Source organism: Desulfobulbus oralis (assembly GCF_002952055.1).
Lineage (GTDB): Bacteria > Desulfobacterota > Desulfobulbia > Desulfobulbales > Desulfobulbaceae > Desulfobulbus > Desulfobulbus oralis.
The window spans coordinates 2,410,799-2,523,406 of the sequence record NZ_CP021255.1; the positions used below are offsets into that span (position 1 = coordinate 2,410,799).

A 112,608-nucleotide genomic window follows, 5' to 3' on the forward strand; every position below is an offset into this window, starting at 1 on the left:
GAATCACCCCGATAGGCTGATCTTCCCTCTTATTCAGCTCGGCAGTCACATACCCCTTGCCCCACTCCACCGTCAATTCGGCTTTCAGCGAAACATCCCCTGTGATCGTGCAGATATGCTGGTCAGGATTCATCACCTCGACCACTCCGGCGCCATTGATATCGGCTGCCGTCACCTCACAGGGGCCTTTTTTTTCAAGCCTTACCGTCCGCTGCTCCGGAGTGTGCAGCTTAACCCGAACCTGCTTCAAATTAAGGATGATATCCGACACATCCTCGTGCACGCCTTCAATTGTCGTAAACTCGTGCAAGGCATCGTTCAGACGCACGGCAGTAATAGCCGCGCCCCGAATGGAGGAAAGCATAATCCGGCGCAAAGAATTGCCAATGGTGGTCGCAAAACCACGCTCCAAGGGCTGGCAAACAAACTTGCCGTAACTTTTGGTCAGCGTTTCCTCATTCACCGCAAGTGTTTCCGGTGAAATCAAATCATGCCAATTTTTATAAAAGGGATCATTATCCCGCAATTCCTGTGCCATGCAATCCAGACCGTAAGTAAAGATTACTTCGAATACAACTCGACGATCAGCTGTTCCTGGATGGGCAGGGTGATCTCGTCGCGGTTGGGCAGCGCTTTTACGGTTCCTTTGAAGGCTTTGGCGTCCAACTCGAGCCAGGACGGAACGCCACGGCGAGCCGCCCCCTGGAGATTGTCAGCAACCAGTTCACTTTTTTGCTGCTTTTCCTTCAGGCTGACGATATCGCCCACTTTGACCTGATAAGAGGGGATGTTGACTTTATGCCCATTGATCGTCACCAGACTATGGCGCACCATCTGCCGCCCCTGTGTTCTGGAGCTGGCGAAACCAAGCCTGTAGACAACATTGTCAAGGCGGCGTTCCAGCATACTCAGCAGGGTAGCGCCGGTCACGCCCCGCACCCGCTCGGCTTCAGCGAAAAAACGACGGAACTGGGCCTCAAAAACTCCATACAGATGCTTGACCTTCTGCTTTTCCCTCAACTGCACTGCATAATCGGAAGGCTTGCGAAAACGATTCTGCCCGTGCTGCCCTGGCGCAAAGGACCTTCTTTCAAAGGCGCATTTGTCGGAATAGCAACGGTCTCCTTTCAAGAACAACTTGAGATTTTCTCGTCTGCAAATCCTGCAGGATGCCCCACTGTATCTAGCCAAATCTTACCTCCAGCAATCTCTCTGCACTTTATATGGCGCTACAAAAAGACCTGTTATCTTCTTTCAGACGCGACGCCGTTTAGGCGGTTTGCACCCATTATGCGGCAAGGGCGTGGTATCCAGTACTTTGGTGACATCCAGCTCCAGGGATGTCAGAGCGCGCAGGGCGGCTTCCCGGCCCGGCCCGGGCCCACTCACCCGCACCTCCACCTTTCTCAATCCGTGCTCTTTCGCCTTGGTGACAGCGTCGCTCAGCGCGCTTTGCGCCGCAAAAGGAGTCGATTTTCTGGAGCCCTTGAAGCCCAGAACGCCGGAACTCGACCATGCAAGCGTGTTGCCCTGGCGATCAGCAACGGTCACAAGTGTATTGTTGAAGGTGGAGTAAATAAAAATAACCCCTTCGGACACATTCTTCTTATCCTTGCGGCGCACCTTGACGGCGAGCCTGGACGGCTTGGCCATATAGAACCTCTTATTCAGCTGACAATGGGTACTTGTGCACGATCATTTCTTGTTCAGCGCCGCACCACGACGGGGACCTTTGCGGGTACGGGCATTGGTCTTGGTTCGCTGCCCTCGAACCGGCAGGCCACGACGATGACGGCGACCACGGTAGCAACCCAGGTCCATCAGGCGCTTGATGTCCATTGAGACATCGCGGCGCTTGTCGCCCTCGACCACGTATTCCGCTTCGATGATGGTACGAAGCCGGTTAACATCATCACTGCTCAGGTCATCGCTGTTCATCTGATAGGGCAGATCCGCCTTATCCAGAATCTTGCGTGCCGAAGCAAGACCGATGCCATAGATATAGGTAAGCGCCCGTTCCATGTGTTTGTTGCGCGGCAAATCCACGCCTGCTAAACGTGCCAAGGATTACTCCACTCTCTGAGAAATTCGGAATTAGACTGACCTCAACCCTGACGCTGCTTGTGCTTCTTATTCACGCAGCACACCATGACAACGCCTTTGCGCCTGAGAATCCTGCAGTCACTGCAAATTTTCTTTATAGATGACCGTACCTTCATTGTCTGACTCCATTATATCTACACGGTTATTGAGTTTTTTTGGCCTTTCCGGATTTATTGCGGAACGTGACCCGGCCACGACTGAGATCGTAGGGGGAGAGTTCGACCGTCACCCGATCACCAGGCAATATTTTGATATAGTGCATACGCATCTTGCCGGATATATGCGCCAAAACCCTGTGCCCATTATCCAGCTGGACCTGAAACATGGCGTTGGGCAAGGGCTCGACAATCGTACCTTCCACTTCAATGGCATCTTCTTTTGCCATACTGATCTACCCTCAAATTCCGCAAAAAGGAGCTTTATAATCGAAAACAGCCTTTTCTTCAATATCTTTTAGGACCCACTTGCCCCGCCCAGTTGGCTCAATATATAGGGGCCGTTTGCCGTTATGGCGACCGAGTGCTCAAAATGGGCGGAAGGCAGACGGTCCGCAGTCACAACCGTCCAGCCATTATCCAGAACTTTCACCTGGTGCGTGCCCATGTTGATCATGGGCTCGATGGCAATTACCATGCCTTCTTGCAGGCGCGGGGACGACTTGCTCCGGCTGTCCACGTAATTGGGGACTTCGGGCGCCTCATGCAGATGCGTCCCCACACCGTGGCCAACATACTGGCGCACGACCGAAAAGCCGGCTGCCTCTGCGTGCGTCTGCACGGCACTTGAAATATCGGAAACCCGGTTGCCGATCCTTGCCTGCTCTATACCCTTGTACAGGGCTTCTTCAGTCACGCGCATGAGCGCATCTTTACGCGCGCTCGTGTCCCCAACGGAAACGGTAATGGCGGCATCACCATAAAAACCCTGGAAAACGGCGCCAAAGTCCAGGGAAACAATATCCCCTGCCCTCAGGATGCGCTTGCGGGAGGGGATGCCATGCACGACCTCTTCATTGATGGATACGCACAGGCTGCAGGGAAAATCATAGTAGCCTTTGAATGCCGGAATGCCGCCATGATCACGGCAGTACTCTTCCGCCATCCGGTCAAGCTGCATTGTGCTGAGTCCTGGACGAATATTCCTTCTGAGCAGGTCCAGCACCCCGGCAACGATGAGGTCAGCCTGACGGATCAATGCAATTTCTTCAGCCGTTTTTAAGGTTATTGTGCCTGTCTCACTCACGAAATGACCTGCTTCTTTGTGTCAACGACGGCCCTGAATCCGCCCTGCCCGCATGAACCCGTCGTAGTTGCGCATAATCATATGGGATTCAATCTGCGCTATGGTGTCGATCGCGACCCCCACCACAATGAGCAGCGCCGTGCCGCCAAAATAGAAAGGCACATTCAAACTGTGAATCAGCAGGGTAGGCATGACGCATACCGCGCTCAGGTATATGGCGCCGATAACGGTTAGGCGCATAAGCGTTCTGTCCAGAAAATCGGCTGTTTTCTTGCCTGGGCGTATTCCGGGGATGAACCCACCGTTTTTCTTCAGATTCTCGGCCACATCATCAGGCTTGAAGGTAACAGCAGCGTAAAAAAAGCAGAAAAAAACAATCAGCGCGACGTACAGCACATAGTACCAAAGCGTACCTGGCGACAGCAGGGCAGAGGCCTTTTGCACCCAATCCACCTTGATAAAGGTGCCGATAGTGGCGGGGAACATCATCAAAGAGGAGGCAAAAATCGGGGGAATAACGCCGGACACGTTGATCTTCAGCGGTAAATGCGAGGATTGACCGCCGTAGACCTGCCTCCCTACGACCCGCTTGGCATACTGAATCGGAAGGCGGCGCTGGGAAGTTTCCATAAAAATGATAAAGGCGATCACTGCAACCATCATTGCCAGCAAAACCGGGGCCAGCATCAATGGCAGTTGCCCCGCCTTGACCAACTGCACCGAGTTGCCGAATGCTGCCGGCATGCGGGCGACAATACCCGAAAAGATTATCAGTGAAATGCCGTTGCCAATGCCCCGTTCGGTCATCTGCTCGCCCAGCCACATGATAAAGGCTGTGCCTGAAGTCAGGGTCAGCACCGTCATCAATCTGAAGTGGAGGCCCGGGTCGATAACAATCGGAACACCGTTTGAGCTGCTTTGCCCTTCAAGCCCTGCCGCAATGAAGAAGCCCTGCACCACAGACAAAAACACCGTCCCGTATCGGGTGTACTGCGTTATTTTGCGCCTTCCCGCCTCGCCTTCCTTGGACAGCGCCTCCAGCCGGGGCACAACCACGGTCAGCAACTGGATGATGATGGATGCCGAAATATACGGCATGATCCCCAGGGCAAAGATGGAGAAATTCTCCAGCCCGCCGCCGGAAAACATGTTGAACATGCCAAACAGCGTGCTCGAGTACTGCTGAAAAAAATCCGCAAGTGCCTCGCCGTTGATCCCCGGAGTGGGAATCTGCACGCCCATCCGGTAAACGCAGAGCATCAGCAGCGTGAAAAGAATACGCCTGCGAAGCTCCGGGATGCTGGCCATGCGCGCGAGTCCGCTCATTGCGCTTCCTCGACGACGGTCCCACCCGCTGCAGCAATCTGCTCCCTGGCCTTTGCACTGAGCCGGCTCAGTTTTACAGTCAGGCTTTTGTGCAGTTCTCCGTTGGCCAAAACCTTGACTGGCGTCTGAATATCCTTGATAAAGCCGGCATCAACCAGAGCCTGCTGATCGACCGTGGCCCCCTGCCCAAAACTGTCCAGCATTTCCAGAGAAATCAGGACCGCCTCGACCTTAAAGGCATTTTTGAAGCCGCGTTTAGGCAGACGGCGGTGCAGAGGCATCTGACCGCCCTCGAATCCTGGCTTCATGCTGTAACCAGTCCGTGCGCGCGCACCCTTATGACCACGGGAAGCCGTCTTGCCGCTCCCGCTCCCCGCGCCACGCCCCACCCTTTTGTTCGACTTGCGGGCGCCCTCCGAAGGAGTCAACGTATTCAAAGTCAGCATCACTTGTCCTCCACAATTCGCACTAAGTGCTGAACCTTGTCCAGCATGCCGCGCAGCTCGGGCGTGTCCTTTCTGGTAACGGTCATGTGCATGCGCAAAAGGCCCAGCCCTTTCAGCGTCGCCCGAACGGCCTTCGTGCTCCCGATGTAACTTTTAACCTGCGTGTATGTAATGGTGTCGTTCATGGTAGCCACATCAATTCATCATCGTGCCGGCTCAGGCCAGCACATCCTCGACACTGATATTCCGCAGTTGTGCCACCTGTTCCGCACTCCGCAACTGCCTGAGACCCGCCAAAGTTGCCTTGGCCAGGTTATGCGGATTATTGGAACCCAGGCACTTGGTCAGAATATTCTGCACTCCTGCCGCCTCAAGAACAGCTCGCACGGCGCCACCGGCGATAACGCCCGTACCGTCGGAAGCTGGCCGGAGCATCACGCTCCCGGACTTGAATTTTCCGATCGTATCATGGGGAATGGAAAACTCGGTCAAAGCAACCGTGCGCATATCCTTCTTGGCCTGCTCCACGCCCTTGCGGATGGCCTCAGGCACCTGATTGGCCTTGCCCAGGCCATAGCCAACACGCCCCTTGCCATCGCCGACCACCACGATCGCGCTGAAGCTGAAACGCCGACCGCCCTTAACTACCTTGGCAACCCGATTGATGTAAACGATCTTTTCAATCAGATCTTCCTGCACATTGTCCTTTGTTCGCCTAGACTCGGTCAAGTCACACCCCCGCTCTGCAAAGCATGATTTCCTCGCTCAAAACACTATAGCCTCAAAACTGCAAACCCGCCTCGTGCGCCCCTTCCGACAGGGAACGGATGCGCCCATGGTAGAGGTTGCCGCCACGATCAAAAACAACCCGTTCAATGCCTGCAGCCTTTGCCTTTTCAGCTACCTGACGACCGATTTCCCTCGCCTGCTCAGACTTGCCCTTGAAGGCAGAGGCATCAAACGACTTGCTGTCCGTGGAGCAGGCCAGCAGGGTGATACCCCGCTCATCATCGATAAGCTGCACGGATATATGCCGATTGCTCCGAAAAACGCTCATGCGCGGCCGCCCGCTGGTGCCGTGCACCTTGAGCCGGATACGCTGGGCACGCTTTTTCCGTGCAAGCACTTTGGGATTCGTTTTGGCCATAATATATCACCAAATCAAAAGTTACTTTTTGCCGCCAGTCTTACCGACCTTTCTGGCAACATACTCACCCGCATACCTGATCCCTTTTCCTTTATAGGGCTCAGGAGCGCGCACGGCTCTGATGCGGGCGGCGGTCAATCCAATCAAATCCTTGTCAATTCCCTGCAGGGTAATGGCATTATCCTTGCCAACAACACCGGTAATACCAGCCGGCAAGGCAAAGGCAACCGGATTGGAATAGCCAACGTTGAGGGTCAGGGTCGAACCGCTGACGCTGGCCCGGTAGCCAACCCCTTCAATGGTCAGCACCCTGGAAAAACCCTCGCTGACGCCTACGACCATATTGTAAATCAGGCTGCGGGTGAGGCCCCAGTAGGCCATTGTCTGCTTGTCCCCGCCAGTCGGCTTGCACACAACCTGACCGTTCTCAACCGAAACCTGCATTTCAGGGCGCAAATCCCGCTCCAGCGAGCCTTTCTGGCCGCTCACCTTGATATGTGCACCCTGCACTTCCACCTTGACCCCAGCTGGAATAGCAACGGGCAGCTTACCTATCCTGGACATTTTATCACCTTTCCTTATGCGTACCGCTGTTACCATACTTCACAGAGGAGCTCGCCGCCGACATTCGCCCGCCGCGCAGCCTTGTCTGTCATGACACCCTGGGAAGTGGACAGCACTGCAATACCAAGACCGCTCATCACTTTGGGGATCCTGGTACTTCCTGTATACTGTCGTCGCCCTGGTTTGCTGATCCGGCGAATTCCCGTAATGACCTGCTCGCTGTGGGGGCCATACTTCAACTGAATCTTCAACACGCCCTGTGGGCCCTCGTTGACCGTCTCAAAGCCCTCAATATACCCCTCTTCCTTGAGCACTCTGGCGACGCTGGCCTTCAGTGTGGAAAGCGGCATATCAACGGAGGGGAAATGGGCATTGCTGGCATTTCTGATACGGGTCAGCATATCTGCCAAAGGGTCATTCATCGACATGGAAATTATCCTCAAATTTCGTCTTGGTTCAGTCCTGAACAGTCTCTGGAAGCGGGGCTCACCAGCTTGACTTAATCACGCCTGTAACTTCTCCCTGAGAGGCCAGCTTCCGAAAGCACAGGCGGCACATGCCAAACTTGCGATAGTATGCGCGCGCGCGCCCGCATAGGGGACAGCGGTTATAGGCCCGCACTGCAAATTTCGGTTTGCGAGTTGCCTTGCACATCAACGATTTCTTTGCCACAGCACATTCTCCTTACAGGTTTCGGTTACGCACAAGGCCTACTTTTTGCGAAAAGGCATGCCAAAGGCATCCAGCAGGGCCCGGGCATGCCCATCCGTTTTGGCAGTGGTGACAATGGTCACATTGAGGCCGCGTATCTTCTCAATGGTATCGTAGTCAATCTCTGGGAAAATGATATGCTCTGCAATGCCCATGGAAAAGTTGCCACGCCCGTCAAAACCCCTTGGCGACACTCCCCGAAAATCACGCACCCGCGGCAGGGCGACGTTAATCAGTTTGGAGAGGAAATCATACATCCGGTCGCGTCGCAGGGTCACGCAGGCCCCTATCGGCATGCCCTGCCGCAGCTTGAAGGTGGCTATCGACTTTTTAGCCCGGGTCACCACTGCCTTCTGACCGGCAATGCGTGTCAACTCCCCTACTGCCTGCTCAACTACCTTTGGGTTTTGCACCGCTTCGCCGAGCCCCATGTTAAGAACGATCTTCTCAATTTTAGGGGTTTCCATGGCGTTCGCGATGCCCAAATTCTTCTGCAGCTCGCCTTTCAGCCGGGTATCATACAACTCTTTTAAGCTTCCCATGAAATTCAACCTCAACCCATTTATTTCTTGGGCGTCTCGATTGTCGCCTGGCACTTCTTGCAAATTCTGACCTTGCTCCCATTGTCAAGCGTCTTGTGCCCTGTCCGCACTGTGGCCGCGCATTCAGGACAAACCAGCATAACATTGGAGATATCAATACTGGCTTCACGCTCAACTATCTGCCCTGGCTGATTTGCGCTGCGGGATTTCTGGTGCCTCTTGATCATATTGATGTGCTCAACCACAACTCTGTGCCCGGCATCTTCAAAACGAAGCACTTTTCCCACCCGGCCCTTATCCTTGCCTGCAATAACCTCTACCTTATCGTTGACCTTCAGCTTGCTGGACACCTGGCGCATCACTTCACCTCTGCAATTTCCAAACATAATCAGCGCGCTTACAGGACTTCAGGCGCGAGCGAAATAATTTTCATAAAGCCAAGGCTGCGCAGCTCACGGGCGACCGGACCGAAAATACGGGTTCCAATGGGGTCACCACCAGTCGTCAGCAATACAGCCGCGTTCTCGTCAAATTTGACCAAGGTATCTTCGGGCCTGGAAAGCGGGGCCACCGTGCGAACCACAACGGCATTGAGTACATCGCCTTTCTTCACTTTCGCATGGGGAATGGCCTCTTTGACCGTCACGACAATAATATCCCCAATGCTGGCGTAGCGCTTCCGGGTGCCACCCAGTACCCGCACACACAATACCCGGCGGGCCCCGGAATTATCCGCCACGTTCAAAACAGTCTCTGTCTGGATCATGGTTTCACCAATCTCATCTCACTGTTGCACGATACCCATCTGTCAGGCGGCCCGCTCAAGCACAGACCGTACCAACCAGCGTTTTCTCTTCGAAAGCGGCCGGCACTCTTCAATAAGGACGCGATCGCCTACCTGACACTGATTGTTCGTATCATGCGCCATATACTTCGCACGTCTGCGCACGTACTTCCTGTAAAGTTTGTGGAGTACCCTGCGCTCGACCAAAATCACAACAGTCTTGTCCATACTGTTGCTCACTACCACGCCTCGGCGCGTCTTCTTCACATTTTCTGTACTCATTGCAAAACCTTTAAGAGGTAAGTGGCGGCGAATTACTGCTGATTGGCTTTTTGCGCCAGAAAGGTCTGAACACGGGCAATATCCTTCTTTATACGGGACAGTTGCGCCGGATTGTCCAGGCGACGAATACCATGTTGAAAACGCAGCTTAAAAAGCGACTCGCGTAACTCCCGATCCTTTATCTGCAGTTCTGCAACAGAAAGATCCTTTAAGTTCTGGCTCATATACCCTCACTCTTGCTCACTATTGCAGTTGGAAACGGCAACTTGTAACTTGCCAGGCGCAGAGCTTCAACCGCGAGTTCCTCCGGGACCCCCCGCAGCTCATACAGCATCTTACCCGGCTTGACCACTGCAACCCAATGATCAGGAACCCCCTTACCCTTGCCCATGCGGGTTTCAGCCGGTTTCTTGGTAATGGGTTTGTCCGGGAAGATGCGAATCCATAAAGCGCCGCCGCGACGGACTTTGCGGTTGATGGCAATACGGGCGGCTTCAATTTGCTGGGCGGTCAGCTTGCCGCACTCCATGGCCTTCAGACCGAAATCGCCAAAGCTGATTTCTTCGCCGCGCTGCGCCGCACCGCGCATCCGACCCTTGAACTGTTTTCTATGCTTAACCTTACGCGGGCTTAACATATGTCTATCCTCTCTGAATAAAACCCATCACTCGCAGCAACTCATGCAGCCACTGCCGACTGCGCTTCACGCTGGGGCGCTTCGTTTGCGTCAGCCAGTATCTCGCCTTTGAATATCCAGACCTTGACTCCAATAATGCCATAGGTGGTCCGGGCGACAGCCAGGCCATAATCGATGTCCGCACGCAGTGTGTGCAAAGGCACACGCCCCTCCTTAAACCATTCCGTCCTGGACATTTCCGCACCGCCCAGGCGACCGGAGCAGGACACTTTGATACCCTGGGCCCCAAAACGCAAGGCCGAGTTGATCGACTTCTTCATGGCCCGGCGAAAAGCTATGCGCTTCTCCAACTGCTGGGCGATGCTTTCCGCCACAAGCTGTGCATCGGCCTCGGGCCGGCGAACTTCCTGAATGTCAATGAGGAAGGGGCGCTTGAATTCCTGATCCAGTCCCTTCTTGAGGTTCTCTATCTCGGCGCCTTTCTTGCCTATGATCACGCCGGGGCGCGCTGCGAACAGCTTGATCTTGACCTTATCACCGGTGCGCTCAACCATGATCTGGGAGATGCCGGCATGATACAGCCGCTTCTTGAGATAGGCGCGCACCCTTTGATCTTCATTCAGATTCGCTGCATAGCCCTTATCAGCGTACCATACCGATTCCCATGACCGGGTAATGTTAAGCCGCAAACCGATGGGATTAACTTTCTGACCCAAGATGTCCTCCGTGCACTTCTGCTAAATTAGGAACCACTTCGTCCTTGCCGTTATTTCTCGTCAACAACCACCGTTATATGGCTTGAACGCTTCAGAATACGATTGGCCCGGCCCTGCGCGCGCGGACTGAAGCGCTTCAGCATAGGCCCGCCGTCAATCAGTATCTGCTTGACATACAGCGTATCCACATCGACTGTATCAACCTGATCGGCATTGGCAATAGCCGAGGCCAGCACCTTACGAATAATGCCAGCACCCTTTTTAGGCATAAAACGCAGGGTGGTCAAAGCATCTTCCACACCCATGCCGCGAACAACATCGGCCACCAGACGAGCTTTTTGCGGAGAAAGGCGAATGTATTTCGCAACGGCCTTAATTTCCATAATCTACCTCCTCGTATCCCCTGCAGCTCTATTTCGCCTTTTTATCGGAGGCATGACCGTAAAATGTCCTGGTCGGTGAGAACTCGCCCAGCTTGTGGCCCACCATATTTTCCGTGACATAGACAGGGATGAACTTGTTACCGTTATGCACCGCAAAAGTCAACCCGACCATTTCAGGAACAATATCGGAGCGGCGCGACCAGGTTTTTATCACCTTGCGCGAACCACTTTCCTGTGCCGCTTCAACCTTGCTCAACAGGTGATCATCCACAAATGGGCCCTTTTTGATGGAACGTGCCATAATTTCTCTCTCCGCTCCTAATTCCGTTTCTTGACGATATCTCGATCAGCAGTCCTGCGGGTTTTGGTCTTAAAGCCCTTGCTCGGCGTGCCCCAGGGCGAGCAGGGATGCCGGCCGCCGGAACTCTTGCCTTCACCGCCGCCCATTGGATGATCCACCGGGTTCATGGCCACGCCCCGCACCGAAGGCCGGATGCCATGCCAGCGTGCACGCCCGGCCTTGCCCATCTTCTGGCTCCCATACTCAGTATTCCCCACCTGGCCGATACAGGCACGACAGTCCTTGCTAAAACGGCGCACCTCACCGGAAGGCAACTTGACCAGGACATGATTGCCATCCTTGGCCATCAACTGGGCGGCAGATCCTGCAGAGCGCACCATCTGCGCGCCCTTGCCGATTTTCATTTCAATATTGTGAATAACGGTTCCCAGAGGGATATTGAACATCGGCAGGCAATTGCCAAGTTTGATATCGGCTTCAGGCCCTGACACGACCGTATCGCCAACTGCAAGGCCGTTGGGAGCGAGAATATACGTCTTCTCTCCATCCGCGTAGTTGAGCAGTGCCAGATTGGCGGAGCGGTTTGGATCATACTCTATGGCCACAACCCGGGCAGGAATACCATTCTTATCGCGCTTCCAGTCGACAATTCTATATTTACGCTTATGTCCGCCGCCATTGTGGCGTGCCGTTACCCGGCCATAGTTATTACGGCCTCCGGTTTTCTGCAGCGGCGCCAGCAGACTTTTTTCAGGATCTTTGCGTGTAAGCACATCCTGTGCCAACGAAACGTAGTGCCGCTTGCCCGGTGAAGTCGGTTTATGGATTTTGATAGCCATTGTCTTTTCTGCCTTCTACGCTGAATACCTGAGAAAAGTGAGTTACAGATTTTCCAGAAAGTTGATTTTTCCTTCTGCAAGTGTAACGTACGCTTTCTTCCAGTCACTCGTTTTGCCAATCGAGCGGATGCCCACTCGTTTCTTTTTACCTCTCACATGGGCTGTGGCAACCTTTGCAACTTTGACCTTGAAAAGCTTTTCCACTGCTGCCTTGATCTGAATCTTGTTGGCAGTGCCAGCCACAGTGAAGACAACCGTATTCTGGGTTTCCTGTAACTTGTTACCCTTCTCGGTCAGGCGAGACTTTTTAATGACATCATACAAGGTATTCATACGGTCAGTCTCCGTTCGATCCCGTCAAGGCTGGCCTGCAGCAACATGAGTTTGTCGTACTTCAAAATATCGTAGACATTCAAGCCAGCAACTGGCAGCACCTTGACGCCAATCACATTTCGAGATGAAAGATCAAGATTTTTTTCCATTGCCTCGACAACAATGAGGCAGTTATCTGCAGCCAGTCTTTTCATGGTTGCAACGAAGTCCTTCGTTTTCACCGCTGGCATCTCGAACTTGTCCAGTACGAGCAGCTTCCCCTCCTGATTGCGGGCGCTCATTGCCATCCGCAGTGCCAGTTTTCTGACCTTTTTCGGCAGGCTATAGGCATAGTCGCGGGGCTTGGGGCCAAAAACGGTGCCACCACCGCGCCACAGAGGAGACGTACGACTCCCGGACCGCGCACGACCGGTCCCCTTCTGGCGCCAGGGCTTGACACCGCCGCCACTGATTTCACCCTTGCACCTGGTGCTGGCATTGCCGCTGCGCCGGGCCGCACGCTGCATGCACACGACCTCGTGCAGGATGCCTGGGTTCACCTCAATATTGAACAGTGCGTCGTTGAGATCAACTTCCCCAACCTTCTCGGCGCGTGTATTCAGTACATTGCAAACAGCCATCTCAATCTCCTTGCACGACAAACTTAAGCAGCGATGCTGTAGATATTCAGGAGACCGTTTTTGGCACCTGGCACCGCACCATGCACCAATAAAAAGTGTCCCTCGCGAATATCGACAATCTTCAGGTTTTTCTGCGTCACCCGCTCGTTGCCCATCCGGCCCGGCAACCGCAGTCCCTTCAAAACACGGGACGGCCAGGCACTACTGCCAATGGAGCCGGGAGCACGATGGAAGTTCGAACCGTGCGTATCACGCCCCCCCTTGAAACCATGACGTCTGACCACCCCCTGAAAGCCCCGGCCCTTGCTGACGCCGCTAATATTGACCTTATCACCTATTTTAAACAGCGTGGATACGGCCAATTCCTGCCCCACTGCAAGCTCGTTATCCGGCTGTACACGAAATTCACGAACATGATAAAATCCGTGCTCTAATCCGGCCCGCTTGCAGTGGCCAGCCTCAGCCCTGGTGATACGCGACTGCCTGCGCGGCAGGAAGCCCAGCTGAACCGCGTCATATCCTTCCTTTTCAGCGGTTTTTCGCTGCAATACCACACATGGGCCTGCCTCTATGACTGTCACGGGAATGGCATGGCCATTTTCGTCGTACACCCGGGTCATGCCTATTTTTCTCCCCAGAATACCAGCTGTCTTTGGCATCGCTTTCTACCTGAATCTTTCGTTTGATTGTCGTGCTCTTGCCCGGTCAGGCGTAAGCTCAAGGCAATTTGATCTCCACATCCACACCGGCGGACAGCTCCAGCTTCATCAGGGAATCAATCGTCTGCTGTGTTGGTTCCAGAATATCCAGCAGCCGGCGATGCGTCCGCATTTCAAACTGTTCACGGGACTTCTTATCCACATGGGGGGATCGGAGTACTGTATACTTGTTGACACTGGTCGGCAGGGGTATCGGCCCCACAACAGTGGCTCCGGTTCTCCGCGCCGTCTCAACAATCTCCCTCGTCGAAAGGTCCAGAAGTTTGTGGTCATAGCCTTTCAGGCGGATCCGGATTTTGTCTGCAGGAATCATGAATAACGCCTCACTCGAGAATTTTGCTGACGACGCCGGCGCCTACCGTGTGACCGCCTTCACGTATGGCAAAGCGAAGGCCTTCCTCCATGGCGATCGGCGTGATCAACTCCGCGGTAATATGCACATTGTCCCCAGGCATAACCATCTCAACACCTTCCTCCAGCGTACATACCCCAGTCACATCCGTTGTCCGGAAGTAAAACTGCGGACGGTACCCGTTGAAGAAGGGCGTATGACGGCCGCCTTCCTCCTTCGTCAGAATATAGGCCTCAGCCTGGAACTTCTTGTGCGGCTTGATCGAGCCCGGCTTCGCCAGTACCTGACCACGAACCACTTCCTCCCGCTTCAGACCGCGCAGCAACGCGCCAATGTTATCCCCAGCACGCCCCTCGTCCAGCAGCTTGCGGAACATCTCGACACCGGTGCAGGTCGTCTTCACCGTCTCCCGGACGCCCACAATCTCGACTTCATCACCAACCTTGATGATCCCGCGCTCAACGCGTCCCGTCGCCACCGTGCCACGGCCGGAAATCGAAAACACATCTTCCACAGGCATCAAAAACGGCTTGTCTATCGGGCGCTCCGGCTGGGGTATGTAGCTGTCAACCGCATCCATCAGCTCCAAAATCCCCTTGATCGCCTCAGGATCCTCAGGGTTGTTCAATGCGTTCAGCGCAGAGCCCTTCAGAATCGGAATCTCGTCCCCAGGAAAATCATACTTGCTCAAAAGTTCCCTGAGCTCCATCTCAACCAGCTCGATCAGCTCCGGGTCATCCACCATGTCGCACTTGTTCAAAAAGACGACAATCGCTGGCACTCCAACCTGACGCGCCAGAAGAATATGCTCCCGCGTCTGCGGCATCGGCCCGTCCGTCGCCGCAACCACCAGGATGGCCCCGTCCATCTGGGCCGCTCCCGTGATCATGTTCTTGATGTAGTCCGCATGCCCAGGGCAGTCAACATGGGCATAGTGCCGCTTGTCCGTCTCGTACTCAACGTGGGAGGTGGAAATCGTAATCCCCCGCTCCTTCTCCTCAGGCGCCTTGTCAATCGAGCTGTAGTCGATAAACTTCGCCAGACCTTTCTTCGCCAAAACCTGCGTAATGGCCGCCGTCAAGGTCGTCTTCCCATGATCAATGTGACCAATGGTTCCCACATTGACATGCGGCTTCGTCCGCTCGTATTTTTCCTTAGCCATTCTGAATACCTCTTTCAGAAAATCTTCTTTCCACCCATCAGACCACGCCCCGGATCTTTTGAATTATCGCTTCTGCTCGCCTTGCGGGGACTTCGGCGAACTCGCTGAATTGCATGCTGAAGGTCGCCCGGCCCTGGGTACTGGACCTGAGTTCCGTCGAGTAGCCGAACATCTCGGCCAGAGGGACCTTGGCATCAACGACCTGTACGCCTTTGCCGGCGTCAAGACTGAGGATCTGAGCTCCCTTCCGATTCAGATCATTGATCACATCCCCCAGATATTCATCCGGAGTTATAATCTCAAGCCGCATTATCGGCTCCAGCAACACCGCAGCAGCCTCGGCAGCAGCCCGGCTGCACGCCACCGTGGCAGCAATGCCAAAAGCCATCTCCGTGGACTTTTCCTCGTCGTAGGAACCGCCCACCAACAGGGCCTTCACATCAATCAGGGGATAACCAACCAGGGGGCCGGACTCCAGGCTGTCCAGAACAGCTTTCCGTATAGCCTCAAGGTAGAGTGCGGGAATTTCCCCCTCGTCAACCAAAATCTCAAAGCTGTTACCCTGACCTTTCTCGCCTGGAACCAGCTCGATTTTTACGTGCCCGTACTGCTCTTTGCCCCCGAGCGGAGTCTCGAACCGCTCTTCAGCCTGTGCCGGGCGCGTTATGGATTCCCGGTAGGAAACCTGCGGCTCGCCCACATTCGCCTCGACCTTGAACTCGCGGGCCAGCCGGTCCACAACAACTTCAAGATGCAGCTCACCCATCCCTGAAATGATCGTCTGACCGGTATCCTCACTGACCGAAACACGAAAACCGGGATCTTCCCTGGCAATTTCGGCCAGACTTTTTTTCAGACGTTCTTCATCCGCCTTGGTTTTGGCTTCTATGGCGATACCAATCACGGGCTCGGGAAAGGCGATATTTTCCAGGACAATACTGTCGTCCGCCTCACAGAGCGTGTCCCCTGTCCGAGTAAATTTCAGCCCAACCACGGCCCCGATCTCACCAGCCCCGAGCTGCCGCACCTCCTCGCGTTTGTTGGCATGCAGCTTCAACAGCTTGGACAGCTTCTCCGTCTTTTTCTGGCGCGGATTGAAGAACTTCTGTCCAAGTCCCAGCACGCCGGAGTAAACGCGAACAAAGGCCAGACTGCCGACAAAGGCATCACTTTGCAGCTTAAACACCAGGGCACTCAGTTTTTCTTTCGGATCAGCCCTGCGCAGCACTCTTTGCCCCTGAGGCCCCATCCCCTCCACTGGTGGAATATCCAGGGGGGAAGGCAAATAACGAACGACCGCATCAAGCAGGGGCTGAATCCCCTTGTTCTTGAAGGCGGATCCGCACAGCACAGGGACAAGTTTCAACGCCAGAGTAGCCTTTCTCAAGGCTGCATGAATCTCATCAGGACTGATTTCCTGATCGCTGAGATATTTCTCCATGAGCTTCTCATCAAAGTCGGCCAACTTTTCGAGAAGCTGCATTCTGGCGGCCGATGATGCATCCCGATAGGCATCGGGGATAGGTTCTTCCAGCACTGTCTGCCCCAAGGACTCTTCCGTGAAGCGCAGAAGGCGCTGTGCAGGCAGATCAATTACCCCAAAAAAGACGTCCTCGCTGCCAGCGGGCAGCGTAATCGCAACCGGCGACGCCCCCAGCCGGCGCTCCATTTCGGCGATACATCCTGTAAAGGATGCACCCACCCGGTCCATCTTGTTTACAAAGGCGATGCGGGGCACATGATACTTGTCCGCCTGGCGCCATACCGTCTCGGACTGCGGCTCGACGCCACCGACAGCACAGAACACGGCGACAGCACCATCCAGAACCCGCAGACACCGCTCGACTTCGACAGTGAAGTCTACATGCCCGGGCGTGTCTATAATATTGATCTGATGATCCGCCCAAAAGCATGTCGTTGCAGCAGAGGTAATGGTAATCCCCCTCTCCTGCTCCTGTTCCATCCAGTCCATGACCGCCGTTCCGTCATGAACTTCTCCCAACTTGTGTGAACGCCCGGTATAAAAGAGAATACGCTCAGTGCTTGTCGTTTTTCCGGCATCGATATGGGCCATGATGCCGATGTTGCGAATTTTCCCGAGCGATTCCATCTATGTCACACTTTCTCGCCGTCTGCCGACTCATAATACGCAAACCGCCTTGGATAAACGAAGAGCGAAGCTCTATACTCAGGCCTGTTCCCGACGTCAAGAAGCGTGTACTGCGTCCTGCTACCATCGGTAATGGGCGAAGGCCTTGTTGGCTTCGGCCATTTTGTGGGTATCGTCCTTCTTTTTGACGGCCTGCCCACGATTGTTATAGGCGTCCAAAAGCTCTGCCGCCAGCTTGTCGGACATGGACTCACCGGAGCGCCCCTTGGAGTAGTTGATAATCCAGCGTATGGCCAAGGCATTACGCCGTTCGGGCCGCACTTCAATCGGCACCTGATAGGTAGCGCCACCCACACGACGGCTCTTCACCTCGACCTTGGGCCGCACGTTTTCCATGGCCTCCTCAAAGACCGCAAGCGGCTCCTGGTCGGCCACCTTGCTCTTGATGATGTCCATGGCGTCGTAGAACAGCCGGCGCGCCACCGTCTTCTTGCCCTCGCACATCAGACTGTTGGTAAACTTGGAAACAAGCACCGAATTAAAACGTGGGTCCGGAGCAACGGAGCGCCTGTCCAGTACCTTCTTTCTTGGCATGATCCTACCTTCTACCGGAAAATTTTATTTTGGCCGCTTTGCGCCGTACTTGGAGCGACCCTGATGGCGATTGCTGACGCCCAAGCTGTCCAGCGTACCCCGAACGATGTGATAGCGGACACCGGGCAGGTCTTTGACGCGCCCCCCGCGGATCAGCACGACCGAGTGCTCCTGCAGGTTGTGTCCGATGCCAGGAATATAGGAGGTAACCTCAATGCCGTTGGTCAGGCGCACGCGGGCAACCTTACGCAAGGCGGAGTTCGGCTTCTTGGGCGTCGTGGTATAGACGCGCACACAGACCCCGCGCTTCTGCGGGCAGTTTTGCAGTGCCGGAGAGCCGGAACGTCGGCTGAGCTGCTTTCTCCGGTTACGGACAAGCTGATTGATGGTTGGCATGCGGCAACTCCTTCTCACTCAAGAGCCTTACCTGCTCTCAAATAATCGCAAATGAAAAATTACGTTAAAAACGTAAGCCGGTATTTATAAAGTATAGCGACGGGAAATGCAAGCGCTTTTTCACTCATCACCTTGGTTGACACGGTAGCGCCGCAGACCGGTGCCAGCCGAAATCAGCCGACCCATAATTACGTTTTCCTTCAGGCCGGACAGATCATCCACCCGGCCGGCCATGGCGGCGTTGGTCAGCACCTTGGTCGTCTCCTGGAAGGAGGCGGCGGCAATAAAGGAATCCGTGGACAGGGAGGCCTTGGTCACACCCAAAAGCAGGGGCTCGGCTGCAGCCGCCTGCAGGCCCTCCCTGGCGAGCCGCTCGTTCTCCTCCCGGAATTTCCATTGCTCCACCTGCTGGTCCAGCATGAAGGACGAATCGCCCACATGGGTGATGCGCACCCGCCTCAGCATTTGCCGCACGATGGTCTCAATGTGTTTGTCATTAATCTTGACGCCCTGGAGTCGATACACCTCCTGAATCTCGTTGACCAGGAAGCGGGCCACCTCTTCCCGGCCCTTGACGCGCAGAATGTCATTGGGCAGCGGGGAACCGTCCATGAGCGGATCACCGGCCTCAACGTGGTCGTTTTCATGCACCGTGATCGGCTTGGATTTCGGAATCAGGTATTCCTTGGCTTCGCCGACTTCCGGCACCACAATGACCCGCCGCTTGCCTTTCAGTTCCTTGCCAAAGGTGACGCGGCCGTCGATTTCGCTGATAATGGCCTGCTCCTTGGGCTTGCGCACCTCGAAAAGCTCTGCGACCCTGGGCAGACCACCGGTGATATCCTTGGATTTGGTGGTTTCGCGGGGAATCTTGGCCAGCACGTGGCCGGCGCTGATCGTCTCGCCCTCGTTCACCGTGATGATGGCGCCTGCGGGCAATGGATAACGGGCAAAGAGCTGACCGTCCGGCAGCTTCATGGTCCTGCCCGCCTCGTTTTTGATGCTGATGCGCGGATTGACCTGTTTGGAGAAGCCACTTGTCATGATGACCTTGCTGGTAATGCCCGTGACCGGGTCAATGCGCTCCTGCATGGTCTCGCCCTCGACCACATCGCCGTATTTGACGGTGCCGCCCACCTCGGCCACGATCGGCAAGGAAAAGGCGTCCCAGAAAGCAATGACCGTGCCTGGCTCGACCTTCGCGCCCTCCTTTTCCACCACGGTGGCGCCGTAGGGCACCGGGAAGCGCTCCCGGTCGGCCCCCTGCTCGTCGCGGATGAGGATTTCGGAGCTGCGGCTCATAACGATGTTGTGGCCCTCGGCATTCTGCACGGAGTGCAGGTTCCTGTAGCAGACCTCGCCGCCGCGTTGGGTGCGGATTTCGGCCTGCTCAATGGAACCCTTGGCCGCGCCACCGATGTGGAAGGTCCGCATGGTGAGCTGGGTACCCGGCTCGCCAATGGACTGGGCGGCAATGATGCCCACGGCCTCGCCGATGTTGACCATGTGGCCGCGCCCCAGGTCACGGCCGTAGCACATGGCGCAGATGCCGCGCCTGGACTCGCAGGTCAGCACCGAACGGATCATCACCCGGTCGATGCCCGCAGCCTCGATTTGCTCGACCTTGTCCTCCGTGATTTCCTCGTCCGCATGCACAATGACCTCGCCGCTGTGCGGATCCACCACGTCATCCAGTGCCACCCGGCCCAGAATGCGCTCGCCGATGCGGGTGATGATTTCACCGCCTTCGATCAGGGGCTCGGCCAGCGTCCCCTGCATGGTGCCGCAATCATGCTCGACAATCGTCGAGTCCTGGGCCACGTCCACCAGGCGTCGGGTCAGGTAGCCGGAGTTGGCGGTCTTCAAAGCCGTATCCGACAGGCCTTTGCGGGCGCCATGGGTGGAGATGAAGTACTCCAGAACGCTCAGACCCTCGCGGAAATTGGCCTTGATGGGTGTCTCGATGATCTTGCCATCCGGCCTGGCCATGAGGCCGCGCATGCCGGCCAATTGACGGATCTGGTCCCGGGAACCGCGGGCGCCCGAGTCAGCCATGATATAGACCGGGTTGAAGCTCTTGATTTCCTGGAGTTTGCCGTCCCTGCCCTTGATGTAGTCCACTGACATTTCCTGCATCATCTCTTCGATGATCTTGTCAGTCGCCTTGGTCCAGATATCAACCAGCTTGTTGTACTTTTCGCCGTCCGTAATCTGACCGCTCGCGTACTGCTGTTCGACCTCCGCAGCCTCCTGCTCGGAGGCTGCGACCAGATCCTCCTTGCTCACAGGAATCTTCATGTCATTGATGGAGATGGAGATGCCTGCCAGGGTGGAGTTCTCATAGCCCAGATCCTTGATCCGGTCGGCCAGAAGCACCGTTTCCTTGGTGCCGGCGTGGCGATAGGTATAATCGATCAGGAAGGCCAGTTCCTTTTTGGACATCTCCTTGTTGACCAGGGAAAAAGGTACGGCGTCGGGCAGGATTTCACCCACCAGGGTGCGGCCAATGGTGGTATCCACCAGGGCCGCTGCCTCCTCGTCGTTCCTCTTGTCCTTCTTCATGCGCACCTTGACTCTGGCCTGCATGTGGGCTACGCCCTGGTCAAAGGCGATACGCGCCTCGGCCGGCGAGCCGAAAACCAGGCCCTCGCCCGGCGCGCCCGGCCGTTCCCGGGTCATATAGTAGAGGCCCAGGACAATATCCTGGCTCGGAATGATGATGGGCCCGCCGTGGGCCGGCGAGAGGATATTGTTCGTGGACATCATCAGGACCCGGGCCTCGACCTGCGCCTCCACCGAAAGCGGCACGTGCACGGCCATCTGGTCACCGTCAAAGTCGGCGTTGAACGCCGTGCAGACCAAGGGGTGCAACTGGATGGCCTTGCCTTCGATCAACAGCACCTCGAAGGCCTGCATGCCCAGACGGTGCAGGGTTGGAGCACGGTTCAGGATGACCGGGTACTCCTGCACGATCTCCTCAAGGGCGTCCCACACCTCTTTTACCCCCTTTTCCACCATCTTGCGGGCACTCTTGATGGTGCTCACGTGGCCCTGCTGCTCAAGCCGGCTGTAAATGAAGGGCTTGAACAACTCCAGGGCCATCTTCTTGGGCAGACCGCACTGGTGCAGCCGCAGATGAGGCCCGACCACGATGACCGAACGGCCGGAATAGTCCACCCGCTTGCCCAGCAGATTCTGGCGAAAGCGACCCTGCTTGCCTTTCAGCATATCGGAAAGCGACTTCAGGGGCCGCTTGCCCGGGCCGGTGATGGTACGGCCACGGCGACCATTGTCGAAAAGGACATCCACCGCTTCCTGCAGCATGCGCTTTTCGTTACGGATAATGATATCCGGCGCGTCCAGTTCCAGAAGCCGCTTCAGGCGGTTGTTGCGGTTGATAACCCGGCGGTAGAGATCGTTCAGGTCCGAAGTGGCGAAACGCCCGCCTTCCAGGGGCACCAGAGGCCGCAAATCCGGGGGCAGCACCGGAATGACGGTCAGAATCATCCACTCGGGCCGGTTCCCGGAATCGCGAAAGGCCTCCACCACGTTCAGCCGCTTGCCCAGCTTGGCCCGCCTGGTGGCAGAGCCGGTCTCCCGCATTTCCTGCCTGAGCGTCTCCGAAAGCGCGTCCAGATCCAGAGCAGCCAGCATCTCGCGGATAGCCTCGGCGCCAATGCCGACCCGGAACCTGTCGGGATAATCCTCCATGGCCTTCCGGTACTGGTCTTCGCTCAGAATGCTGCCCACCGGCAGATGCTCTTCGCTGGACTCGACCACCGCATAGGACTCGAAGTAAAGAATACGTTCCAGTTCCTTCAGAGTCATGTCCAGAATAGAGCCGATCTTGGAGGGCAGGCTCTTCAGAAACCAGATGTGGGCGACCGGCGCTGCCAGGGCGATGTGCCCCAGGCGCTCACGCCGGACCTTGGACTGAATGACCTCGACACCGCACTTTTCACAGACCACGCCACGGTGCTTCATGCGCTTGTACTTGCCGCAGTTACACTCGTAGTCCTTGACCGGCCCGAAGATTTTGGCGCAGAACAGGCCATCGCGTTCGGGCTTGAAGGTACGGTAATTGATGGTCTCCGGCTTCTTGACTTCGCCATGAGACCATTCCAGTATCTTTTCCGGCGAGGCCAGAGAGATTTTGACCCTGTTGAAACTGACCGGTTCCTTGGGTTTCGCAAAAAAGCTGAATACGTCTTCCACGGTTGGCACCTCTATCTTGTGAACACCAATGGTTTTGCCGACCTGACAGCGGAACGCCGCTATTCCAGGAGCTCGATGTCCAGGCACAGGCCCTTCAGCTCCTTCACCAGGACGTGGAAGGACTCGGGCAGGCCGGTTTCCAGGAAGTTGTTGCCATTGATGATTTTTTCATACATGGTGGTACGTCCATCGACATCATCGGATTTGACCGTGAGAAACTCCTTCAGGGTGTAGGCTGCGCCATAAGCTTCCATGGCCCAGACCTCCATTTCCCCCAGCCGCTGGCCGCCGAACTGAGCCTTGCCGCCCAGCGGCTGCTGGGTCACCAACGAATAGGGACCGGTGGAGCGTGCATGAATCTTGTTGGCCACCAGGTGGTGCAGCTTGAGCATGTACATGGTGCCCACGGTAACCTGATTGGCAAAAGGCTCGCCTGTGAGGCCGTCGTAGAGCGTCGCCTGGCCGACCTCGTCCACTCCGGCCTCGACCAAGAGCTTGCGGATCTCCACCTCGGAGGCCCCGTCGAAAACCGGGGTGGCCACGTGGATGCCCCTGCCGTACTTGCGCAGCTTGTCCAGAAGCGCATCGTCGTCCAGACCCGCAGTCAGCCGTTCGTACTCTTCCCTGCTGTAGATCTTCTGCAATTTGGCCCTGGCCTCAGCCAGCTCCCGTTCCCTGGCCAATCGCTCAATCTGCTCGCCCAGTTTCTTGGCAGCATAGCCCAGATGACATTCCAGCACCTGTCCCACGTTCATGCGCGAGGGCACGCCCAGTGGGTTCAGCACCATGTCCACTGTGGTGCCGTCCGCAAAGAAAGGCATGTCCTCTTCGGGCAGGAGCCGGGAGACAACGCCCTTGTTGCCATGGCGGCCGGCCATCTTGTCGCCCACAGAGAGCTTGCGTTTGGTAGCCACATAGATCTTCACCATTTTGACCACGCCCGGCGGCAGATCGTCCCCCTTTTCCAGGCGCTCGGCAATACCCTCGTAGCGCTTGCGCACCAGATTTGCCTGATTGGCGTGCCGGGTAAAAATGGCGTTGATTTCTTCTTCGTACTTGCCCTTTTCCGCAAAATCGAGGGTTCCCAGCGCGCCGAAGGGCACCTGATTGATCACCTTGCCTGTCAGTTGCTTGCCCAGCTTCAGAATGACCTCGCCTTTGGCGTCCCTGATATCACTCTTGACAGTACGGCCGTTCAAAAGAGCGGCCAGAGCATGGCGCACACCCTTTTGCAGGCAGTTCAGCTCAGCCTCCATATCGCGGTTGATGCTCTCGAGCTCCAGCTCCTCTATCATCAGTGCGCGCTCATCCTTGTCCACACCCTTGCGGGAAAAGACCTTGGCATCGATCACCACGCCTTCCACGCCAGGCGGCACCCGCAGGGAGGTATCCTTGACATCACCTGCCTTTTCGCCGAAGATCGCGCGCAGGAGCTTTTCCTCCGGCGACAGCATGGTCTCGCCTTTTGGGGTGACCTTGCCCACCAGCATGTCCCCGGCCTTCACCTCGGCGCCGATGCGGACAATGCCCGACTCATCCAGGTCGCGCAGGCCGTCCTCGCCGATATTGGGAATATCCCGGGTGATTTCCTCCTTCCCCAGCTTGGTGTCCCGGGCCATGGTTTCGAAGATCTCGATGTGCACCGAGGTGAAGGTGTCCTCCTTCAGCAGGCGCTCGTTCACCAGAATGGAGTCCTCAAAATTGTAACCTCGCCATGGCATGAAGGCGATAGTAACGTTTTTGCCCAGGGCCAGTTCGCCAACCTCGGTGGAAGGACCGTCCGCCAGCACCTGCCCCTTGACCACCCGCTCGCCGGGCAGCACTACAGCCTTCTGGGTGAAGCAGGTATTCTGGTTGGATTTTTTGTACTTGGTGAGCCGGTACACGGCCACGCCGGTTTCGAAGCCGTCGGTGTCCGGTTTGTCGTAGCGAATCACCACGCGGTTGGCGTCAGCCTCCTCCACAATGCCTTCGCCTGCAGACAAAAGGCAGGCCCCGGAATCGCGGGCCACATATTTTTCCATCCCCGTGCCCACAAGCGGTGCGGTGCAACGCAAAAGCGGCACAGCCTGCCGCTGCATGTTGGAACCCATCAGGGCGCGGTTGGCATCATCATTTTCCAGAAAGGGAATCAGGGACGCGGCAATGGACACCATCTGATTGGGGGCCACATCCATCATGGTCACGTCTTCCGCAGCCACGCGGGTCACTTCGCTCTCGCTCCGGGCAATCAGATAGTCCTCCGCGATCCGGCTGTCTGCCATCTGGACATTGGCCGGCGCAATGACCTGCTTCTCCTCCTGCAGAGCCGAAAGATACTTGTACTCCCCGGAAACGAGCCTATCCTGCACATAGCGGTAAGGCGTCTCTATGAAGCCGTAGGGATTGACCGTGGCGTAGGTGGCCAGCGACACGATCAGACCGATGTTCGGACCTTCCGGCGTTTCGACCGGGCAGATGCGGCCATAGTGGGTCGGATGCACGTCGCGCACCTCGAAGCCGGCACGCTCACGCGACAGACCGCCAGGGCCAAGGGCCGACATACGGCGCTTGTGGGTCACCTCGGAGAGCGGATTGGTCTGATCCATGAACTGAGAGAGCTGACTGGTGCCGAAGAACTCCTTGATCGCCGAACTCACCGGCTTCGGGTTGACCAAATCGTGCGGCATCAGGGTCTCCAGCTCCTGCATGCTCATGCGCTCCCTGATGGCGCGCTCCATGCGCACCAGGCCAATGCGGAACTGGTTTTCGCAGAGCTCGCCCACCGTGCGCACCCGCCGGTTGCCCAGATGATCGATATCGTCGCCGTCCCTGCTGTTGTCCTTGAGGCGTACCAGGTGCTTCACGCTTTCCAGAATGTCCTCCCTGGTCAGCGTGCGCTTTTCGATCGGCGTATTCAGACCCAGCTTGGTGTTGATCTTGTAGCGCCCCACCTCCGACAGGTCATAGGTGGCATCCTGGAAGAACAGGCTGTCGAAGAAGGACTGGGCCACCTCCGGGGTCGGAGGGCTGGATGGCCGCAGGCGCCGGTAGATCTCGATCAGCGCCTCCTCCGTATCCTTGATCTTGTCCACCTGCAGGGTGCTGCGAAAGGACTCGCTGTAGTTGACGCCGTCAATATAGAGCAACTGGAACTGTTCAATCTGAGCCTCGGCGGCTGCCGCCAAAAACTCGGGCGTCAGCGCCGAATTGCAGGTGGCCAGCACCTCGCCGCTTTCCGGATGCACCACGTCGTGGGCAAAATAGCGGCCCACCAGGTCTTCGCTGGCAAGGGGCAAAGAGGCGACTTGGGCCTTTTCCAGCCTTTTCGCCAGCGCTTTCGTAATCTTCTCGCCGCGCCTGGCCATAACCTCCCCGCTGGCCGGGGCCACGATGTCACGGCTCAAACGCTGGCCGACAAGCGCCACCGGGTCAAAGGCAATGCTGTAATTCCCGCCGCCAACGTGCTGGATGGTATCCACCCGGTAAAACTGGTTCAGAAGATCCTCGGCCGTATAGCCCAGGGCCTTCAGCAGAACGGTGACCGGCAGCTTCCGCCTGCGGTCAATGCGCACGTAGAGGATGTCCTTGATGTCGAATTCGAAATCAAGCCAGGAGCCGCGGACCGGAATAATGCGCGCCGAGTAGAGGCGCTTGCCCGAGGAATGGGAACGACCGTTGTCGTGGCTGTAGAACAGGCCCGGCGAGCGCTGCAACTGGTGCACGATGACGCGCTCGGTGCCATTGACCACAAAGACCCCGTCCTGGGTCATAAGCGGCAGGGCGCCCAGAAAGACCTCCTGCTCCTTGATATCGCGCACGCTCTGGGCCTTGCTCTCCTCATCGACATCAAAGGTGATGAGCCGCACGGTAATCTTAAGGGGCGCCTCATAGGTCATGCCCCGTTCCATGCACTCGCTGACCGTGTACTTGGGTTCGCCAAAGTCGTAGCGGACAAATTCCAGCGAGCAGAGCCCGTTGAAATCGGTAATCGGAAAAATGCTTTGAAAGATGGTCTGCAGCCCCTGGTTTTTACGCTCCTCCGGGGCGACATCGTGCTGTAGAAAATGTTCGTAAGATTCCCGCTGCATGGCGATAAGATGCGGCGGCTCCATAAGTTGGGCGATTTTGCCAAAGCACTTACGTACTCTCTCCATATTCCCTCTCAGCACAATTTTTCTGTCAGCGGGCAAAAAGAAAACAGTATCGAAAAAACAGAAAGATACAACAAGAATTGGGGCTCACGGATTTGGTTCGTCGATGCAAACACACAAACGCTATAGGGCCAGCAAGCCCTATAGCGTTACCTGTTTGCAGTCAATACACCGGAGAATCTCCGGCCTTGGCATGCGTACTACTTGATTTCAACCTTGCCGCCAGCGGCTTCAATCTGCTTCTTGATAGCCTCGGCCTCATCCTTGCTCACGCCTTCCTTGATGGGGGCGGGAGCCCCCTCGACCAGATCCTTGGCCTCCTTCAGACCAAGAGTGGTAACAGCCCGGACTTCCTTGATCACCTTGATTTTCTGATCACCGGCATCGGCCAAAACAACGGTAAACTCGGTCTGCTCCTCAGCAGCCGGAGCGCCCGCGCCATCACCAGCAGGCGCAGCTGCAGCAACGGCCACGGGAGCGGCTGCGGAAACGCCAAACTTGTCCTCCAGCTCCTTGATCAGCTCGGAGAGCTCAAGGACGGACATATTGGAGATAAATTCAATTACTTCTTCCTTGCTTACAGCCATGGTCTTTCCTCCTGAAACATTCGGTTGCACGAAAGGTCGTCAAACGACCAATCACTGAATCACTGATTTTCCTTCTGCTCTTTGACTGCAGTCAACGCATACAACAACTTCTGGGGCACGGCGCTGAGTACCCGGACAAAACTGGTGGGAACCGCAGACATGGTGCCAAGCAGTTTGGCCAAGAGCTGCTCGCGGCCCGGCAGTTTGGAGAGCGCCAGCAACTCGGCCTCGCTGATCCGCTTCCCTTCCAGATCGGCCGCCCTGATGGCAAAGGTCTCAGCAAACTCCTTGGCAAAGGCGGCCACCACCTTGGCTGGGCCCACCTGCTCATCAAAGCCAAGGGCCACCATCGTAGTGCCGGTCAGCGTATCGCTCAGGTTTTCGTAGGGCGTATCCCGGACTGCGATACGCAGGAGGGTATTTTTGGCAATCTGCACCTGCGCATCTTGCTCGCGAAGGTTTTTACGCAGCTTTTCCAGCTCGGAAACCTTCAGCCCCCGATTCTCGAGTACCATGGCGATTTTGGCCCTGGCAAACGAGCCCTTCAATCCGCTGACTACTTCGTTTTTCTGGTTACGATCCAATGTAGGCCTCCTGTTGCAAACGGGAGCCAGTCAAAAAGAGCAGAATAGAAAGACAATGGCCGAATGCATCAGACTCCGGCCTGGCCTCGGCAGGTGGCGCTCTATGCAACCATTAAACCTAGGTGCCTGCTGTCTTTGACCTTCCCCAAAAAATGAACTCCTCAAACTATGCAAACGGGCTCCGCCTCAGCGCGCAGCCCGGTGAAAACCTAGGCCGCCTTGATCCGGCCGCGCACATGCAGGGGATCGATCTTGATGCCAGGCCCCATGGTGCTGGACAGGGAGATGGCCCGCAGATAAACGCCCTTGCTCGTTGCCGGCTTGAGCTGAATGAGCCTGTCAATCAAGCTCAGAATATTCTCCTGCAACTTCTCGCTGCCAAAGGACACCTTGCCGACAACCGCATGAACGATGCCAGCCTTGTCAACACGGAAATCCATCTTGCCTTTCTTTATTTCCGCCACCACCCGTGCGATGTCAAAGGTGACAGTGCCAAGCTTAGCATTGGGCATCAGATTGCGCGGCCCCAAAATCCGGCCAATCTTGCCAACCTCACCCATCATGTCCGGCGTGGCGATGGTTTTGTCAAAATCCAGCCACCCCTCCTTGATTCGGGCAATCAGCTCATCGGAACCGGCAAAATCCGCCCCGGCATCCAGCGCTTCCCTTTCTTTCTCGCCTTTTGCGAAAACCAGCACTCTGGCGCTCTTGCCGGTGCCATGCGGCAGGATCACGCTGGAACGCACCATCTGATCCGCGTGGCGCGGATCAACGCCCAGGCGCACCGCAATATCCACCGATTCATCGAACCTGGCGCATTTGAGCTTGACCACCAAATCTGCCGCCTCGTTCAGATCATAGAGCCTTGAACGCTCAATTCCCGCAGCAGCATTTCTGTACAACTTGCCATGTTTGGGCATTGGAATCTCCTTTTCTCCCTGTCATTGCCCAATGGCAGCAACACAGGTACCAACGAAGTTAAGTTACTGCACTACTGTTATACCGCAGCTTCTGGCCGTGCCCTCGACGATGCGCATGGCCTGTTCAATACCATAGGCATTCAGGTCGGCCATCTTGGTTTGCGCGATCTCGCGGATTTTTTCCCGACTCAACTCAGCCACGCGTTCCTTTTTCGGATTGCCGGAGCCCTTGGCCAGCCCCGCCGCCTTCAGCAGAAGGACCGATGCGGGCGGCGATTTGGTAATAAACGAGTAGGAGCGATCCGCATAAACCGTAATAATCACCGGGATTACGGTATCCCCCAAGGCCTGCGTCTGCGCATTGAAGGCCTTGCAGAAATCCATGATATTCACCCCATGCTGACCCAGGGCCGGGCCAACTGGCGGCGATGGATTCGCCTTGCCTGCCGGAATCTGCAACTTGATATATGCCTGAATCTTTTTCGCCATGACTTGCTCCTAAAAGACAGCCAGCGCTAGCTTTTGCTTACCTGGATATACTCCAGTTCCACCGGGGTGGAACGTCCAAAAATGGTCACTATGACCCGCACTCTGCCCTTATCGGGATAAACCTCATCAATTTCTCCCTGAAAATTGGCAAAGGGCCCATCAGTCACCCTGACCTGATCACCCACATTAAAGATAATTTTGGGCTTGGGCCTGCTGCTGCCCTCTTCGATGCGACCGATAATTTTTTCGGCCTCTTCGTCAGTCAGAGAAGGAATTTTCTTATAAATTTCACTGTCATTACCGGCACTGCTCATATTCACGCCCACAAAGCCGGTTACCCGCATTGTTTCCTGAACTGTGTGCCAGGAATACTGCGTCATCTCCATATTGACCAGGATATACCCGGGGAAAAACTTCCGCTCCGAGGTCTTGCGGGAGCCCTTGACCATCTCCACCACCTGCTCGGTGGGGATAAGGATGTCGCCGAAAAGCTCTTCCTGATGCGCCGCCTTGATCCGCTCTTCCAGGGAAGACTTGACCTTGCGTTCAAAACCGGTATGCGTATGGACAATGTACCATTTTTTTGCCATGGACAGCCCCCACGCTCAAATCGTGCCAAAATTCAGGATAAAGGTCACCACCTTGCCCAACAGCAAATCAACCGATCCCAGGAAAAAGGAAAGAAACATGACCAGAACCAGCACAAAGCAGGTCAGGCCGGCAGTTATCTTTTTTGCCGGCCAGACAATTTTCTTGAACTCGGCAAAAACTTCATGGAGGAACTGGCTTATGGCAGTTGGGGTGAAAGCGGAACGCTCACTCGAATCATCCACTGTTTTACCGGAATCTGTCCCCGAATTTTTCCCTTTATTTATTTTCCTTGCGGCCATGAGAAGAGCTTCTCCCTCCAGCTGAATCTTACTCAAAGACCTCGCATGCATTCATGGCAGGCCAGGAGGGACTCGAACCCCCAGCCCTCGGATTTGGAGTCCGATGCTCTACCATTAGAGCTACTGGCCTGCACAATCACTTGGTTTCCTTGTGGAGCGTATGCTCCCGGCAAAAGGGGCAATATTTCTTGAGCTCCAACTTTTGCGGGAGGGTCTTTTTGTTTTTGGTGCTTGTATAGTTACGATGCTTGCATGTCTGGCAAGCAAGAATAATGTTGTCTCTCATTTTGCGCCCCGCCAGAGTAGCAGTAGCCGGGCCTAGGCCCGGCTACCCTTAGAAATCAAAACCAGCCGCCATCTTCTAGAGGAACCGGCTCGAGAGCTGCCGCCTCACTCGAGAATTTTGCTGACGACGCCGGCGCCTACCGTGTGACCGCCTTCACGTATGGCAAAGCGAAGGCCTTCCTCCATGGCGATCGGCGTGATCAACTCCGCGGTAATATGCACATTGTCCCCAGGCATAACCATCTCAACCCCTTCCTCCAGCGTACATACCCCAGTCACATCCGTTGTCCGGAAGTAAAACTGCGGACGGTACCCGTTGAAGAAGGGCGTATGACGCCCGCCCTCCTCCTTCGTCAGAATATAGGCCTCAGCCTGGAACTTCTTGTGCGGCTTGATCGAGCCCGGCTTCGCCAGGACCTGACCCCGAACCACTTCCTCCCGCTTCAGACCGCGCAGCAACGCGCCGATGTTGTCCCCAGCACGCCCCTCGTCCAGCAGCTTGCGGAACATCTCGACACCGGTGCACGTCGTCTTCACCGTCTCCCGAACACCCACAATCTCGACTTCATCACCAACCTTGATGATCCCGCGCTCAACGCGTCCCGTCGCCACCGTGCCACGGCCGGAAATCGAAAAAACATCTTCCACAGGCATCAAAAACGGCTTGTCTATCGGACGCTCCGGCTGGGGTATGTAGCTGTCAACCGCATCCATCAGCTCCAAAATCCCCTTGATCGCCTCAGGATCCTCAGGGTTGTTCAATGCGTTCAGCGCAGAGCCCTTCAGAATCGGAATCTCGTCCCCAGGAAAATCATACTTGCTCAGAAGCTCCCTGAGCTCCATCTCAACCAGCTCGATCAGCTCCGGGTCATCCACCATGTCGCACTTGTTCAAAAAGACGACAATCGCTGGCACTCCAACCTGACGCGCCAGAAGAATATGCTCCCGCGTCTGCGGCATCGGCCCGTCCGTCGCCGCAACCACCAGAATGGCCCCGTCCATCTGGGCCGCTCCCGTGATCATGTTCTTGATGTAGTCCGCGTGCCCAGGGCAGTCAACATGGGCATAGTGCCGCTTGTCCGTCTCGTACTCAACGTGGGAGGTGGAAATCGTAATCCCCCGCTCCTTCTCCTCAGGCGCCTTGTCAATCGAGCTGTAGTCGATAAACTTCGCCAGACCTTTCTTCGCCAAAACCTGCGTAATGGCCGCCGTCAAGGTCGTCTTCCCATGATCAATGTGACCAATGGTTCCCACATTGACATGCGGCTTCGTCCGCTCGTATTTTTCCTTAGCCATTTCATGTCTCCCTGGACAATGTTCACGTTTCAATCGACCTTGTGCGATTGATAAAAAATGGAGCCCACGATCGGACTTGAACCGATGGCTTCCTCCTTACCAAGGAGGTACTCTACCACTGAGTTACGTGGGCCTGTCTTCAAAATTGCCTGTCTGAAAACTGGAGCGGGAAACGAGACTCGAACCCGCAACCCTCAGCTTGGAAGGCTGATGCTCTACCATTGAGCTATTCCCGCTTTACTGTTGTCCACTCCAGACCTTGGCCTGGTGGAGGGGGGAGGATTCGAACCTCCGAAGGCTTCGCCGGCAGATTTACAGTCTGATCCCTTTGGCCGCTCGGGAACCCCTCCACTTACCCAACAAACAAGCGCAAAGGTGCTTTTTGCCCTTTTTACGCCAAGAATGCAATAAAAAAATGGAGCTGGCGATGGGACTTGAACCCGCAACCCCCTGATTACAAATCAGGTGCTCTGCCAGTTGAGCTACGCCAGCCCTGAATTTGGTGCGTTTCCTACCGTATAGCCCAGGAAAAAGCAAGCCCTATCTCTGCCGACAAAAAAACCGGAGGCCTCGCAGCCTCCGGTTGCATGCCAGCCTGAAGCGCAGTGCCGTCCTAGCTGTTCAGGGGATTCTTTGCATAGGCAGATTTGCGGTACAGGTCAAAGGCATAGGCCTCTGTCCGGTATACAAGATGCGCGAACTTGCTGTACGGCAGGTACAGGAACATCATGGCAACCGAAACCAGGTGCCAGAAATAGAAAAAATAGCCGGGCAGCGGCAGATGGACCAAGCGGAGCAGTTCGGCACCCAGGCCGGTCACGCCGACCGCCGCAATGATCCAGATATAGAACCAGTCATAAAAGGTGTACCGGGCCTTGCCGGCATCTTCCATCTTCTTGCGATTCTGCCACAGCACCACGATGCCGTAAATCATGGCGACTGCCGCAATGTTCGCCAGCCACTTGACCGGATTCAGCATCGAAATGGGCCCGTGCAGCGAAGGAAAGACGATGCCGAAGACATCGTTCTTGATCACCGAATAGCAGGTCACCATGAACAGGCCGATAAAGGCCAGCATCAGCGGTTTGTGCCCGCGGATCCGGTCATTGTTCTCTTTGCATTCGTCAAAACGTTTGTGCTGCACGATTTCGACAATCGAGGGCCACAGGAACTCTTTCAGAAACTGACCAAGCGTGGGGCGGTAGGCGACGGTCTCCCGAGGCAGCGACTGGGCCATGCCCCTCCATAGGGTTACCGTGCCTTTGTAAAAAGACCACACCGCGATCGCCAGAGCGGCCAGCATGAACATATCAATGAACATGACGTTTCTATCCAGATACCGCCAGTCCCAGTGACCGAAGAAATGCTGATAGCCGGCTGTTGCGAATTCCTGCGCACTGGGCAGATGCATGCCGCCGGAAATCAGCCACAGCAGCAGGACGACGGTTGCCGGAATGGCAATCAGCTTCCACAGGTTATCCTGGGAAGCGCACATCCGGGCCAGAAACTTCGGCCAACCCAGCTCGGCGTACACATAGGCGCGCACAGCGCCCATGACATCGCCCGGCCGCGCGCCGCGGGGGCACATGGCCGTACAGTCCCCGCACTGATGACACAAAAACACATTGGGATCGTTGACCAGCTTATCCTTCAGGCCCCACTGGGCATAAATCATTTCCCGGCGGGGAAAGGGGCTGCCATCGGTTGACAGGGGGCAGGCGACGGAACAGGTGGCGCACTGATAACACTTCTTCAGCGCATCGCCACCAGCCTCCTTGAGTGAAGCGATAAATTGACGATCCGGCTGCACGTTAATTGACATGGGCTCCTCCTCTGACGAGCAGTATTGTTCTCATACCTGAATATTTTATGGGGCCCGGGGCTGGCGGACAACATAAGCGGCAGCCCCGGGCAGTACACGTCCGATCAGAAGCCTTTGAAGGGGTTGGGCCCCATGGCAACGATCTCTTCAACAAATTCGTCAATGATTGCCGGGACTTTGTCGTAGTCGGAAATGGCGACCTGACGCACGGCGCAGCGCTCCGGCTCAAGGCCCAAGGTGCCCAGCGTCTCACCGATGTTCTCCATACGGCGGTTGGCAATTTCCGAACCTTTGGCAAAGTGGCACTGATAATCGTCGCCGTACTTGCAGCCCAGAAGCAGTACGCCGTCCATGCCGGAAGACATGGCATCCTTGATCCAGACCATGTTGACCGAGCCCAGGCAGCGTACCGGGATGAAACGCACCAGCCTGTTCAGCTTACTGCGGCGCATGCCCGCCATGTCGAGGGCCGGGTATGCGTCGTTTTCACAGACAAACACGGCGATGCGCAGTTTTTCCTCGTCGTCGTCCGGCACTTCTATGGACTTGACCATGGAGCCAATCATATCGATGTTGTAATCGGCAAAGCCGATGATGCGCTCCGGACAGGCACCCATGCAGGTACCGCAGCGCCGGCAGCGGGTCGGGTTGGGCAGGGGCGTGCCCTTCTCGTCGTCGTCCAGCGCGCCGAAGGGGCATTCTTCCGTGCAGCGTTTGCACTGGGTGCAACGTTGAAAGAAGAAATCCGGAAAGCTCATGTCGCCGGAACGCGGGTGCACTGCGACGCCGCGATTGGTGGATTCGATGCACTGGATCGCCTTCAGGGCCGCGCCGGCGGCGTCGTCCATGGTCTCCTCCATGGTCTCCGCCTTGCGGACGCCGCCGCAGGCATACACGCCGGTGCGCCGGGTTTCGTAGGGGAAGCAGACAAAATTGGAGTCCGCATAGCCGTCGAAGAGATCCAGGTCGATCAGTGCCGGCCCCTGACGATAGGCCAGATTGACTTCAGGCTGGTTCAGCGTGGTCGGCACCATGCCGGCGGCCAGAACGACCATGTCCACGTCAATGTGCAGCTCATCGCCCAAAAGGGTATTTTCCACAGTAACCGTGGCCCCTCCGCCGCAGGCCTCGACCTTGGTCACCTGCCCCTTGGTCAGGAAAACGCCGTCCCTGTTCTGCATGGCCTTGTAGTACAGCTCGGCATGGCCGGGGGTACGCATGTGCTGATACAGGATATAGGCCTGACCGTCCGTCGGATGATCCTCGATCACGTAGTTCGCCTGCTTGAGGGCCACCATGGAGGTGACCGCGTTGCAGTAGGGGAAATCCTCGTCCCCGTCCTTGCCGCCGGGGCTTTGCACAAAGGCCACCCGGGCCGGCACCTGGCCGTCCTTCGCCAGCTTTTCGAACTCGGCATTGGTGACCACGCACTTGATGGCGCCATAGCCCAGATGCTCGTACCCCTGGATCTTGGCGGGCGTCCAGCCGGTAGCCAGCACCACGGCCCCAAAGAGTTCGCCTTCCGGATTCAGTTCGGTGTACGGCCTGAGGCCCTTGTTCGGATCCTCCAGCTCGCCCTTGGCAATCAGGTCCTGCTGGTCAACGGTGACCCGGGCAGGGGCATCCCACTCGGACTGCTGGCCGGTCTTCTTGTAGGTGACGTTGAATTTGCCCGGCGCGCCGGCAATACGGGCGACTTCCGTGCCAGTTTTGACCGTGATCCGCTCATTGCCGCTCACCTCGGCAACCAGCTTGCCGATAGAGGGCTCTTCCAGTTTGTCATAGGGGTAGGCCGTGGGGAACATCTTGCGCCAGCCCAGCGCCTTGCCGCCCAGCTTGTCGTCCTTTTCCACCAGGGTCACTTCATAGCCGGCAGCAGCCGCCTCGCTGGCTGCCGTCAGGCCGGCAATTCCACCGCCCAGGACGAGAATCCTTTTGGAAATGCTTTCCAGCCGGTACGGTTCGGGCAGTGCGGTTTTCTGCGCCCGGGTGACCGCCATGCGGACATAGTCCGAACCCAGTTCCTGCAGGAATTCGTCCACCTTGCCGTCTTCGGGTTTGTCGCCGGCAATCCAGGCGACCTGCTCGCGCAGATTACCGCGCACGGTGATGACGCCCGCTCCGAAATCAAACTCCTTCTGCATAACCCGGGGTGAGCAGCCGCAGATGACCACCGTGTTGACGTTCTTTTCCTTGATATCCTGCTCGATCAGGGCACGCCCCTCAGCGCCGCAGAGGCAGGGATGAGACTGCATCGCAATGCCGGTTTCATCGGCAACCGACTTCAGGCCATCCACGTCCAAAACTTCACCGATGCCGCATCCCGTGCAGAGATACGCTCCATATACCTTATCCATTGACCCAGCCTCCTTAACGCGCGATCTGAATGGCTTTCATGGCAGCCGCCGTGGACGACTGGCCGCTGGTATAGACGTCCACAGCCGATTTGGCACAACCGGCAGCGATCATGCCCTTTTCAGGCTCGGACACGACAAAGCCGTTGCCGTCCATCGTCAGTCCGAGGACTTGACCAGCCGGCCCGAGTGCGGGCTGCATGCCGGTGGCGAGGATGCACAGATCGACCTTCCGATTGATCTTGCTGCCGCCCAGGGCATCCTCGGCGGAAACCGTGACGCTGCCATCGCTCTCGGCCAGGATACTGGCGACCTTGCCCTTGATGAAGGTCGTGTTGGGGTCCTCCATGAACTTTGCGCGGAACTGCTCGTACTTGCCCGGTGTGCGCAGATCAATGTAAAAAACATAGATCTTGGCCTCCGGATACTGGGCGCGAATGTAGGAGATCTGCTTGAATGTGGCGATACAGCACACATAGGAGCAATGGTGGAGATGGTTCTCGTCACGGGAACCTGCACACTGGACAAAGGCGAAGGATTGCGGCTCCTTGTTGTCGCCCGGGCGCAGCAGCCTGCCCCTGGTCGGGCCGTTGGGCGCGACCAGACGTTCCATCATCATGTTGGTGATGATGGCCGGAGAGGTGTTGAAGCTGAGCTGTGTCAGTTTCGCGGGATCATAGGGATTCCATCCGGTTGCCCACACGATGGCAGCGACCTGCAAGGTAAAGGTTCTGGGTTGCATGTCCAGTTCCACCGCATTGTATTTGCAGGCCGCCTTGATGCTCTCCAGAGTTTTTTCGGAGCAGGCGTCCCTGTCCAGCACAAAGCGACGGGGATAGGCCATTTCATGGGGCAGGCGCACCGCCTTGACCTTGTTCATGCCGAAGTTGAAGGGGTCGTCGACCTCTTCCGGGCATGCGGCCGCACAATCGCCGCAGGCCGTGCAGTTGGCGTTGATGTAGCGGGGAGCCGTTTCCAGCTTGACCTCGAAGTTGCCGGGTTCGCCCGAGACCGAGACAACCCTGGTCAGCGTGTAGGTCCTGATCCTGCGGTTGTCCTTCAGACGTTTGAAGTTGATCTCCAGCCCGCATGTCGGGGGACAGAGTTTGGGAAAATATTGGTTGAGCTGTGCGACCCGCCCACCCAGGTAGGCATTTTTTTCGACAAGAAAAACCTCTTTGCCGACTTCGGCTGCTTCCAGGGCTGCGGTCAGTCCACTGATACCGCCACCCACAACCAAAACCGCACCGTTGCCTGCAGTGTCACTCATGCCAGACCTCCTCGTACTGCTGGTATTTAAAAAGGTGATTGCCGGTAAAAAGCATAACTTTATAAAATCACTTCATTTGCAATGCAACTCAAATCAAAAAGCCGCCCGCATAAAAAAACTCCAGACTCCACATAGGAGTCTGGAGTTGACACACTGCACTTCAAAGCGGGAGCAGTCTTAAATCCACGGCTCCGTCTCAATGATGTTGATGCACTTGACCTTCTCGCACTTCCACTCCTGAGTTTTGGGGTCAAAGGTGGAGTTGACGAAGCACTTCCAGTTCTCGTCATCGCAGGTCGGATAATCGGAACGATAGTAGAAGCCCGGATAACGGGATTCCTTGCGGAACTCGATGTGCCGGATGTGGGTTTCAACGCACCAGATGCGGTGATAGTTTTCCCATGCACGAAGCAGCTCGTGCAGGTCGCCGGCAGCCATCTTGTCCGCATCTTCACGCAGGAGCCTGAGCAGGTCCAGGCAGATGTTCAGCAGTTTGCCGGAGGTCATGTAATAGGTGGCCACACCGCCGCCGTACTCGTCCGTGGCCTTCATCAGGCGCATCATCAGACCGGCAGGCTTGCAGTAGTTCGGATTGACATCCGCTGCCGTGGAGGCGCCCTCAAACTGATGATACCGCTTGACCGGCGCATAAATCATGTCGGCCAGCTCCTGGGGCGTCTGGGCCAGTTCGGGCTTGAAGTCCTTGTGATCGCGGCAGTAACGGACCATCTGCTTGGCGGCGAGGCGACCCTCTGCATGGGAACCGGAGGAGAACTTGTGCCCAGAGGCACCCACGCCGTCGCCGGCGGTGAACAGACCGTCAACCGTGGTCATGCGGTTGTAGCCCCACTTGTACTGATGCGAACGCGGGCCATCGACTTTGGGCACCCAGTCCTCTTCGGGGCCGGAAGTCCAGATGCCGCAGCAACCGGAGTGGGAACCCAGCATGTAGGGTTCGGTCGGCATAATTTCGGAGCCGATCTTTTCCGGCTCAATGTTCATGCCAGCCCACAGACCGGCCTGGCCAACGGACATATCCAGGAAGTCTTCCCAGGCCTCGGATTCGAGGTGTTTCCAGAACTTCTTGATCTCCTTGTCGTCCTTGCCGGCTTCCTTCTGGGCATCCAGAAAGGCCTTCAGGGCCACGTCGGTCGCCATGTAGATCGGGCCGCGACCAGCCTTCAGTTCTTCCAGCATCAGGTGGTTGCGCAGGCAGGTCGGGGTAACCGGAGACTGGCCGTAGGGCATGTACTTGGCCAGCTCTGCCTTGGCAAAGTCGCCGCTGGCATAAAACTCTCCCAATCCATTCTGCACCTTGGCCTTGAACAGCAGGAACCAGGCGCCGACCGGGCCATAGCCATCCTTGAAACGGGACGGGGTGAAGCGGTTCTCCATCATGGTCAGCGTGGCGCCGACCTGGGCGCACATGGTGTAGGTGGAACCGGCGTTCCACACAGGATACCAGGCACGGCCCTTGCCTTCACCGGTGGAGCGCGGGCGGAAGATGTTGACCGCACCGCCGCAGGCCACCAGAATGGCCGTGGCCGTGAAAACATGCACCTTGTTCTCACGGGTGGAGAAGCCAACCGCACCGGCGATGGTGTTGTCCCTGTTCTTGTCCAAAAGCAGCTTGACGATGAAGATGCGCTCCAGAATATTCTCTTCGCCCAGGGCCTTCTTGGCCGGCTCGGCTACGATCGGCTTGTAGGACTCGCCGTTGATCATGATCTGCCATTTGCCGGTACGTACCGGCTGGCCGCCCTCACGCAGGGTCTTGGCCGGAGCGGCGCCATTCAGGTTGCTGCCGTCTTCGGCACGCTTCCAAACGGGCAGACCCCACTCCTCGAACAGCATGACGGACTCGTCGACGTGGCGACCCAGATCGTAGATCAGGTCTTCGCGGACAACACCCATCAAGTCGTTACGCACCATCTTGACATAGTCTTCGATGGCATTCTCGCCAATATAGGTGTTGATGGCGGAAAGACCCTGGGCAACAGCGCCGGAGCGCTCCAGTGCGGACTTGTCGACCAGAATGATCTTCATATCGTCCGGCGCCCATTTCTTGATCTCAAAGGCGGCGCCGCAGGCAGCCATACCGCCGCCGACGATCAGCACATCACACTTGTGCTCAACAATTTCCGGATTGTCTACGGCCTCGATCTCGCCCTTCGGTTTATTCGGTAATGCCATTGTCTGTTCTCCTTGTATTCTTCAGTGAGCTGGAAAGCGATCAGTGGAATCCGCAAACAAAATCACTTCGCCAACTTGGTCGGCTGGGGCAGTTCCTTTTCCAGGAACAGGGTATTGTCGTCCAGATTGCCGCCTTTCTGTCCGCCGTACTCGTTGGCAGCGCCTTCGGCCGTGGTGCGGATCGGGAACTTGAAGCGTTTGATATTGCCGTTTCTGAATTTGACAGTCCACATGATATCCGCAGAGCTGCGCATCGGGTGTACCTGGCCGCCCATCGGGACGAAGTCATCATAACCGCGAACGAGGATTGCGCCCTGCGGGCAGATCTTGACGCAGGAATAGCACTCCCAGCAGGCATCCGGCTCCTGATTGTAGGCCTTCATTTCGGCCTTGTTCAGCACCATCAGGTCGTTCGGACAGATGTACATGCAGGCGGTTTTGTCGCCGCCCTTGCAGCCGTCGCACTTTGCAGGATCTACGTAACTTGGCATTCAACTACCTCCTCACTTGGTTTTATCAGTTGATGACTCCCAACCCGGTCGTCATTTCCCTTGCGGGCATTCCCGCCTGCATAGTCCGGTTTCCGGAAAAGCAAGAAAAAAGCCCGTCTTGCTTGAACTTTTTTGCAAGGAACCGATCTGGGCCAAGGCCAGCGCACCTGCCCCGGCTCTGTTCTGTCTCGTTTAATTTGTCCGCCAAAGTATGTCAAGAAAAAATTGTCAAAACAGGGCTGAACAGTAAAACTTGAAAAAAGTATCAAAAGAAAAGATAAAAAAATCGGGGGGATTTTCGGGCCAGGGCAGACTGCCCGGCTCAGGTGTTTTCGACATCCTCAGCGCAGTGCGAACGCACCAGCACTTCTCTGGGTCTGGAGCCGTCAGCCGGCCCCACAATACCCTCACGCTCCATGAGTTCGATCATGCGGGCCGCCCGGTTGTAACCCACCCTGAGGCGCCGCTGCACCATGGAGATCGAGGCCACGCCGGTTTCCGTGACCACGGCCACGGCCTCGTCGTACTTCTCGTCGTATGCCTCGTCCTCGACTGGCGGCGCGGCCTGTTCGGGCTCTTCCTCCATGTCCTGCAGCACGCTTTCGTCGTACTCGGCCAGGCCCTGGCTCTTCAGATAGTCCACCAGGCGCTCGGTTTCCTGTTCGGAAATGAAGGCCCCGTGAATTCGCTGGAGCTTGGCCGCACCCGGCGGCAGAAAGAGCATATCGCCCATGCCCAGCAGATGTTCGGCCCCGGAGCCGTCCAGAATGGTACGGGAATCCACCTTGGAGGACACCTTGAAGGAGATGCGGGTGGGGAAATTCGCCTTGATGAGACCGGTCAGCACGTCAACCGAGGGCCGCTGCGTAGCCAGAATGATGTGCATCCCGGCGGCCCGGGCCATTTGCGCCAGCCTGGCGATGGAGGTCTCCACGTCCTTCGAGGCCACCATCATCAGATCAGCCAGTTCATCCACGATGATGACGATATAGGGCAGCGGCTCATCCGCCACATCGTTGTAGGATATGAAGGACTTGACCCGGCGCTCTTCAAGGAGGCGGTAGCGGCGCTCCATCTCGCGCACCGCCCAGAGCAGCGCCCGGCTCGCCATCTTGGCTTCCACCACCACCGGATGCAGCAGATGGGGGATGTCGTCATAGACCGAGAGCTCAATGCGCTTTGGGTCGATCATCAAAAGCCGCACTTCATCCGGCCGGGCGCGGAAGAGAATGGAGGCGATGAAGGCGTTGATGGCCACCGACTTGCCGGCGCCGGTTGCACCGGCAATGAGCAGATGCGGCATCCGGGCCAGATTCGCGACCACCGGCCGGCCCACCACGTCAAAGCCCAGGGCCAGAATCAGCTTGGAGCGGGCGCTCTGATACTCGTCGGCCAGCAGGATATCGCGCAGATACACGGTGCTGCGCACCGGGTTGGGAATTTCGATGCCGATCGCGACCTTGCCCGGAATGGAGCCGGCGACTCGAACCCGGTCCACCTTGAGCACCATCGCCAGATCGTCGGCCAGGGACACCACCCGGCTGATTTTTACGCCAGGGGCCGGCGAGAACTCGTAGGTGGTGACCACCGGGCCGGGGGAAATGCCGACCACCTCGCCCTGCACGCCAAAGGCCTGGAGCTTTTCCACCAGAATATTGCTGACCCTGTAGTAGTGCTCCTGATCCAGGCCGGTCTCGGCATGCGGATTTTCATCCAGAAGCTCGAGGGAGGGCAGGACAAAATCATCATAATTTCTGGCCGGGGCAGGTTGCGGCGGCTCCGGCCGGGCATTGACCACGGGGCGCTGCCGCACAGGCCCTGGCAGGGCGTTCCCCTCTTCGGGCCCATCCTCATCGCCCACCTCCAGCGCCTCTTCGTCGCCAGCCTCGAGGTCCCGGATCTCGGCCTTTGGCTTGACGGCAGAAGGCTCCTCATCCGCGTATGCATCGCCCAGGTCTTCGTCTTCCTCAGGCTGCCCTGCCTCAGGCTGCCGCTGGGGCTGCTCCCGAGCGGGTTCCGGCGTCCCCTTCCAGATGCCGCTCCAGGGCGCGGCCTCCCCAGCTTCCGCTTCGGCAGCAGTCTGCTGTTCGGCCGCCGCCGCGGGGGGTGCCGGCCTGCGGCAACCCAGCATCTCGGCATCTTCCGGAGACAGGGCGGGACGCCGCCTGGGCTCCGGACTGCGCCCGGAACCCGTGGGCCGCTCCGGCTCGGCCTTTGCCTGTTCCGCTCTTCCGGATGAGGCCCGCCGCCTGTTGGGCCGGCTGAAACGCAGGGCAGACAGGGAAAGGCGCATGGCCGCCATCAGGGACACGATCCCGAGCAGGACCAGCGCCATGACCGTGCCGGCCGTGCCAAGCAAGGCCGTGCAGAACTGCCAGATCAGCGCGCCCAAATAACCGCCGGGCCTGAGCGCCTGCGCCGCGCCCACGCCGGGAAAGGCCCCGAAAAGGCCCGACGAAGCCAGGGCTATGCCGCTCATGCCCGCCAGCAGATGGGGCAGCCGATGTTCGCATGTCCTGCCCCGAATCACCCGGATGGTCCGCACCACCAAAAGCGCCAGCGGCAGAAAGGCGGTCAAACCGAAAAAGGAGAGCAGATAGTGGGCGGTGTAGAAGCCCAAAACGCCGCACCAGTTGTCATGCGGCTCCTGCATATGGGACTGGGCGCCAAAAAGCGGCAGGAGGTAACTGGTCAGACTGAGCAGGAGCAGCAATGTGCAGAAAAGGAAGAGCAGCGAGGCAAGCTCGTAGCGGCGTCCCGCCCTTCCGGGCTGGCTTGAGGCCAAGGCATCCATACGGAACAAGTGCGATCAGGACCTAGGAAAGTGCCGGTCTGGCGCCCTGCATGCCGTCCAGAATCCCGTTGATAAAGGACACCGAAGCGGCAATGGAGTAGCGCTTGGCGATTTCCAGCGCCTCGTTGATGGCCACCTGGGCCGGCACCTCGTCACAGAAGCGCAACTCATAGGCGGCAATGCGCAAAATGGCCCGGTCAACCATGGGCATGCGCTCCAGCCGCCAGTTGTGCGAACGGGCCGCAATCTGGGCGTCCAGCTCGGCCAGACGCTGGCACACGCCACTGGCGAGTGTCCGGGCATAGGGCAAGGCCGCCCGGCTGCCTGGCATGCCCACGGCAAAGTGTCGGCCAAAGGCGTCAAAGGCCGCGGCCGCCTCCGCTTCCGTCATGTTCAGTCTGCCCAGCATGTCACAACTGAAGAGGAACTGGAGCGCCAGCTCGCGGGCGATGCGTCGTGGTCCCATACTGCGTCGGCAAAATCAGCTGGCCGCGTCCAGGCCGTCCAACAGGTTGGCCATCTCCAGTGCCGCCACCGCCACATCCGCGCCCTTGTTGCCCGCCTTGGCACCGGCACGCTCAATGGCCTGTTCAATGGTGTCGGTGGTGAGCACCCCAAAGAGAATCGGCACGCCGCTGGCCAGCATCACCTGGGCCACACCCTTGGCCACCTCGCCCGCCACATAGTCGAAATGGGGGGTAGCGCCGCGAATCACCGCGCCCAGGCACAGCACGGCGTCATAGCCGCCGGATCTGGCCATCTTCTGCGCAACCAGAGGAATCTCGAAGGCGCCGGGCACACGGGCCACCACGATGTCGTCCGGGTTCACCCCGGAACGGGTCAGGGCATCCAGTGCGCCGGCCAGGAGCTTTTCCGCAATAAAGGAATTGAAACGGGCGACCACAACTGCAATCCTGCGGCCGTCGCCCCTCAGGGCGCCTTCTATATACTTCGTCATTTCCGCCTCCTGGAAAACATTGTCTCAAAAAAAACCATGCTCGGCCAGAAAGGCCGCATCCAGCCTGCTGCCCGGCTGGTTTGTCTGCCCGGCCAGCAGTTTTTCCACATATTTGCCGATAATGTCCACCTCTATGTTCACCGTGTCGCCCACTGTCAAAAGACCCAGCACGGTTTCCTGCAGGGTGTGGGGAATGACGGCCACGGAAAAGCCCGTCTCGGAGCAGTCGTTCACGGTCAGGCTGACGCCGCTGACGGCAATCGAACCCTTGGCCACCACATAGCGGCTCAAATGCCTGTCCAGAGCAAAGGTGAACAGGGTGAAATCGCCCAGGGCCCGGCGCTTCTGCACCCGGCCCATGCCGTCAATGTGGCCGCTCACCAGGTGCCCGCCCAACCGGTCAAGGGGCCTGAGCGCCCGCTCCAGATTGACGCGGTCGCCCACGCGCAGGCCGCCCAGACAGCTCCGGTCCAGGGTTTCCGGCGACACGTCGGCAGAGAAGCGGCGCGCCTCGATGTGCCGTGCTGTCAGGCAGACGCCGTTCACCGCGATGGATTCCCCTTCCCTGGGATCATCCAGGGAAAAGTCCGGCACCACGGTCAGCACCGCGCCGCCGCCAGCCGTGCGGCGCTCCACAATCGTACCCAGCCCCTGAACAATGCCGGTAAACACTTATCAGTCCCGCTCCAGCGCCACGGCCTTCTGCCGCAGCTCTTCGGCCATGCGGGCATGCCTGAAATTCTGGTGGATGCCCGCTGCCGCCCGGTAGGAGTCGGCGGCCTTGGCCCGCTCGCCCTGCGCCAGATACGCCTCAGCCATATGTTCCAGCGTTTCCACCGCGCCCTTGGGATTTTTCATCAGACGGTAGTGCTCCAGCATGTCATCCAAAATCGCAAGCGCCCGGTCGAGCTGGCCCAGCTTGCGGCAGCACTGCATCATCTTCTTGTTCAGGGCGAGCTGGGAAAAGCTGTCATCCTCCTCCACGCAGATCCTGTAGGCCCGCTCGTAGTTGGCGAGCGCCATCCCATACTCTTCCCTGCCCATGCAGGCGTCACCCAGCCGGTCTGAGGCATTGGCCATGCCTGCCCGGTCGCCCCGGTCTTCATAACCGTGCATGGCGTTGTGAAAGCCCATGGCAGCCCGGGCGTAATCGCCCCGCTCCAAAAAGCCCCTGGCCTCCAGGTACTCCAGATAGACGGGATCGTCGGGATCCCTGTTCTCTTCAACCCGCCTGTCCGGCATGGGGCCAAGACTCGAAAGCGGCTGCAAATGTTCGGGCGCCTTGTTGGCTGTCATGATTGTTCTTCCTGATGAATGAGTTGAAGCGCTTCTTCCGCGAGCTGCGCCACGGTAGTGGCGGTGAGGCCGCCCCTGTCCGGCACCATGACCGGCGTGGGATCGTGGGTCAGGCCCATGATCTGCAGCCCCGCCTCCCTGGCGCCGATACGGCCCAAAAGCCGCAGGGCGAGAGCGCGCAGCACCGGATCCTTGTTGGCCAGCACCGGGAACAGCGAATAAAAGGGCAAGGCGCGAATCGTGTCGGGCCGCTTGTCCGCAATTTCGGCCAGACCCCACAGCACCGCCTCCCGGGTACCGGGGTCGCCCATGTAGGGGAAAAGATGGCGGGCAAAAGCCCCGTAAATGTCCGGCCGGTTGGCAATAATGGCGCCAATGGCCTCCACCATGCCCCAGGAGGAGGAGGCGGAATCGGAGGCCGACTCGAAGAGCCGGTGCAGCAGATCCGCCACCGGGCCCGGGTCGAGGCTGGCGCCCGCGCCGCAGACCTGCCCCAGAATCCAGGCGATTTTGTAGCGCTCGCCCGCCTCCGGCGTGTAGAGCAGCCGCTGCAGGAAATGCAGGGTGCGGTGGTCGTCCAGGTAGAGGGCAACGAGCGCCTCCACGTCGCCTGCCCGCACCAGCCGCTGCACACCCGCCTTGTCGGCCCGTTTCTTCTGCCGTTTCGGATCCAGCCTGGGCGGTGGCGGCACATGCGCTCCCGCCGGCACCGCCCGCGGGGCTGTCTCCGGTTGCGCACCAGCGCCATGGGCCCTGGCAAAATGGGCCGCCAGTTCGGCCAGGCCCCTGTGCAGACGCACGAAGAACAGCACGCCACGCACCGCACGGCCATCCAGAAAGCGCTCTGGAACAACCTGATGCGTCACCTCGTCATAGTTGTCGAGCTGGCCGGTCAGGTAGTCGTCTTCCGGCAGCAGATCCCAGGCCAGATCCCAGTTGCCGCCGCAGGCGTTGACCAGGCACTCCACCATGGCCGCGCCCACGTTGTGGCCCGTGGTCTCGGACACATACACCGCCCCGCATTCACAGCGGCCCAGGGGGAATTCCCGCATGCTCCGCTCCTGTGCATAGCCGGGCCGGCCCACGCTCATGCCGCAAAAGGGGCACCAGGGTCTGAGCGGCTGTTCCTTCGCCGTGCTCATTGCAGAGCCTTGGCCTTCAATCCATCACTGAAACGGGGATCCACGCTGTAACCCAGTTCCCGCGCGCGCTCCAGATGGTGCAGGGCCTCCTGGTATGCCCCGCTGAAGTACAGCGCCACCGCCAGATTGTTGTGCGCCATGCCCGAATCCGGGTCCAGCTCGACGGCCTGCCGGGCGGCCTGCACCGCCTTGGCGTCTTCCTGCTGCATGGTGTAGGCCGAGGCCAGATTCAGCCAGGCGGTAATCAGCCTGGGGTCGATTCTCGTGGCCTGTTCATAGCTCTCGATGGCCTCGGCCGCATGCCCCCGCTGCTGTTCGATCAGGCCGATATTCACCAGGGCCTCGGCCATGGTCGGAGAAATCTTCAGCGCCCGGCGATTCAGCTCCAGCGCCCGGTCATAGTCGCCGCGGCCAAAATAGATGGCGCCCAGATTGACGATGCTCTCCATGGACTGGGAATCAATCTCGATAGCCTTTTCCAGCTCGCGGATGGCATCTTCGCTGCGGCCTGCCCGCAGGTAGATCAGACCCAGCATGTGATGGGCCATGACATTGTCCGGCTTTTCCGCCACAATCTTTTCCTGCTCCGCAATAACATCCTGAATATTCGATTCTTTTACTGCCTCTGCCATCTCGTTTTCCTTGCGGGATTTGTTTCTCTGTTGTCGCCTCAGACCAGTCTGTCCCGTCCCTCTTCCCGGGCCAGCACCCGCCGGGCCACGGTGATGTCCTTTTTGATCTGCCGGACCAGGGCCTCCGCATCGTCGAACCGCCGTTCTTCCCGCAGGTGCCTGAGCAGATCGATACGCAGCGGCCTGCCGTAAATGTCGGCCTTGAACTCGAAAATATGGGTTTCCGCCACCACGGTCTTTTCACCAAAGGTCGGATTCCTGCCGATATTGGAGATGCCGCCGTAGCGCCTGCCGTCATAGATGACCTGGGTCACGTACACGCCCCGCCTGGGGCAGAGGTCGTCCTCCAGAATGCGGAGATTGGCGGTCGGAAAGCCCAGGACCTGCCCGCCGCGCTGCCGGCCATGCTGCACCTCGCCCCGAATCTGGTAATAGCGGCCCAGAAGCGTGCGCACATCCCGCATCTTGCCCTCTGCCACCAGAGTGCGGATAACCGTGCTGGAGACCAGCCGGCCCTGCATGTAAAAGGCCGGCACCACCTCCACGCTAAAGCCCCTGGCCGCGCCCTGGGCCTCGAGAAACGCCGCATTCCCGACCCGATTCCTGCCCATGGCGTAGTCGTAACCCACCACGAGATCGGTCATGCCGAGCCGCTCCAGAAGGATTCGGTTGACAAAGTCTTCCGCACTGGTGGCAGCCATGGCCCGGTCAAAGGGCACGATCAAGAGCTCATCCACACCCGCCCGCTCAATCAGCTCGATTTTCTGTTCCGTGCTCGAAATGAGGCGGATGCCTTTGGGGCTCAGCACCTTCAGGGGATGGGGCTCGAAGGTGACGGCAAGGCTGATGCCGCCTGCAGCCCTCGCCCGGGCGACGACCCGGGCAAAAAGCTGCTGGTGGCCCAGGTGCACGCCATCAAAGTTGCCAATGGTCACATAGATCCGGGCGGGCCGGGGAGCCAGTTGCCCGGGGCTGGTATAAATTTTCATGCCCTGTCTGCTGCCGGAAAAATGCGGAATGCGCTTGTCCGCGTTTCTTCTACCCTGTTTCCGGCAAAGTGGCAATATTCATGCTTTGATGAATTTCCGGCACTGATAATAATCCAGATACCAGTCCACAAAGCGCTGCACACCGGTTTCTATGGGCGTATCCGGCTGAAAACCGGTGTCGCGCACGAGTTCGCCCGCATCGGCCCAGGTGGCTGGCACATCACCCGGCTGCATGGGCAGGAAGTTCTTCTCCGCCTTGCGGCCCAGGCAGTCCTCCAGTACCTCGATGTAGCGCAGGAGCCGCTCCTTCCTGTTGTTGCCGATGTTGTAGACGCGCCAGGGGCAATAGCTGGTGGCCGGGTCGGGCGTCTGGCCGCTCCATTCGGGATTGGGCGCCGGCAACCTGTCCATCACCCGGATCACGCCTTCGACAATATCGTCTATGTAGGTGAAATCCCTTTCCATATCGCCATTGTTGAAAACATTGATGGGCCGGCCTTCCAAAATGGCCCTGGTAAAGAGAAAGAGGGCCATGTCCGGTCTGCCCCAGGGGCCATAGACCGTAAAGAAGCGCAGCCCGGTCGCGGGCAGGCCAAAAAGGTGGCTGTAGGTATGGGCCATGAGTTCGTTCGCCTTTTTCGAGGCCGCATAGAGCGAAACCGGATGATCCACGTTGTCGTGCTCGGAAAAGGGCATCTTCGTGTTCGCGCCGTACACCGAGCTGGACGAGGCAAAGACCAGATGCCTGACCCCGGTATTGCGGCAGCCTTCCAGAATGTTGCCGAAGCCGACCAGATTGGTGTCCACATAGGCGGCCGGGTTGATCAGCGAATGGCGCACACCCGCCTGGGCCGCCAGATTGACCACCACGTCGAAGCGGCCATCTGCAAAGAGCCGGGTCATGGCCTCGCGTTTGGCCATGTCTTCCTGCACAAAGGTGAAGGCCCTGTGCGGCAGCAGCTCGGAGAGCCGGTCGCGCTTCAACTGCACCGAATAGTAGTCGTTCAGGTTGTCCAGCCCCACCACCGTCCGGCCTGCCGCGAGCAGGCGCTTGCTCAGGGCATGGCCGATAAAGCCGGCTGCGCCGGTCACCAGAATTTTCTGCATCCTCTGCTGCTCCCCATCCTGCCCGGATTGCTGCTGTTCCTGTATCATCTCCGCCTGTTTCGCTCCTGAGCTGTCCTGATTCATCGTTCTCCTGTCCTGCACCGTATGCGGCTCCACTGCCGCGGTTTCCCCGAGCGTGCCCGTGGCCGGCACTTCCTGCCCCTTCTCCGCCGTCGAGCCGCCAAAGCCCCGGAAGGGTTTCCGGGCAAAAATCGCCACCGCCCAGATGCTGACCTCGTAGAGCAGCATAATCGGCAGGGCCATGAGGCACTGATTGATCGCATCCGGGGTCGGCGTCAGGATGGCAGCCGCCACAAAGGCGATCAACACCGCATATTTCCGGTTTCTCGCCAGCAAGGCCCGGTTCACAAGCCCCACCTTGCCCAGAAAAACCATGAGCACCGGCAGGTCGAAAATCAGGCCAAAGGCCAGAAAGAGCCTGAGTGCCAGCGAAAAATATTCCTCCACCGCCGGCATGGCCACCAGCCACTCGTTGGCATAGCCGATAAGAAAGCGGAAAACCGGGGGAAAGGCGATAAAATAGCCGAACACCGCGCCGCCGGCAAAACACAGGCTCGCCACCAGCGTAAAGGGCAAAAGCACCCGTTTTTCATGGTGATAGAGCCCCGGCGCGACAAAACGCCAGATTTGCAGCGAAATAACGGGACTGGCGCAGACAATGGCCGCGGTGAGGGCCAGCTTCAGGTAAAAAAAAACCCCGCCTGATAGGAGGTGAAGATCAGGCTCTGCTGTCCGGGCAGCACCCTGAGGAGCGGCTTCAGAAACCAGGCGGACAGCTCTTCGGTCACGGTCGAGAGCAGGACAAATGCGACCAGAACCGCTGCCAGGGAAATCATCAGACAGGAACGGAGCTCTGCCAGATGCGAGGTCAAGGGCTGTTGTTCAAATTTTTCGCTTGCGCTCATGACAGTTCACTTAAATTGAGAGGGTGCCCCTTTGTACCGTATCCGGCGGCCAATGTAAACGCCCGTATCGCCCGATCCGTTCCAAAGCTGCGGCAGGGCCGGGAGCAGCGCGATATTGTTTGACTTCTCCCTGACCTTGGCTATACCATTTGCCGATCTTCCTGCACTGTTTTTGTCCCGGGGGTTAAGCATGGCGTCCATTCTCGTGGTTGACGACGAACTCAGCATGCGCGAGTTCCTCACCATTTTTCTCGAAAAACTGGGCCACTCGGTCATCAGCGCCGCAAACGGCGAGAAGGCCATGGTCATGGCCCAGGAGCATCCGGTGGATCTGGTCATCTCCGACATCAGGATGCCGGGCATGAGCGGGCTGGATCTGCTGGCCCGGCTGAAAGCGCAGAAGCCGGAGCTGGCCTTCATCCTGATCACCGCCTTCGCCTCGCCGGAAGATGCCGTTCTGGCCATGAAAAACGGCGCTTTCGACTACATCACCAAGCCCTTCAATGTGGATGAAGTGCGGCGTATCATCCAGGCTGCACTGGAGAAAAAACAGAGCCAGGCCGCGGAGCCGATCGATGATTTTCCGGAAATCATCGGCCAAAGCCCGGAGATGATGAAGATCTTCGACCTGATCAAACGTGTGGCCCCAACCCCGGCCAACGTGCTGATCTACGGCGAATCCGGAACCGGCAAGGAGCTGGTGGCCCAGGCCATTCACAACCGCTCGCAGGTGGCGAGAAAGCCCTTTGTGCCCATCATCTGCAGCGCCATTCCGGAAACCCTGCTGGAGAGCGAACTCTTTGGCCACGTGAAAGGCTCCTTTACCGGCGCCATTGCCGACAAGCCGGGGCTTTTCCAACTGGCCAGCGGCGGCACCGCCTTTCTGGACGAAATCGGCGAACTCACCCCGCTGATTCAGACCAAGCTTCTGCGGGTACTGCAGGAACGGGAGTTCATGCCGGTCGGTTCAACCAAAACCGTGCAGCTCAACGCCCGCATCATCACCGCCACCAACCGCATCCTGGAGCAGGAAATCATTGCCGGCAATTTCCGGGAAGACCTGTACTACCGGCTGGCCGTGGTGCCCATCCGCCTGCCCTCGCTCCGCGAGCGGGCAGGCGACATCCCGCTCCTGGTGGATTATTTCCTGAAAAAATACTCGGAGCGCCTGGGCACGCCCATGCCACCCATGTCGTCCTACGGCATGGAGGTGCTGATGCAGTACGATTTCCCGGGCAACGTGCGGGAGCTGGAAAACATCATCGAGCGCGGCGTGGCCATGTCCAGCTCCAACATCATCCTGCCCGACAATCTGATTCTTTCTTCCCACCGCAGGAAGCAGAACAGTGCAGCCACTACGGCAGCGGCCGCCCTGGAGCCGGCCAGTCCCACAGCGCCGGAACCGGCCAGGCCAGACGCCGCCCGGCCCGACCTTGGCAGCGGGCCGGCGGCAGGGGCCGGAGCCGGCCATAGCCCAGCGGACAAGCCGGAGCAGGAGATTTTCCTGGCCGCCCACAGTGAGGCCGAACTCTACGAGCGCGGCCTGGACGAAGTGCTGGAGCAACTGGAGCGCCGCCTCATTCTGCACGCCCTGGCCAAGGCGGACAACTCGAAGACCAGGGCGGCTGAACTGCTGAAACTGAGCTTTCGCAGTCTGCGCTACAAAACAAAAAAGCTGGGCATCGACTGAAGCCCGCACATCTCCCCCGAGAAGACGCCATGAATGCCTTTTTCACCCAGCTCTTCCGCCCCGTGGTGGACAGCGAAGCGGCCACCAGAAAACATCTGCTCTGGTGGATGCTGCTCCGGCTCCTGCTGATGAGCGTCCTCTGCATCACAGCGGCCCTGCTGCGTGACCGGAGCAACAATCTCATTATTCCGCCCCTGCCGCAAACGAGCTTCTTCCTGCTGGCGCTCTGCCTTTTTTCCATCGGCTCGGCCTTCCTGCTGCAGAAGGCGAACTTCAAGGGCCGGAAGCTCAAGGCCTTTGTCCTCGCCCAACTCTGGGCCGATGCCCTGTTCGTGGCCTTTTTCGTCTACGCCACGGGCTGCAGCTTCTCGAACTTCACCCCGCTCTTCATCCTGCCCATCATCACGGCCGGTCTCATTCTCTACAAACCGGGCAGTCTGATCCTGGCCACGGGCAGCACCTTTCTCTACGCTGCCGTGCTGCTGGTGGAACTGTATGGCCCGCTGCCCGAATATTTTCAGGCCACGAACTACCGCAGGCCGGTGCAGCTCCTGATGCTGCTGACACCCTTTGCCTTTTACGGCCTGCTCTTCTTTTTGTCCGCCCTGCTGAGCGGCCAGATGGGCAGCCGCCTGCACCGCACCCAGCAGGCGCTGCGCAAGACCACCCAGGCCTACGGCCAGTTGGCGCATCTGTACCGCCAGATCTTCAACGACATCAGTACCGGCATCATCACCACCGACCCCGCGGGCCGCATCAATTCCTACAACCAGGCCGCAGCCAGCATCACCGGCTGCAAACGGGCACAGGTGCTGGGCGAGCCGCTGGCCCGCCACTTTTCAGCCATTGCCGACCACCTCTCCGAAAACCAGGGCCGCAGTGTCTGCGACTTTGTCAAGCCGGACGGCGAAGCGATCCGCCTCGGCTATTCCTGCGCACCGCTCCGCCTCGTGGAGTCTGAGGACAGGGAGGCCGGTCTGGCCAAGGTGATTACGCTGCAGGACATCAGCCGGGTGGAACGCATGGAGCGGCAGATGCGGGAAGCCGAAAAACTGGCTGCCATCGGCGAGATGAGCGCCATGATCGCCCACGATTTCCGGAACCCGCTGGCCGCCATTTCCGGTTCGGCCCAGATGCTGTCCATGTCCGCAGACAGCAGCCAGGCCGGCGCCACCAGGGTGACCGCCACGCTGGCAGCCATCATTCTGCGCGAGACCGGGCGCATGGAGAAGACCATCGCGGATTTTCTCCTCTTTGCCCGGCCGCAGCCGCCGCGGCAGCAATGGTTTCAGCTCAGGCCGGTTCTGGAAGACCAGATTGCACGTTTTCTGGGGGCGGGCGAGCGCTTTTCGAACCTCACGCTCCAATGGGACATTCCGGTGGACATGCTCTGCTGGGCAGACCAGGGGCAGATTGGAGTCATTGTCCGGCAGGCGGTGGAAAACGCCTGGCTGGAAGTGCAGGAAAACCAGGCCATCATTCTGATCCGGGCCTTCGTGCAGGAACTGCCCGGAGAGCATAACAGCCTGTCGCTCGAAGTGTGCGATCAGGGGCCGGGCATTCCAGTGGAACTCAGGGAAAAGGTGTTTGCGCCCTTCTTCTCGCACCGCGCCAAGGGCACGGGCCTGGGACTGGCCATTGTGCGCCAGATTGCCCAGCAGCATGGGGGCACGGCGCTGATCGACGAAAGCGAAGACTATCGCTGCATCGTGCGGATCACAATGCCCCAGCCGAAGATAGCGCCCCGCTGATCCTGTCAATGTGCGCACCCAGGCCCTTGAGCTTGCCGACCATGTTTTCGTAGCCGCGCTCCAGGTGGTAGATGCGGGAAATTTCTGTCCTGCCCCGGGCGGCCAGGCCGGCAATCACGAGCGATGCCGAAGCGCGCAGGTCGGTTGCCATGACCGGCGCGCCGGAAAGGCTGTTCCGGCCCTGGCCGCGTACCACGGCCCGCGAACCTTCGATGGTGATGTCCGCGCCCATGCGCAGCAGCTCGGCCACATGCATGAAGCGGTTTTCAAAAATGGTTTCATGGATGACCGAGGTGCCTTCCGCCAGTGTCATCAGCGCCATGAACTGCGCCTGCAGATCGGTCGGGAAACCGGGATAGGGCCGGGTCGTGATGTCAATGCTCTCCAGGGCGCAGCGGCTCAGCCCGCCGTCGTCCGGACAGTACACCAGGAGCATGTCGTCCTGCCCTTCCTCGATCACCAGCCCGCAGTGCTGCAGTTTGTCGGCAAGGGCGCGCACATGCTCGGGCACGCAGTTTTTCAGCAGCACCCGGCCGCCGCAGGCCGCCACCGCAATCATATAGGTGCCGGTTTCGATGCGGTCGGGGATCACCGCCGTTCGGGCCGGCTGCAGGCGGGCCACGCCGTGCACCACCAGGCTGTCCGTATCCTTGCCGTCGATGCAGGCCCCCATCCCGTTGAGCATGTCGATGAGATTGCCCACCTCCGGCTCCCGCGCTGCGTTGTCGATGTGGGTCTCGCCCGCCGCGCAGACCGCCGCCATCAGTACATTCTCCGTGCCGGTCACCGAGGGCACGTCGAAGTATATGGCGCCACCCTGCAGGGGGCCGGGGGAGCGGGCCTCCACATAGCCCTGTTCAAGGCGGGTCTCGACGCCCAGGCGCTCGAAACCCTTCAGGTGATAGTCAATCGGCCTGGCCCCGATCGCGCAGCCGCCTGGCAGGGAAACCCGGGCGCAACCCAGCCGGCTGAGCAGGGGCCCCAGGACCAGGACCGAAGCCCGCATGGTCCTGACCATCTCGTAGGGCGCTTCCGCCCCGCTGAGGACATCGGCATTGATGCGCACCAAGCCGCCGTCCCGCTCCCAGCGCGCCCCCAGGCTTGCCAGCAGGCCCAGCATGGTGCGGGTGTCACGGAGATCGGGCACGTTCTCCAGCACGTGCTCGCCAGGAGCCAGCAGGGTCGCCGCCAGAAGCGGCAGGGCGGCATTCTTGGCGCCGCTGATCGGCACTTCGCCATACAGGGGCGAACCGCCTTCGATCACGAGTTTGTCCATGGCAATCAAAAGGATTCCGGGTCGGCCTCATGCGGCTGCACGTGCGGCCAGAACCCGGGAACGGCCGGCCAGATCCGGCAGAATCCGCACATCTTCATAAGAGGAGGACGCAGTGAACAGGCTGCGCACAGCCTCCGCCTGCGTCGCGCCTATTTCCAGAAACAACCCGGCGCCGGGCCGGAGGAACGGGCCCGCGTTCCGGCTGATGGCGCTGAGGCAGTCCAGACCATCCGGGCCGCCGAAAAGCGCCGAACGGGGCTCAAAGCAGCCCACCTCGGGCGCCAGTGCGGCCATCTCCCGAGCCGACACATAGGGCGGATTGCTCACCAGCACATCGTAGCGGGCGCCTGCGGGCAGGGCTGCAAAGCAATCGCCCCGCACAAAGGCGATGCGCTCCGCCACGCCATGCCGGCGGGCATTTTCGGCTGCCACCCTAAGCGCTGCAGCCGAGCGATCCACAGCCGTCACCCGGCAGCCCAGCTCCCGGGCCAGCACCACGGCAATCACGCCGCTGCCCGTGCCCAGATCCAGAGCCTGCCATGAGGCGTCCACCCCGGCGGCACGGCTCGAGGCCAGGGCCTGCTCCACCAGAAACTCGGTCTCCGGTCGGGGAATGAGCACATCCCGGGACACCGAAAAAGGCAGCCCCCAGAACTCCCGCTCGCCCAGAATATAGGCCAGCGGCTCCCGGCTCAGGCGTCTGCGGACCAGGGCCGCGAAGCGGGCTGCTGCCCCATCACCGACCGTATCCCGCTCGTGCACGATCAGCCCGGCCCGGTTCAGGCCGAACACATGCTGTGCCAGCAGTCTGGCCTCCAGTTCCGCACATTCGATCCCGGCCCGCGCAAAGGCAGCCGCACCTTCAGCGACCAAAACGCCAAGAACAGGGCCGGTCACAGCCCGTCCGTCCGGTTCAGGGCCTCGGTCTGGAAATGGGTGGCCAGAGGCAGGAGCACCTCGTCCAGCACGCCTTCCATGAACTGGTCCAGCCTGTACAGGGTCAGATTGATACGATGATCGGTGACCCGGCCCTGGGGGAAATTGTAGGTGCGGATACGCTCGCTGCGGTCGCCGCTGCCCACCTGACCCCTGCGGTCTTCGGAGATGCGCTCGTGGCGTTCCTGCTCCAGCTTGTCCAAGAGCCGCGCCCGCAGCACCTGGAGTGCCTTGGCCTTGTTTTTGTGCTGGGATTTTTCGTCCTGACAGGTCACCACCATGCCGGTGGGCAGATGGGTGACCCGGACCGCGGAATCCGTGGTGTTCACTGACTGTCCGCCCGGCCCGGAGGAACGGTAGACGTCGAATTTGAGTTCATTGGGCTCGATGTGCAGCTCCACCTCGTCAGCCTCGGGGATAATGGCCACGGTCACCGCCGAAGTGTGGATGCGGCCCTGGGTTTCCGTGTCCGGCACGCGCTGCACCCGGTGCACCCCGGACTCGTACTTGAGGTGCGAATACACCTGAGCGCCGCTGATCTGTGCGATAATTTCCTTGAAACCGCCAATGCCCGTGGCGCTGGAGTTCACCACTTCGACCTTCCAGCCCTTGCTCTCGGAGTAGCGGTTGTACATGCGAAAGAGATCCGCCGCAAAGAGGGCTGCCTCGTCGCCGCCGGTGCCGGCCCGGATTTCCAGAAAGATGTTTTTCTCGTCGTTCGGGTCCCTGGGCAAAAGCTGGATGCGGATGGCCCGCTCCAGTTCTGGCTTGCGCGCCTCAAGCGCTTCCAGCTCCGCCCTGGCAAGCGAAACCAGTTCCGGGTCTTCCTCGGTCTGCGCCAGCTCGCGGCTGCCGGCGATCTCGGCCAGCAGTTTTTTGTACTGCCCATACAGTGCGGCCACCCTGGCCACCTGGGTGTGCTCCCGCACCGCGGCGCGGTACTCGTCCTGACGAGTCAGCAGCTCCGGATCGGCGAGCCGCCGCTCCAGCGCCGACAATTTTTCACCGATATCGGCAAGCTGCTCAAACATGGGCGCAAAAAAAGCGTGACCTGCCCATACCGGATGGGAACAGGCCACGGCGGATAAACGGGACGGTTATTTCCTGCCGGCTGCCTTGGCAGCCAGATGGGCCGCATACTTCTTCTTGAACTTCTCGATACGGCCTGCAGTATCCACCAGCTTTTGCTTGCCCGTGAAAAAGGGATGGCAGGCAGAGCAGATTTCCACGTGCATTTCCCTGTTGACCGAACCCAGCTCGATCTCGTTGCCGCAGGCGCAGACCGCCTTGATATGGTGGTATTCCGGATGAATATTCGCCTTCATGTTGTCCTCCTCAACGGAAAAAAATCGCGGTAAGCAAGCGCGCACACATATAAACCAGATGGACTGCTTTGCAAAGTGAAATGCCGCCTAACGGTTCATGGCGGCAAAGAATTCCTGGTTGCTCTTGGTTTGTCCCATCTTGTCCAGGAGAAATTCCATGGCATCCACCGGATTCATCGCGGAGAGCAATTTTCTGAGAATCCAAATGCGGTTCAACTCCTCGGGCGGCAGCAGCAGATCCTCCTTCCTGGTGCCGGACTTCAGCATGTCAATGGCCGGATACACACGACGATTCGCCATCTTGCGGTCCAGCACGATCTCCATGTTGCCCGTGCCCTTGAATTCCTCGAAAATCACCTCATCCATGCGGCTGCCGGTTTCAATCAGCGCGGTGGCGAGAATGGTCAGACTGCCGCCCTCTTCCACATTTCTGGCCGCCCCGAAAAAGCGTTTGGGCCGGTGCAGGGCATTGGCTTCCACGCCGCCGGAAAGAATCTTGCCGGATGCGGGCGTGACCGTGTTGTAGGCCCGGGCCAGACGGGTGATGGAGTCCAGCATGATGACCACGTCCTTCTTGTGTTCCACCAGCCGTTGCGCCTTCTGGATGACCATCTCCGCCACCTGAATATGGCGCTGCGGCGGCTCGTCAAAGGTGGAACTGACTACCTCGGCCCGGACGGTGCGCTGCATGTCGGTCACCTCTTCGGGCCGCTCGTCGATCAAAAGCACAATCAGGATGATCTCCGGATGGTTGGCGACGATGGCGTTTGCGATCTGCTGCATCAAAACGGTCTTGCCGGTGCGGGGCGGGGCCACGATCAGGCCACGCTGGCCCTTGCCCAGGGGCGAGGCGATGCTCAACACCCGCATGGAAAGGTTGTCCGGCGTGGTTTCCAGATTGATGCGCTCATCCGGATGGAGCGGGGTCAGGTTGGTGAAGGTGGTTTTGTTCTTGGCTGCTTCCGGCGGATCGTAGTTGATGCTGTCCACCTTCAGGAGTGCAAAGTAGCGCTCGTTGTCCTTGGGTGAGCGCACCTCGCCCTCGATGGTGTCGCCGGTACGCAGGTTGAGCCGCCGTATCTGCGAAGGGGAGACATAGATATCGTCCGGGCCGGGCAGATAGTTGTAATCCGGCGCACGCAAAAAGCCGAAGCCGTCCTGCAGAATCTCCAGCACGCCGCTTCCCCGGAGTTTGCCCTCGTCATCCGCCTGTACCTTCAGAATGGCGAAGATGAGCTCCTGCCGGGTCATGTTGCTGAAGCCCTCGATATTGAGGGCAGCGGCCATATTGACCAGTTCCTTGATTTTTTTGTTCTTCAGATCGGAGAGATTCATGGGCAGACGGGGCCGCTACAGGCCAAAGGAGAAGGAGAAATGCAGCGCGTCCCGGCGCCACCGCAGGGCAATGGGCCGAAACATGCCGGAACAATACGGCGGCAGATGCAAGGGGGCTTGTACGTATTCAAAAGACGGGAACAAGCGGCATGGCAAGGATGCCGGCAGCAGAAATTAACAGAGCGCCGAAAAGATGCGCAGCGGCAATGACAGCGATGACAACAGGCAAGTAAAGCTTGCGGGATTGCAAAACAGAAGATCCGCACGAAAGGAGCGCGAAGTGCAAGGGATGCTATTGAATTTGGGTAGCGCTGTCAAGCACTTTCTTGTACCCGTTTCTCCAGCGCTTCACCCAGCCGGACAGCGGCCCGCCGCGTTTCGGCCCAGCTCCCGTTGTTAGCAATCACATAGTCGGCCAGACGCGCCTTTGCGGCCAGATCCATCTGGGCCGACAGCGCCTGCCTGGCCTGTTTGTGGCTTACGTGGTCCCTGCGCACGAGCCGGCAGAATTGCACGGCCCTGCGGGCATAGACCACCAAAACGGCATCCATGTGCTGCTGCCAGCCTGCTTCGTACAGCAACGGCACCTCCACCAGCACGAGCGGGGCCCCGCCGCAGCGGGCAATCTCCTCCCGCATGCGGGCCAGCGCCACGGGATGCAGCAGGCTGTCGACCTGCTGCCGCAGCCCGGCATCGGCGAACAGGGCTGCCCGCAGGCAAGGCCGGTCGATGGCGCCATCCGGGCGCTCGTAGCCGGTCCCAAATGCGGCATGCAGCGCCTGCCAGCCCGGCTGTCCCTGGTCCAGAAGACTGCGGCAGCAGTGGTCCATATCGACAAGCGGCGCCAGACAATAACTGGCCAGCAGGCGGCTGACGCTGCTCTTGCCGGAGCCGATGCCGCCGGTGACGCCCAAAATCACGGGGCCCTCCCCAGGCCGCGCAACGCGGCCAGCACAGCCTGCATATCCGGCCAGAGCGGGGCGGTGGCCGTCATTTCCTGGCCACTCACCGGATGGGTAAAGGTCAGGCTGCTGGCATGCAGCATCTGCCGGAGTGGACGCACCGGCGCACTGGCTGCCACCCTGCCGCCGTAGAGGGTATCGCCCGCCACCGGACAGTGCAGGGCAGACATGTGCACCCGAATCTGGTGAGTCCGGCCGGTTTCCAGACCAATTTCGGCCAGGACCCAGCCATTGGCAAAGCGCTCGACAACACGCCAGTTGGTGGCCGCAAAGCGCCCGTTTTGTTCGCGCACCGCCATCTTCTGCCGCTGCAGCGGATGCCTGCCTATGGGGGCGGTTATGCGTCCCTGCGCCTCCGCGGGCGAGCGCAGCAAAATGGCGTGATACACCTTGCGCACCGAGCGTTCCTGAAAGGCCGCCATCAGTGCCTGCAGGCACCGCTCGTTCCTGGCGACCAGAAGCAGGCCCGAAGTATCCTTGTCCAGCCGGTGCACAAGCCCGGCCCGCCCCTCGGCCAGGCCCGGCAGGGTGGCGTAGCGATACAGAAGACCATTCGCCAGGGTGCCGCTTTTCTGGCCGCTGCCCGGGTGCACCGTCAGACCCGGCGGCTTGCTGAGCAGGAGCAGATCTTCGTCCTCGAAGAGGACCTCAAAGGCGATCGGCTCTGGCCTGAGCGCGGACGGTTCGGCAGCAGGCGCGGCAAAGGCAACCCTGTCGCCAGTCTTCAGGCGCAGACCAGCCTTGGCCGCAGGCTGGCCGTTCACGGAAACCCGCGCCTGCTGTGCCAGCTTCAGAAAAAAAGAACGGGAATGTTCTGGAAAACGGGCGGACAGGAAATGATCCAGTCGCCAGCCGGCCTCCTGCGGCAGCACCTGGCATTCGGCACCCTGGCCCGGGATACTGCCAGTTGTGGAGGCATCAGGCTGGCCGTCTGGAACCGGGACGGACATCAGGAGAAGAGCTGCTCGATCTGGTGGACAACCTCGGCTTCCGCCATCTTGTCCGCCAGAGAAATCTCCTTGGCCAGGAGTTCCATGGCGGTATCCAGCATCTTGCGCTCGCCGTAGGAAAGTTCCTTGTCGCCGCGCAGCAGATACAGATCCCGCAGAACCTCCGCCACCTCGAAGGCCGATCCCGTCTTGATCTTGTCCATGTACTCGCGGTAGCGGCGATTCCAGGTTTGGGTGGCCAGCTCCACGTCCCGTTCTTTCAGAATCTCCCAGACCCGTTCGGTTTCCTCCGGCGAAATGATGCTCCTGAGGCCCACATTCTGGCTCGTGGCTGTGGGAATCATGATGGTCATATCGGTCTTCAGGATCCGCATGACGTAAAAGCTCTGATCCATCCCGCCGATGGATTTCGTTTCGATGGCCTCAATCTGCCCCACCCCGTGAGCCGGATATACGGCCATGTCACCTTGCGCAAACACGGCAGCCTCATATTTGGAAAAAAAGAAAGAATGTTGGAATATACCATTTTATATTTTTTTCGCAAAGACGGCATGCCGCCAGGGGCGCAGTTTCATGCCGCACCGCGGCCGTTGATGCTGTTCATGCAGGCATCCACCCCCTGGCTGATGAAGAGTTCAAGAGCCTCGTTGACCAGAGGAACGCGCTCGTCCCAGAGCCTGCGCCCGGCCATGCCAAGGGGCGCGAGCACATAGTCGACAATCCCGGCTTCATCATGGCCGCCCGGCCCAGGCGGCCGACCGATGCCGATACGGATGCGGGCAAAATCACGGCTTTTCAGATGCTCGATCAGGGAGCGGATGCCATTGTGGCCGCCCGCTCCTCCGCCCCGCATAACCTTGATGCGGCCTGCCGCCAGGTCCAGATCGTCGTGCAGCACGATGAGGCGGGCCAGAGGGATGTCGAAGTAGTCGAGGTAGCGGCGCACACACAGGCCGGAGTGGTTCATGAAGGTCTGCGGCTTCACGCAGCACAACTGGGCACCCCCCAGGCGGCCCTGAGCCGCTTCGCCCTGCATCCTGGCCGCTGCGAAGCGCCAGCCCTGAGCGTCGGCAAAAGCATCCAGAAAATAAAACCCGGCATTGTGCCGGGTATGGATGTAGCCAGGGCCGGGATTGCCCAGCCCCACCACCAGATATTTGTCCACAGGTTCAGACAACCTGCACGCAGACCGTATCAGTCTTGCTGCGCATCTCCACGTTGGCAGGCACCGTAATATCCGCAGGGGTCAGCCCCTTGCCGCCCTGCTCGAGCGCCGTAATGTCGGCCTCGATCTCGTCCGGGATGTCCAGCGGCTTGCCGAAAAGCAGCACCTCACTGACATGAATCTGGAGCTCGCCCCCCAGATCAACGCCCTTGGGCGTGCCGATAAACTTCAGAGGTACGGCAAACTGGGCCGCTTTTTCCAGATCGATTTCCAGAAAATCGATATGGAGCAAGGCGCCGGTGACGGGATCCTTCTGAATCTCCTGCACCCTGGCGTGACGAACCCCCTTGCTGTCACCGTTCACAGCCAGATTGATGACCGCATTGCGGCCATGAATGTGGTGCAGGTCCTTGAACAGCCTGGACGTGGCAAACTGCAGCGCTACCGGCTCCTGCCCGCCGGAGTACACGACCCCTGGCGTATGCTTCTGCATCCGCATCTGCCGCATCGCGCCTTTGCCAAAAACCGTGCGCTTGTCCGCGCTCATATCCACCTGAATCATATCCCCCTTCCTCCGGGACAATTAATTATAGAAAGAGACAACTGACCGAATCTTCGTTGTTAATGCGCCGAATGGCCTCACCCAGCAAATGCCCCACGGACAGAACGGCGATCTTTCCGCAGTGTCTGGCCTTTTCGCCGAGCGGAATGGTATTGGTAACCACCAGAGACTTCAGGCAGGACTTTTCGATGCGCTCGATAGCCGGACCGGACAGCACCGCATGGGCGCAACAGGCATGGACTTCCCTGGCCCCGGCATCCAGAAGGATCTGCGCACCACCGCACAGGGTGCCGGCCGTATCCACGATATCATCCAGGAGGATGGCCGTCTTGCCCTCGACGTTGCCGATGACCCGCACGGCCTCGCACTCATTGGCCTTGTCCCGCCGCTTGTCGATAATGGCCAGATCGACATTCAGTTTCTTGGCACAGGCCCGGGTGCGCTCCACGCCGCCGGCGTCCGGCGACACCATGATCACATCGCTGAAACGCTCCCGAATGTACGGCAGCAGCACAGCGGCGCCGTAAAGGTGGTCCACCGGAATATTGAAAAAGCCCTGGATCTGGCCTGCGTGCAGGTCCATGCACAAAACCCGGCGCGTGCCCACCACCATGAGCATTTCCGCCACGACCTTGGCCGAGATCGGCACCCGGGGTCGCACCTTGCGGTCCTGCCGGGCATAACCGTAATAGGGCATGACCGCTGTGATCCGCCTGGCCGAAGCGCGGCGCAGGGCATCAACCATGATCACCAGCTCCATGAGATTCTCGTTGACCGGTGGGCAGGTGGGCTGAATCACGAATACATCCGCACCCCGCACATTTTCCCCGATTTCGACACAGATTTCGCCGTCGGAGAAGCGCTTCACCACAGACTGTCCCAGAGGAATGCCCAGGTGATCACAAATCTCTTTCGCCATCTCCGGGTTGGCGTTGCCCGTGAATACCTTCAGTTTCTTCGGCATGGCCCGCTAGAGCAAGAAAATGGCTGGGACGGGAGGATTCGAACCTCCGAGTGCAAGGATCAAAACCTTGTGTCTTACCGCTTGACGACGTCCCAGTGTTTGCATGATCCCAAAATCGACAAAAGCTGGCTCAGCCGCTCAAAGGCCGGGTCAGGTAGGTGTGGGCATATATGCCCTGGAAGTGCAGAAAAGCCCTTTTGGCCTGTTCCCTGTCCGCAAACAGACCGAATACCGTCGCCCCGGAGCCCGACATCAGGGCAGGCTCCGCACCGAGCCCGGCCATCTCGGCTTTCAACTCGCCAACCACCGGATAACGCGACACAGTCACCGGCTCCAGGTCGTTGACAAAGGGGCATGACTGCCCCCCGCCTGCAGAACGTTGGAAGCTATCGTCAAGGGCCTGACTTGTCAAGTCCAAACTCTGATACACCCATTTGGTGGACACGGAAACACCAGGATGCACCAGCAGCACGGCAGGGCCAACAAGCGGTGCGACCGGCTGCAGCATCTCGCCCACCCCCCTGGCCAGGGCCGCTGGCGCATCCTGCATGAAGAACGGCACATCCGCGCCCAGGCGCAGGGCCAGAGCGAGCTGTTGAGCCCTGGGCATCCGCAGGCCGGAGAGGCGCAACAAAGCGCGGAGCGTCGCCGCCGCATCGCTGCTGCCGCCCCCCAGCCCGGCTGCCACCGGAATATGCTTTCTCAGCGTGATGCGCACGCCGAAATCCGCCCGGGTTTCGGCGAAAAACAGGGCCGCCGCCCGCCAGACCAGATTTTCCGGACCAACCGGCACCGCCCGGCCCGCACAGACCAGCTCTATGCCCCGGTCAAGGCGCTCGAATGCCAGTTCATCGCAGAACTCCAGCTTCTGCATGCGGCTGTCGAGCAGGTGGTAGCCGTCCGGCCTTCTCCCCGTGATGCGCAGATGGAGATTGATCTTGGCCGGCGCCTGCAGATGCAGGATCTGCTGCGCCATGCCCTCAGCTCAGGCGCACGTAGTGCATTTTCAACTCGTAGAGAACCCGGTCCAGCAGTTCCCTTTCCTCCTCGACCAGATTGCCCAGGGTTTTCGTTTTGAGCAGGGCAATGGTATCGATGGCGTGCTTGGCCAGTTCCAGATTCCGCTCCTTGCGCCCGGTTTCGGGGTGGGGCAGCTCGCCCATGTGAAACAGGGCCGAGGTGTTGAGGGACAGGATCAGGGACGAAAAGGTGACCGTGGGCATCACGCAACGGCCAAAGGCGTCTCTGACCTGACCTTCCGGACAGGGGCAGCTTTCTTCTGCCTGCGTTTCGGGCTGGGAGCTGGTTTCGGACATGATTTTCTCTCTGGAACAGATGGCCAATATGCGATTTTTCAACAGTGGGCGCCCTATGTTAATATCCTTTCCCGCTCCGCGCCACAAGGAATTGCAGTGCCCGAACAAGGACTTGCCGGGCCGACATCGCTGCGGTACAACAGCCCGGCAATCCGGCAATCCTTTCCCCAAAAAAGAGTGCGCATCCGTGACAGACCGGCAAGCCCACGATTCCCGCTTCCTCTATCCCCTGCACCCAGACGATCCGGCAGACGACAGCAGCGCCTGCCACGTGGTCCTGGTCGAACCGGAGATTCCGCCCAACACCGGGGCCATCGCCCGCCTGTGCGGCGCCACCGATTCCGTGCTGCATCTGGTGCACCCCCTCGGCTTCAAAACCGATGACAGGCACCTGAAGCGCGCCGGGCTCGACTACTGGGAGCACGTGCGCATCCGCCACTGGGACAACCTGGCCGCCTTTCTGGCCGCGCAGCCAAAGGCCCGGCTCCATCTGCTCACCACCAAAAGCGGGCGGCCCTACACAGCGGCCCGCTTCCGGCCGGGGGACATGCTGGTCTTTGGCCGTGAGACAAAAGGCTTGCCGGAAGAAATCCTTGCACTATATAGTGATCGCTGCCTGACCATCCCCATGTGCAACCCGCATATCAGGAGCCTCAATCTGGCCATGTGTGCGGGCATCGTGCTCTATGAAGCGATCCGGCAGCGGGATGCACACTCTTTTCCAAGCGGAGTCGCAGATGCCAGAACAAGTCTATAATTTTTACGCCGGCCCGGCCGTCCTGCCCAAACAGGTGCTCAAACAGGCAGCCCTCGATATCGTCGATTTCAACCAGTCGGGCATGGGCATCATTGAAATCAGCCACCGGAGCCAGGCATTCACCGCGGTCATTCAGGAGACCGAAGCGCTTATCCGCGAACTCCTGGGCGTGCCCGGGCATTACAAGGTGCTCTTTTTGCAGGGCGGCGCCTCCAGCCAGTTCTTCATGGTGCCGATGAACCTCCTGCAAAAAGACCGGGTGGCGAGCTATCTCAACACCGGCGTGTGGTCGAACAAGGCCATCAGGGAGGCCCGACTCTTCGGCCAGGTCGAGGTACCCTACTCCAGCGAAGCGACCGGCTTCACGCGGGTGCCCCAACACGGCGAATACACGGTCAACCCCAAGAGCGAATACCTGTACTTTGTCAGCAACAACACCGTCTATGGCACCCAGTTTCACGCAATGCCGGAAACGGATGCCATGCTGGTGGCCGACATGTCCTCGGACATTCTGTCGCGCCCTGTGGATGTGAGCAGATTCGGCCTGATTTACGCGGGCGCACAGAAAAATATCGGGCCGGCCGGCGTAACCCTGGTCATCATCCGGGAGGACCTCCTGGAACGGGTGAGCGAAAGCGTGCCCACCATGCTGCAGTACAGGACCCACGCAGCGGCGGATTCCCTGTTCAACACCCCGCCCGTCTTTTCCGTGTACGGCGTGGGGCAGGTCATGCGCTGGCTCAGGGACCAGGGCGGCGTGGCGGCCATGGACAGGCTCAGCAAACAGCGCTCCAGCCTGCTGTACGAGGTCATCGACAGCACGGATTTCTACCGTGGCCATGCAGAAAAAGCCTCCCGTTCGGCCATGAACGTGACCTTCACGCTGCCCACCAGGGAACTGGAGGAAAAGTTCCTCCGCGAAACCACGGAACAGGGCTTTATCGGCCTCAAGGGTCACCGCCTGCTGGGCGGCTTTCGGGCCTCCCTCTACAATGCCTTTCCCCTGGAAGGCGTGGCAAAGCTGGCCGAATTTATGCAAGCCTTTGCCCGGAAAAACTGAGCCGGGGGAGCCGATCCAGGCTACCCCTTCCCGGCAAAGCGGTTGCGATGCAAAACCAGAAAACCCCAGTGCCTTTTTAGGGCGCCGGGGTTTTCTGCATGGACTGTCACGGCCAGAGAGGGCCCGGGCCTCAACAGCGTGCGGGCTGTTGTCGTCTGTCAATACCTATAATAATCGGCCTTGTAGGGGCCGGCCACATCCACGCCCAGGTAATCGGCCTGCTCCGGGGTCAGGGTGGTCAGGTGCACGCCGATCTTGTCCAGATGCAGCCGTGCCACTTTTTCATCCAGGAGTTTGGGCAGCATGTAGACACGGTTTTCGTATTTGGCCGTCTCACGCCACAACTCGATCTGCGCCAGCACATGGTTGGTGAAGGAATTGCTCATCACAAAGCTGGCGTGGCCGGTGGCGCAGCCCAGATTGACCAGTCGGCCCTCGGCCAACACGATGATCTTCTTGCCGTCCGGGAAGATCACGTGATCCACCTGCGGTTTGATATTCTCCCACGGCAGATCGCGAATGCCGGCGATATCGATTTCCGCATCAAAGTGGCCGATATTGCACACTATCGCCTCGTCAGGCATGGCCTCCATGTGGGCACGGGTGATAACGCCTGTGTTGCCGGTGCAGGTGACGAAGATGTTGCCGATGGCCGCCACCTCGTCCATGGTCACCACCTGGTAGCCTTCCATGGCCGCCTGCAGCGCGCAGATCGGATCGATCTCGGTGACCAGCACCCGCGCGCCCATGCCTCTGAGCGCCTGGGCGCAGCCCTTGCCCACGTCGCCATAGCCGGCCACCACCGCGACCTTGCCGGCAATCATCACATCAGTGGCGCGCTTGATGCCGTCAATCAGGGACTCCCGGCAGCCGTAGAGGTTGTCGAACTTGGACTTGGTCACCGAGTCGTTGACATTGAAGGCCGGGCAAAGGAGGGCCCCACGGCGCTCCATATCATAGAGCCGGTGCACGCCGGTGGTGGTCTCTTCCGAAAGCCCACGCACGCCCTTCAGCAAGTCCTGGTGTTTTGCGTGCATGACCTGGGTCAGATCGCCGCCGTCGTCCAACAGCATGTTGGGCCGCCAGCCGTCCGGCCCCATGATGGTCTGTTCAATGCACCACCAGAATTCCTCTTCCTTCTCGCCCTTCCAGGCGAAAGTCGGAATGCCGGCTGCCACCATGGCGGAGGCGGCGTGATCCTGGGTGGAAAAGATGTTGCAGGATGACCAGCGCAGCTCCGCGCCCAGGTGCACCAGGGTCTCCATCAGCACCGCCGTCTGAATGGTCATGTGCAGGCAACCCGCAATGCGCGCCCCCCTGAGGGGCTTTTCCCGCCCGAACTCCTCGCGCAGCGCCATCAGACCCGGCATTTCGGTCTCGGCAATGGCCACTTCCCTGCGGCCCCATTCGGCCAGCTTCAAGTCGGCTACCTTATAGTCGCTCATATTGCTCCTGTGATTGAGATGAAAATCATGCCGCCTTCGGCGCTCCGAATGCGGCGTCTGAAAAATTCGGCTCGCCCCTTGTCAAAAGCGTTTTCCCGCAAAGCGCGGCAATGCAGGAGAGCAGGCACAAAAGGCCACTCTCCCCAGGCACCTCCGTTCGCTTCCGCGCCACCGCAGACAAAAAATTACAGGCCTGCCGCGCTCTTCAGCGCCTCGGCCTTGTCCGTACGCTCCCAGGTGAATTCGGGCAGTTCCCGGCCAAAATGACCGTAGGCGGCAGTCTTGCGGTAAATCGGACGCAGGAGATCGAGCTGCTGGATAATGGCCTTGGGTCTGAGGTCAAAGATCTCGTCAACAATCTGGACCAGCCGGGCTTCCGGAATCCTGCCGGTACCAAAGGTCTCCACATTGATGGATACAGGCCTGGCAATGCCGATGGCATAGGCCACCTGTACCTCGACCTCCCGCGCCAGACCGGCGGCCACGATGTTCTTGGCCACGTAGCGGCCCATATAGGCGGAGGAGCGGTCCACCTTGGATGGATCCTTGCCCGAAAAGGCGCCGCCGCCGTGATGCCCCCGGCCGCCGTAGGTATCGACGATAATCTTGCGGCCGGTCAGACCGCAGTCGCCCACCGGCCCGCCGATGACAAAGCGGCCCGTGGGGTTGATGAAGTATTTGGTGTCCTTGTCCAGCATGGCTGCGGGCAGGGCCGGCTTGATGATCTCCTCCATCACCCCGGCCCTGATGGTGTCATAGTCCACCTCGGCCGCATGCTGGGTGGACAGCACCACCGCATCGATGCGTTTTGGCCGGCCGTCCATGTATTCGACCGTCACCTGACTTTTGGCATCCGGCCTGAGCCAGGACAGCCTGCCGCTTTTACGCACCCCTGCCTGCTGGCGCACCAGATCCTGGGACAGGGTAATGGGGAGCGGCATGAGGCCTGCGGTTTCATCACAGGCATAGCCAAACATCAGGCCCTGATCGCCCGCGCCCTGATCGAGATCCAGGCCGCTGCCCTCGTTCACGCCCTGGGCGATGTCCGGCGACTGACGATCCAGGCTGGTCAGCACGGCGCAACTCCGGCTGTCAAAGCCCATGTCCGACGATGTGTAGCCGATATCCTCGATGGTCTCACGCACGATCTGCGGAATATCGATCCGGGCCGTGGTGGTGATTTCTCCGGCCACGAGCACCATGCCCGTGGTGACAAGGGTCTCGCAGGCGACCCGGCCGTATTTGTCCTGGGTTAAAATGGCGTCAAGCACGGCATCGGAAATCTGGTCTGCCATCTTGTCCGGGTGCCCTTCGGAAACCGACTCCGAGGTAAAAATGTAGTCCGACATAGGCGCAACTCCAGAGCGCTGAGGTTAAAATGAGAAGACAAACTATATCCAATTCAACAGGCCCTGACTACTGGCTGGTGAAAAAAAACCGGCAAAAGCGGCGGCAAGACGCTGCTCCCATGACAGGAACCGAGCAGGCGCAGCCCTCTTTATACAGTGACATGACAATGGATTATTTCCCATGCCGCATGGGCATGCCCCGGCTGAACAGGGGCCGGGAGCCGCTGGAACGGCGTGGGCAGGCAGCGGCAAGGATGGCTCTGGGGCTTTGCCGCTGCCTTTCATTCGGAAAAATGGGCGGAACTGGCAGGGGAACCCTCGCGATACAGGCAGGGCGGGCGCCTCGTGCCAAAGGCACCGCAGTATGCCAGGGGCCTTAGAGACATACGCTGCGCCATGAAGCCTGCCCAAGGCTCAGGGCAAAAGCTCTTCCTCCTCCCCGTTCGCAGCATCGCCAGCAATCCCGGCATCCGGGGCATTCGCTTCCGCCCTGTTCGTGCTGCCGGACTTCGCCTCCACCCTGACCGGCTTCCCGGCCTGAACCGGGCCTTCGGCTGCCTGTGCAGGCTGTTTCGGCTCCCAGGGCTCGCCCGGATGCTCGACCTCATGGACAATCCGGATCATGTCATCCAGCACAATGGTTTCCTTGTCCAAAAGCGCTTCGGCTATGGCATTCAGTGCGGCGCGGTGTTCGGTCAAAAGCTGCGTCACCCTTTCGTTGGCATCCAGAATGATCTGCTTGACCACCGCATCGATCCTGCGGGATGTTTCCTCGCTGTAGTCGCGGTGCCGGGTGATTTCCCGGCCCAGAAAAATCTGCTCCTCCTTGGTGCCGTAGGCCAGGGGTCCCAGTTCGTCGCTCATGCCCCACTCGCAGACCATCTTGCGGGCCAGCTCGGTCGCACGTTCGATATCGTTGCTCGCACCGGTGGTCACATCGTCAAAGACCAGCTTCTCCGCCACCCGGCCGCCAAAGAGAATGGCGATCTGGGCGAGCAGATAGCTCCTGGAATGGGTATAGTGGTCGTCCTCCGGAAGCTGCATGGTCAGCCCCAGGGCGCGGCCGCGGGGGATAATGGTCACCTTGTGGACAGGGTCGGTGCCGGGCAGAAGATAGGCCACCAGGGCATGTCCGGCCTCGTGGTAGGCGGTGTTCTCCTTTTCCTTGGGCGTAATGATCATGGACTTGCGCTCCGCGCCCATCATCACCTTGTCCTTGGCCCGCTCCAGAAGCGCGGCATTGATGTCCTCGCGGTTCTCCCGCGCGGCCATGAGCGCCGCCTCGTTCACCAGATTTTCCAGATCCGCGCCGGAAAAGCCGGGCGTCCCCCGGGCAATGACCGCCAGATCCACATCCGGGGCCAGTTTGGTTTTTTTGCCGTAAATCGCCAGGATCTGTTCCCTGCCCTTCACATCCGGCACCGGCACCACCACCTGCCGGTCAAAACGACCCGGCCTGAGCAGCGCCGGATCGAGCACGTCCGGCCGGTTGGTGGCCGCAATGATGATGACCCCGTCGTTGCCTTCGAAGCCATCCATCTCGACCAGAAGCTGGTTCAAGGTCTGTTCACGCTCGTCATGTCCACCGCCCAGGCCGGCGCCACGATGGCGGCCAACCGCATCGATTTCGTCGATAAAGATGATGCAGGGCGCGTTCTTCTTGCCCTGGGCGAAGAGGTCGCGCACGCGGGAAGCGCCCACGCCCACGAACATCTCCACAAAATCCGAGCCGGAAATGGTGAAAAAGGGCACGCCAGCCTCGCCTGCAATGGCGCGGGCCAGAAGCGTCTTGCCGGTTCCGGGCGAACCGGCCAGCAAAACGCCTTTCGGAATACGGCCGCCCAGGCGGGTAAACTTCTGGGGATCGCGGAGAAAATCGATGATTTCCTCGAGCTCGGCCTTGGCTTCGTCAATGCCGGCCACATCCTTGAAGGTCACCTTGACCTCACCCTCTTCCTGCATTCTGGCCCTGGTCTTGCCAAAGGACAGCGCGCCGCCCTTGCCGCCCATCTGCATCTGGCGCATGAAAAACACCCACACGCCGATCAACAGCAACAGCGGAAACCAGGAAACCAGAACCGACATGTACCACGGCATTTCCTTGGGCTTTTCCACGGCAATGTTGACCCGGGCCTTGCGCAGCATGGGAATCAGCTCCGCGTCGCTGGGCGCAATGGTCTTGAAAGGGCGGCCGTCCTGGCCCAGGCCGGTTATTTCCTTGTCCTGAATGGTCACCTTGGAAATGTCGCCGCTTTCCACATGCGTCCAGAACTCGCTGTAGGTGATGGACTGGGCCGGCTTGACGGGGCTGTTGACGAACTGGACCATGAAGAGCACGGCCAAAAGAATCATCAGCCACAGGGTCAGCTTTTTGTAAAAAGTATTCAAACAATCCTCTCAGCAGGGGTTTGCACAACAGAGCCACCCGGCTGGCACCAATGCGGCCGGATGGCACTGGCTGCAATGTAACACGCCTTGACTTTCAGTCAATACGCTTTGAACTTTCCTGAATCGTCATAACGCCCGCTTCCTTCTGCATGAGCGAAACCAGGGCCTTGGTCACGGCCGTGGCGCCGGTAATGGTGGTGCAGTAGGGGATATGATAATCCAGGGCGGCCCGGCGAATGGCGTAGGAGTCCTCGGTGGCCCGGTTGCCGGCCGAAGTGTTGATGATGAACTGCACTTCTCCGTTCTGCACCTTGTCCAGAATATGCGGCCGGCCCTGGGAAATCTTGTTGACCTCGCTGCAGGCGATGCCTTCCTGCTCGAGCCGGGCCGCGGTGCCGCGGGTGGCGATGATGGTGAAGCCCAGTTCCGCCAGTCTGGCCGCGACCGGCACGACCGCGGGCTTGTCCGGATGACGCACGCTGATGAAAACCGTGCCGGCAAGGGGCAGCGGCGAACCGGCCGCGATCTGCGACTTGGCCATGGCCAGGCCCAGGTCCGCATCCAGGCCCATGACCTCACCGGTGGACTTCATCTCCGGGCCAAGCAGGGTGTCCACGTTCGGGAAGCGGTTGAAGGGGAAAACCGCCTCCTTGACCGCATAGTGATGCAGCACCTTTTCCCTGGTGAAACCCAGTTCATCCAGACTCATGCCCATCATCACCTTGGTGGCGATCTTGGCCAGCGGCACGCCGGTGGCCTTGGACACGAAAGGCACGGTGCGGCTGGCCCGGGGATTGACCTCCAGCACAAAGAGCATGTCCCCCTGCACGGCGAACTGCACGTTCATGAGCCCCACCACGCCCAGCTCCAGCGCCATGGCCCGGGTAGCGTCCGCGATCTGCTGCAGCATGCCCTGGGAAAGCGTGTACGGCGGCAGCACACAGGCCGAATCCCCGGAATGGATGCCCGCCTCCTCGATGTGCTCCATAATGCCGCCGATGACCGCCCTTTTGCCGTCGCAGACCGCGTCCACATCCAGTTCTATGGCGTCCTTCACGAACTGGTCGAGCAAAACCGGGTGCTCGGCGCCGCTCATGCCGGGCTTGGCCATGAAGTTGCGGATGCCCTCTTCGTTGTACACGATGCACATGTCGCGGCCGCCCAGGACATAGGATGGCCGCATGACCACCGGAAAGCCGATGCGCCCGATCACGGCCAAGGCCTCATCCACATTGCGGGCCGTGCCGTTGGCAGGCTGACGCAGCCCCAGAAGCTGCAGAAACTGCTGGAAGCGCTGCCGGTCTTCGGCGCGGTCAATGGCATCCGGCGAGGTGCCGATGATGGGCACGCCCCGTTTGGCAAGCGGCCCGGCCAGATTCAGCGGGGTCTGGCCGCCGAACTGCACGATCACGCCGTCCGGCTTTTCCCGGTCAATGATGTTCAGGACATCCTCCAGGGTCAGGGGCTCGAAGTAGAGCCTGTCCGAGGTGTCGTAGTCTGTGGACACGGTTTCCGGGTTGGAATTCACCATGATGGATTCCACGCCGATCTCCTGCAGGGCAAAGGCCGCGTGCACGCAGCAGTAGTCGAACTCGATGCCCTGGCCGATGCGGTTCGGCCCGCCGCCCAGGATCATGATCTTCCGGCGCTCGCTGGGCCGGGACTCGTCCTCGGTCTCGTAGGTGGAATAGTAGTAGGGCGTGTAGGATGGAAACTCGGCGGCGCAGGTGTCCACGAGCTTGTACACGGGTCTGATGCCCATGTCGAGCCGCCGCTTGCGCACGTCGTCGGCCGCCGTACCCGTGAGGCGGGCCAGTTGCTGGTCGGAAAAGCCATCCTGCTTGGCTCTCAGGAGTTTTTCCCTGTCCAGCGCGGCCAGACCGGCCTGGGCAATCGCATGGCCCTCTGCCACCAGCTCCTGCAGATTGTACAGAAACCAGGGATCGATCCGGGTCAGCCCGTTCAGCCGCTCCACGCTCATGCCGCGGCGCAGGGCCTCGTAAATATAGCCGACGCGTTTGGAGTTGGGTCTGGCGAGACCCGCTTCCAGGTCGTCTTCGTGCATGTCGCGCAGGCCCGTTTTACCGTCGAAACCAAAACCCATACGGTCGATTTCAAGAGAGCGCATGCCCTTCTGGAAGGCCTCCTTGAAGGTACGGCCAATGGCCATGGTTTCCCCCACCGACTTCATGGCCGTGCCCAGGATGTCCTCGGTTTCCGGAAATTTCTCAAAGGTCCAGCGCGGGATCTTGACCACGCAGTAGTCGATGGTCGGCTCGAAGGCGGCGCAGGTTTCCCGGGTGATATCGTTCTTCAGCTCGTCCAGCGTATAGCCCACGGCCAGCTTGGCCGCGATCCTGGCAATCGGGAAACCCGTGGCCTTGGAGGCCAGTGCCGAGGAGCGCGACACCCGCGGGTTCATCTCGATCACCATCAGCTCGCCGTCTTCCGGGTTGATGGCGAACTGCACGTTGGAGCCGCCGCTTTCCACCCCGATTTCCCGCATGATGGCAATGGCCGCGTCACGCATGGCCCGATATTCCCGGTCGGTCAGGGTCTGGGCCGGGGCCACGGTGATGGAGTCGCCGGTGTGCACGCCCATGGGATCCATGTTTTCGATGGAGCAGACGATAATCACATTGTCCTTGCGGTCGCGCATGACCTCGAGCTCCATCTCCTTCCAGCCCAGAAGGGAGCGTTCCAGCATAATTTCGCTGGTCATCGAAAGGTCGATGCCCGCCGCGGCGAGCTGCCGCAGTTCCTCCCGGTTGTAGGCCACGCCGCCGCCGGTGCCGCCCAGAGTGAAGCTCGGCCGCACGATCAGCGGAAAACCAATGCGCCCGGCCGCCTCGATGGCCTCGTCCAGGGTATGGACAATGGCGCTCTCCGGGACCTTGAGGCCGATCTTCCTCATGGCGTCGCGGAACTCCTCGCGGCCCTCGGCCTTGCGGATGACCCCGGCATCGGCAGCCAGCAGCTCGACGCCAAAACGCTCCAGCACGCCCATTTCCGCCACCTTGATGGCGGTGTTGAGCCCGGTCTGGCCGCCCAGAGTGGGCAGGATGGCGTCCGGCCGCTCCCGCTCGATCACCTTGGCCACGAATTCCGGCGTAATCGGTTCGATGTAGGTGCGATCGGCCAGCCCCGGATCGGTCATGATGGTGGCCGGATTGGAGTTGATGAGCACCACTGCAAAGCCTTCCTCCTTCAGGGCCTTGACCGCCTGCACGCCGGAGTAGTCGAACTCGCAGGCCTGGCTGATGATGATCGGGCCGGAGCCAATGATGAGAATCTTGTGCAAATCTGTCCGTTTCGGCATCGTCGTTCTCCTTTTATGTCAGCGGGTCTGCCGGATCATCCCGATGAAGCGGGCAAAGAGGTAGCGGGCGTCGTGGGGTCCTGTGGCAGACTCCGGATGATACTGCACGGAAAAAACAGGCAGTGTCCGGTGCTGCAGGCCCTCCAGGCTGCCGTCGTTCAGGTTCACATGGGTCATGGCCACATCTTCCGGGAGCGTGTCCCTGTCCACACAAAAACCTTGATTCTGCGAGGTAATCTCCACCCTGTCCGTGGCGAGATTTTTCACCGGCTGATTGCCGCCCCTGTGCCCGAACTTCAGCCTGCAGGTTTTGGCGCCCAGGGCCAGGGCGATGATCTGGTGCCCCAGGCAGATGCCGAATATGGGCACCTTGCCGATGAGCTTTTTCACCTCGTCCTGCACGCCGGCCACGCCGGCCGGGTCGCCCGGGCCATTGGAGAGGAAGATGCCGTCCGGCTGGAGGGCCAGCGCCTCTTCGGCCTTTGTGCCGGCCGGCACCACCAGGACGCGGCAGTCGTGCTGCAAAAGCAGCCTGAGCTGGCTCCGCTTCACGCCGAAATCATAGACCAGCACCTTGAAACGGCCCTGCCCTGGACTTTCGGGAAAGGCCCGGCCCGGCTGCGCCCCGTCCCCGGTCCAGATATAGGGCTCCCTGCAGGTGACCAGCGCTGCCATATCCTGACCCGCCATGCCGGGCCACTGGCGGGCCCGCTCGACCAGGGCTTCGGGCGGCGCCTTGTCGGTCGAGACCACGGCCTTCATCGCGCCCTGGCTGCGGAGTTTTCTGGCAAGCATCCGGGTGTCAAAGCCCTCCACACCCAATACGCCGAATTTTTTGAGCAAATCAGCCAGGGTTCCGGTGCTGCGATAGTTGCTAGGGCGGGGCTGATACTGCCGGACCAGAAAGGCCCTGGGATGGAGGGTATCGGATTCCATGTCCTGGGGGTTCACGCCGGAGTTGCCGATGAGCGGATAGGTCATGGTCACGAGCTGGCCGGCAGAGGAGGGATCGCTCAGGATCTCCTGATACCCGCTCATGCTGGTGTTGAAAACCATTTCCCCCAGCGCCTCGCCCGCCCCGGTAAAGGAACGGGCCGGAATGATGGTGCCGTCTTCCAAAGCAATGATCGCTTTCATGATCTTCCTCGTATGAATGGGCTGCGTCAGGTTTTCCAGGCGCAGTACAGAAAAAACGCGGCCCGTGGCCACGCCGCCTGTTTGGCTTTTTCATGGCTTTTCGGGGCGGCCAGGGCCCCCAGGCGATGCCTGCTGCCCCACATGACCCGGCGCCCCTTTACCGGCCTTCCTCTCCAAGGACGGGGTTTGGCCCGGCTTCCCGCAAGGCGCGGACCGCTACCAGACCCGGCTTGTGCAGGCCCTTTCATGTCGACTCCTGCGGACGGGATGCTGTGCCTGCCTGTTTGGCGCTTTTCCTGCCCGCGCCGGCAATGGAAAAGGGCTGACAGGAAAAGCCGGCCAGCAGCGCCTCATGGTGGGGACTGCGTTCACGATCAACCTGGATGATGTCGCCCACACTGGTCTGGCTGTCCGGGAAATTGGCCGCATGGGCCCTGCGGGCATGGCCGGCCCCTTCGGACGTGTAGACGCACCGGCCGGCCGCAGCCTCAAATCCAAGCCGGATGCCGCCCATACCGGCAAAAAGGTCGATAAAGGTCAATGCCGGGAAACTCACTGCAAACAAAAGGCTGTGATTGGCCGCAAGGGACAGCGGGCGGGCCCGCGCGACGAGCAGCTCATAAAAATTCCGCGGCCACGGCAAGTTGCCGGGCCAGTGCGCCCCGCTGGGAGGCAGCGCAGTCGTGGGCAGCCCGGCAGGCGCGCTCATAGGCATGGGCATCGCGGAGCAGCGCCCCCACATGGTCCACGAGTGCGGCCATGTCCGCAACCCGAAAGCCGCCGCCGCTCCCGGCGAGCAGGTTGGCCGCATCCTGCCAGTCCCGCGTGTAGGGGCCGAAATACACCGGTCTGCCCCAGCGTGCCGCCTCCATGAGATTGTGGCCCGAGAGGCGCGGAAGCAGGCTGCCGCCGCAGAAGAGGCAATCGCCTGCCGCATAGAGGTCGGCCAGCTCGCCCATGGTATCCACCAGGATCACCGGCGCTGTGCGCTTTCCAGCAAGCGCAGAGAGGCGTTGCCAGGCCAGACCGCGTTCCTGCAGCAGATTTTCCACCTCGGCCAGCCGTTCCAGATGCCGCGGGGCCAGGGCCAGGACAAGCGGGATGGCCCGCTTCCTGCCCAGCTCCTGCCAGGCCGCGATTAACAGGGCCTCCTCGCCGCCATGGGTGGAGCCGCAGAGCAGAAGCCGCTCCTCTTCCGCAAGGCCCAGCCGCCTTCTGTAAGCGGCCCGGATTGCCCCTGCCCCGGCTTCGTCAAAGGGGGCGTCAAACTTGAGATTCCCGGTCACCTGCATGCACCCCGCTGCCACACCCAGCGCCCCGAAACGCCGACGATCCGCCTCGCCAATCAGGGCCATGCGGCTGAAGCTGCGGAGCACGCCGGCAATCGCCGGCGCCAGCCTCCGGTAACGGCGAAAGGAGCGCTCCGACATGCGGCCGTTCAAAAGCACAAGCGGCACAGCCCGGGCCGAGAGCGTCGTCAGCAGCAGCGGCCAGAGTTCGGTTTCCAGGCAGATGTACAGCGCCGGCCCGATAAGATCGATGGCCCGGTTCACGGCCTGAGGCATGTCCAGGGGCGCCATGATGCAGGAGAGGTCGCGCAGGCGCGCCCGGGCCAGTTCATGACCCTGTCTGCTGGTCACGCTCAACACGTAGCGATACTGCCCGAACTGTTCGCGCAGGGCGGCAAGTAAAACCAGGGCAGCCTGTACCTCGCCCATGGATGCGGCGTGCAGCCACACGGTCGGCCCCCTGTCGGCCGAAAGCCTTGGGTACAGCCCCAGACGTTCTGGAAACAAATAGGCGCTGCGGCCCGGAAAGGCGGGACTTATCGGCGCCAGCAGGCGGGCCAGCGGGTACAGGCAGAGGCCTGTCAGGCGGTAGATATCCAGGAGCAGGGAGCGGCGCACACGCTTTCCTTGGGTCAGGGGCAGGAAAAAATCCGTGTACACTATAACCTTGCGGAAAAAAGGTCAAGAAACATGAAAAGGCAGGGCCAACGCGGCTGCAAAAAAGGGCGAACCCATTGGCCCGCCCTTGTGTCCCGCCGGGTGCCGGCTCACCACCTGCAGCGGCATGTGAGGGGCTCGGCGCTTTCGTGCGTGCCGGGATGCCAGAGGCCTTCCGCCTCCAGGATGCAGGTGGCGGCGGTCATGGCATCCAGAAGCCTGTTATCCAGCCTGGCGAGTCCGGCCACCAGCAGTTCGGGTTCCACAGTGTAATAGGCCTCGGCAATCGCGCCGGTGATCGCGGCCTGGGTGTCGCAGTCACCGCCCATGGAAATCGCCAGGCCAAGCGCGTGCCTGAAGCTCGTGCTCTCCAGAAAGCTCACAATCGCCACCATCACCGAGCCGGGGCAGGTGGCATGGAGCCCGTGCATGGGGCGAAGCGCATCCAGGGTGAAACTCAGATCATAGTGCTTCTGCGCGAATTTCAGCACATCCCGCTTGCTCCCGCCGGTCTTCAGGAGATAGATGCAGCCGGCCACCACCCCGGTCGCCTCGATGGCCACCGGGTTGTCGTGGGTGGCCGCGGCGGAGAGCTGGCCCAGAAGCTGGGCCTCTGCCATGGTGGTGGCATACCAGCCGGGGAAGGCCGCCCGCATGGCCGCGCCGTTGCCATAGCTGTTGTAGGCCTCCAGGGAATCGGAGCTGGCCCAGTCCCAGAAGCGCTTGCCGTAGCCGGCATAAGGATACTGCCGGGCATAGTTCCTGAGCGCCAGGGCCAGTTCCTTTTTGACCAGGCTCTGGTTCTGCTGCGATGCGGCCAGTCCTGCCCGGCCCACCTTCTCCACCCCGGCCCGCATACCCTCGGCAACGGCGCAGGACAGCACGGTCTCATCGGTGTAATGACTGTAGGCGCCAATCAACTCCTTTGGAATCGCCTTCTCAAACTTGCCTTCGTGCGTGGAACCGGCAATGTCGCCCAGAGCCGTGCCGCTCAGGGCCAGGTGGGCGCGTTCAACCCCGGATTCCGGTACCGGTGCGCAGGAAAAGTGGTCCATAATTTCTCCCCTGGTACATGAATGAAAGGCGGCCAGCCGGCCGCCCGTATCCTATCCTCATCTTTTGTCTATGCCCGGCTGGTGCGGGGGTCAAGCGAATTGTTCGCACCGGCGCCAGGCTCCTGCCAGGTGCAGCGGCACCGGAGCGGCTCGGCGCTTTCACGAGTCCCGGGGCGCCAGAGTCCATGCGCCCTGAGCACATGGGTGGCGGAACGCAGGTCTGCCAGCAGCGCGTCGTCCAGCCTGGAGAGCCCGGCTGCCAAGAGATCCCCCGGGATGGCATAGTAGGCCTCCGCAAGCGACCCGGTAACTGCGGCCAGGGTATCGCAATCGCCGCCCATGGAAATCGCCAGGCCCAGGGCATGGGCAAAGCTGCTGCTTTCCAGAAAACAGACCAGGGCGACCATCACCGTGCCCTTGCCGGTGATGTTGCAGGCGTGCACCGGCCGAAGCGCGTCCAGGGTGAAGCTCAGGTCGTAATGGGTACGCGCAAATGCCAGCAGGTCCTTCTTGGCGCCGCCGCTTTGCAAAATGAAGATGCAGGCCGCCACCACGGCCGCCGCCTCTTCCGCGTCCGGGTGGTTGTGGGTCGGTCGGGCCGTGAGTGTGCCAAAAAGCTGCGCTTCGGCAAGGGTTTTGGCATACCAGCCCGCAAAGGCACAGCGCATGGCCGCACCGTTGCCGTAGCTGTGGTAGCCCGCCAACGTGTCGCTTTCCACCCAGCTTCTGAAACGGCTGCCATAGCCGGCCTGCGGATAGCGCCGCGCATAGCTTTTGATGGCGCGGGCAAGATCAGCCACCACCTGGGCCTGCATTTCCGGCCTGCAGGACAAGGCGGCCCGGTCAAGACGAAAGAGGCTCTCCTGCAGTCCGGCGGCAACCGCGCAGGTGAGCACCGTGTCATCGGTGAAATGGCTGTGCGGGCCGATCAGTTGCTCCGGAATGACCTTGTCATAACGGCCTTCATGGGTGGAACCGGCAATGTCGCCCAGTACCGGCCCGCTCAGGGCCGGATGAGCGCATGCGCCATTTTCCGGACTGTCCGCCTCCATGCCTTCCCGCTCCTCAATCCTCGAGGAGGCCCCGGATATAGGGGCCCAGGGCAGCCGGGCCTTCCCGGTCCACCAGCTCGATGGCGGCAGTGCCCACAATCGCCATGTCCGCCTTGCCCCTGAGGCTCTGCACATCGTCCCGGGAGCTGATGCCGAAACCCACGGCCAGCGGCAGGCTGGTCGCCTTGCGACAGCGGGCCAGATATGCGGCGATGTCCGCATCGATTTCGGTGTGTCTGCCGGTCACGCCGCGGCGGGCCACGCAGTACACGAAACCTTCGCCTTGCCGGCCGTTGGCCGCCAGACGCGCATCCGTCGAGGTGGGCGCAAAAAAGGACACTGGCGAGAGGCCGAGCTCGCGGCTCGAGGCAATGTAGCTGGCGCCCTCTTCCGGCGGCAAATCCGGCACAATGGCACCGCAGCAGCCGATGTCCCGGCATCTTTCCAGAAAGGGCCGCTCACCGTACTGAAAGAGGATATTGTAATAGGTCATGAAAAAAAAATGCACCGCGGGGTATGCGGCCGCCATTTCCCGGCCGAAATCCAGACAGTCGGCCACCCTGGTGCCTGCCTCCAGGCTCTTCCGGCCAGCCTGCAGAATCGCCGGGCCGTCGGCAATGGGTTCGGAAAAGGGAATCTGCAGCTCGATGCAGTCCACGCCGCCCGCAGCCATCTGGCCGACAAGCTCGCGGTTCACCGCAAAGGACGGATAGCCCAGCATCAGGTGGGTCATCAGGAGAATCGGCTTGTGGCGCAGCCGCTCCTTCAAATCGCGTTCCAGTTCGTTCATTCGCCCGCCTCCTGATGCAGCGCCTGTTTGTACTCCTCGCCCTTGGCCACGATGAAGCGCTGCCATGAAGGATCGCGGAAGGCCTGGGCAATGGTGAAAATATCCTTGTCCCCGCGGCCCGACATGTTGATGATGATGGCCTCGTCCTGCGGCAGGCTCGGCGCTTCCTTGAAGGCCTGCGCAAAGGCGTGGGCCGATTCCATGGCCGGAATCAGGCCCTCGAGCCGCATGGTGAGCGCCAGGGCTGCCAGCACCTCGGCGTCGGTGGCCGAAACAAAACGCACCCGGCCCGTTTCCGCCAGATTCGCCAGCATGGGCGACACGCCCACGTAGTCGAGGCCGGCGGCAATGGAATGGGTGTCCTTCATCTGGCCGTCCGCATCCTGCAAGAACATGCTCCTGTAGCCCTGGGCCACACCAGGCCTGGCGCCGCTGCCCTCGGCCAGACGTGCGGCGTGCCGACCGCTCGCTATGCCCAGGCCGCCGGCTTCCACGCCGACCAGTTCGACCTTGTCCGGGCCATCGTTCAAAAAGCCCTGAAACAGCCCCATGGCGTTGGAACCGCCGCCCACGCAGGCATAGACCCGCGCCGGCACCTTGCCGTGCTGCGCCAGAATCTGGCGTCTGGCCTCCTTGCCGATGATGGACTGGAACCAGGCCACCATCTCCGGAAAGGGATGCGGCCCGCAGACCGTGCCGATAACGTAGTGGGTGCCGTCCATGGAGGCGACCCAGTCGCGAAAGGCCTCGTTCATGGCGTCCTTCAGGGTGCGCGAGCCGTCCGTGACCGACGCCACGGTGGCGCCCAGCTTTTCCATCCAGAACACGTTGGAGCGCTGCCGGGCCACATCTTCCGCGCCCATGTAAATCGTGCATTCGAAGCCAAAGCGCGCGGCCATGGTGGCCGTCGCCACGCCGTGCTGGCCCGCCCCGGTCTCCGCGATCACCCGGGTCTTGCCCATGCGCCGGACCAGAAGCCCCTGCCCCATCACGTTGTTGGCCTTGTGCGCGCCGGTGTGATTCAGGTCTTCGCGCTTGATGTAGATCTGGGCGCCGCCAAAATGGCGGCTCAGATTTTCCGCATGGGTGAGCGGCGTGGGCCGGCAGGAATAGTTGCCCATCAGATCCACGTATTCCTGCCAGAAGCCCGCATCGGCCCGGGCCGCCTCATAGGCCCTGTTCAGATCGGCAAAGGCGGCCTGCAGCACTTCCGGAATAAAAGCGCCGCCCCATTGGCCATAGTATCCTTTTCTCATCGTCTGCTCTCCGCAAGATGCAGCCGGCAGGCCGCAGCAAAGTCTTCGGGATAGTGCCCGGACACATAGCGCGTCTGCGCCTCGGTAAAGCCACCCATGGCCCAGGGCAGTTTGGGCAAAAAGGCGTAGAGCAGGGGCTGGCCGTTGTGCAGCCCCAGCCGCTTGCCGTATTCGATGGTGGTGACCATGCGCGCATGCATTCCGGCCAGCACCTGCTGGGCAATGAGCATGGCCCGGTCAATGGAGGCCCGCACCGCGGGCCCTGCCTCGAAAATATTGCCCACCGGGCCCTCTGCTGTGTCGGCGATGAGCATCAGATTCAGTTCCCACTGGGATGTCTGGGCCTTGGGCACAAACAGCAGCACGTTTTCGTCTTCATGAACCACCAGCGAGGCCGGCTGCCCCGTCGCCCCGTCGGTGCGGGTATTGGCACGGATGCACCTGAGATAATCGGCAAAAAAATCACTGCCGTGTTCGGCCCGGTAGGCAGCGGCGCAATCCGCCACCATATCGCCGCAGGCAAAGGCGGGCAGAGGCTCGCCCCGGGTGCCGGCCACGGTCTCCGGCACCAGCGCGTACTGCTGGTGGATCATCTGGTGCGAGGCGTGGAGCCGGTAGCCGGTGGGTGAAAAGTCGTAGCCGAAATTCCAGCCCCAGAGCGTGGCCGGATGCGGGCAGTCTGCGCCGCGGCGCTTCGCTTCCGCCAGCAGCGCAAGACGCAGACTTTCCAGTTCTTCGGCGGAAAGCGCGCGCCTGCCCTCCGGCACGGCGAGGCCCAGGAGACCCGCCAGCAGCAGATAGCCGCGCTGATAGTAGAGATGCCTGAGCCCCTGCATATCGGCCAGACTCAGTTCGGAGATCGCGTAGCGCCGGGAGCTATGGGCGAAATTGGCCGCATAGTGGCCGCCCGGAATGTAGGAATTGGTGCGCAGATATTCAAAAATTTCACCGGACTGGCCCCCTGCGCCATAGCGCTCGTCCGCGGTGATCGGGCTGTTGCCCTGGACCCCGGGCCGAAGCGCCATCACGATCTTGTACGCATCCGGCAGGGCCGGATTGTTGGCAATGGTCTCGAAGAGATCGGCATTGGTCATTTTCGGCCGGCAGCGACCGGGCTCGCCCTCATAGACCAGGCCCGTGGGGCTGCCATCCGGGGCGTGCAGGAAACTGGCCGTGCTCTCCGCCAGCCACACCAGCTCTTCCGCGTCGGTCGAGGTTTCGGCCAGGGCATAGCGCAGCGGCAGCGGCAGGGCGGCAATCAGGCTTCTTTGCGCCCCCGCGTCCAGGCCCTTTGTCGCCAGATGCGCCTTCAGCGAACAGGCCGGACCCGGCTGCATGGCAATGCCGGCGGGGTCCACGGCGCGGGATGCGGCCCAGGCTGCGTCGATATAGGTGGCGCCGCGGAAGGGCAAGGCGTTTCTGATCTCATAGACCGGATAGCCGGCCCGACCGCTCAGGTCGCCCTGCGGGAAATTGGCACGATTGTCCAGAACCGTGCCATCCGGCAGTTCGCCCAACACCAGCGGATAGGAGCGTTCCCGCAGGTTGCGGACCAGATATTCGGGTTGATGCCGGCCCACTCGAAAACGGCCGTCCGGATGCACGCAGCTTGTCAGCATGATTGGCCTCGAGATGGCGAAAAGAAAGAGCCGCCATTATAGCAGAAGGCTCGCCTTCATAGGAACAGAAAGACTGCGGACTGCACGAAAGACAGGATTTTTTTGCAAACCCGGCAACAGAGCCGGTGCTGCGGCCAGATCCCGGGCAACCGCCTGCTCTCTTTGTATCGCCAGCCGGGCAGTCTCCCGGGGGCGCCTGTATGTCGCCCGCCCCGCTACATCTGCACCCTGACCGTATAGCGCAGCACGCTTTCCCCCCCGGCCGGCACATCGACCAGCCACTGGGCAACGTGAGCCGAGACTTTGGTGGATTTCGCCGATTCAGCGCTCATCTTCCAGTCGCCGGGGATGGACTCCTGCACCTTGACCTGCACCGGCCGGTCTTTGGCGTTCTTCAGCTTCAGCTCATAACCGCTCTCGTATGCGTTGTTGCGCTTGGTGCTGTCGCCCAGCTTTCTGAAGGAGGTCTGGGTTCTGGAGGCGCTCACATCGAAGGCCGTACCCAGGTGCAGCCGCATGGCCGCCTTTTCCGGCGTGTGGTCGATGCTGTCTTCACCCACGAACTGCAGAAAGCCCTTGCTGTCCTTCTTGTACACCCGCACCGTGCCGGCCGGAATGGGCAAACCCAGACCGCCCGCCTTCTCGTTTTTGATTTCCAGCTCGACCGCCACGTCGACTTTTTCCTCCAGACCGCCCCTCTCGCTTTTGTAATAGTGTTCGCTGCCGCGCAGAATCAGCTCCTTGCTGGCCTGCACGCCGGCCGCCTGCAGGAGCGCGACCTGCTTCTTCTGCCTTTCCAGCACCGTGGTCGGCCGGTCCAGGCTGTAGAGGTGATACTCGAACATGCTTTCCTCCGCCATGGCCGGCTTGGCAGCTGCCAGGGGCATCGGCGCATTTTCGGCATCCGCCTGCACGAGCTCCCGGCGCGGCACCTGGTGCACCTGACCGGCCACCAACTGCAGACGGGCGTTGCGGTAGCTGGCCCCGCTTTCATTGGTCAGGGTGACCCAGCCGCTCAAGTCCAGCCGCTTTTCATCGGCCGAGAGTTCGGCAACATAGTCGGCCTGCCAGGAAAGGCCCTGGCTCAGGTAGGAAAGCTCCATCTCCCTGGGGCCCTGCGCTTCGTTCTGCACCAGCATGGTCAGGGTGGGCCGGTCGCGCAGATTGGCCGGCAGGTCCGGATAGACCAGCCGTCCGGGAATGCCGGCCTCGATATGGCCGTCCATCTGCAGCACCGCTCCGCCCTCGGCGCTCAGCACCTTGGCCTGCTGCTGGGGCAGATCCGTGCCGTTTGCGGGATTGCTTCTGATGACCCCCACCTCACGGCCCACGTACTTCTCGAGCAGCGACTCGGGAGAGAGCAGGTCGTATTCAAAATTCTGCTCGATAACCTCCGGCCCGCCGGAAAGCAGGACCGTTTCCGGCCACATCCGGGCGCTCACCTCGCGCAGGGCGAGCTGGCTCTGGCCTGCGGGCAGGGCAATTTTGCGCCTGTCCTTGATGAGCGCCAGATTGTTGTTGTAAATGGTCAGGCTGATGGCGCTCTGGTCATTTGCGGTGGAAACGATTTCGGCAGGCTGCTGCACGGTGTCCGCACCGGCCAGCGCCGGGGGGGCCAGCAGAACCAGGGCGGCGGAAAGTATACGGCGGTACTGTTTCATATTCATCTCCTGTTGTGGTTGATTGCCGTTTGAATGCGCCGGGCCGTACCTGGCACGGCCTGGCAAAAAAAACACTGCTACCGGCGGCTATGACGGACTGGAAGACCCAGCCCCGGTTGCAAACACTGCATCTGCCTATGCTCGGCACAGGGGAGCCCCTATCCGGAAAAGACAAGGCGTCCCCTCTCCGGAAATCCGGCGGGAAAAAGCTGGCGCAGCCGGAAAGGCTCTGTGCTCTCAAGTCTTCAGTCCCTGTCCAGACTCGGCCCGCTGCTGATATTGACCACAAGCGGCACGGCCAGCGCCATGGCCTGCTCCATGGTCTCGCGGGTCAGGACGGCAAGGGTCTCCAGCTCGGCCTCGGGCATTTCCAGCACCAGCTCGTCGTGAATTTGCAGCACCATGCGGCTCGCCAGCTTCTCTGCCGCAAGCCGTGCCTGCAGGCGGAGCATGGCGATTTTTATAATATCCGCCGCAGTGCCCTGAATGGGGGTATTGATGGCCGTGCGCTCGGCAAATTCCCGCACCGCGCGGTTTTTGCTCTGCAGGTCGGGCAGATAGCGGCGGCGTCCGGCAAGGGTGCTCACAAAACCCTGCGCATGGGCTTCTGCGATCACGCGCTCCATAAAGGCCCTGATGCCAGGGAAGTGCGTAAAATAGCGGTCGATAAAACCCTGCGCCTCCCGGCGTCCCACTTCGAGCTGCCGGGCCAGACCAAAGCTGGACATGCCATAGACAATGCCGAAATTGATGCTTTTCGCCACCCGCCGCATCTCGCCTGTCACCAGCTCCGGCATGACGCCAAAGATCTCGGCCGCGGTCTCCCGGTGGATGTCCGCACCGGAACGGAAGGCGGCCAGCAGCTCCGCATCCTGACTGTAATGAGCCAGGACGCGCAGGTCGATCTGCGAATAGTCGGCGGAGAGCAGCACCGCACCCGGGGGGGCGACAAAGGCGGCCCGGATGCGGCGGCCCTCCAGCGTGCGGATGGGCAGGTTCTGCAGATTCGGATTGGCGGAACTGAGGCGGCCCGTGGCGGTGCCGCACTGGTTGAAGGAACTGTGCACACGGCCCGTGTCCGCTTCACGCAGTTCGAGAAGGCGGTCCACATAGGTGTTTTTCAGCTTGGCGAGGTTCCGGTGGGCCAGCACCAGTGCCGGGAGCTCGTGCTCAAGCGCCAGCTTTTCCAGCACCTTCACGTCCGTAGACCAGCCGGTTTTGGTCTTGCGGCCATGGGGCAGAGCCAGTTTTTCAAAAAGGACCTCGCCAAGCTGTTTGGGCGAGGCGACGTTGAAGGGAGCGCCTGCGGCCGTGTAAATCTGCGCTTCAATCTCCGCCATCCGCTGGCCGAATTCTGCACCCAGCCGGGTCAGCAGCGCCGCGTCCACGGCCACTCCGGCCCGCTCCATGGCGGCCAGAACCAAAATGAAGGGAGCCTCCACCTCGCGCATCTGGGCCGTGAGTCCGGCAGCCTCCAGTTGCGGCTGCTGCGCGTGATAGAGCGCCAAAGCCACAGCCGCATCCTCGCAACTGTAATCCCGGGCCGCCTCCAGACTGACGCGGCAGAAGGCATCGGCTGCCTTGTCGCCGTCTGTCACCTCAGCAAAGCTGGTCATGGCAAGGCCCAGTTCTCCCGCCACCTCGTCCAGTTTCAGGCTGCGACGCTCCGGGTTCAGCAGCCAGGCGCCGATCATGGTGTCGTAGAGCGGGCCGGAAAGCGCGATGCCCCCGTTCTGCGGGGCAGCCAGCATGGCCAGATCGAATTTCAGATTGTGACCGACCTTCAGGCTTTGCGGATTCGCCAGGAGGGGCGCCAGAGCGGCTGCCAGCGCGTCCGGCTCGAGCTGGCCCGGCAGGCGGGCGCCAGAGGGATCCTTATGGCCACAGGGCAGATACCACGCGTTTTTTTCATCCAGCGCCAGGGAGACGCCAACCAAGGTGTCGCGGCGCGGATCCAGCCCCGTGGTTTCGGTGTCCACCGCCAGAACCGGCTCGGGCATGAGCCGCTGCACGAGCGCCCTCAGCTCCGCCCCGTCTGTCACCAGCCGGAAGCCGGATTTGTCCATCGTCTGCCGCTGCCCGGGCAGCTCCTTCAGCAGGGTCTGAAACTCCAGTCTGGTCCAGAGGGCACGCAGGGCCTCCGTGTCCGGGCCGGGCCAGGCGTAGGCGGCCAGTTCCCGCGGCACCTCCGCCCTGGTGTTCAGCCGCACGAGATCGCGGGAGAGGAAGGCCTGTTCCCTGTGCTCCAAAAGCGAGGTCACCGCCCTGCTCTGCCTCAAGCCCGGTGCAGCGGCGTAGAGGACCTCCAGGGTCCCGTATTCGGCGATGAATCTGGCCGCGGTTTTGGGGCCGATGCCCGGCACGCCCGGCACATTGTCGGCGGTGTCGCCGGTCAGCGCCAGGTAGTCCAGCAGGTGGCCCGGGCCGACCCCGTATTTTGCCGCCACCCCGGCCTCGTCCAGCACCAGATTTTTCATCGGGTCCCACATCTGCACCCTGGCCGAAACCAGTTGCGCCAGGTCCTTGTCGCCGGAGACCACCACAATCTCCACGCCCTGCCCGCTCATGCAGGCGCTTGCCGAGGCGATCAAATCATCCGCCTCCTGGTCTCCAGCCATGAGGCTCAGGATGCCAAAGGCGCGCACAGTCTCGTGAATGGCCTCTATCTGCGCTGCCAGGTCTTCCGGCATAGGCGGCCGATTGGCCTTGTAGTCCGCGTAGAGGTCATGCCGGAACACCGGCCCCCTGGTGTCAAAGGCAACGGCCATGTACTGCGGCTCGCGCTCGCGGATAAGCCGCCTCAGAATGGTGGTGAAGCCGTACACCGCGTTCACCGGCTGGCCGACGCTGGTGGAGAGCGGGGCCACGGCGTGATAGGCGCGGTGGATGTAGGCGCTGCCGTCGATCAGATAGAGTATGGGCATGATGCTGTTGCAGACGAAATTTCAGAATGACTTTGCGACAAATGTACCCGCTTGCGGCTGATGGGCAAGATAAAAGATACGAGGAGGGAGGGGCCAGCAAAAACCGGCCGGGTTCAGGAAGCTGGAGCGGGCAGCTCTCACGCACCTTCCTGTGCAGGCCGCATTCGTCCTGGCAGCGCGGCAGCAACGAGAACAGGGCGGCCTCGCAACTGGCTAACCGACCAGACGCCCGCCGAAGTGTTTAACCTTGCCCGCACTGCTGCACCTGCAAGTTGCATGCACCGGGTGGGCAGCACTTGACGCCCTGCCAAAATAGCGCTACTATCGCGCAACTTGTCATTATATGGACAGTACACCATAGCAGCGAAGCGTCAGTAGCTCAGCTGGAGAGAGCAACGGCCTTCTAAGCCGTGGGTCGGGGGTTCGAATCCCTCCTGACGCGCCAGTAAAATCAAGGGGTTAGGTGATTTGCCTAACCCTTGTCCTTTTTTGTCCACAGTCAACCTGCTTATGCGGACGCACCTTGCTCCTTCTCTGTTACCTTCCCCGGCACGGCTCTTCTTCGCTGCGTTGCCCAATTTTTCCGCAAAATTTATTCACACTGTCTCGCTCTAGACCGTGTAGTCACGAGACTGGAGCCATAAAACAGGGCAGCTGATATGAACGGCTGCGAGAAATGAAGTCGTATGCTTCGCGTACCGGGTGGCTATGCCACGCCGTCGCTTCAGCTGCAGCGAGGCATTTTCTCAGAGCCCAGACCGGGCCCAGAAACGCGAGCGCCAGGGCGCAGCAGCCAGCAACAGGCAGGCACAGGCCCGGCTGGCCGCTGGGCCATTTGACGTTCCAGGCGTAGGCGTGCCCGAGTCATGCGCCTAGACCCCTCTTTCTCTTTTGCAGTTTCTTCTTGCCTCTTCCCAGCGTTCCCGGTCAAGCTCAAGGCATCTCTGCGGGAATGTATCCCATGCTCCCCCGCCATCCATGCGCAGAAATGTGGAGCGTGTTGCATCCTTGCTCAGGTATTCGCCGCGGTTTGCTCTTGTTCCCGCATGTGCTGGATCATGATTGCAAGACCTGTGGCGCAAAGGAGATCTGCACGCCCCGTCTTGGCATACACTCGCGCACCTCTGCGCGGAAGAGCGGGTGCATGGCAGCGAGAAGCTCCGCGCAGGAGAGCGCCGTTTCCACAGCGGGGAAGATCTGAAAATCGGTGCTCATCTGCGTATTGCCTCTCGCTGCTTGCCCGTGCCCCAAAGGCAGCGCGGTTATTTTTTGCAGACAGTCGCCTCGTTCGGCTTCACGCTTTTGGCAAAGTTTTCGGCATCGCCTCGGTATTCAAACTGCCGCAGGGGAAAGGTGTTGCTGCCCCGGGCCGACTTCATCTGCTCGGGATCGCGCATGTCCACCTCAATCTTGCCGTTCGCGCAGTACACCGTGTAGTACGTCTTCGTTGGCCCGGCCTGGGCCGAAGCCCCGAAGCAGAGCGCACACAGACACAGAAGAGCCAGCATCATCAATGGTTTCATGGTTTCCTCCATAAAAAAGCGTCCGGATTGTGAACAAGGCCCCCGCCAACCGGGGGCCGCATTGCGTGCGTCCGGGCAGGTTGCGCACGAAGAGCCTTGCCGAAGTTGGGCGATGAACAGAAAATCCCCATAAAAGGCGAACGCATTCCAGCAGGAAAACTGCGCAGGTCTCCCCGCGCCCGACAGGGTTTCCTGCCTGGTAGGTTCCGCAGCCTGTTTCTTCCGCCCTCCCGCAACTACTTGCTGTCCGTCTCCGTCCAGGAAAGCCGTTTCCAGGTGCCGGGCGCATCGCCGGGCGCGAGCTCCAGCGTAAAGCTGGTTTTTTTGCTGCCTCCGCCCTCGTCGCCAAAATAGTCCCGCAAGGTGCCGGAAAGCACATAGCCCTCGCCCTTGGGCGTGATGCTGTCCAAAACCGCCTCCCTGCCGTTGTCGCCGATGCCGTCCACCACGAAGAAGTAGCCCTCTTCCCGCGCCAAAACGCCTGCGGCCAGGATGCCCCTGGGCACAGCATCTGCGGGCAAGGTGTGCCCGGTGTAGCGCAGGGCGGCCAGTTCCGCAGCCTCGCGGCTCACAAAGACGTTGTAGGGCGTACGGCTCCCGCTCCCTTTATTGGGCGGCTCATCGAAAAGCTGCGCCTGAGGCAGGCCCTGAAAACGTGCCGGAGCTTCGTCCGGACTTTGCACCGCTTCTGGTCCCAGCTTTTTGCCGTTCACCCCCAGGATGATATCCGGCCCGGGCGGCAGCCCCTTTTCCCTGCGCTGCTCCCGGGCAAACTGCAGCCCGGCCTTGGCATCGTAGGCACCCCAAAGCGCGGCGGCCACGATATTTTCCGGCTTCCGAAAATCCGCCTCCACGGCCACGCCCGTGTAGTTCATGGCACTGTGGGTGTCCTGGAGAATCTGCTCCGCCTGGGCACGTTCCAGCACGCCCGCAGCGGAAGGCACGGGCGCTGCCACCAGGGCCAGCAGGGTAAAACTACAAAACAGAGAGCTTGGCAAAAGAAAAAAGGCACGCATACAAAGCTCCAAGGTGAAGAGAGGCTGCCGCCCACCGTCGCGGGTGGTCTGGGATTTGGGCATAGTACCGCCTGCACGTCACAAGGGGCAAAAAAATCGGGCCGGGTTTGTGCATTGGCTGGAAAGCGAGTACCAAAACGCCGCTCTCCGAACGAACCGGGGGCGGCGTTTGTGTTCGGGCGTTCAGGCACGTGCGTCCTTACTTGGCCTTCTGCATGGCCTTTTCAAGCTTCCGGGTCATGTCGGCGTCGTCCTTGAGCGCCGGGGCTAGGGCCTGCAGGCCCGCCTTGCCGCCATGGCTGGCGATCGCTTCCAGTGCATAATCTCGGGCCCGGCCGTTGGCCTGCGGGTCCTTGGCAATTTCAGCCAACGCGGCCACCAGGTCTTTTTCCTTGAATTCCCTGGCCAGCGTTTTCCACTCGGCTTTGGGCTCTTTCATAAGATTGCCGATGACCATCCAGGTCGGGAGATTGCCGGAGCGCGGCGTCTTTTTGAGATAGGCCAGGGTCATCTGCTAGGCCCTGGAGTCAAAGCTGTCAAAGAAGGGGTAATGATACCAGAGTGTGGTCAGGCCTTCGACGCAAGCGCCCAGCAACTCGCCCTGCGACGCGTCGCCGTTTGCGATCATGGCCTCGATCCTGGGCATGACCTGCGGATTATTCGCCCGGGCCCATTGCGTGAACCCGAGCAATAATTTAAGACAGAGCACCCAAGATCTTACAAAAGATCCAGGTCTGCCAGATGCCAGATTGCGACTTGCCCCTGGACCGGGTTTTGGCCCATTCGCATTGCCCTGCTTCAGGAGAAACACCATGCAGAAAAAAATGCTTTTTCTGACCTTTGCCTTGGGCGCTTGCTGTGCCCTGCCGAGCGTGGCGCCCGCAGCCCCGGGGGCAAAAGGCGAAATCGTGAAAACCCTGGAATTTACGGACCAGAACGGCCAAAATTCCGTGGTATTGCGGCTCACCGGGGAATTCGCCCGTCCCGAGGACAGGCCGGAGAGCGACGCGAACCGGGCGGAACACAGCCGGGAGCTCTTTGCCGAATGCTTTGTGGAAAAGGATGGACAACAGAAGCAGGCCTGGCGGGTCTATGATTTTATCCACGGCTGCCCCTTTCAACTGCGCCTGGGCTTTTTCCCGGATCTGGCGGCGGTGACCGACCTGGATCGGGACGGCATCTCCGAGGTCTGGCTGCCCTATTACGGGGCCTGCCAGAGCGACATCACCCCGCCCGGCATGAAGATCATCATGTACGAAGGCGGCCAGAAACACGCTGTCCGGGGCGAGGCCCATCATCCCGAGGTGCCGGACAGCGGCAGGTACCAGGCGGACGCGGCCTTCAAAAAAGCGCCCCAGTCCTTCCGGCGCTACGCGGACGAGTTGTGGCAGAAAATGCTGAAGGCAGAATCCCAATTGGACTACAATACTATGTAATGGAGGCCAGCATGAAAGCGTGCAAGCTATGCAGGAACGCAGTTCTGGCCTGCGCCCTCTGCACATTTGCCCTGCCCGCCACGGCTGCCGAATACCCCGGTCTTGAGGGCGACATCGTGAAGGAACTGCGTTTTCAGGACAAAAGCGGCGAGAATGCGGTGGTACTGACCGAGCGGGAAAAGATCCGGGAGCAGGAAGGCTCCAGCCTGTGGAGCAAGGACATCCGCGCCTACCGCTACCGCCTGCAAGGGGATGCGGCCAGCCAGGCGTGGCAGATTCATGACTATGTTCACGACTGCGAGACGAGCGTGACCGCCGAATTTCTGCAAGACGAGATTGCCATCACCGACCTGGACGACAACGGCCAATCCGAAATCTGGGTGCCCTATCTCATCCGCTGCGCGGGCGATGTGAGCCCGTCCACCATGAAAATCATCATGTACGAGGGCCAAAAGAAGCACGCCCTGCGCGGCAGGAACCTTTTGCCCAGCATGCGGGCTACACCGGCGAGCCGGGCGAAGGCGAATACAGGGCGGACGCGGCCTTTCAGAAGGCCAAGCCGCAAATCCGCAAATTCGGCGATCTGCTTTGGCAACGCGCCCTGAAAGCCAGTTTGCAGGGGCAGCAATAGCCTGACGGGCCTTTCACCAATCCCCGGAGAGGAGCAACACCATGCAGAAGAACAGGTTTTTGCTTGCCTGCACCGCGACCGTGGCCGCGCTGCTTCCCCTGGCCCTGGCCGCGCCCGGCCTCGCGGCTACGGCGCCGCTGATGCTCCTCACCCAGTGCGAGGACGCGGGCGACTACAAGCTCACCATGAGCCTCCAGGCCGAGCGGAGCCTGACGCTGACCGAAGGCACGATTGACTTCGCGCGCAGCACCAATGGCCCGGCATTCAAGGAAGTGCAGCGGAAGAGCCTGAAGATGGGCGAAAGCTACGAGTTCAAGACCGGCATCCCGGAAACCATGCCCCTTGTCCAGATCTGTGCGGACCCGGGCGGGAGCATGAAAAAATGCTGGGAACCCATGTGGAGTCAGGCGGACGACGCGGACGGCTTTCCGACCATGCAGACAGGCTTCGCGCTGGCGACCCCTCTGAAAAAGGACTGGATTTCCGGCTGGCTGGGCCGCTACCAGTGGACGGACAAGGCGGGCAGGCAATACGCCCTGACCCTGCGGCGGGATGCCTGCCGCCCCGGTGCCTGGATGGATGCGGCGGGCGATGACTTTCTGGCCACCTTCCAAGGGGACAGGGATCGGGTGGCAGTCTATCGGGTGGATGTGAACAACGGCCACAAACCCACCGAAAGGCTCTTCACCCTGAAAAGGGAAGGCGGCGAGCTCACGACCGAATGGGCCGGGATGCGGCCCGCTGGCACGGACGAAAGCGGCAGGTTTTTTGCGCCTGCCCGGTGAGAGTGCTCTGGTTTTGGGTGCGCGGACAGGACCAGTCGGCCCCGCGTGCACCCCGTTTGCACCACAAGCGCTGGCAAAAGGAAACCATGAAGGAACGCCATCCAGCGCGAACCATTTTCTGCGCAGGCCTTGCGCTTGCTGCCCTCTTCCTGTCTGCGCCCGCGCTGTTCGCGGACGAGCTGGCTCCTGGCTATGATGCCTGCACGGCAAAAGCTGGAAGCGAAACCGCCGCATTGCAGGAGTGCAACGCCGCTGCCCTGGCCTATTGGGACAGGAAGCTGAACGAGAACTACAAGGCGCTCAAGGCCCTGTGCGGCTACGCCGAGGAGGCGGACAGGGCCAGGTGTCGCGAGGCGCTGGTCAGGGGGCAACGCGCCTGGATCACCTACCGGGATGCCATGAAGACCGTGGTCTATTACCGCAACGGCGGCGGCACCCTGTCCAGTCCGCTGGCAGCCCGCTTCCTGGTGGCAGAGACCAGAAGGCAGGCGGAATTTCTGGGCAATGCTATGCACAACGCAGAAGCCCAATAAGGCAGACGCGCCATTGTGCGGCAGGGCGGGCCGCCATGCCCACGCGAACGCGTATCCGCTGGCGGTTACACATTTTTTCCATTTTTGAAGGAAACAGGTATGGCGTACACAGAAACCACAACAACCGGCTATTTCCAGCGTCTGGGCTCGTCATTTTCCGGCATGGGCCTGGGCATCGTGCTCTTCATCGTCGGTTCCGGGCTCCTGTGGTGGAACGAGGGCAACTTCGTGGCCACCCGGAATGCGCTGAACGAGGCCCAGGGCCTTTCCATGGAGCTGGCCAGCGTGGATCAGGTCGATCCTGCGGCCGACGGCAAGCTGGTGCACGCGGTGGGCAACGCCGTCACCCAGGACCTGCTGATTGACAGCATCTTTGGGGTGAGCGTGCAGGGCATGCAACTGAAACGCAAGGTGGAATTCTACCAGTGGACCGAGAGGTCCAGCACCCAGAAGCGCCAAAAGCTGGGCGGCGGCGAGGAAACGGTCACCACCTACACCTATGAGCAGGCGTGGCAGGCCGAGCCCGTGAATTCCCAGAACTTCAAGGATCCCCAGGCAAGAACGGCCCATGTCAACACCACGGCCCTCACGGTGCAAAACGAGACCTTCAAGGCAACCAACGTCACCTTTGGTGCGTACAGGCTCCCGGATTTTCTCATCAGCAGCATCAGCGGTGCACAGCCCCTCAACGTGCAGTTGACCCAGGAGCAGAAGAACGGCCTGAACCAGCAGATCAGAAACCAGCACGCCGCGGCGGCGCGGCAACAGGGTGGCGGTATGTGGAGCGCAGCCCAGGGCGGATATGGCTACGGCGCTACCGATATGGTGCACGAGCAGGGCAACGTAGTCTATGTGGGCGCAGCCCCGAACGCGCCCCAGATCGGGGACGTGCGTGTAACCTTCACCTATGTGCAGCCCGCCAAGCAGATCAGCGTTCTGGCCCAGGTGAACGGCAACACCTTCCAGCCCTTCAAGAGCAAGAACGGCAAGACGGTGAGCGGCTTGAGCATGGGCGTGAAGAGCATGGACGAAATGTACGAGGCCAAGCACACCAGCAACTCCATGCTGAGCTGGGTTCTGCGCTTTGCGGGTGCGGGCCTGGTCATCGCCGGCCTCAAGGTGCTGTTTGCCCCGCTTTCGGTGCTGGCGAGCGTGGTCCCGATTTTGGGCAGAATCGTGGGCGCGGGCGCGGGCCTGGTGAGTTCGCTGTTGGGCGGCGCCTGGTCGCTTCTGGTGCTCTCCCTGGCCTGGTTGCGTTTCCGGCCCATGATTGGCGGCATTATGCTGGCCATCGCGCTGGTACTGGTGAGCCTGCTCATGCTGCGCGGCAAGGGCAAGGGTGCGGTGCCGCCTCCCGCGCCACCGGCCCAGCCTGCGGCGTGAATGCTGGAACACTGGGCGCGGCCACGACAGGGGGGGTCGGCTCCTTTGGCCCGGAAAACCGGAAAGCAGGTAGGCCGCGTAAGAAAAGGGGTACGGCACAAAACCGGCCTTTGCGCTGGTGGACCAGCACGCGGTCCACTGCATCATTGACACCGTGCGCGCCAATCCCGGCCAGGTGACCATCGCGGCCATCGGCCCCTGTGCTGCCCTGCATCCCAGCGCGGACTGCATCCAACAGCTTTTAAGCGCAGGCGCAAATGCGCACGCCGTGGACGCTTGTGGCCGTACCGCCTTGATGCGGGCCTGGATAGGCCGGACGGCCATGTGGACTTTGTGCTGTTCATCGGCATGACCGATGCGGAACTGCGAACCCTTGCCGATGGCAGACATGACGTTCGGGAGCTGTACGGGAAATACGGCAGCGACCTGACCGACTACCGGAGAAATTTCTTGTGTTGAGAAGAAAATCGAGGGGACGAAAAAGGCAAGGCTCGGGCAGTTCTGCACCCGGAGAAACGCTACCTCGTTGTTCTGTCGGAGTATCTGGCCGAGGGCGGCGATGACAATGCGGTGCTGAGCCAGGGCAAGGCGATTGAGGGCACGGACCCCATTGACACGGATCTTTTGAGCGAATACGTGAAAACACACACGCCGGTCACGGTCACGCCGGGCCGCCTGGTGCTGAAGAACCGGAAGGAGCGGGCCAGACCGGAGCGCTGGCCGTGGACTTGCCCCGGGCCGCAAGGCTCGGGGCGTTTTTTTATCTCGTGCCCATTTTGCCGGATTGGGCGCGAGCCCCTGGGTGGCCTGGGCAAAGAGCGTGTCCATTCACATTGTCCAGGGCTCCAACAGGAGCGCTCTGCCCTCAAAGAAACGGCGGCGAAAGTTGGCGAACTGATAGTCGTCCGCCAGGATCGGCTCCGGGGGATGGACTTTTTGCAGAACTTCGTATTCGTGGGCCGTGAGTTCGACAAGGCTCCGATACCTGTCCGGATGGCCGAGGGCGTTCGGATTGCCGATCCAGACGAAAAAACGGGGGCCATCATCCATTTCCCGATACCCGATGCCGTAAAATTGCCTGTGGCCAGCAAGCGGTCCTGAGCCGCGCCCCGGGCCAGAGCCGGATTGCCGTCCGCCCGGATGACGAGTCCGCCCACGATAATCCAGTACGAAAAGCTATGGCGCGTGAATGCACCATACCCCTTGCCGCGGAAAAAGACGCTCTCGCACTGGATGCTGTCCAAGCGGGCATCAGGACGGATCAGCTCCACGGCGTACTCGCCCTCGTGGTCGCATGATCAGGCCCAGGCTTTGCCGCTTGGGGGCACTGGTATTCGTGATAATCTGCACCGTATTCCGGTTTGCAGCCAAATCCACCTTTTTCGGCAAAAGGCGCAATAATTCCGACACCAGGGCACTGTCGGGCACGTCCAGCAGACAGCGGTGGTCGTGGGCGTCGTCTGCCTGGCAGACGCTTTCCCGGTCAAAAAGAATACGCATGACGGATACCTCCAATGGGACAGGTTATGTCGTGTGTAGGCTAAAGTTGGCAAACCGGGCCAGCCTGCAGGAGAAAAACGCCCGTGAAGGAGCTGCCCGAAATGAACATCCACACACAGTACAGTTTCTCGTTCGCTTGCTGTAAGACGGTTATTGCCCATGGGGCTCAGTCTCCTTCGCTGATTGTGCTCGCAAAATTCATTATGGAGAATAATAACTGCCGTCTATGGGCTTTTTATCTTCTCTCAGCCACTCCTGTTGTATTCAATTGTAAGTGCAAGCTGAAGCAGGAGGCCAAACGCTGCAACAACAAGTACCCCGGCCGGCTGATACACATGGACTGCAGGCGTCTTCCCCTGTTGAAAGGACAAGACAAAATCGGGCCTCGCGAGTATATGTATGTGGCCATCGACAGCTTTAACCAGGAGCTTTACGCTGCTGTTACACTTCTTCTCTCAGGAGTTTGTAAATAACTCTTGCATTTCTTACACCTTACATCTTTACAAAGGAAGAATTCATGCCTTCACCTGCTCTTAGCAGCCCGTTGAAAAAGTCTTCAGGCAAGGCATAATAATGCACAGGCGATCAAATTATGTTGAGGAGGCGTCATGAGTCTTGGCCGGAAGCAGGCAGAGCAGAAGAGCATGTGGCTGATCTATGATCAGCTGCCCCAAAGTCAGGGGCATGTCTTTTACGAGCGGCTGCAGAAGCTCCTGCACCAGAAAGCATTTGACGCCTTCCTCGAAAAGCTCTGTGCACCCTTCTACGCCGAAAAGCTCGGCCGCAGGTCCATCCCGCCTGGCCGTTATTTCCGCATGCTTTTGATCGGCTACTTCGAGGGCATCGATTCCGAGCGCGGCATCTGTTGGCGCTGTGCCGACTCCCTTTCTCTGCGCGAATTCCTCGGGCTCGGCCCCACCGAATCCGTGCCTGATCACTCCTCCCTGTGCCGCATCCGGGGGCGCCTGCCGCTGGAAGTGCATCACGAAATGTTTGTCTTTGTGCTGCGGATTTTGGAGCAAGCCAAGCTGCTGAACGGGAAATATCTGGGCATCGACGCTTCGACCATGGAGGCGAACGCGGCCATGAAAAGCATTGTCCGTCGGGATACGGGCGAGACGTATCAGGAAATGCTGGAACGCCTGGCCGAAGAGAGCGGCATCAGGACGCCGACCAGGGCGGAATTGATCGCCTTTGACCGCAAGCGCCAGGGCAGAAAGACCTCCAACAAGGATTGGCAATCGAGCACCGATGAGGATGCGCGCATAGCCAAACTCAAGGATGGCCGCACCCACATGGCGTACAAGCCCGAGCATGTGGTTGATCTGGAATCCGGGGCCATTGTTTCTGCGGTGATACACCCTGCGGATCGGGGTGATACCACAACGCTTGCCACCACACTTGACGACGCCCAGGCCAAGCTGTGCGCGGTCAGGGACAAGGAAGGAGCGCCCGGCATTGACGAGCCCTTTGCTCTGGTGGCGGACAAGGGCTATCACAGCCGGAACGTGCTGAAGGATTTGCCGGATGCCTGCACAAGCCGGATCAGTGAACCGGCGCACAAGGGGCGATTGCGCTGGAAAGGCGACATGGATGCCCGGGATGCGGTGTACGGGAACCGTGGCCGGCTGAAATCCGAAAAGGGCAAGGCGCTGATGCGGGCGCGGGGCGAGCGGGTGGAGCGCAGCTTTGCCCACTGTCTTGACCGGGGCGGCATGCGGCGGGTGCATCTTCGCGGATTGGCCAATGTGGAGAAGCGCTACATTATTCATGTTGCCGGGTTCAATTTGGGGATCCTGCTGCGGGCCCTGTTTGGTTTTGGCAGCCCCAGGGGCTGGGCCGATGCCCCTGCGGCACTGCTTTTTGCCCGAATCGGCAACCTGAACCTGCTCATATTGGTCTTTGAGCTGCCGAATGCGGCTGATACTCCAGATTGTGTCATGATGGTCATTTCGAGATGGCACAACTGACAGGCGTAGGTACGATGACCTCTTTGCGACACCTTCGGAAAATCAACCTTTCTTCAACGGGTGCTGTGCCTGCTCTCGCTCCTGCGCTGTCCCATGCCGAGGGCTTTGACTTCAGCGAGGACGCGGATGATATTGCCTTGCGGCAGGCAGACGCGGCCAAAGACCTGGAGCAGCCTGTCAAGCAGATGCCATTTTCCCAGTTTGTGGACCAGTGTCAGGCCACATTGCAGAAGGAATTGCAGCAAAAAATCCGCGGGAACGAGGATACCCTGATTGCCCATGCCAAGATCAGGGCCGCCTACATCAACATCGATCAGGCTTGCAATGCCACCCGCTGGGCCAAGGAAGCGAATATTTCCAATGCCAGCGGCGTGCCGGGCCTTGGCCTGTACATAGATCTGTACCAGGGCGTGCTCAAAAAGCCGGAGCGTCTGGCCCGGGCGCTGCACGAAAAGCACTTTTTCTATCACCTGTACCGCTACCGGCAACTGATGCAGTGGTACAACGAGGCGGGCAAGAAGCATGAGACGGGTCTCGAAAATCTGCCGCAGCAGTTTCTGTCCCTGATTTCCACCATATCCAAGGTCAAGGTGCAGAGCCCTGTTGGCCGGGTGGCTCTCCTGAAGGATCTGCCTGTCTGGGGCATATGCGCCGTTGGCACGGCGCAGGAGATCGACCGCACGGCACAACAACTGTCGCGCTACTGCTTACCCAGCAGCGCGGCGCGGGATTTGGGCAGGCACAGCTCTATGGCGCTGGACCACAAGGCCGAGCGGGAGGCTGTGGGGCAGGCGGCGCTGAGCCAGATCGTTGCCCCGCAACACACCATTTCCGCCGAGTGGCAGGATAAAATCGTGCAGGCCAACACGCCCTATACCCGGCAATTTTTAATATGCTGAAAGAGACCCAAGCGACCCTGGCTTTTTCCAGCAGGAGGCCAAGGATTTCAACCGGCTCCACGAGGAGGCCACCAAGCCGGGCAAGCCTTTGGCCGATCTGCTGAACGGCGACCTTTTGCGCAAGTCGCTGGGCAGCGCCATCCCCGGCCACTTTGATGGAAGCCACCAAGGAGAGGCCATCTGTTCCGCCGTGTGCGCCGTTCTGGCCCAGTAGGCAGGCAGGAGCAAAGTCTGGCCCTGGATGCAGCGGGGCCGGAGGACCGGCCCCCATGGCGCCCCAGCGCACGTTGCCCCGACAGGGATCGCGGTCCCTGCCGGGGCAACTCGTTGTGGCGTCTTGCAGGGTGGCTCCTTTGTAGTCGCTCACCTGGCCTGCCGTGAGCGTCGCAAAGGGCATGGTTTTGGAGTTCAGCCCGCCCTTTGTGCGGCCGATGCAGCGGGAAAGAGCCCTTTTTTGAGCAAACTGGCGGCGCTTCGATGCGCCTTGAGGTGGGTCGCATCGATCATCACCTGGCCATCCTGTCCCGCTGTTTTTGCCAATTCGGTAAAAATATTGTTGAAGATGCCCATCCGGCTCCAGCGCAAAAAACGATTGTAGAGCGTTTTATACGGGCCATACTCGCGCGGCGCGTCTTTCCACTGCAGGCCATGCTTGATGACATAAATGATGCCGCTGATGACCTTCCGGTCATCGACCCGCGGAATACCATGAGAACGTGGAAAGAGGGGCTTGATACGTTCGAGTTGTTCGGTAGAAAGGGAGAACAGTTGGCTCATGACGTCCTCCCTGAGCACAACTAACCAGATTTTCTGCTTTTTGGCAATTCATGAGGCTGGGGCCCAGACACAAGATGGTCGGGCATCCATACCGCGACCTGCGGCTGCTATTTCTGCACGGCGACCGACTGCATCCAGGCAAACAGCTCGTCCAAATCGTAATCACCGCTATGTCCCACGCCCCAGGGCAGGGCGTAATCCACGTTTTTGCCGTGTGCCTGCAAGTTGAGCGCGAGCAGTTGGGAGACGGCCAGCGAGGTGTCGCGGTCGTTTTCGCCGGCGCGGATGCGGTAGTGCTGCGTGCCGCCCTGTTTGATGAAATTCATGGCGTTCATGATGCGGACGGTGGCCGCGTCTGCCGTTTGCGCGCCAGATATGGTGCTGTTTTGCGCGCTGAACGCGGTAAAGTGTTTGGCTTGGGTTTGCGCGTCGCCGAACAGGTTGTTCTCACCGGTGGATAAGTCCACGCCGTCAAATGCGGGCGCGGTTTTTTGTCTGCCGACAAATTGGGCGTAGGCAGAAAAATCGGCGGCTTTGACTTTGCCGTTTTCTATTGTCAGCCAGGTTTGGCCGGACAGGTCTTTGCCTTCGCCCAAGGCTTTTTGCGCGGATTGGGCGAGCATGGATTCGATTTGCGCTTTGAAGCTGCCGTTGCCGTTTTTGTCCAGCGTCATCAACACGCCTTGGGCGTTTTTCAGCTTCAGGCTGTTCACATAGGCTGGGAACAGTTTTTTCAGGCCGTCTGAAAGGCGTATCTGCTCGGCGGTTTGCGTGCCGCGAACGGTTTTGCGCTGCACATGGTAGTCCAGCATGGCAATGTCGATTTTTTCGTAGTCGTTCACGCCGTTGAACTGCCATTCGTAGGCGGCATCGGCGTGTTCCAGATTGGTAATCGGGCAATAGGCGGACACGGCGAACACGTCGTCTGTGGCGTTGGCCGCACCCAGTGCGCGCAGATAGGGCGCGTATTCGGGGGCGTTGCCGCTGGTGCCGAGCAGTGCCGACAATGCGCCGCCCGCGCTGGTGCCGTTGCTGATGATTTTGCCGGCATTGCCCGCCATTTGGGCGTCGTTGGCTTTGAGGTAGCGCACGGCGGCTTTCAAATCGACAATGGCGGCGGGCGCACGCCCGTTGGCTTCGGTGCGCCCACGCGCGCCTGCGCTGGCCACCACATAGCCTTGCGACAGGGCGACGGCGATGGCGTTGGGCTTGCCGCTGCCGGGCGAATCGGTTTCAGGCTGTCCTGCTTCGCCCGGCATATAGCCGCCCACGTTGTTCGGAAAGAAAATCGGTGCGGTGTCTTTGGTAAAGCCGTTCACGCTGCCACCTTGGAAATAGGCTTCGGGGATGTACACGTTCATGATTTGGTAGCGCGTGTCGGTAGGCTTCATCACGTAAACGATGTGCTCGAAGGCGCGGTATTGCACGCTCTGCCCGTTCACGTCGATTGTTTTTTGGCTGCCTGCAACTTGGGCAAAGTCGAGGTTTTTCGGCACGGGGTAGCGCGGCAGCTCCGCCTGTTGCGGCAATGCGGCTTGGGCGGACAGGGCTGTGGCCAGCAGCAGGACGGGGATATGTTGGAGTTTCATGTTTTTTCTTTGCGGGAGGGTTGCAAAAGTCCGTTCCAGTGACAGTATCTGGCAGCATCAGCATACGCGGTAGATTCTCATTGTCAAGGAACCGCTCGGTCAGGGTGAGCAGAAGTTCAAAGGGCAGGACGGGATTCTGGTCGAGTTGGCAGTGTCAAATACCAAGCAGCCAGAAGGAGCCGGCCGTGCCCGGCGTCCATCTTACCCTGGCAGAACGCATCGGCACCGGAGTATTTGTAACCTTGGGATGGGTTGCCGGGACATTGCCGGATGCCCTGGCCCGCCGCCACAGCATCATTTCCAGCAAGCAGCGCCAGGGCAGCTCCAAATCCTGCTTCGTACCCGGACTGCTGACTGCCGGACCCGAAAAAGACGGAAGACGCTGCGCCACTACCACTGCATGAGCCGCTCCGATCTGCTTGCCCGAACGGATTGCGGGCCGTCTGCGGCCGCACTATCCAGCAGGTGCAGGTATGCGCATCAGTGGGAGAGCATCTCCTGCTGGATTTACGCTGCCGCACAGCCTGGTGATACCAGCTATCGCCATTTGCGCCGCGCCCGCAGACGCCGCAGGCGGCAAGGCAGGTGCCTGTTTCCCCGGCGTATCGATAAAGCCCGGCGGCCACTGCCTGTTGCCGACAGAACCCGCTTTGGGGACCGGGAGGCGGATATGGTCTGTGCCTCCAGGGCAAGGCGCACTGCTCAGTTGCAAGGAGCGCAAAAGTAGCTTTCTGCTGCCGGCCAGGGTTGAGAACAAGATGCCGCCTCGGGCGAGGCGCTCCTGCCGTGCTTGTGTGAGCTGCCACCGACTCTGCTGCAGACGCTGACCCTTGATAATGACTCGGAAATGGCCGGGTTCGGGGAGCTGGAGCGGGCAGACCTGCGCATGTACTTTTGCAGGCCGCATGCTCCGTGGCAACGGGGCACGAACGAGAATGAGGGTGCCTGCTGCGACAGTTTTTCCAGGAGACATCAGCTTGCACAAAATCACGGGGAAGATGCTCTTCAGGGCAGCTCATCGGCTGAATAGAAGGTCTCACAACTGGTTAAGCTACCAGATTCCCGCTGAAGTCTGGAACCGTGCTCTCACTGCTGCACCTGCATGCTGAATGCATCCACTCCCTGGGCATGCCGAAGCCAGAGCGGGAGCCGCAGCTCAGGGCTTTTTTGTCTCCGGGCTCCTGGCTGGAGCTACTTCAGAGCCGAGTTCCCCGCCCTGCCTGCGCGGTGCGCTTTCTGCCTCGTCCGCTTCGGCCGCCTGGATGAAGTCCTTGAGGGGCATGCCGCCTGGAGTGATGAGATTTGGATGGGAGGTCAACAACTGTTTCCATTCCGCCAGTGCGCCTTGTTTGGCGCCCAGCCCGTTGTACAGCACCACCCCCCTGTTGAAGCGGGCCTGGGGATGATTCGGATCAATGCTGAGCACCTTGTCAAATTCGAGCAGAGCCAGCTCGGGCTTCCCGGCCTGAAAGAAGGCGCTGCCCAGGTCCGTGCGCACATCGTGGTTGTCCGGATCCACCGCGAGGGCGCGAGTGTAGGCGGCGATAGCGTCCTCTGCCTGGCCGTGATCGGAGAAGGCGTTGCCCAGCTCTTCCCAGACTTTTGCATTGTCCGGGTCCTGTTCGGCCCGCTGCTCCAGGGCAACCAGCATTTCCGGCGTAATCACCCCGGGTTGGCGGGGCTTGTCCGTAGTCTGCTGCGCAGGGGCCGGAGCGGGCGCCGCCTTGAAGGCGCTGTAGCCGACACCGCCCACAAAGCCCAGAATACAGGCGGCGCAGACAGCCAGATAAAGCGTTGACCGGGAAACGGAGCCACCCGGACTTTGCATAGAGGGGGGTGGCCTGCTTTCGGCTGTGGATGCAACCGGATTGGGATAATCGTCTGGGGTCTTCGGCATGAAGGGACTCCTGCCTTTGTGTGGGGATAGTGCTGGGCAAGGCATAAGCGCCTGCGCAGAGAGGCACTTCGGGATAGCGGGGTGCCCCGGCAAACCGGGAGGCGGTTTCAGAGTTCCCCGCCTTCGTCGCTCTCCGGTTCTTCACCCTCTCCGCCACCTGCAAATTCGTCATCCGCCTCGTCGACCACCTCGCTTTCCTCCTCGTAGGCCTCTTCGTTATCCTCCTCGTCGGCGTTTTCCACCTGAATTGGGGTAATCAGCCGGGCTTCCGGGAAAATAAACTCGCGGATCTTTTCCACCTCATCGGGGAGCAGAAGATCCTTGGCGCAGATCGGGCAGTTTTTAATGTGCTGGTCAATAAAAAGCATCATGCGGGCCGGCGCCAAGGTTTCATGGATCTTTTGCAGGTACCATTCCTTGATCAGGCGGTTCAGTTGTTCACATTCCATAAAAGGCTCTGCAGAAGGGCGGAAGGACGTACAGGCGCCCGGTTGGGGGTTGGGGATGAGAATCGGGCGGCACTATAATAAAAAGTTGTTTTTCCGGTCAACACCTATTAAACAATCCCCTGTCGGTAAATTTGTCTGTGGCTGACCGGTATCGTGGAAGTGGTCAGGGCACTGGTGGCTCTCCCGGACTTCAAATCCGGTGTGCCGGTTGCAAAACCGGCAGGTGGGTTCGATTCCCATGCACTTCCGCCATGTAACGGCAATCGGACCGCTCCGAGTTCTTCGGAAGGGTCCGACTGCATGGCCAACTGTACCGAATACTTCCCGAATCCCTGAGCAGTGAGGCACAAGCATCAACGCTGAATGAGGCCCAAACCACACTGGCTCATCCTTCGCTATTCCGCCAGGAGCGGCCTCCGGACTGCTGCGCGGACAATGCCGCCCACGGGCCCGCCCGCCCCTTCAGTGGCTGTCCACCTGGGGCCGCTTGCGTTCATTGCGTACCTCGAAAACAAAGGTGGCTGTCTTTTTTTCCGTCAGAAATTCCGTCTTTTGCGCTTCGGATGCCGGGGTCTTGCTGAAGAAGCGAACAAACCAGCGGCCGGCATGGTCTATCGGCACGACGAATTTGCCGTCTCTGGCCCTGGTCTGGGGAATATACATATCCTCCGCTTCGGTGGAAAAACCGCTGTAGGTGGCATCCCAGGTGCCCTCTCCGGTGTAGGGCATCTTGTCGGCGTACACCTGAAAGGCCAGACTGTCGCCCTCTTTCAGAGCGGCCAGGTTGGCGGCAGGCACCAGCTCCAGAGGCAGGCCCACCGGCCCGGGCGCCGGTTCGGAAGCCTTGTCGCTGACAACATAGGTCTTGGCCCACTGGCTGCTGCGCATGCTGGAACGGACCTCCCGGGCCTCGCCGGCAAAGGTGCTCAAGGGCTTGAGCGAGTGGCGTTCGCGCCCTTTTTTGTCCACGTACATGGCGAAATAGCCCGGCGTGGTTTCAGCGGTCAGGATATAGGTGCCGGGCTGCTCGTAGTGCACCAGATAGGAGTGCAGGGAATGTTCGTCCCGTACCTGCACATCGGTGACGCTGCGGTCGGGAGCGATCACCTGCACGTGGGCCAGCTTGTTCCCCTGAATGGCATCGTCCACCGGAAAATGATGCCCGTAGCAGAAGAACAGCGGCGAGGCCTTGCCAGGATTGACCTGCATGCGGCCCGACTGGATGAACAGCGAGTGCGCGCCGGCCTGGGCAACAAACAGCCACGGCGCAGCCAGCAGCAGCAAAGCCCCGCAGAGAATGCCGCGGTGGGATAGGGTTTGTCTTAAGCAATGGGTCATGTTTGTCCTCCGGTGAGCAATGGACGGCTGCAGCTGGGCCCGCCAGCAGGCGGGCCCAGCTCCTCCCTGTTCAGACTGGCTGCGGTGCCGGCAGCCGCGGCCGCAGTTGCCAGGAGCGTACAAAGCCGAGAATCACGGTCAGCAGCACCACGGCGCCGTAGAACAGACCCATCATCTGGATGCCGCTCAGGCCCAGAATACGGCCGCCGGTGAAGAGCAGCACCGCGACAAGAAAGCCCAGACTGGTCGGAAAGAGGATGGAGAAGAGCATCCACTTGTACGAGCCGGTCTGCACCTTGATCATGATGGTGGTGGCCAGGCAGGGCGGGTACATGGCAAAGAAGACCATAATGGCCAGGGCATGCAGGGGTGTGAAGTCGTCTCCCCCGGCCTCTGCGCCCATGCGTTCCTCCAGTTTTTTGTTTTCATCGGCCCCCTGCTGGTACAGGACGCCGATGGTGGCCACGCTGGATTCCCTGGCTGCGAAAGAGGAAAGAATGGCCACATTGATCTTCCAGTTGAAGCCGGCCCACTGGGTGAGGGGCTCGAGCGAGCGGCCGATCATGCCCAGAAGACTGGTTTCGATCTGTCGCTCCTTGATCTGGCGGCGCAGCAGTTCGCGCTGGGACGACAGGTTACGCAGGGCCTTGCTGACCGTCTGCCCGTCCTTGTCGCCCTTTTTGGGCTTGAGCAGGGGAAAGAGCGCCGGATATTTCTGCTCGTAGCGGGCATCCAGGGCCTGGGAGGCGCTCGCGCCGCTGACGTTGAGTTTGGCAGCCTTGTAGGTGCCGTACAGGTTGATCAGATCCAGCAGGGCGGCATCGTCCTGCAACTGCCCGCTGTACTTGGTTTTCTGGATCTTGCCGCGGAAATCGCCCACCGCCTGGTCCATCTGCTTTTGAAAGCCGGCCATCGTGTCCTCGCCTACGCCTGGAAACTGCAGGAGGCTGAAGACGCAGACGGAAACGGCTATCACTATGGTACCGACCTTTTTGATGTACTGCCAGGTGCGCTCTATGGCCCGCTGGCCCACGCCAAACAGGGTCGGCATGTGGTAGCGCGGCAGCTCCATGACAAAGGGGGCGGTTTCCGTGGTTCGCAGGACGGTCGCGGTCAGCAGGCGGGCCACCAGAAGCGCCACGAAGATGGTGATGGTGGACAAAAACAGCATGACCCAGGACTTGTACGGCGCGAAGAAGACGTTGATGATCAGGGTGTAGAAAGGAATCTTGGCCAGACAGTTCATGTAGGGCACGGTCAGAATCGTGGCCATGCGGGAGCGGTGATCCGGAATGCCCTTGGTGGCCATGACGCCGGGAACCGCACAGCCGCCGGCGAAAACACCGCCGAGGATATAGGGCAGGGTCGATTGGCCGTGCAGACCGAAGAGGTGCAGAAGCTTGTCGAGGATGAAGGCTATTCTGGCCATGTAGCCGCTGTCCTCGAGGATAGCGATAAGGGAGAAGAGGATGAGGAAGATTGGAATGTAGTTCAGCAGCGCATTGGCCGAATCCACCATCCACAGTCCCATGGAGCGGATATAGCTGTCCTCCAGCATGCCCGCGTCGGGCAGAATGTCTGCAACCAGTGCCCGGAATTTGGCCAGCACCGGCCACCAGTACTGGGTGAGTTCGTAGCCCTTGACGATGGAGAGCTGGTAGATAAGAAAGACCGTGGCCACCAGAACGATGGGCGCGGCCAGGCGGTTGAGCACCAGACTGTCGATGCGGTCCGACAGGGTCTTGCGGCCCTTGCGGGTTTCCCTGACGTTCGCCTCCACCAGGGCGCAGGCCAGTTTGTTCCGGCAGGAGAACATGTAGTCGGCCACATCCATGCCGGAGTCCCGCTCAAAGTCTTCGCGGGCGCGGCGGGCCTGCTCCAGCAAAGCATGCTGCGCGCCCAGTGTGCCTGCAACCAGCCGCTCGGCCTCCCGGTCACCCTCGATCAGCTTGACGGCGAGCCAGCGCCCCGGGTAGGCCCGGGGGAATTCCGCTCTTTCTACTTGCTGCCGCAGGGCCTCGATTTCCGGTTCCAGCTCGTTGTAGTTGACCTGCAGCGCCCCCTTGCCGTGCTGGCCCACAGTGGCCAGCACAGCGCTCTGCAGCTCCTTTTTGCCCACGCCCTTGCGGCCGATCAGGGGAACGACCCGCACGCCCAACTGAGCTTCGAGGCCAGCGATATCGACCTCGATGCCGTTTTGTCTGGCCACGTCCATCATGTTGCAGCCCAGGACGACCGGCAGGCCCATTTCCATGATCTGGAAGGTGAAGTTGAGGCTGCGCCTCAGGGTGGAAACGTCCACCACGTTGACGATCACGTCGGGGCCGCCGTGCATCAGAAAGTCCCGGGCCACCCGCTCCTCCAGGGAGAAGGAGGTGAGACTGTAGGTGCCGGGCAGGTCAACGACCTCTGCCCTGACCCCCTGAAAGCTGTAGTACCCTGTTTTCTTGTCAACCGTGACGCCGGGATAGTTGGCAATGTGCTGGTTGGCCCCGGTCAGCATGTTGAACACGGTGGACTTGCCCGCATTCTGCTGACCAGCCAGGCCGACGCGCAGATTTTTTTTCGGCTCCTGCACGGGAACCTCTGTTGTTTCGTGTTCGTGAGCAGCGACTGCAACCATGGTCAGCGTTCCACCTCGATGAGTGCGGCTTCCGCCAGTCTGAGGGCGATCTTCAGATTGTCCACCTCGCACTCGATGGGGTCACCCAGGGGGGCGCGACGAACCACGTTGATGTATGTCAGAGGCACGAAGCCCAAATCAAGCAGGCGCTGGCGAATGGCGCCCTCGGCATGATGGCGGCGGATGCAGGCCCGGTCGCCGGGTCGCAGCGTGTTGAGACGGCAGGAAGCTCCGTTGCCGTGGCGGTGTTGATGTCGTTGCATGGAAAGTCTCCTTTTGTGAGAGGCCATTAGGCTTGCTCGATGCACAGGGCACGAATTTTTACTGAACTCCTTGTATCCGTGTAATTAGGGACTGCTAAATGTTTTTTCAAGCACAAATTTCAGAATTTCCGGGTGACTTGAGCGGGCAGAGTCCGGAGCCCAACAGGGACATGAATTTAATATTTATATATTCCACCGGCTTATATGGAAAACGGGCTGACATCCTGCCAAGAAAAGAGCAAAAAGAAAATGCGGGCAGTGGAACAGGCAAGAGCCCGATACCCCTGCCCGCCGTTGGGCCGGAAACAATCTGCCGCCCAGGCCCTGTTACGGTTGCTTGCCGATGTAAAAGGAGAGGGTGCCTACAGCAACGATTTCGTCGCACACCTTCGTGTCCGCGTACGGAGCCTTATGCTTGGCCTGGATAAACCAGTATCCGGCCTGCAGGGGAATCACCTCGATCATGCCTTTCAAGTCGGTGTGACCGTAGAAGGCCTTGCTTTCCTTGGAAAGAAAATCTGCGAAGGTGGCTGTGACCTCGGCTGTTTTCACCGGTTTGCCGTCGTAGAGCACCTGTACTGGAAAGGCCGCTCCCGGCTTTACTGTCGCCGGATTGACCTGGGGCACGATTTCCAGCTTTTGGCCCTGCACCTGGGTAATCAGGGCCGTGTCCATGCCGCCGTCCACGTTGAGAATGCTCTTGGCGGTCATCACCGCTTCTTCGCAGTAGCTGGCGTCGCTCATCTGGCTGCGGTTGGCCTGCTTCCAGCCTTCGGCGTTCTTGGACCAGAAGGTGGGCTTGTAGTCGCCCAGCACAAGGTAGCTGCCCTTTTTCAAGGCCTTCTTGCTCTCGTAGGCGTAATTTTCCCCTTTCTGCGTCATTTCCGTGGCCCCGTCGGGGGTCACCAGACGCAGCGGATTGAAAATGTGCGCCCGATCCGCAGCAATGGCCTCGGGCTCGGGAAAGCCGTGTCCATAGCCGATCTGCGCCTTGACCTGCGCCTTGTTCGCATCCTGGGCAGCATTGACCCAGAAATCATGGGCCATGGCCTGCAGAGGCAGAGCCAGGGTACAGAAGGCCAGAGTCAGGCTGCACGTCAGTCGATTCATCTTTTCCTCCATGTTTTTGGTTTGTCAGTTCGGCCCGGAAGGGTCTCCGGGCTTGTTCTCATCCCGCTTTGCGGGGGTGGCGGAGGACAGGCGCCGCCACAGCCGCACCCGCAGCCACAAGAAGACTGGCCCGGTCGCGTCATTTTTCTGAAGCGGCTGTACAAATACCAGACGGCGACAGCTACCACCGCAACAACAACAAGGATCTGGACGAGAGCATTCATGATGAGCTTATACCTTCACCTGTAAGAAAATGAATGGCAAGGGCCAAAGACAGCCATCAGGGCTCCAGGTTTGCCTGTTCCCAAACCGCAGGATTCAGGATCTGACCCGCCTCCGAGCCAATCCGGGGCATTATTTCATGTCAACCGCCTTGATCCACATAACCGCATCCCGGGAGCACTTCTTGCCTTTGTACTTGTACTCGGGGTCAAGATCGAGAGCGGCAAAACCCCACCAGCCCGCCCTGGGAATGCCAAAAGTGAAGACGCCGTTGTCGTCGGCGAAAATGGTCTGCAGGGCAAAGGCGCTCTGCGGAGCCTTGACCTCGGCCTTTGCGGCAAAGGCCTTTTTGTCGAGCAGGGGCTCGTGGTTGAGGTATTCGATCTCTATTTCGGCGCCAGGCACGGGCTTGCCGTTCAGGAGCACCTTGCCCTGGAACACGTTGCCGGTCCAGCGGTCATAGGGTTTGGCCAGCGGCACGATTTCCGTGTCCATGCCTACCGGCTCCATCCAGGCGCCGGGCTCGCCGCCCACATTCACGATCACCTTGGTGCTCTGCTTGATGTACCCCTCTTCTTCCGGCTCATAGTAGGGTTCCGGAACCAGACAGAAGGTATAGTCGCCGCCCCTGACCGCATATTCGGTTTCCCAGGCCTTGCCGCTGTTGGTCAGGCTGGTCCAGGTCATGGGCTTCAGGGTTTTCAGCAGATCGGTTTTCTGGGGCGCGTTTTCACCCCGGCTGCGGATAACGAAGAACTGCTCGGGCATGCCCATGTCCATGGTATGGCCCGCCTCGAAAGGGTGGGTAAAGACCAGGGCCAGGGGAATTTTCCCCCCTTCCTCCAGGGCCATTTCCGGGGTGTATATCATCTGGAAATGGGCGTAGGCCGGGGCAGCAGAAACAACGGCCGCGCAGCAGGCCAGGGTAGTCAGCATCCTTTTCATACGTACTCCTTATTAAACTCCATGTGAACTTGCGTCATTCGACGATGTCTTTCCCGTTGATCTCGAGCCGGTGACCTTCGCCGCCATCAAAGATGACCTTGTAGTCGGTCTTCGGCTTGTCGAAAACAAATTCGCTGTTTGCGCTCATCTGTCCATCGATCAGCACCTTGCCCGCGCTGTCTTCGACGCGCATCTTCACGCCAGAGGCGGAGGAGCCGTCGGAAAAGCCGCCTTCGCAGGTGATCGTGCCGTCGCCGTTGTCATAACAGGAGCACAGGGGGGTATGGGCCCAAGCCTGGACTGCCACGAAGAGGAATGACATCGCAGCAGCCAACAACAACATCTTTTTTGTGAACATCTTTCTTTCCTCCTTCCTGATAGCTGATGATGAAAAACAGGCCGATGGAAGCTCAATGCCGCGCCCGGCTCGCCGCCGAAGTGCTGCCAGCGCTTCCGGACAGTGGGACGAAAAAGGCCTCATTTTCTAGAACTTAAATATATTAGCCAAAGGCAATTTTAGCAGCAGAATGATCTACCCTTCCGGTTTTGTCAACTGTTTTTCACGGCACCTGCAAAACGCCAGGATGGCGTGCGCGAATTCCTGAAACGCTTCAGCGCGCCTCAGTCTCCGGTCAGGCTCCAGCCCACGGACTCGTTCTGCAGGGTCCAGAGCCGCGCGTAGAGCCCGCCGCGCTCCAGAAGCTCCGCATGGCGGCCCTGGTCCACCACGCGCCCCGCCTCCATCACCACGATGTTGTCCGCGTTCTGGGTCGTGCGCAGCTTATGGGCGATCACCACCACGGTGCGCCCCTCCACCAGCGCGTTGACGGCCCGCTGCACCTCCACCTCGTTCTCCGGGTCCAGGCTCGCCGTGGCCTCGTCCAGCAGGACGACCGGCGCGTTCTTGAGCAGCGCCCGGGCGATGGAGATCCGCTGCTTCTCCCCGCCAGAGAGGGTGGAGCCGCCCTCCCCCACCATCGTGTCGTAGCCCTGGGGCAGCCGCATGATGAAGTCGTGGGCGCAGGCCCGCTTCGCCGCCTCCTCCACCTCGGCCTCCGTCGCCCCCTCACGTCCGAAGGCGATGTTGTTCCGCACCGTGTCCCGGAACAGGTACACGTCCTGGAAGACGAAGGATATCCGCCGCATCAGTTTCTCCGGATCCAGCCCGCGCTCGTCCGCGCCGCCGAAGAGCACCGTCCCGGACTGCGGGTCGTAGAAGCGGGCCATGACCTTCATCAGGGTTGTCTTTCCGCACCCCGACGGGCCCACCAGCGCGGTCAGCTTCCCCTGCGGAAACGTCAGGCTCACGTCCCGAAGCACAGGCTCGCCGCCGTAGCCGAACGTGACGTTCTTCAGCTCGATGTCGTGCCGCTCGGGCGCGTCGCCCTCCCCGCTCATCTCGGGCTCCTCCATCAGGCGAAGGATGCGCTTTCCGGCCTGGGTGGAATAGCGGAAGACGAAGAAGTTGAGCAGCGCCGCCGTCAGGGGGTCGTACACGCGCGTCCCGACGATGAGGAATGCGACAAAGGTCAGGGGGTCGAGGGTCCCGCCGATCATCAGGTGCACACCCAGCACGATCATCAGGGTCAGCCCCAGGCGGATCAGGGAGATCGCCAGCATGGCGAAGGGACCCAGGGCCGCCTCGATGCGGATGCTCTCCCGCATGAAGCCCTGGAAGGCGCTCTCCATCCGGGCAAAGCGCTCCCCCGTCAGATTGCAGGCCTTGATGACGCGGATGCCGTTCATGTACTCCTGAATGCGGTTCCCCGCGTCGATCTTGGCCCGCATGTGCTTCTGGCTCAGCCGGTTCTGGAGCCTCGTCGAGAGCAGGAGCACCAGGGCCCCGGCCGGGAGCGAGACGAACATGGCGATGGCCATGGGCGGGTTCCAGAAGCACAGGCCCACGAAGGCGATGACGGGCAGGACGAGGCCGCCGACCATCTGTGGCACCTGATGGGAGATCGCGGTCTCCAGCAGCAGGAAGTCGCCCATGATCATGTTCACGAGGTCGCCGGGGTCGCGCCGGGCAAAGTAGCCCAGCGGGAGC

The 112,608-nt window shown here is 60.0% G+C and carries 114 protein-coding genes, 8 tRNA genes and 3 pseudogenes (2 of these 125 only partly in view); 15 read left to right on the forward strand and 110 right to left on the reverse strand.

Going from position 1 to position 112,608, the window contains the following annotated elements; translation table 11 throughout:
- From CAY53_RS10690 to tatC, 63 genes and pseudogenes are all read right to left on the reverse strand, one after another.
- Positions 1-538: the 5' portion of a DNA-directed RNA polymerase subunit alpha gene (locus tag CAY53_RS10690; RefSeq protein ID WP_104937096.1), read on the reverse strand. 518 nt of this gene lie to the left of the window's left edge; the window shows 538 of its 1,056 coding nt (coding positions 1-538); the start codon lies at positions 536-538; its stop codon lies beyond the left edge, outside the window.
- A gap of 23 nt (positions 539-561) precedes the next feature.
- A complete protein-coding gene (gene rpsD, locus CAY53_RS10695) occupies positions 562-1,191 on the reverse strand; it encodes a 30S ribosomal protein S4 (protein WP_104937097.1) in 630 nt (209 codons plus the stop codon).
- Between the two features lie 63 nt (positions 1,192-1,254).
- The gene (rpsK, locus tag CAY53_RS10700) at positions 1,255-1,653 is read right to left on the reverse strand and encodes a 30S ribosomal protein S11 (RefSeq protein ID WP_017865760.1); all 399 of its coding nucleotides are present in this window, start codon (positions 1,651-1,653) and stop codon (positions 1,255-1,257) included.
- A gap of 42 nt (positions 1,654-1,695) precedes the next feature.
- On the reverse strand, positions 1,696-2,064 hold the full coding sequence (gene rpsM / locus CAY53_RS10705) for a 30S ribosomal protein S13 (protein ID WP_017865759.1): 369 nt from the start codon (positions 2,062-2,064) through the stop codon (positions 1,696-1,698).
- Positions 2,065-2,105: 41 nt separating this feature from the next.
- Positions 2,106-2,219 carry a 50S ribosomal protein L36 gene (gene rpmJ, locus CAY53_RS10710; RefSeq protein ID WP_104937098.1) on the reverse strand — a complete coding sequence of 38 codons (114 nt, stop codon included), beginning with the start codon at positions 2,217-2,219 and terminating at the stop codon, positions 2,106-2,108.
- A 26-nt stretch (positions 2,220-2,245) separates the two neighbouring features.
- Positions 2,246-2,488 (reverse strand): translation initiation factor IF-1, encoded by a 243-nt coding sequence (gene infA / locus CAY53_RS10715; RefSeq protein ID WP_017865758.1) that lies wholly within the window; start codon positions 2,486-2,488, stop codon positions 2,246-2,248.
- Positions 2,489-2,556: 68 nt separating this feature from the next.
- Entirely contained in the window at positions 2,557-3,345 is a 789-nt protein-coding gene (gene map, locus CAY53_RS10720; RefSeq protein ID WP_181040286.1) for a type I methionyl aminopeptidase, read from the reverse strand.
- Positions 3,346-3,366: 21 nt separating this feature from the next.
- Positions 3,367-4,671 (reverse strand): preprotein translocase subunit SecY, encoded by a 1,305-nt coding sequence (gene secY / locus CAY53_RS10725; protein WP_104937099.1) that lies wholly within the window; start codon positions 4,669-4,671, stop codon positions 3,367-3,369.
- Entirely contained in the window at positions 4,668-5,114 is a 447-nt protein-coding gene (rplO, locus tag CAY53_RS10730) for a 50S ribosomal protein L15 (RefSeq protein WP_181040466.1), read from the reverse strand. The genes secY and rplO overlap by 4 nt, the downstream gene beginning before the upstream one ends.
- A gap of 2 nt (positions 5,115-5,116) precedes the next feature.
- The gene (gene rpmD, locus CAY53_RS10735) at positions 5,117-5,302 is read right to left on the reverse strand and encodes a 50S ribosomal protein L30 (RefSeq protein ID WP_017866466.1); all 186 of its coding nucleotides are present in this window, start codon (positions 5,300-5,302) and stop codon (positions 5,117-5,119) included.
- A 31-nt stretch (positions 5,303-5,333) separates the two neighbouring features.
- Positions 5,334-5,846, reverse strand: coding sequence for a 30S ribosomal protein S5 (gene rpsE / locus CAY53_RS10740; RefSeq protein WP_104937101.1), 513 nt, complete (start codon positions 5,844-5,846; stop codon positions 5,334-5,336).
- A gap of 52 nt (positions 5,847-5,898) precedes the next feature.
- Positions 5,899-6,264, reverse strand: coding sequence for a 50S ribosomal protein L18 (rplR, locus tag CAY53_RS10745; RefSeq protein ID WP_104937102.1), 366 nt, complete (start codon positions 6,262-6,264; stop codon positions 5,899-5,901).
- A gap of 21 nt (positions 6,265-6,285) precedes the next feature.
- Positions 6,286-6,828 carry a 50S ribosomal protein L6 gene (gene rplF / locus CAY53_RS10750; protein WP_104937103.1) on the reverse strand — a complete coding sequence of 181 codons (543 nt, stop codon included), beginning with the start codon at positions 6,826-6,828 and terminating at the stop codon, positions 6,286-6,288.
- A 29-nt stretch (positions 6,829-6,857) separates the two neighbouring features.
- Positions 6,858-7,256 (reverse strand): 30S ribosomal protein S8, encoded by a 399-nt coding sequence (gene rpsH / locus CAY53_RS10755; protein WP_017865750.1) that lies wholly within the window; start codon positions 7,254-7,256, stop codon positions 6,858-6,860.
- Between the two features lie 58 nt (positions 7,257-7,314).
- A complete protein-coding gene (locus CAY53_RS10760) occupies positions 7,315-7,500 on the reverse strand; it encodes a type Z 30S ribosomal protein S14 (protein WP_104937104.1) in 186 nt (61 codons plus the stop codon).
- A gap of 38 nt (positions 7,501-7,538) precedes the next feature.
- Positions 7,539-8,081 carry a 50S ribosomal protein L5 gene (gene rplE, locus CAY53_RS10765; protein WP_104937105.1) on the reverse strand — a complete coding sequence of 181 codons (543 nt, stop codon included), beginning with the start codon at positions 8,079-8,081 and terminating at the stop codon, positions 7,539-7,541.
- Between the two features lie 20 nt (positions 8,082-8,101).
- Entirely contained in the window at positions 8,102-8,440 is a 339-nt protein-coding gene (rplX, locus tag CAY53_RS10770) for a 50S ribosomal protein L24 (protein WP_017865748.1), read from the reverse strand.
- A gap of 38 nt (positions 8,441-8,478) precedes the next feature.
- Entirely contained in the window at positions 8,479-8,847 is a 369-nt protein-coding gene (rplN, locus tag CAY53_RS10775) for a 50S ribosomal protein L14 (RefSeq protein ID WP_017865747.1), read from the reverse strand.
- Between the two features lie 42 nt (positions 8,848-8,889).
- Positions 8,890-9,147, reverse strand: a complete 258-nt coding sequence (gene rpsQ, locus CAY53_RS10780) for a 30S ribosomal protein S17 (RefSeq protein WP_017865746.1) — start codon at positions 9,145-9,147, stop codon at positions 8,890-8,892.
- Between the two features lie 32 nt (positions 9,148-9,179).
- The gene (gene rpmC, locus CAY53_RS10785; protein WP_017865745.1) at positions 9,180-9,371 is read right to left on the reverse strand and encodes a 50S ribosomal protein L29; all 192 of its coding nucleotides are present in this window, start codon (positions 9,369-9,371) and stop codon (positions 9,180-9,182) included.
- Positions 9,368-9,784 (reverse strand): 50S ribosomal protein L16, encoded by a 417-nt coding sequence (gene rplP, locus CAY53_RS10790; protein WP_017865744.1) that lies wholly within the window; start codon positions 9,782-9,784, stop codon positions 9,368-9,370. Before rplP ends, rpmC begins: the two co-directional genes overlap by 4 nt.
- A gap of 41 nt (positions 9,785-9,825) precedes the next feature.
- Complete coding sequence (gene rpsC / locus CAY53_RS10795; RefSeq protein WP_104937106.1) at positions 9,826-10,500, reverse strand: 30S ribosomal protein S3; 675 nt, start codon at positions 10,498-10,500, stop codon at positions 9,826-9,828.
- A 50-nt stretch (positions 10,501-10,550) separates the two neighbouring features.
- Positions 10,551-10,883: a 50S ribosomal protein L22 gene (gene rplV, locus CAY53_RS10800; RefSeq protein ID WP_017866462.1), complete on the reverse strand. Its 333-nt coding sequence runs from the start codon at positions 10,881-10,883 to the stop codon at positions 10,551-10,553.
- Positions 10,884-10,911: 28 nt separating this feature from the next.
- Positions 10,912-11,184 carry a 30S ribosomal protein S19 gene (gene rpsS, locus CAY53_RS10805; RefSeq protein ID WP_017866461.1) on the reverse strand — a complete coding sequence of 91 codons (273 nt, stop codon included), beginning with the start codon at positions 11,182-11,184 and terminating at the stop codon, positions 10,912-10,914.
- Between the two features lie 17 nt (positions 11,185-11,201).
- The gene (gene rplB / locus CAY53_RS10810; protein ID WP_104937107.1) at positions 11,202-12,023 is read right to left on the reverse strand and encodes a 50S ribosomal protein L2; all 822 of its coding nucleotides are present in this window, start codon (positions 12,021-12,023) and stop codon (positions 11,202-11,204) included.
- Positions 12,024-12,065: 42 nt separating this feature from the next.
- Positions 12,066-12,356, reverse strand: coding sequence for a 50S ribosomal protein L23 (gene rplW / locus CAY53_RS10815; protein ID WP_017866459.1), 291 nt, complete (start codon positions 12,354-12,356; stop codon positions 12,066-12,068).
- The gene (gene rplD, locus CAY53_RS10820) at positions 12,353-12,976 is read right to left on the reverse strand and encodes a 50S ribosomal protein L4 (RefSeq protein ID WP_017866458.1); all 624 of its coding nucleotides are present in this window, start codon (positions 12,974-12,976) and stop codon (positions 12,353-12,355) included. The genes rplW and rplD overlap by 4 nt, the downstream gene beginning before the upstream one ends.
- A gap of 23 nt (positions 12,977-12,999) precedes the next feature.
- Positions 13,000-13,635, reverse strand: coding sequence for a 50S ribosomal protein L3 (gene rplC, locus CAY53_RS10825; RefSeq protein WP_104937108.1), 636 nt, complete (start codon positions 13,633-13,635; stop codon positions 13,000-13,002).
- 58 nt (positions 13,636-13,693) lie between these two features.
- Positions 13,694-14,005, reverse strand: coding sequence for a 30S ribosomal protein S10 (gene rpsJ, locus CAY53_RS10830; protein ID WP_181040467.1), 312 nt, complete (start codon positions 14,003-14,005; stop codon positions 13,694-13,696).
- 13 nt (positions 14,006-14,018) lie between these two features.
- Complete coding sequence (tuf, locus tag CAY53_RS10835) at positions 14,019-15,209, reverse strand: elongation factor Tu (RefSeq protein WP_104937110.1); 1,191 nt, start codon at positions 15,207-15,209, stop codon at positions 14,019-14,021.
- Between the two features lie 37 nt (positions 15,210-15,246).
- Positions 15,247-17,319, reverse strand: coding sequence for an elongation factor G (gene fusA, locus CAY53_RS10840; protein ID WP_104937111.1), 2,073 nt, complete (start codon positions 17,317-17,319; stop codon positions 15,247-15,249).
- Positions 17,320-17,439: 120 nt separating this feature from the next.
- Positions 17,440-17,913: a 30S ribosomal protein S7 gene (gene rpsG, locus CAY53_RS10845; RefSeq protein WP_104937112.1), complete on the reverse strand. Its 474-nt coding sequence runs from the start codon at positions 17,911-17,913 to the stop codon at positions 17,440-17,442.
- A gap of 24 nt (positions 17,914-17,937) precedes the next feature.
- On the reverse strand, positions 17,938-18,309 hold the full coding sequence (gene rpsL, locus CAY53_RS10850) for a 30S ribosomal protein S12 (protein WP_104937113.1): 372 nt from the start codon (positions 18,307-18,309) through the stop codon (positions 17,938-17,940).
- Between the two features lie 120 nt (positions 18,310-18,429).
- Complete coding sequence (gene rpoC, locus CAY53_RS10855; protein WP_104937114.1) at positions 18,430-22,524, reverse strand: DNA-directed RNA polymerase subunit beta'; 4,095 nt, start codon at positions 22,522-22,524, stop codon at positions 18,430-18,432.
- A 59-nt stretch (positions 22,525-22,583) separates the two neighbouring features.
- Positions 22,584-26,660 carry a DNA-directed RNA polymerase subunit beta gene (rpoB, locus tag CAY53_RS10860; protein WP_104937115.1) on the reverse strand — a complete coding sequence of 1,359 codons (4,077 nt, stop codon included), beginning with the start codon at positions 26,658-26,660 and terminating at the stop codon, positions 22,584-22,586.
- Between the two features lie 197 nt (positions 26,661-26,857).
- Positions 26,858-27,244 carry a 50S ribosomal protein L7/L12 gene (gene rplL / locus CAY53_RS10865; RefSeq protein WP_104937116.1) on the reverse strand — a complete coding sequence of 129 codons (387 nt, stop codon included), beginning with the start codon at positions 27,242-27,244 and terminating at the stop codon, positions 26,858-26,860.
- 59 nt (positions 27,245-27,303) lie between these two features.
- Positions 27,304-27,828 (reverse strand): 50S ribosomal protein L10, encoded by a 525-nt coding sequence (rplJ, locus tag CAY53_RS10870; protein WP_104937117.1) that lies wholly within the window; start codon positions 27,826-27,828, stop codon positions 27,304-27,306.
- Between the two features lie 209 nt (positions 27,829-28,037).
- Entirely contained in the window at positions 28,038-28,748 is a 711-nt protein-coding gene (gene rplA, locus CAY53_RS10875; protein ID WP_104937118.1) for a 50S ribosomal protein L1, read from the reverse strand.
- Between the two features lie 63 nt (positions 28,749-28,811).
- Positions 28,812-29,237 (reverse strand): 50S ribosomal protein L11, encoded by a 426-nt coding sequence (rplK, locus tag CAY53_RS10880; protein ID WP_104937119.1) that lies wholly within the window; start codon positions 29,235-29,237, stop codon positions 28,812-28,814.
- A gap of 26 nt (positions 29,238-29,263) precedes the next feature.
- A complete protein-coding gene (nusG, locus tag CAY53_RS10885) occupies positions 29,264-29,827 on the reverse strand; it encodes a transcription termination/antitermination protein NusG (RefSeq protein ID WP_104937120.1) in 564 nt (187 codons plus the stop codon).
- A 15-nt stretch (positions 29,828-29,842) separates the two neighbouring features.
- Positions 29,843-30,127 (reverse strand): preprotein translocase subunit SecE, encoded by a 285-nt coding sequence (gene secE, locus CAY53_RS10890; protein ID WP_104937121.1) that lies wholly within the window; start codon positions 30,125-30,127, stop codon positions 29,843-29,845.
- Positions 30,128-30,181: 54 nt separating this feature from the next.
- Positions 30,182-30,257: transfer RNA gene (locus CAY53_RS10895), tRNA-Trp, on the reverse strand.
- Between the two features lie 6 nt (positions 30,258-30,263).
- On the reverse strand, positions 30,264-30,413 hold the full coding sequence (rpmG, locus tag CAY53_RS10900; RefSeq protein ID WP_104937122.1) for a 50S ribosomal protein L33: 150 nt from the start codon (positions 30,411-30,413) through the stop codon (positions 30,264-30,266).
- A gap of 104 nt (positions 30,414-30,517) precedes the next feature.
- Positions 30,518-31,708: an elongation factor Tu gene (gene tuf, locus CAY53_RS10905; protein ID WP_104937110.1), complete on the reverse strand. Its 1,191-nt coding sequence runs from the start codon at positions 31,706-31,708 to the stop codon at positions 30,518-30,520.
- 58 nt (positions 31,709-31,766) lie between these two features.
- Positions 31,767-31,841: transfer RNA gene (locus tag CAY53_RS10910), tRNA-Thr, on the reverse strand.
- Positions 31,842-31,869: 28 nt separating this feature from the next.
- Positions 31,870-31,944: transfer RNA gene (locus CAY53_RS10915), tRNA-Gly, on the reverse strand.
- 29 nt (positions 31,945-31,973) lie between these two features.
- Positions 31,974-32,058 (reverse strand) — tRNA-Tyr (locus CAY53_RS10920).
- A 66-nt stretch (positions 32,059-32,124) separates the two neighbouring features.
- Positions 32,125-32,200: transfer RNA gene (locus tag CAY53_RS10925), tRNA-Thr, on the reverse strand.
- Between the two features lie 121 nt (positions 32,201-32,321).
- Positions 32,322-33,530 (reverse strand): quinone-interacting membrane-bound oxidoreductase complex subunit QmoC, encoded by a 1,209-nt coding sequence (gene qmoC / locus CAY53_RS10930; protein WP_104937123.1) that lies wholly within the window; start codon positions 33,528-33,530, stop codon positions 32,322-32,324.
- Positions 33,531-33,634: 104 nt separating this feature from the next.
- Positions 33,635-35,887 carry an FAD-dependent oxidoreductase gene (locus tag CAY53_RS10935; RefSeq protein ID WP_104937124.1) on the reverse strand — a complete coding sequence of 751 codons (2,253 nt, stop codon included), beginning with the start codon at positions 35,885-35,887 and terminating at the stop codon, positions 33,635-33,637.
- A 13-nt stretch (positions 35,888-35,900) separates the two neighbouring features.
- Positions 35,901-37,154, reverse strand: coding sequence for a CoB--CoM heterodisulfide reductase iron-sulfur subunit A family protein (locus CAY53_RS10940; protein ID WP_104937125.1), 1,254 nt, complete (start codon positions 37,152-37,154; stop codon positions 35,901-35,903).
- 177 nt (positions 37,155-37,331) lie between these two features.
- Positions 37,332-39,347: an adenylyl-sulfate reductase subunit alpha gene (gene aprA, locus CAY53_RS10945; protein WP_104937126.1), complete on the reverse strand. Its 2,016-nt coding sequence runs from the start codon at positions 39,345-39,347 to the stop codon at positions 37,332-37,334.
- Between the two features lie 62 nt (positions 39,348-39,409).
- The gene (gene aprB, locus CAY53_RS10950; RefSeq protein WP_017866012.1) at positions 39,410-39,838 is read right to left on the reverse strand and encodes an adenylyl-sulfate reductase subunit beta; all 429 of its coding nucleotides are present in this window, start codon (positions 39,836-39,838) and stop codon (positions 39,410-39,412) included.
- A gap of 322 nt (positions 39,839-40,160) precedes the next feature.
- Positions 40,161-42,632: a DNA translocase FtsK gene (locus tag CAY53_RS10955; protein ID WP_104937127.1), complete on the reverse strand. Its 2,472-nt coding sequence runs from the start codon at positions 42,630-42,632 to the stop codon at positions 40,161-40,163.
- Positions 42,633-42,654: 22 nt separating this feature from the next.
- Positions 42,655-43,098 carry a transcription antitermination factor NusB gene (gene nusB, locus CAY53_RS10960; protein WP_104937128.1) on the reverse strand — a complete coding sequence of 148 codons (444 nt, stop codon included), beginning with the start codon at positions 43,096-43,098 and terminating at the stop codon, positions 42,655-42,657.
- 15 nt (positions 43,099-43,113) lie between these two features.
- Positions 43,114-43,590, reverse strand: a complete 477-nt coding sequence (gene ribH / locus CAY53_RS10965; RefSeq protein WP_104937129.1) for a 6,7-dimethyl-8-ribityllumazine synthase — start codon at positions 43,588-43,590, stop codon at positions 43,114-43,116.
- Between the two features lie 24 nt (positions 43,591-43,614).
- The gene (locus tag CAY53_RS10970) at positions 43,615-44,262 is read right to left on the reverse strand and encodes a riboflavin synthase (RefSeq protein ID WP_104937130.1); all 648 of its coding nucleotides are present in this window, start codon (positions 44,260-44,262) and stop codon (positions 43,615-43,617) included.
- A 3-nt stretch (positions 44,263-44,265) separates the two neighbouring features.
- The gene (locus CAY53_RS10975) at positions 44,266-44,886 is read right to left on the reverse strand and encodes a tetratricopeptide repeat protein (protein ID WP_104937131.1); all 621 of its coding nucleotides are present in this window, start codon (positions 44,884-44,886) and stop codon (positions 44,266-44,268) included.
- The gene (locus CAY53_RS10980; protein ID WP_104937132.1) at positions 44,883-46,028 is read right to left on the reverse strand and encodes a DVU0298 family protein; all 1,146 of its coding nucleotides are present in this window, start codon (positions 46,026-46,028) and stop codon (positions 44,883-44,885) included. The genes CAY53_RS10975 and CAY53_RS10980 overlap by 4 nt, the downstream gene beginning before the upstream one ends.
- The gene (locus CAY53_RS10985; protein WP_104937133.1) at positions 46,025-46,660 is read right to left on the reverse strand and encodes a tetratricopeptide repeat protein; all 636 of its coding nucleotides are present in this window, start codon (positions 46,658-46,660) and stop codon (positions 46,025-46,027) included. Before CAY53_RS10985 ends, CAY53_RS10980 begins: the two co-directional genes overlap by 4 nt.
- Positions 46,661-46,698: 38 nt before the next feature.
- Entirely contained in the window at positions 46,699-47,649 is a 951-nt protein-coding gene (locus CAY53_RS10990; RefSeq protein ID WP_104937134.1) for a bifunctional riboflavin kinase/FAD synthetase, read from the reverse strand.
- Positions 47,650-47,727: 78 nt separating this feature from the next.
- Positions 47,728-48,756 (reverse strand): NAD-dependent epimerase/dehydratase family protein, encoded by a 1,029-nt coding sequence (locus tag CAY53_RS13985; protein ID WP_181040468.1) that lies wholly within the window; start codon positions 48,754-48,756, stop codon positions 47,728-47,730.
- A 297-nt stretch (positions 48,757-49,053) separates the two neighbouring features.
- Positions 49,054-49,682 (reverse strand): annotated as a pseudogene (gene tatC, locus CAY53_RS13990) (twin-arginine translocase subunit TatC); the annotation flags it as partial.
- A gap of 190 nt (positions 49,683-49,872) precedes the next feature.
- Between tatC and CAY53_RS11005 the strand changes: the two are divergent.
- Complete coding sequence (locus CAY53_RS11005) at positions 49,873-51,372, forward strand: sigma-54-dependent transcriptional regulator (protein ID WP_104937136.1); 1,500 nt, start codon at positions 49,873-49,875, stop codon at positions 51,370-51,372.
- A 29-nt stretch (positions 51,373-51,401) separates the two neighbouring features.
- Entirely contained in the window at positions 51,402-53,123 is a 1,722-nt protein-coding gene (locus CAY53_RS11010; RefSeq protein WP_104937137.1) for a two-component system sensor histidine kinase NtrB, read from the forward strand.
- On the opposite strand, the gene murA is transcribed toward CAY53_RS11010, so the two are convergent.
- The 14 genes from murA to CAY53_RS11085 form a co-directional block, all read right to left on the reverse strand.
- Complete coding sequence (gene murA / locus CAY53_RS11015; protein ID WP_104937138.1) at positions 53,089-54,399, reverse strand: UDP-N-acetylglucosamine 1-carboxyvinyltransferase; 1,311 nt, start codon at positions 54,397-54,399, stop codon at positions 53,089-53,091. The two genes, CAY53_RS11010 and murA, sit on opposite strands and share 35 nt — an antisense overlap.
- Positions 54,400-54,426: 27 nt before the next feature.
- Positions 54,427-55,296: a peptide chain release factor N(5)-glutamine methyltransferase gene (gene prmC, locus CAY53_RS11020; protein WP_219842666.1), complete on the reverse strand. Its 870-nt coding sequence runs from the start codon at positions 55,294-55,296 to the stop codon at positions 54,427-54,429.
- Complete coding sequence (prfA, locus tag CAY53_RS11025; protein ID WP_104937548.1) at positions 55,293-56,366, reverse strand: peptide chain release factor 1; 1,074 nt, start codon at positions 56,364-56,366, stop codon at positions 55,293-55,295. Before prfA ends, prmC begins: the two co-directional genes overlap by 4 nt.
- Positions 56,367-56,432: 66 nt before the next feature.
- Positions 56,433-56,660, reverse strand: coding sequence for a 50S ribosomal protein L31 (gene rpmE / locus CAY53_RS11030; RefSeq protein WP_017865811.1), 228 nt, complete (start codon positions 56,658-56,660; stop codon positions 56,433-56,435).
- Positions 56,661-56,747: 87 nt separating this feature from the next.
- Positions 56,748-57,995, reverse strand: a complete 1,248-nt coding sequence (gene rho, locus CAY53_RS11035; protein WP_017865812.1) for a transcription termination factor Rho — start codon at positions 57,993-57,995, stop codon at positions 56,748-56,750.
- Between the two features lie 314 nt (positions 57,996-58,309).
- Positions 58,310-58,915 (reverse strand): dephospho-CoA kinase, encoded by a 606-nt coding sequence (gene coaE, locus CAY53_RS11045; RefSeq protein WP_104937140.1) that lies wholly within the window; start codon positions 58,913-58,915, stop codon positions 58,310-58,312.
- Entirely contained in the window at positions 58,912-59,907 is a 996-nt protein-coding gene (locus tag CAY53_RS11050) for an RluA family pseudouridine synthase (protein WP_104937141.1), read from the reverse strand. The genes coaE and CAY53_RS11050 overlap by 4 nt, the downstream gene beginning before the upstream one ends.
- Positions 59,907-60,386 (reverse strand): CarD family transcriptional regulator, encoded by a 480-nt coding sequence (locus CAY53_RS11055; protein ID WP_017865816.1) that lies wholly within the window; start codon positions 60,384-60,386, stop codon positions 59,907-59,909. The genes CAY53_RS11050 and CAY53_RS11055 overlap by 1 nt, the downstream gene beginning before the upstream one ends.
- Positions 60,387-60,478: 92 nt before the next feature.
- On the reverse strand, positions 60,479-61,072 hold the full coding sequence (pth, locus tag CAY53_RS11060) for an aminoacyl-tRNA hydrolase (protein ID WP_017865817.1): 594 nt from the start codon (positions 61,070-61,072) through the stop codon (positions 60,479-60,481).
- Between the two features lie 4 nt (positions 61,073-61,076).
- Complete coding sequence (locus CAY53_RS11065; RefSeq protein ID WP_104937142.1) at positions 61,077-61,634, reverse strand: 50S ribosomal protein L25; 558 nt, start codon at positions 61,632-61,634, stop codon at positions 61,077-61,079.
- A gap of 25 nt (positions 61,635-61,659) precedes the next feature.
- Positions 61,660-62,598 (reverse strand): ribose-phosphate pyrophosphokinase, encoded by a 939-nt coding sequence (locus CAY53_RS11070; protein ID WP_104937143.1) that lies wholly within the window; start codon positions 62,596-62,598, stop codon positions 61,660-61,662.
- 20 nt (positions 62,599-62,618) lie between these two features.
- Positions 62,619-62,693, reverse strand: a tRNA-Gln gene (locus tag CAY53_RS11075).
- Between the two features lie 35 nt (positions 62,694-62,728).
- Positions 62,729-63,574, reverse strand: coding sequence for a 4-(cytidine 5'-diphospho)-2-C-methyl-D-erythritol kinase (locus CAY53_RS11080; protein WP_104937144.1), 846 nt, complete (start codon positions 63,572-63,574; stop codon positions 62,729-62,731).
- A gap of 4 nt (positions 63,575-63,578) precedes the next feature.
- A complete protein-coding gene (locus tag CAY53_RS11085) occupies positions 63,579-63,914 on the reverse strand; it encodes a DUF1844 domain-containing protein (RefSeq protein WP_104937145.1) in 336 nt (111 codons plus the stop codon).
- Positions 63,915-64,143: 229 nt separating this feature from the next.
- On the opposite strand from CAY53_RS11085, the gene CAY53_RS11090 reads away from it, so the two are divergent.
- Together CAY53_RS11090 and serC are read left to right on the forward strand one after the other, a co-directional pair.
- On the forward strand, positions 64,144-64,671 hold the full coding sequence (locus CAY53_RS11090; RefSeq protein WP_245874921.1) for a tRNA (cytidine(34)-2'-O)-methyltransferase: 528 nt from the start codon (positions 64,144-64,146) through the stop codon (positions 64,669-64,671).
- The gene (gene serC / locus CAY53_RS11095) at positions 64,652-65,731 is read left to right on the forward strand and encodes a 3-phosphoserine/phosphohydroxythreonine transaminase (protein ID WP_104937146.1); all 1,080 of its coding nucleotides are present in this window, start codon (positions 64,652-64,654) and stop codon (positions 65,729-65,731) included. Before CAY53_RS11090 ends, serC begins: the two co-directional genes overlap by 20 nt.
- Before the next feature lie 158 nt (positions 65,732-65,889).
- Here serC and ahcY read toward each other — a convergent pair whose 3' ends face one another.
- The 14 genes from ahcY to polA form a co-directional block, all read right to left on the reverse strand.
- Positions 65,890-67,176: an adenosylhomocysteinase gene (gene ahcY / locus CAY53_RS11100; RefSeq protein ID WP_104937147.1), complete on the reverse strand. Its 1,287-nt coding sequence runs from the start codon at positions 67,174-67,176 to the stop codon at positions 65,890-65,892.
- Positions 67,177-67,361: 185 nt separating this feature from the next.
- Positions 67,362-68,525, reverse strand: coding sequence for a methionine adenosyltransferase (gene metK, locus CAY53_RS11105; protein WP_104937148.1), 1,164 nt, complete (start codon positions 68,523-68,525; stop codon positions 67,362-67,364).
- 414 nt (positions 68,526-68,939) lie between these two features.
- Positions 68,940-70,913 (reverse strand): ATP-dependent zinc metalloprotease FtsH, encoded by a 1,974-nt coding sequence (gene ftsH, locus CAY53_RS11110; RefSeq protein WP_104937149.1) that lies wholly within the window; start codon positions 70,911-70,913, stop codon positions 68,940-68,942.
- Between the two features lie 94 nt (positions 70,914-71,007).
- On the reverse strand, positions 71,008-74,232 hold the full coding sequence (carB, locus tag CAY53_RS11115) for a carbamoyl-phosphate synthase large subunit (RefSeq protein WP_104937150.1): 3,225 nt from the start codon (positions 74,230-74,232) through the stop codon (positions 71,008-71,010).
- An 18-nt stretch (positions 74,233-74,250) separates the two neighbouring features.
- On the reverse strand, positions 74,251-75,369 hold the full coding sequence (gene carA / locus CAY53_RS11120) for a glutamine-hydrolyzing carbamoyl-phosphate synthase small subunit (protein ID WP_104937151.1): 1,119 nt from the start codon (positions 75,367-75,369) through the stop codon (positions 74,251-74,253).
- Positions 75,370-75,613: 244 nt separating this feature from the next.
- Positions 75,614-75,925, reverse strand: coding sequence for a DNA cytosine methyltransferase (locus tag CAY53_RS13255; RefSeq protein WP_245874923.1), 312 nt, complete (start codon positions 75,923-75,925; stop codon positions 75,614-75,616).
- Positions 75,926-75,986: 61 nt separating this feature from the next.
- Positions 75,987-77,318 carry a 3-deoxy-D-manno-octulosonic acid transferase gene (locus CAY53_RS13260; protein ID WP_219842668.1) on the reverse strand — a complete coding sequence of 444 codons (1,332 nt, stop codon included), beginning with the start codon at positions 77,316-77,318 and terminating at the stop codon, positions 75,987-75,989.
- A gap of 107 nt (positions 77,319-77,425) precedes the next feature.
- Positions 77,426-78,370, reverse strand: a complete 945-nt coding sequence (locus CAY53_RS11135) for an ADP-ribosylglycohydrolase family protein (RefSeq protein WP_104937154.1) — start codon at positions 78,368-78,370, stop codon at positions 77,426-77,428.
- Between the two features lie 68 nt (positions 78,371-78,438).
- Entirely contained in the window at positions 78,439-79,422 is a 984-nt protein-coding gene (locus CAY53_RS11140) for an ADP-ribosylglycohydrolase family protein (RefSeq protein ID WP_181040288.1), read from the reverse strand.
- A gap of 13 nt (positions 79,423-79,435) precedes the next feature.
- Complete coding sequence (trpA, locus tag CAY53_RS11145) at positions 79,436-80,212, reverse strand: tryptophan synthase subunit alpha (protein ID WP_104937156.1); 777 nt, start codon at positions 80,210-80,212, stop codon at positions 79,436-79,438.
- Positions 80,209-81,468 (reverse strand): tryptophan synthase subunit beta, encoded by a 1,260-nt coding sequence (trpB, locus tag CAY53_RS11150; protein ID WP_104937157.1) that lies wholly within the window; start codon positions 81,466-81,468, stop codon positions 80,209-80,211. The genes trpA and trpB overlap by 4 nt, the downstream gene beginning before the upstream one ends.
- A complete protein-coding gene (locus CAY53_RS11155) occupies positions 81,465-83,087 on the reverse strand; it encodes a hypothetical protein (RefSeq protein ID WP_245874816.1) in 1,623 nt (540 codons plus the stop codon). The genes trpB and CAY53_RS11155 overlap by 4 nt, the downstream gene beginning before the upstream one ends.
- A 215-nt stretch (positions 83,088-83,302) precedes the next feature.
- Positions 83,303-84,748 carry a DUF4139 domain-containing protein gene (locus CAY53_RS11160; RefSeq protein ID WP_104937159.1) on the reverse strand — a complete coding sequence of 482 codons (1,446 nt, stop codon included), beginning with the start codon at positions 84,746-84,748 and terminating at the stop codon, positions 83,303-83,305.
- Positions 84,749-84,993: 245 nt separating this feature from the next.
- Positions 84,994-87,672, reverse strand: coding sequence for a DNA polymerase I (gene polA / locus CAY53_RS11165; RefSeq protein ID WP_104937160.1), 2,679 nt, complete (start codon positions 87,670-87,672; stop codon positions 84,994-84,996).
- Positions 87,673-88,040: 368 nt separating this feature from the next.
- Here polA and CAY53_RS11170 point away from each other — a divergent pair.
- Positions 88,041-88,117: transfer RNA gene (locus CAY53_RS11170), tRNA-Arg, on the forward strand.
- 611 nt (positions 88,118-88,728) lie between these two features.
- Here the strand turns inward: CAY53_RS11170 and CAY53_RS13050 are convergent.
- The 5 genes from CAY53_RS13050 to CAY53_RS13825 all read right to left on the reverse strand — a co-directional run bounded on the left by CAY53_RS13050 (position 88,729) and on the right by CAY53_RS13825 (position 90,857).
- Positions 88,729-88,887, reverse strand: a complete 159-nt coding sequence (locus CAY53_RS13050; RefSeq protein WP_181040289.1) for a hypothetical protein — start codon at positions 88,885-88,887, stop codon at positions 88,729-88,731.
- Between the two features lie 47 nt (positions 88,888-88,934).
- The gene (locus CAY53_RS11175) at positions 88,935-89,195 is read right to left on the reverse strand and encodes a hypothetical protein (RefSeq protein ID WP_146106508.1); all 261 of its coding nucleotides are present in this window, start codon (positions 89,193-89,195) and stop codon (positions 88,935-88,937) included.
- A 236-nt stretch (positions 89,196-89,431) separates the two neighbouring features.
- A complete protein-coding gene (locus tag CAY53_RS11180; RefSeq protein ID WP_146106509.1) occupies positions 89,432-90,211 on the reverse strand; it encodes a hypothetical protein in 780 nt (259 codons plus the stop codon).
- Between the two features lie 199 nt (positions 90,212-90,410).
- Complete coding sequence (locus CAY53_RS11185; RefSeq protein ID WP_104937163.1) at positions 90,411-90,722, reverse strand: hypothetical protein; 312 nt, start codon at positions 90,720-90,722, stop codon at positions 90,411-90,413.
- A 3-nt stretch (positions 90,723-90,725) separates the two neighbouring features.
- Entirely contained in the window at positions 90,726-90,857 is a 132-nt protein-coding gene (locus CAY53_RS13825; protein ID WP_273111040.1) for a hypothetical protein, read from the reverse strand.
- A 166-nt stretch (positions 90,858-91,023) separates the two neighbouring features.
- Here CAY53_RS13825 and CAY53_RS11195 point away from each other — a divergent pair, with 166 nt between their 5' ends.
- The 6 genes from CAY53_RS11195 (at position 91,024) to CAY53_RS13830 (ending at position 95,438) form a co-directional block, all read left to right on the forward strand.
- Positions 91,024-91,647, forward strand: coding sequence for a M949_RS01915 family surface polysaccharide biosynthesis protein (locus CAY53_RS11195; RefSeq protein ID WP_104937165.1), 624 nt, complete (start codon positions 91,024-91,026; stop codon positions 91,645-91,647).
- Between the two features lie 11 nt (positions 91,648-91,658).
- Positions 91,659-92,252 (forward strand): M949_RS01915 family surface polysaccharide biosynthesis protein, encoded by a 594-nt coding sequence (locus CAY53_RS11200; protein ID WP_146106510.1) that lies wholly within the window; start codon positions 91,659-91,661, stop codon positions 92,250-92,252.
- A gap of 67 nt (positions 92,253-92,319) precedes the next feature.
- On the forward strand, positions 92,320-93,063 hold the full coding sequence (locus CAY53_RS11205; RefSeq protein WP_104937167.1) for a DUF5991 domain-containing protein: 744 nt from the start codon (positions 92,320-92,322) through the stop codon (positions 93,061-93,063).
- Positions 93,064-93,149: 86 nt separating this feature from the next.
- Positions 93,150-93,596 carry a lysozyme inhibitor LprI family protein gene (locus tag CAY53_RS11210; protein WP_181040291.1) on the forward strand — a complete coding sequence of 149 codons (447 nt, stop codon included), beginning with the start codon at positions 93,150-93,152 and terminating at the stop codon, positions 93,594-93,596.
- Between the two features lie 99 nt (positions 93,597-93,695).
- Positions 93,696-94,979, forward strand: a complete 1,284-nt coding sequence (locus CAY53_RS11215) for a TMEM43 family protein (protein WP_104937169.1) — start codon at positions 93,696-93,698, stop codon at positions 94,977-94,979.
- Between the two features lie 324 nt (positions 94,980-95,303).
- Complete coding sequence (locus CAY53_RS13830) at positions 95,304-95,438, forward strand: hypothetical protein (RefSeq protein ID WP_281261028.1); 135 nt, start codon at positions 95,304-95,306, stop codon at positions 95,436-95,438.
- Positions 95,439-95,807: 369 nt separating this feature from the next.
- Here the strand turns inward: CAY53_RS13830 and CAY53_RS12790 are convergent, their stop codons facing one another.
- Both CAY53_RS12790 and CAY53_RS11230 read right to left on the reverse strand, forming a co-directional pair.
- Positions 95,808-96,029, reverse strand: coding sequence for a hypothetical protein (locus tag CAY53_RS12790; protein ID WP_146106512.1), 222 nt, complete (start codon positions 96,027-96,029; stop codon positions 95,808-95,810).
- A gap of 201 nt (positions 96,030-96,230) precedes the next feature.
- A complete protein-coding gene (locus CAY53_RS11230; RefSeq protein ID WP_104937172.1) occupies positions 96,231-96,479 on the reverse strand; it encodes a hypothetical protein in 249 nt (82 codons plus the stop codon).
- A 278-nt stretch (positions 96,480-96,757) separates the two neighbouring features.
- On the opposite strand from CAY53_RS11230, the pseudogene CAY53_RS14160 reads away from it, so the two are divergent.
- The 3 genes and pseudogenes from CAY53_RS14160 to CAY53_RS11245 all read left to right on the forward strand — a co-directional run.
- Positions 96,758-96,922: pseudogene (locus CAY53_RS14160) on the forward strand (IS481 family transposase); the annotation flags it as partial.
- Positions 96,923-97,087: 165 nt separating this feature from the next.
- The gene (locus CAY53_RS11240; RefSeq protein ID WP_219842669.1) at positions 97,088-98,449 is read left to right on the forward strand and encodes a transposase; all 1,362 of its coding nucleotides are present in this window, start codon (positions 97,088-97,090) and stop codon (positions 98,447-98,449) included.
- A 65-nt stretch (positions 98,450-98,514) separates the two neighbouring features.
- On the forward strand, positions 98,515-99,348 hold the full coding sequence (locus CAY53_RS11245) for a hypothetical protein (RefSeq protein WP_104937174.1): 834 nt from the start codon (positions 98,515-98,517) through the stop codon (positions 99,346-99,348).
- A 346-nt stretch (positions 99,349-99,694) separates the two neighbouring features.
- Here CAY53_RS11245 and CAY53_RS11250 read toward each other — a convergent pair.
- From CAY53_RS11250 to CAY53_RS11265, 4 genes and pseudogenes are all read right to left on the reverse strand, one after another.
- Positions 99,695-100,125, reverse strand: a pseudogene (locus tag CAY53_RS11250) (IS5 family transposase); the annotation flags it as partial.
- A gap of 107 nt (positions 100,126-100,232) precedes the next feature.
- Entirely contained in the window at positions 100,233-101,714 is a 1,482-nt protein-coding gene (locus CAY53_RS11255) for a subtype B tannase (RefSeq protein ID WP_181040292.1), read from the reverse strand.
- Positions 101,715-102,870: 1,156 nt separating this feature from the next.
- Entirely contained in the window at positions 102,871-103,611 is a 741-nt protein-coding gene (locus CAY53_RS11260; protein ID WP_181040293.1) for a tetratricopeptide repeat protein, read from the reverse strand.
- 107 nt (positions 103,612-103,718) lie between these two features.
- Entirely contained in the window at positions 103,719-104,060 is a 342-nt protein-coding gene (locus CAY53_RS11265) for a hypothetical protein (protein ID WP_104937177.1), read from the reverse strand.
- A gap of 155 nt (positions 104,061-104,215) precedes the next feature.
- Here CAY53_RS11265 and CAY53_RS11270 point away from each other — a divergent pair.
- A tRNA-Sec gene (locus tag CAY53_RS11270) sits at positions 104,216-104,312 on the forward strand.
- A 210-nt stretch (positions 104,313-104,522) separates the two neighbouring features.
- Here CAY53_RS11270 and CAY53_RS11275 read toward each other — a convergent pair.
- The 8 genes from CAY53_RS11275 to CAY53_RS11310 all read right to left on the reverse strand — a co-directional run.
- Entirely contained in the window at positions 104,523-105,398 is an 876-nt protein-coding gene (locus CAY53_RS11275; RefSeq protein ID WP_104937178.1) for a DUF4198 domain-containing protein, read from the reverse strand.
- Between the two features lie 70 nt (positions 105,399-105,468).
- Positions 105,469-108,021, reverse strand: a complete 2,553-nt coding sequence (feoB, locus tag CAY53_RS11280) for a ferrous iron transport protein B (RefSeq protein WP_104937179.1) — start codon at positions 108,019-108,021, stop codon at positions 105,469-105,471.
- A gap of 2 nt (positions 108,022-108,023) precedes the next feature.
- On the reverse strand, positions 108,024-108,284 hold the full coding sequence (locus tag CAY53_RS11285) for a FeoA family protein (RefSeq protein ID WP_017865568.1): 261 nt from the start codon (positions 108,282-108,284) through the stop codon (positions 108,024-108,026).
- A gap of 327 nt (positions 108,285-108,611) precedes the next feature.
- Positions 108,612-109,394: a DUF4198 domain-containing protein gene (locus CAY53_RS11290; RefSeq protein WP_245874817.1), complete on the reverse strand. Its 783-nt coding sequence runs from the start codon at positions 109,392-109,394 to the stop codon at positions 108,612-108,614.
- Positions 109,391-109,618 (reverse strand): FeoB-associated Cys-rich membrane protein, encoded by a 228-nt coding sequence (locus CAY53_RS13995; RefSeq protein WP_104937181.1) that lies wholly within the window; start codon positions 109,616-109,618, stop codon positions 109,391-109,393. Before CAY53_RS13995 ends, CAY53_RS11290 begins: the two co-directional genes overlap by 4 nt.
- 130 nt (positions 109,619-109,748) lie before the next feature.
- Positions 109,749-110,561, reverse strand: a complete 813-nt coding sequence (locus CAY53_RS11300; RefSeq protein ID WP_017865566.1) for a DUF4198 domain-containing protein — start codon at positions 110,559-110,561, stop codon at positions 109,749-109,751.
- Positions 110,562-110,595: 34 nt separating this feature from the next.
- Entirely contained in the window at positions 110,596-110,919 is a 324-nt protein-coding gene (locus tag CAY53_RS11305; protein WP_104937182.1) for a hypothetical protein, read from the reverse strand.
- Between the two features lie 263 nt (positions 110,920-111,182).
- Positions 111,183-112,608: the 3' portion of an ABC transporter ATP-binding protein gene (locus CAY53_RS11310; protein ID WP_104937183.1), read on the reverse strand. It continues 314 nt past the right edge of the window; only the last 1,426 of its 1,740 coding nucleotides appear in the window; its start codon lies beyond the right edge, outside the window — the gene reads right to left on this strand; the stop codon is at positions 111,183-111,185.

What these genes read in the sequence shown, in the direction of transcription:
- rpsK (WP_017865760.1), bottom strand. Translation starts at nt 1,653, where the DNA reads ATGGCCAAGCCGTCCAGGCTCGCCGTCAAGGTGCGCCGCAAGGATAAG.
- rpmJ (WP_104937098.1), bottom strand. Translation starts at nt 2,219, where the DNA reads ATGAAGGTACGGTCATCTATAAAGAAAATTTGCAGTGACTGCAGGATT.
- infA (WP_017865758.1), bottom strand. Translation starts at nt 2,488, where the DNA reads ATGGCAAAAGAAGATGCCATTGAAGTGGAAGGTACGATTGTCGAGCCC.
- secY (WP_104937099.1), bottom strand. Translation starts at nt 4,671, where the DNA reads ATGAGCGGACTCGCGCGCATGGCCAGCATCCCGGAGCTTCGCAGGCGT.
- rpmD (WP_017866466.1), bottom strand. Translation starts at nt 5,302, where the DNA reads ATGAACGACACCATTACATACACGCAGGTTAAAAGTTACATCGGGAGC.
- rplR (WP_104937102.1), bottom strand. Translation starts at nt 6,264, where the DNA reads ATGGCCAAAACGAATCCCAAAGTGCTTGCACGGAAAAAGCGTGCCCAG.
- rplF (WP_104937103.1), bottom strand. Translation starts at nt 6,828, where the DNA reads ATGTCCAGGATAGGTAAGCTGCCCGTTGCTATTCCAGCTGGGGTCAAG.
- rpsH (WP_017865750.1), bottom strand. Translation starts at nt 7,256, where the DNA reads ATGTCGATGAATGACCCTTTGGCAGATATGCTGACCCGTATCAGAAAT.
- rplE (WP_104937105.1), bottom strand. Translation starts at nt 8,081, where the DNA reads ATGGGAAGCTTAAAAGAGTTGTATGATACCCGGCTGAAAGGCGAGCTG.
- rplX (WP_017865748.1), bottom strand. Translation starts at nt 8,440, where the DNA reads ATGCGCCAGGTGTCCAGCAAGCTGAAGGTCAACGATAAGGTAGAGGTT.
- rplN (WP_017865747.1), bottom strand. Translation starts at nt 8,847, where the DNA reads ATGATCCAGACAGAGACTGTTTTGAACGTGGCGGATAATTCCGGGGCC.
- rpsQ (WP_017865746.1), bottom strand. Translation starts at nt 9,147, where the DNA reads ATGAGTACAGAAAATGTGAAGAAGACGCGCCGAGGCGTGGTAGTGAGC.
- rpmC (WP_017865745.1), bottom strand. Translation starts at nt 9,371, where the DNA reads ATGAGCCAGAACTTAAAGGATCTTTCTGTTGCAGAACTGCAGATAAAG.
- rplP (WP_017865744.1), bottom strand. Translation starts at nt 9,784, where the DNA reads ATGTTAAGCCCGCGTAAGGTTAAGCATAGAAAACAGTTCAAGGGTCGG.
- rplV (WP_017866462.1), bottom strand. Translation starts at nt 10,883, where the DNA reads ATGGAAATTAAGGCCGTTGCGAAATACATTCGCCTTTCTCCGCAAAAA.
- rpsS (WP_017866461.1), bottom strand. Translation starts at nt 11,184, where the DNA reads ATGGCACGTTCCATCAAAAAGGGCCCATTTGTGGATGATCACCTGTTG.
- rplB (WP_104937107.1), bottom strand. Translation starts at nt 12,023, where the DNA reads ATGGCTATCAAAATCCATAAACCGACTTCACCGGGCAAGCGGCACTAC.
- rplW (WP_017866459.1), bottom strand. Translation starts at nt 12,356, where the DNA reads ATGAATACCTTGTATGATGTCATTAAAAAGTCTCGCCTGACCGAGAAG.
- rplD (WP_017866458.1), bottom strand. Translation starts at nt 12,976, where the DNA reads ATGGCTGTTTGCAATGTACTGAATACACGCGCCGAGAAGGTTGGGGAA.
- rplC (WP_104937108.1), bottom strand. Translation starts at nt 13,635, where the DNA reads ATGCCAAAGACAGCTGGTATTCTGGGGAGAAAAATAGGCATGACCCGG.
- tuf (WP_104937110.1), bottom strand. Translation starts at nt 15,209, where the DNA reads ATGGCTAAGGAAAAATACGAGCGGACGAAGCCGCATGTCAATGTGGGA.
- fusA (WP_104937111.1), bottom strand. Translation starts at nt 17,319, where the DNA reads ATGGAATCGCTCGGGAAAATTCGCAACATCGGCATCATGGCCCATATC.
- rpsG (WP_104937112.1), bottom strand. Translation starts at nt 17,913, where the DNA reads ATGCCAAGAAAGAAGGTACTGGACAGGCGCTCCGTTGCTCCGGACCCA.
- rpsL (WP_104937113.1), bottom strand. Translation starts at nt 18,309, where the DNA reads ATGCCAACCATCAATCAGCTTGTCCGTAACCGGAGAAAGCAGCTCAGC.
- rpoB (WP_104937115.1), bottom strand. Translation starts at nt 26,660, where the DNA reads ATGGAGAGAGTACGTAAGTGCTTTGGCAAAATCGCCCAACTTATGGAG.
- rplL (WP_104937116.1), bottom strand. Translation starts at nt 27,244, where the DNA reads ATGGCTGTAAGCAAGGAAGAAGTAATTGAATTTATCTCCAATATGTCC.
- rplA (WP_104937118.1), bottom strand. Translation starts at nt 28,748, where the DNA reads ATGCCCAAACATGGCAAGTTGTACAGAAATGCTGCTGCGGGAATTGAG.
- rplK (WP_104937119.1), bottom strand. Translation starts at nt 29,237, where the DNA reads ATGGCGAAAAAGATTCAGGCATATATCAAGTTGCAGATTCCGGCAGGC.
- nusG (WP_104937120.1), bottom strand. Translation starts at nt 29,827, where the DNA reads ATGGCAAAAAAATGGTACATTGTCCATACGCATACCGGTTTTGAACGC.
- secE (WP_104937121.1), bottom strand. Translation starts at nt 30,127, where the DNA reads ATGGCCGCAAGGAAAATAAATAAAGGGAAAAATTCGGGGACAGATTCC.
- rpmG (WP_104937122.1), bottom strand. Translation starts at nt 30,413, where the DNA reads ATGAGAGACAACATTATTCTTGCTTGCCAGACATGCAAGCATCGTAAC.
- tuf (WP_104937110.1), bottom strand. Translation starts at nt 31,708, where the DNA reads ATGGCTAAGGAAAAATACGAGCGGACGAAGCCGCATGTCAATGTGGGA.
- qmoC (WP_104937123.1), bottom strand. Translation starts at nt 33,530, where the DNA reads ATGTCAATTAACGTGCAGCCGGATCGTCAATTTATCGCTTCACTCAAG.
- CAY53_RS10935 (WP_104937124.1), bottom strand. Translation starts at nt 35,887, where the DNA reads ATGGATAAGGTATATGGAGCGTATCTCTGCACGGGATGCGGCATCGGT.
- CAY53_RS10940 (WP_104937125.1), bottom strand. Translation starts at nt 37,154, where the DNA reads ATGAGTGACACTGCAGGCAACGGTGCGGTTTTGGTTGTGGGTGGCGGT.
- aprA (WP_104937126.1), bottom strand. Translation starts at nt 39,347, where the DNA reads ATGGCATTACCGAATAAACCGAAGGGCGAGATCGAGGCCGTAGACAAT.
- aprB (WP_017866012.1), bottom strand. Translation starts at nt 39,838, where the DNA reads ATGCCAAGTTACGTAGATCCTGCAAAGTGCGACGGCTGCAAGGGCGGC.
- CAY53_RS10955 (WP_104937127.1), bottom strand. Translation starts at nt 42,632, where the DNA reads ATGGATGCCTTGGCCTCAAGCCAGCCCGGAAGGGCGGGACGCCGCTAC.
- nusB (WP_104937128.1), bottom strand. Translation starts at nt 43,098, where the DNA reads ATGGGACCACGACGCATCGCCCGCGAGCTGGCGCTCCAGTTCCTCTTC.
- ribH (WP_104937129.1), bottom strand. Translation starts at nt 43,590, where the DNA reads ATGACGAAGTATATAGAAGGCGCCCTGAGGGGCGACGGCCGCAGGATT.
- CAY53_RS10975 (WP_104937131.1), bottom strand. Translation starts at nt 44,886, where the DNA reads ATGACAGCCAACAAGGCGCCCGAACATTTGCAGCCGCTTTCGAGTCTT.
- CAY53_RS10980 (WP_104937132.1), bottom strand. Translation starts at nt 46,028, where the DNA reads ATGAGCACGGCGAAGGAACAGCCGCTCAGACCCTGGTGCCCCTTTTGC.
- CAY53_RS10985 (WP_104937133.1), bottom strand. Translation starts at nt 46,660, where the DNA reads ATGGCAGAGGCAGTAAAAGAATCGAATATTCAGGATGTTATTGCGGAG.
- CAY53_RS10990 (WP_104937134.1), bottom strand. Translation starts at nt 47,649, where the DNA reads ATGAAAATTTATACCAGCCCCGGGCAACTGGCTCCCCGGCCCGCCCGG.
- CAY53_RS13985 (WP_181040468.1), bottom strand. Translation starts at nt 48,756, where the DNA reads ATGCAGAAAATTCTGGTGACCGGCGCAGCCGGCTTTATCGGCCATGCC.
- CAY53_RS11005 (WP_104937136.1), top strand. Translation starts at nt 49,873, where the DNA reads ATGGCGTCCATTCTCGTGGTTGACGACGAACTCAGCATGCGCGAGTTC.
- CAY53_RS11010 (WP_104937137.1), top strand. Translation starts at nt 51,402, where the DNA reads ATGAATGCCTTTTTCACCCAGCTCTTCCGCCCCGTGGTGGACAGCGAA.
- murA (WP_104937138.1), bottom strand. Translation starts at nt 54,399, where the DNA reads ATGGACAAACTCGTGATCGAAGGCGGTTCGCCCCTGTATGGCGAAGTG.
- prfA (WP_104937548.1), bottom strand. Translation starts at nt 56,366, where the DNA reads ATGTTTGAGCAGCTTGCCGATATCGGTGAAAAATTGTCGGCGCTGGAG.
- rpmE (WP_017865811.1), bottom strand. Translation starts at nt 56,660, where the DNA reads ATGAAGGCGAATATTCATCCGGAATACCACCATATCAAGGCGGTCTGC.
- rho (WP_017865812.1), bottom strand. Translation starts at nt 57,995, where the DNA reads ATGAATCTCTCCGATCTGAAGAACAAAAAAATCAAGGAACTGGTCAAT.
- CAY53_RS11050 (WP_104937141.1), bottom strand. Translation starts at nt 59,907, where the DNA reads ATGTCCGTCCCGGTTCCAGACGGCCAGCCTGATGCCTCCACAACTGGC.
- CAY53_RS11065 (WP_104937142.1), bottom strand. Translation starts at nt 61,634, where the DNA reads ATGATTCAGGTGGATATGAGCGCGGACAAGCGCACGGTTTTTGGCAAA.
- CAY53_RS11070 (WP_104937143.1), bottom strand. Translation starts at nt 62,598, where the DNA reads ATGCCGAAGAAACTGAAGGTATTCACGGGCAACGCCAACCCGGAGATG.
- CAY53_RS11080 (WP_104937144.1), bottom strand. Translation starts at nt 63,574, where the DNA reads ATGGCGCAGCAGATCCTGCATCTGCAGGCGCCGGCCAAGATCAATCTC.
- CAY53_RS11085 (WP_104937145.1), bottom strand. Translation starts at nt 63,914, where the DNA reads ATGTCCGAAACCAGCTCCCAGCCCGAAACGCAGGCAGAAGAAAGCTGC.
- serC (WP_104937146.1), top strand. Translation starts at nt 64,652, where the DNA reads ATGCCAGAACAAGTCTATAATTTTTACGCCGGCCCGGCCGTCCTGCCC.
- ahcY (WP_104937147.1), bottom strand. Translation starts at nt 67,176, where the DNA reads ATGAGCGACTATAAGGTAGCCGACTTGAAGCTGGCCGAATGGGGCCGC.
- metK (WP_104937148.1), bottom strand. Translation starts at nt 68,525, where the DNA reads ATGTCGGACTACATTTTTACCTCGGAGTCGGTTTCCGAAGGGCACCCG.
- carB (WP_104937150.1), bottom strand. Translation starts at nt 74,232, where the DNA reads ATGCCGAAACGGACAGATTTGCACAAGATTCTCATCATTGGCTCCGGC.
- carA (WP_104937151.1), bottom strand. Translation starts at nt 75,369, where the DNA reads ATGAAAGCGATCATTGCTTTGGAAGACGGCACCATCATTCCGGCCCGT.
- CAY53_RS11135 (WP_104937154.1), bottom strand. Translation starts at nt 78,370, where the DNA reads ATGGACCACTTTTCCTGCGCACCGGTACCGGAATCCGGGGTTGAACGC.
- CAY53_RS11140 (WP_181040288.1), bottom strand. Translation starts at nt 79,422, where the DNA reads ATGGAGGCGGACAGTCCGGAAAATGGCGCATGCGCTCATCCGGCCCTG.
- trpA (WP_104937156.1), bottom strand. Translation starts at nt 80,212, where the DNA reads ATGAACGAACTGGAACGCGATTTGAAGGAGCGGCTGCGCCACAAGCCG.
- trpB (WP_104937157.1), bottom strand. Translation starts at nt 81,468, where the DNA reads ATGAGAAAAGGATACTATGGCCAATGGGGCGGCGCTTTTATTCCGGAA.
- CAY53_RS11155 (WP_245874816.1), bottom strand. Translation starts at nt 83,087, where the DNA reads ATGCTGACAAGCTGCGTGCATCCGGACGGCCGTTTTCGAGTGGGCCGG.
- CAY53_RS11160 (WP_104937159.1), bottom strand. Translation starts at nt 84,748, where the DNA reads ATGAAACAGTACCGCCGTATACTTTCCGCCGCCCTGGTTCTGCTGGCC.
- polA (WP_104937160.1), bottom strand. Translation starts at nt 87,672, where the DNA reads ATGCCCATACTCTATCTGATCGACGGCAGCGCCTACATCCACCGCGCC.
- CAY53_RS13050 (WP_181040289.1), bottom strand. Translation starts at nt 88,887, where the DNA reads ATGAGCACCGATTTTCAGATCTTCCCCGCTGTGGAAACGGCGCTCTCC.
- CAY53_RS11175 (WP_146106508.1), bottom strand. Translation starts at nt 89,195, where the DNA reads ATGAAACCATTGATGATGCTGGCTCTTCTGTGTCTGTGTGCGCTCTGC.
- CAY53_RS11180 (WP_146106509.1), bottom strand. Translation starts at nt 90,211, where the DNA reads ATGCGTGCCTTTTTTCTTTTGCCAAGCTCTCTGTTTTGTAGTTTTACC.
- CAY53_RS11185 (WP_104937163.1), bottom strand. Translation starts at nt 90,722, where the DNA reads ATGACCCTGGCCTATCTCAAAAAGACGCCGCGCTCCGGCAATCTCCCG.
- CAY53_RS13825 (WP_273111040.1), bottom strand. Translation starts at nt 90,857, where the DNA reads ATGCCCAGGATCGAGGCCATGATCGCAAACGGCGACGCGTCGCAGGGC.
- CAY53_RS11195 (WP_104937165.1), top strand. Translation starts at nt 91,024, where the DNA reads ATGCAGAAAAAAATGCTTTTTCTGACCTTTGCCTTGGGCGCTTGCTGT.
- CAY53_RS11200 (WP_146106510.1), top strand. Translation starts at nt 91,659, where the DNA reads ATGAAAGCGTGCAAGCTATGCAGGAACGCAGTTCTGGCCTGCGCCCTC.
- CAY53_RS11205 (WP_104937167.1), top strand. Translation starts at nt 92,320, where the DNA reads ATGCAGAAGAACAGGTTTTTGCTTGCCTGCACCGCGACCGTGGCCGCG.
- CAY53_RS11210 (WP_181040291.1), top strand. Translation starts at nt 93,150, where the DNA reads ATGAAGGAACGCCATCCAGCGCGAACCATTTTCTGCGCAGGCCTTGCG.
- CAY53_RS11215 (WP_104937169.1), top strand. Translation starts at nt 93,696, where the DNA reads ATGGCGTACACAGAAACCACAACAACCGGCTATTTCCAGCGTCTGGGC.
- CAY53_RS12790 (WP_146106512.1), bottom strand. Translation starts at nt 96,029, where the DNA reads ATGGATGATGGCCCCCGTTTTTTCGTCTGGATCGGCAATCCGAACGCC.
- CAY53_RS11230 (WP_104937172.1), bottom strand. Translation starts at nt 96,479, where the DNA reads ATGCGTATTCTTTTTGACCGGGAAAGCGTCTGCCAGGCAGACGACGCC.
- CAY53_RS11240 (WP_219842669.1), top strand. Translation starts at nt 97,088, where the DNA reads ATGAGTCTTGGCCGGAAGCAGGCAGAGCAGAAGAGCATGTGGCTGATC.
- CAY53_RS11255 (WP_181040292.1), bottom strand. Translation starts at nt 101,714, where the DNA reads ATGAAACTCCAACATATCCCCGTCCTGCTGCTGGCCACAGCCCTGTCC.
- CAY53_RS11260 (WP_181040293.1), bottom strand. Translation starts at nt 103,611, where the DNA reads ATGCCGAAGACCCCAGACGATTATCCCAATCCGGTTGCATCCACAGCC.
- CAY53_RS11265 (WP_104937177.1), bottom strand. Translation starts at nt 104,060, where the DNA reads ATGGAATGTGAACAACTGAACCGCCTGATCAAGGAATGGTACCTGCAA.
- CAY53_RS11275 (WP_104937178.1), bottom strand. Translation starts at nt 105,398, where the DNA reads ATGACCCATTGCTTAAGACAAACCCTATCCCACCGCGGCATTCTCTGC.
- feoB (WP_104937179.1), bottom strand. Translation starts at nt 108,021, where the DNA reads ATGGTTGCAGTCGCTGCTCACGAACACGAAACAACAGAGGTTCCCGTG.
- CAY53_RS11285 (WP_017865568.1), bottom strand. Translation starts at nt 108,284, where the DNA reads ATGCAACGACATCAACACCGCCACGGCAACGGAGCTTCCTGCCGTCTC.
- CAY53_RS11290 (WP_245874817.1), bottom strand. Translation starts at nt 109,394, where the DNA reads ATGAATCGACTGACGTGCAGCCTGACTCTGGCCTTCTGTACCCTGGCT.
- CAY53_RS13995 (WP_104937181.1), bottom strand. Translation starts at nt 109,618, where the DNA reads ATGAATGCTCTCGTCCAGATCCTTGTTGTTGTTGCGGTGGTAGCTGTC.
- CAY53_RS11300 (WP_017865566.1), bottom strand. Translation starts at nt 110,561, where the DNA reads ATGAAAAGGATGCTGACTACCCTGGCCTGCTGCGCGGCCGTTGTTTCT.
- CAY53_RS11305 (WP_104937182.1), bottom strand. Translation starts at nt 110,919, where the DNA reads ATGTTCACAAAAAAGATGTTGTTGTTGGCTGCTGCGATGTCATTCCTC.